Annotated in this window: 109 protein-coding genes, 5 tRNA genes and 2 pseudogenes (2 of these 116 cut by a window edge); 51 read left to right on the top strand and 65 right to left on the bottom strand. The window is 60.1% G+C overall.

Annotated elements, in window-relative coordinates; genetic code table 11:
- Both ACOAP0_RS07365 and ACOAP0_RS07360 read right to left on the bottom strand, forming a co-directional pair.
- Positions 1–595 carry the 5' end (the start) of a sensor histidine kinase gene (locus tag ACOAP0_RS07365; protein ID WP_498374979.1) on the bottom strand. It extends 2,192 nt beyond the left edge of the window, so the window shows 595 of its 2,787 coding nt (coding positions 1–595); its start codon is at positions 593–595; the stop codon falls past the left edge of the window.
- Between the two features lie 39 nt (positions 596–634).
- Positions 635–2,263: an FMN-binding glutamate synthase family protein gene (locus tag ACOAP0_RS07360; protein WP_498374980.1), complete on the bottom strand. Its 1,629-nt coding sequence runs from the start codon at positions 2,261–2,263 to the stop codon at positions 635–637.
- Positions 2,264–2,317: 54 nt separating this feature from the next.
- Here ACOAP0_RS07360 and ACOAP0_RS07355 point away from each other — a divergent pair, with 54 nt between their 5' ends.
- Positions 2,318–3,139: a UPF0149 family protein gene (locus ACOAP0_RS07355; protein WP_498374981.1), complete on the top strand. Its 822-nt coding sequence runs from the start codon at positions 2,318–2,320 to the stop codon at positions 3,137–3,139.
- Positions 3,140–3,199: 60 nt separating this feature from the next.
- Here the strand turns inward: ACOAP0_RS07355 and ACOAP0_RS07350 are convergent, their stop codons facing one another.
- From ACOAP0_RS07350 to ACOAP0_RS07340, 3 genes are all read right to left on the bottom strand, one after another.
- Complete coding sequence (locus ACOAP0_RS07350; RefSeq protein WP_498374982.1) at positions 3,200–3,751, bottom strand: outer membrane protein; 552 nt, start codon at positions 3,749–3,751, stop codon at positions 3,200–3,202.
- A 95-nt stretch (positions 3,752–3,846) separates the two neighbouring features.
- A complete protein-coding gene (locus ACOAP0_RS07345) occupies positions 3,847–4,569 on the bottom strand; it encodes an SDR family NAD(P)-dependent oxidoreductase (protein WP_498374983.1) in 723 nt (240 codons plus the stop codon).
- Positions 4,562–5,473, bottom strand: coding sequence for an alpha/beta fold hydrolase (locus tag ACOAP0_RS07340; RefSeq protein ID WP_498374984.1), 912 nt, complete (start codon positions 5,471–5,473; stop codon positions 4,562–4,564). Before ACOAP0_RS07340 ends, ACOAP0_RS07345 begins: the two co-directional genes overlap by 8 nt.
- A 126-nt stretch (positions 5,474–5,599) precedes the next feature.
- On the opposite strand from ACOAP0_RS07340, the gene ACOAP0_RS07335 reads away from it, so the two are divergent.
- On the top strand, positions 5,600–6,445 hold the full coding sequence (locus tag ACOAP0_RS07335; RefSeq protein ID WP_498374985.1) for a substrate-binding periplasmic protein: 846 nt from the start codon (positions 5,600–5,602) through the stop codon (positions 6,443–6,445).
- Positions 6,446–6,453: 8 nt separating this feature from the next.
- Here ACOAP0_RS07335 and ACOAP0_RS07330 read toward each other — a convergent pair whose 3' ends face one another.
- The 8 genes from ACOAP0_RS07330 to ACOAP0_RS07295 all read right to left on the bottom strand — a co-directional run bounded on the left by ACOAP0_RS07330 (position 6,454) and on the right by ACOAP0_RS07295 (position 12,270).
- Positions 6,454–6,978, bottom strand: a complete 525-nt coding sequence (locus ACOAP0_RS07330) for a CinA family protein (protein WP_498374986.1) — start codon at positions 6,976–6,978, stop codon at positions 6,454–6,456.
- The gene (locus ACOAP0_RS07325) at positions 6,975–7,568 is read right to left on the bottom strand and encodes a phosphatidylglycerophosphatase A family protein (RefSeq protein ID WP_498374987.1); all 594 of its coding nucleotides are present in this window, start codon (positions 7,566–7,568) and stop codon (positions 6,975–6,977) included. Before ACOAP0_RS07325 ends, ACOAP0_RS07330 begins: the two co-directional genes overlap by 4 nt.
- A 34-nt stretch (positions 7,569–7,602) precedes the next feature.
- Entirely contained in the window at positions 7,603–8,337 is a 735-nt protein-coding gene (locus ACOAP0_RS07320; protein ID WP_498374988.1) for an amino acid ABC transporter ATP-binding protein, read from the bottom strand.
- Positions 8,324–8,974, bottom strand: a complete 651-nt coding sequence (locus ACOAP0_RS07315; protein WP_087495326.1) for an amino acid ABC transporter permease — start codon at positions 8,972–8,974, stop codon at positions 8,324–8,326. The genes ACOAP0_RS07320 and ACOAP0_RS07315 overlap by 14 nt, the downstream gene beginning before the upstream one ends.
- A gap of 3 nt (positions 8,975–8,977) precedes the next feature.
- The gene (locus ACOAP0_RS07310) at positions 8,978–9,661 is read right to left on the bottom strand and encodes an amino acid ABC transporter permease (protein WP_481875149.1); all 684 of its coding nucleotides are present in this window, start codon (positions 9,659–9,661) and stop codon (positions 8,978–8,980) included.
- Positions 9,662–9,689: 28 nt separating this feature from the next.
- On the bottom strand, positions 9,690–10,487 hold the full coding sequence (locus ACOAP0_RS07305; protein ID WP_481875150.1) for a transporter substrate-binding domain-containing protein: 798 nt from the start codon (positions 10,485–10,487) through the stop codon (positions 9,690–9,692).
- Positions 10,484–11,257 (bottom strand): GntR family transcriptional regulator, encoded by a 774-nt coding sequence (locus tag ACOAP0_RS07300; RefSeq protein WP_498374989.1) that lies wholly within the window; start codon positions 11,255–11,257, stop codon positions 10,484–10,486. Before ACOAP0_RS07300 ends, ACOAP0_RS07305 begins: the two co-directional genes overlap by 4 nt.
- 116 nt (positions 11,258–11,373) lie before the next feature.
- Entirely contained in the window at positions 11,374–12,270 is an 897-nt protein-coding gene (locus tag ACOAP0_RS07295) for a LysR family transcriptional regulator (RefSeq protein WP_498374990.1), read from the bottom strand.
- Positions 12,271–12,407: 137 nt separating this feature from the next.
- Between ACOAP0_RS07295 and ACOAP0_RS07290 the strand changes: the two genes are divergently transcribed.
- Positions 12,408–12,593 (top strand): hypothetical protein, encoded by a 186-nt coding sequence (locus tag ACOAP0_RS07290; protein WP_498374991.1) that lies wholly within the window; start codon positions 12,408–12,410, stop codon positions 12,591–12,593.
- Positions 12,594–12,595: 2 nt separating this feature from the next.
- Complete coding sequence (locus tag ACOAP0_RS07285; RefSeq protein ID WP_498374992.1) at positions 12,596–13,021, top strand: tautomerase family protein; 426 nt, start codon at positions 12,596–12,598, stop codon at positions 13,019–13,021.
- Here the strand turns inward: ACOAP0_RS07285 and ACOAP0_RS07280 are convergent.
- Complete coding sequence (locus ACOAP0_RS07280; RefSeq protein ID WP_313867804.1) at positions 13,003–13,419, bottom strand: PilZ domain-containing protein; 417 nt, start codon at positions 13,417–13,419, stop codon at positions 13,003–13,005. The two genes, ACOAP0_RS07285 and ACOAP0_RS07280, sit on opposite strands and share 19 nt — an antisense overlap.
- A 164-nt stretch (positions 13,420–13,583) precedes the next feature.
- Between ACOAP0_RS07280 and ACOAP0_RS07275 the strand changes: the two genes are divergently transcribed.
- Complete coding sequence (locus ACOAP0_RS07275; protein ID WP_498374993.1) at positions 13,584–13,958, top strand: VOC family protein; 375 nt, start codon at positions 13,584–13,586, stop codon at positions 13,956–13,958.
- A 3-nt stretch (positions 13,959–13,961) separates the two neighbouring features.
- Positions 13,962–14,414 (top strand): EVE domain-containing protein, encoded by a 453-nt coding sequence (locus tag ACOAP0_RS07270; protein ID WP_498374994.1) that lies wholly within the window; start codon positions 13,962–13,964, stop codon positions 14,412–14,414.
- 40 nt (positions 14,415–14,454) lie between these two features.
- Here the strand turns inward: ACOAP0_RS07270 and ACOAP0_RS07265 are convergent, their stop codons facing one another.
- A complete protein-coding gene (locus ACOAP0_RS07265) occupies positions 14,455–14,856 on the bottom strand; it encodes a DUF2177 family protein (RefSeq protein WP_498374995.1) in 402 nt (133 codons plus the stop codon).
- Positions 14,857–14,972: 116 nt separating this feature from the next.
- On the opposite strand from ACOAP0_RS07265, the gene ACOAP0_RS07260 reads away from it, so the two are divergent.
- Positions 14,973–15,692, top strand: a complete 720-nt coding sequence (locus ACOAP0_RS07260) for a helix-turn-helix transcriptional regulator (protein ID WP_498374996.1) — start codon at positions 14,973–14,975, stop codon at positions 15,690–15,692.
- A 35-nt stretch (positions 15,693–15,727) separates the two neighbouring features.
- Here ACOAP0_RS07260 and ACOAP0_RS07255 read toward each other — a convergent pair whose 3' ends face one another.
- The gene (locus ACOAP0_RS07255) at positions 15,728–15,952 is read right to left on the bottom strand and encodes an HNH endonuclease (protein ID WP_481875159.1); all 225 of its coding nucleotides are present in this window, start codon (positions 15,950–15,952) and stop codon (positions 15,728–15,730) included.
- 105 nt (positions 15,953–16,057) lie between these two features.
- Here ACOAP0_RS07255 and ACOAP0_RS07250 point away from each other — a divergent pair, with 105 nt between their 5' ends.
- The gene (locus ACOAP0_RS07250) at positions 16,058–16,795 is read left to right on the top strand and encodes a hypothetical protein (RefSeq protein WP_498374997.1); all 738 of its coding nucleotides are present in this window, start codon (positions 16,058–16,060) and stop codon (positions 16,793–16,795) included.
- Positions 16,796–16,821: 26 nt separating this feature from the next.
- The gene (locus ACOAP0_RS07245) at positions 16,822–17,721 is read left to right on the top strand and encodes an EAL domain-containing protein (protein ID WP_498374998.1); all 900 of its coding nucleotides are present in this window, start codon (positions 16,822–16,824) and stop codon (positions 17,719–17,721) included.
- 39 nt (positions 17,722–17,760) lie between these two features.
- Here the strand turns inward: ACOAP0_RS07245 and ACOAP0_RS07240 are convergent, their stop codons facing one another.
- From ACOAP0_RS07240 to apaG, 4 genes are all read right to left on the bottom strand, one after another.
- Positions 17,761–18,555 (bottom strand): Crp/Fnr family transcriptional regulator, encoded by a 795-nt coding sequence (locus ACOAP0_RS07240; protein WP_498374999.1) that lies wholly within the window; start codon positions 18,553–18,555, stop codon positions 17,761–17,763.
- 132 nt (positions 18,556–18,687) lie between these two features.
- Entirely contained in the window at positions 18,688–19,701 is a 1,014-nt protein-coding gene (thiL, locus tag ACOAP0_RS07235) for a thiamine-phosphate kinase (protein ID WP_498375000.1), read from the bottom strand.
- Positions 19,698–21,677 (bottom strand): transporter-like protein TlpB, encoded by a 1,980-nt coding sequence (gene tlpB / locus ACOAP0_RS07230; protein WP_498375001.1) that lies wholly within the window; start codon positions 21,675–21,677, stop codon positions 19,698–19,700. Before tlpB ends, thiL begins: the two co-directional genes overlap by 4 nt.
- An 8-nt stretch (positions 21,678–21,685) precedes the next feature.
- Positions 21,686–22,078, bottom strand: a complete 393-nt coding sequence (apaG, locus tag ACOAP0_RS07225) for a Co2+/Mg2+ efflux facilitator ApaG/CorD (protein ID WP_087495306.1) — start codon at positions 22,076–22,078, stop codon at positions 21,686–21,688.
- A 77-nt stretch (positions 22,079–22,155) separates the two neighbouring features.
- On the opposite strand from apaG, the gene rpe reads away from it, so the two are divergent.
- The 3 genes from rpe to ACOAP0_RS07210 are packed head-to-tail and all read left to right on the top strand — an operon-like array spanning position 22,156 to position 26,368.
- Positions 22,156–22,833: a ribulose-phosphate 3-epimerase gene (rpe, locus tag ACOAP0_RS07220; RefSeq protein WP_498375002.1), complete on the top strand. Its 678-nt coding sequence runs from the start codon at positions 22,156–22,158 to the stop codon at positions 22,831–22,833.
- A 23-nt stretch (positions 22,834–22,856) separates the two neighbouring features.
- Entirely contained in the window at positions 22,857–25,667 is a 2,811-nt protein-coding gene (locus ACOAP0_RS07215) for a putative bifunctional diguanylate cyclase/phosphodiesterase (RefSeq protein WP_498375003.1), read from the top strand.
- A 5-nt stretch (positions 25,668–25,672) separates the two neighbouring features.
- Positions 25,673–26,368 carry a phosphoglycolate phosphatase gene (locus ACOAP0_RS07210; protein ID WP_498375004.1) on the top strand — a complete coding sequence of 232 codons (696 nt, stop codon included), beginning with the start codon at positions 25,673–25,675 and terminating at the stop codon, positions 26,366–26,368.
- Here the strand turns inward: ACOAP0_RS07210 and ACOAP0_RS07205 are convergent.
- The 3 genes from ACOAP0_RS07205 to ACOAP0_RS07195 form a co-directional block, all read right to left on the bottom strand.
- Complete coding sequence (locus ACOAP0_RS07205; protein ID WP_498375005.1) at positions 26,365–28,194, bottom strand: methyl-accepting chemotaxis protein; 1,830 nt, start codon at positions 28,192–28,194, stop codon at positions 26,365–26,367. The genes ACOAP0_RS07210 and ACOAP0_RS07205 overlap by 4 nt on opposite strands.
- A 23-nt stretch (positions 28,195–28,217) precedes the next feature.
- The gene (locus tag ACOAP0_RS07200; RefSeq protein ID WP_498375006.1) at positions 28,218–29,777 is read right to left on the bottom strand and encodes a methyl-accepting chemotaxis protein; all 1,560 of its coding nucleotides are present in this window, start codon (positions 29,775–29,777) and stop codon (positions 28,218–28,220) included.
- Between the two features lie 159 nt (positions 29,778–29,936).
- The gene (locus ACOAP0_RS07195) at positions 29,937–30,518 is read right to left on the bottom strand and encodes a chalcone isomerase family protein (protein WP_498375007.1); all 582 of its coding nucleotides are present in this window, start codon (positions 30,516–30,518) and stop codon (positions 29,937–29,939) included.
- Between the two features lie 389 nt (positions 30,519–30,907).
- Here ACOAP0_RS07195 and ACOAP0_RS07190 point away from each other — a divergent pair, with 389 nt between their 5' ends.
- The 28 genes from ACOAP0_RS07190 to ACOAP0_RS07055 all read left to right on the top strand — a co-directional run bounded on the left by ACOAP0_RS07190 (position 30,908) and on the right by ACOAP0_RS07055 (position 58,154).
- Positions 30,908–32,425, top strand: coding sequence for an anthranilate synthase component I family protein (locus tag ACOAP0_RS07190; RefSeq protein ID WP_498375008.1), 1,518 nt, complete (start codon positions 30,908–30,910; stop codon positions 32,423–32,425).
- A complete protein-coding gene (locus tag ACOAP0_RS07185; protein WP_498375009.1) occupies positions 32,422–32,742 on the top strand; it encodes a chorismate mutase in 321 nt (106 codons plus the stop codon). The genes ACOAP0_RS07190 and ACOAP0_RS07185 overlap by 4 nt, the downstream gene beginning before the upstream one ends.
- The gene (locus ACOAP0_RS07180; protein ID WP_498375010.1) at positions 32,739–33,314 is read left to right on the top strand and encodes an anthranilate synthase component II; all 576 of its coding nucleotides are present in this window, start codon (positions 32,739–32,741) and stop codon (positions 33,312–33,314) included. The genes ACOAP0_RS07185 and ACOAP0_RS07180 overlap by 4 nt, the downstream gene beginning before the upstream one ends.
- 67 nt (positions 33,315–33,381) lie before the next feature.
- Positions 33,382–34,464, top strand: coding sequence for a low-specificity L-threonine aldolase (gene ltaE / locus ACOAP0_RS07175; protein ID WP_498375011.1), 1,083 nt, complete (start codon positions 33,382–33,384; stop codon positions 34,462–34,464).
- A 13-nt stretch (positions 34,465–34,477) separates the two neighbouring features.
- Positions 34,478–35,140, top strand: coding sequence for a LysE family translocator (locus ACOAP0_RS07170; protein WP_498375012.1), 663 nt, complete (start codon positions 34,478–34,480; stop codon positions 35,138–35,140).
- Between the two features lie 9 nt (positions 35,141–35,149).
- Positions 35,150–36,193, top strand: a complete 1,044-nt coding sequence (gene trpD, locus ACOAP0_RS07165; protein WP_313867783.1) for an anthranilate phosphoribosyltransferase — start codon at positions 35,150–35,152, stop codon at positions 36,191–36,193.
- A 15-nt stretch (positions 36,194–36,208) separates the two neighbouring features.
- A complete protein-coding gene (gene trpC, locus ACOAP0_RS07160) occupies positions 36,209–36,997 on the top strand; it encodes an indole-3-glycerol phosphate synthase TrpC (RefSeq protein ID WP_498375013.1) in 789 nt (262 codons plus the stop codon).
- 2 nt (positions 36,998–36,999) lie between these two features.
- Positions 37,000–37,749, top strand: a complete 750-nt coding sequence (locus ACOAP0_RS07155) for a uracil-DNA glycosylase (protein WP_498375014.1) — start codon at positions 37,000–37,002, stop codon at positions 37,747–37,749.
- Between the two features lie 101 nt (positions 37,750–37,850).
- A tRNA-Tyr gene (locus ACOAP0_RS07150) sits at positions 37,851–37,936 on the top strand.
- A gap of 34 nt (positions 37,937–37,970) precedes the next feature.
- Positions 37,971–38,044 (top strand) — tRNA-Gly (locus ACOAP0_RS07145).
- A 58-nt stretch (positions 38,045–38,102) separates the two neighbouring features.
- Positions 38,103–38,177: transfer RNA gene (locus tag ACOAP0_RS07140), tRNA-Thr, on the top strand.
- A gap of 89 nt (positions 38,178–38,266) precedes the next feature.
- Positions 38,267–39,457 (top strand): elongation factor Tu, encoded by a 1,191-nt coding sequence (gene tuf, locus ACOAP0_RS07135; RefSeq protein WP_313867780.1) that lies wholly within the window; start codon positions 38,267–38,269, stop codon positions 39,455–39,457.
- Between the two features lie 11 nt (positions 39,458–39,468).
- Positions 39,469–39,544, top strand: a tRNA-Trp gene (locus ACOAP0_RS07130).
- Between the two features lie 104 nt (positions 39,545–39,648).
- Positions 39,649–40,032, top strand: coding sequence for a preprotein translocase subunit SecE (secE, locus tag ACOAP0_RS07125; RefSeq protein WP_087495291.1), 384 nt, complete (start codon positions 39,649–39,651; stop codon positions 40,030–40,032).
- Positions 40,032–40,625, top strand: a complete 594-nt coding sequence (gene nusG, locus ACOAP0_RS07120) for a transcription termination/antitermination protein NusG (protein ID WP_087495290.1) — start codon at positions 40,032–40,034, stop codon at positions 40,623–40,625. The genes secE and nusG overlap by 1 nt, the downstream gene beginning before the upstream one ends.
- A 136-nt stretch (positions 40,626–40,761) precedes the next feature.
- Complete coding sequence (rplK, locus tag ACOAP0_RS07115; RefSeq protein WP_087495289.1) at positions 40,762–41,193, top strand: 50S ribosomal protein L11; 432 nt, start codon at positions 40,762–40,764, stop codon at positions 41,191–41,193.
- Positions 41,194–41,889: a 50S ribosomal protein L1 gene (rplA, locus tag ACOAP0_RS07110; protein ID WP_087495288.1), complete on the top strand. Its 696-nt coding sequence runs from the start codon at positions 41,194–41,196 to the stop codon at positions 41,887–41,889. It begins immediately after the preceding gene.
- A gap of 231 nt (positions 41,890–42,120) precedes the next feature.
- Positions 42,121–42,648 carry a 50S ribosomal protein L10 gene (gene rplJ / locus ACOAP0_RS07105; protein ID WP_087495287.1) on the top strand — a complete coding sequence of 176 codons (528 nt, stop codon included), beginning with the start codon at positions 42,121–42,123 and terminating at the stop codon, positions 42,646–42,648.
- Positions 42,649–42,690: 42 nt separating this feature from the next.
- Positions 42,691–43,068 (top strand): 50S ribosomal protein L7/L12, encoded by a 378-nt coding sequence (rplL, locus tag ACOAP0_RS07100; protein ID WP_087495286.1) that lies wholly within the window; start codon positions 42,691–42,693, stop codon positions 43,066–43,068.
- 274 nt (positions 43,069–43,342) lie between these two features.
- Positions 43,343–47,455, top strand: a complete 4,113-nt coding sequence (rpoB, locus tag ACOAP0_RS07095; RefSeq protein ID WP_087495285.1) for a DNA-directed RNA polymerase subunit beta — start codon at positions 43,343–43,345, stop codon at positions 47,453–47,455.
- Positions 47,456–47,474: 19 nt separating this feature from the next.
- Positions 47,475–51,701 (top strand): DNA-directed RNA polymerase subunit beta', encoded by a 4,227-nt coding sequence (rpoC, locus tag ACOAP0_RS07090; protein WP_498375016.1) that lies wholly within the window; start codon positions 47,475–47,477, stop codon positions 51,699–51,701.
- Positions 51,702–51,790: 89 nt separating this feature from the next.
- On the top strand, positions 51,791–52,345 hold the full coding sequence (locus ACOAP0_RS07085) for a LemA family protein (protein WP_498375017.1): 555 nt from the start codon (positions 51,791–51,793) through the stop codon (positions 52,343–52,345).
- 7 nt (positions 52,346–52,352) lie between these two features.
- Complete coding sequence (rsmB, locus tag ACOAP0_RS07080) at positions 52,353–53,678, top strand: 16S rRNA (cytosine(967)-C(5))-methyltransferase RsmB (RefSeq protein ID WP_498391352.1); 1,326 nt, start codon at positions 52,353–52,355, stop codon at positions 53,676–53,678.
- Entirely contained in the window at positions 53,626–54,267 is a 642-nt protein-coding gene (locus ACOAP0_RS07075; RefSeq protein WP_498391351.1) for a DUF4390 domain-containing protein, read from the top strand. Before rsmB ends, ACOAP0_RS07075 begins: the two co-directional genes overlap by 53 nt.
- Positions 54,264–56,555, top strand: a complete 2,292-nt coding sequence (locus tag ACOAP0_RS07070) for a sensor histidine kinase (RefSeq protein ID WP_498375019.1) — start codon at positions 54,264–54,266, stop codon at positions 56,553–56,555. Before ACOAP0_RS07075 ends, ACOAP0_RS07070 begins: the two co-directional genes overlap by 4 nt.
- 37 nt (positions 56,556–56,592) lie before the next feature.
- The gene (locus tag ACOAP0_RS07065; RefSeq protein WP_498375020.1) at positions 56,593–57,264 is read left to right on the top strand and encodes a response regulator; all 672 of its coding nucleotides are present in this window, start codon (positions 56,593–56,595) and stop codon (positions 57,262–57,264) included.
- A 25-nt stretch (positions 57,265–57,289) separates the two neighbouring features.
- Positions 57,290–57,365, top strand: a tRNA-Phe gene (locus tag ACOAP0_RS07060).
- A gap of 201 nt (positions 57,366–57,566) precedes the next feature.
- The gene (locus tag ACOAP0_RS07055) at positions 57,567–58,154 is read left to right on the top strand and encodes a hypothetical protein (RefSeq protein ID WP_498375021.1); all 588 of its coding nucleotides are present in this window, start codon (positions 57,567–57,569) and stop codon (positions 58,152–58,154) included.
- A gap of 6 nt (positions 58,155–58,160) precedes the next feature.
- Here the strand turns inward: ACOAP0_RS07055 and ACOAP0_RS07050 are convergent, their stop codons facing one another.
- Positions 58,161–59,180, bottom strand: a complete 1,020-nt coding sequence (locus ACOAP0_RS07050; RefSeq protein WP_498375022.1) for a phospholipase A — start codon at positions 59,178–59,180, stop codon at positions 58,161–58,163.
- A complete protein-coding gene (locus ACOAP0_RS07045) occupies positions 59,177–61,306 on the bottom strand; it encodes an ATP-dependent helicase (RefSeq protein WP_498375023.1) in 2,130 nt (709 codons plus the stop codon). The genes ACOAP0_RS07050 and ACOAP0_RS07045 overlap by 4 nt, the downstream gene beginning before the upstream one ends.
- 246 nt (positions 61,307–61,552) lie before the next feature.
- Here ACOAP0_RS07045 and ACOAP0_RS07040 point away from each other — a divergent pair, with 246 nt between their 5' ends.
- Positions 61,553–62,533, top strand: coding sequence for an AEC family transporter (locus ACOAP0_RS07040; RefSeq protein ID WP_481874701.1), 981 nt, complete (start codon positions 61,553–61,555; stop codon positions 62,531–62,533).
- A 132-nt stretch (positions 62,534–62,665) separates the two neighbouring features.
- Positions 62,666–63,007 (top strand): hypothetical protein, encoded by a 342-nt coding sequence (locus tag ACOAP0_RS07035; protein WP_498375025.1) that lies wholly within the window; start codon positions 62,666–62,668, stop codon positions 63,005–63,007.
- Positions 63,008–63,069: 62 nt separating this feature from the next.
- Here the strand turns inward: ACOAP0_RS07035 and priA are convergent, their stop codons facing one another.
- The 4 genes from priA to ACOAP0_RS07015 all read right to left on the bottom strand — a co-directional run bounded on the left by priA (position 63,070) and on the right by ACOAP0_RS07015 (position 69,618).
- A complete protein-coding gene (priA, locus tag ACOAP0_RS07030) occupies positions 63,070–65,208 on the bottom strand; it encodes a replication restart helicase PriA (protein WP_498375026.1) in 2,139 nt (712 codons plus the stop codon).
- 373 nt (positions 65,209–65,581) lie between these two features.
- Positions 65,582–66,739, bottom strand: a complete 1,158-nt coding sequence (hemE, locus tag ACOAP0_RS07025; protein ID WP_498376081.1) for a uroporphyrinogen decarboxylase — start codon at positions 66,737–66,739, stop codon at positions 65,582–65,584.
- Positions 66,740–66,842: 103 nt separating this feature from the next.
- Complete coding sequence (locus ACOAP0_RS07020) at positions 66,843–67,259, bottom strand: CoA-binding protein (protein WP_498375027.1); 417 nt, start codon at positions 67,257–67,259, stop codon at positions 66,843–66,845.
- A 91-nt stretch (positions 67,260–67,350) separates the two neighbouring features.
- A complete protein-coding gene (locus tag ACOAP0_RS07015; protein ID WP_498375028.1) occupies positions 67,351–69,618 on the bottom strand; it encodes a protein-disulfide reductase DsbD family protein in 2,268 nt (755 codons plus the stop codon).
- Between the two features lie 164 nt (positions 69,619–69,782).
- Here ACOAP0_RS07015 and ACOAP0_RS07010 point away from each other — a divergent pair, with 164 nt between their 5' ends.
- The 3 genes from ACOAP0_RS07010 (at position 69,783) to ACOAP0_RS07000 (ending at position 73,390) form a co-directional block, all read left to right on the top strand.
- Positions 69,783–70,421, top strand: coding sequence for a hypothetical protein (locus ACOAP0_RS07010; RefSeq protein WP_498375029.1), 639 nt, complete (start codon positions 69,783–69,785; stop codon positions 70,419–70,421).
- 119 nt (positions 70,422–70,540) lie between these two features.
- Entirely contained in the window at positions 70,541–72,511 is a 1,971-nt protein-coding gene (locus tag ACOAP0_RS07005; RefSeq protein WP_498375030.1) for an ATP-binding protein, read from the top strand.
- 42 nt (positions 72,512–72,553) lie between these two features.
- Positions 72,554–73,390, top strand: coding sequence for a creatininase family protein (locus ACOAP0_RS07000; protein WP_498375031.1), 837 nt, complete (start codon positions 72,554–72,556; stop codon positions 73,388–73,390).
- On the opposite strand, the gene ACOAP0_RS06995 is transcribed toward ACOAP0_RS07000, so the two are convergent.
- The 18 genes from ACOAP0_RS06995 to ACOAP0_RS06910 form a co-directional block, all read right to left on the bottom strand.
- A complete protein-coding gene (locus tag ACOAP0_RS06995; RefSeq protein WP_498375032.1) occupies positions 73,391–74,386 on the bottom strand; it encodes a CapA family protein in 996 nt (331 codons plus the stop codon).
- On the bottom strand, positions 74,383–74,790 hold the full coding sequence (locus ACOAP0_RS06990; RefSeq protein WP_498375033.1) for a hypothetical protein: 408 nt from the start codon (positions 74,788–74,790) through the stop codon (positions 74,383–74,385). Before ACOAP0_RS06990 ends, ACOAP0_RS06995 begins: the two co-directional genes overlap by 4 nt.
- A gap of 47 nt (positions 74,791–74,837) precedes the next feature.
- Positions 74,838–75,191 carry a hypothetical protein gene (locus ACOAP0_RS06985; RefSeq protein ID WP_087495264.1) on the bottom strand — a complete coding sequence of 118 codons (354 nt, stop codon included), beginning with the start codon at positions 75,189–75,191 and terminating at the stop codon, positions 74,838–74,840.
- Between the two features lie 33 nt (positions 75,192–75,224).
- Positions 75,225–76,685, bottom strand: coding sequence for an ammonium transporter (locus ACOAP0_RS06980; RefSeq protein WP_498375034.1), 1,461 nt, complete (start codon positions 76,683–76,685; stop codon positions 75,225–75,227).
- 93 nt (positions 76,686–76,778) lie between these two features.
- Positions 76,779–77,447: a histidine phosphatase family protein gene (locus tag ACOAP0_RS06975; RefSeq protein WP_498375035.1), complete on the bottom strand. Its 669-nt coding sequence runs from the start codon at positions 77,445–77,447 to the stop codon at positions 76,779–76,781.
- A 94-nt stretch (positions 77,448–77,541) separates the two neighbouring features.
- Positions 77,542–77,751 carry a hypothetical protein gene (locus tag ACOAP0_RS06970; RefSeq protein WP_498375036.1) on the bottom strand — a complete coding sequence of 70 codons (210 nt, stop codon included), beginning with the start codon at positions 77,749–77,751 and terminating at the stop codon, positions 77,542–77,544.
- Positions 77,752–77,900: 149 nt separating this feature from the next.
- Complete coding sequence (groL, locus tag ACOAP0_RS06965) at positions 77,901–79,523, bottom strand: chaperonin GroEL (protein ID WP_498375037.1); 1,623 nt, start codon at positions 79,521–79,523, stop codon at positions 77,901–77,903.
- Positions 79,524–79,556: 33 nt separating this feature from the next.
- Positions 79,557–79,877, bottom strand: coding sequence for a co-chaperone GroES (locus ACOAP0_RS06960; RefSeq protein WP_498375038.1), 321 nt, complete (start codon positions 79,875–79,877; stop codon positions 79,557–79,559).
- Between the two features lie 147 nt (positions 79,878–80,024).
- The gene (locus ACOAP0_RS06955) at positions 80,025–80,666 is read right to left on the bottom strand and encodes a diguanylate cyclase (RefSeq protein ID WP_498375039.1); all 642 of its coding nucleotides are present in this window, start codon (positions 80,664–80,666) and stop codon (positions 80,025–80,027) included.
- Positions 80,667–80,763: 97 nt separating this feature from the next.
- A complete protein-coding gene (locus ACOAP0_RS06950) occupies positions 80,764–81,738 on the bottom strand; it encodes a threonine dehydratase (protein ID WP_498375040.1) in 975 nt (324 codons plus the stop codon).
- A gap of 25 nt (positions 81,739–81,763) precedes the next feature.
- Complete coding sequence (locus ACOAP0_RS06945) at positions 81,764–82,429, bottom strand: LysE family translocator (RefSeq protein WP_498375042.1); 666 nt, start codon at positions 82,427–82,429, stop codon at positions 81,764–81,766.
- Entirely contained in the window at positions 82,426–83,364 is a 939-nt protein-coding gene (locus tag ACOAP0_RS06940; protein ID WP_498375043.1) for a PhzF family phenazine biosynthesis protein, read from the bottom strand. Before ACOAP0_RS06940 ends, ACOAP0_RS06945 begins: the two co-directional genes overlap by 4 nt.
- Positions 83,365–83,380: 16 nt before the next feature.
- Entirely contained in the window at positions 83,381–84,253 is an 873-nt protein-coding gene (locus tag ACOAP0_RS06935) for a PhzF family phenazine biosynthesis protein (RefSeq protein ID WP_498375044.1), read from the bottom strand.
- A 31-nt stretch (positions 84,254–84,284) separates the two neighbouring features.
- A complete protein-coding gene (locus ACOAP0_RS06930; protein WP_498375045.1) occupies positions 84,285–84,908 on the bottom strand; it encodes a glutathione S-transferase family protein in 624 nt (207 codons plus the stop codon).
- A gap of 2 nt (positions 84,909–84,910) precedes the next feature.
- Positions 84,911–86,137, bottom strand: coding sequence for an aminotransferase-like domain-containing protein (locus ACOAP0_RS06925; RefSeq protein ID WP_498375046.1), 1,227 nt, complete (start codon positions 86,135–86,137; stop codon positions 84,911–84,913).
- A 50-nt stretch (positions 86,138–86,187) separates the two neighbouring features.
- Positions 86,188–86,517 (bottom strand): DHCW motif cupin fold protein, encoded by a 330-nt coding sequence (locus ACOAP0_RS06920; RefSeq protein WP_498375048.1) that lies wholly within the window; start codon positions 86,515–86,517, stop codon positions 86,188–86,190.
- A 10-nt stretch (positions 86,518–86,527) separates the two neighbouring features.
- Positions 86,528–87,145, bottom strand: coding sequence for a LysE family translocator (locus tag ACOAP0_RS06915; protein WP_498375049.1), 618 nt, complete (start codon positions 87,143–87,145; stop codon positions 86,528–86,530).
- On the bottom strand, positions 87,142–88,068 hold the full coding sequence (locus tag ACOAP0_RS06910; RefSeq protein ID WP_498375050.1) for a DMT family transporter: 927 nt from the start codon (positions 88,066–88,068) through the stop codon (positions 87,142–87,144). The genes ACOAP0_RS06915 and ACOAP0_RS06910 overlap by 4 nt, the downstream gene beginning before the upstream one ends.
- 110 nt (positions 88,069–88,178) lie before the next feature.
- On the opposite strand from ACOAP0_RS06910, the gene ACOAP0_RS06905 reads away from it, so the two are divergent.
- The 3 genes from ACOAP0_RS06905 to ACOAP0_RS06895 all read left to right on the top strand — a co-directional run bounded on the left by ACOAP0_RS06905 (position 88,179) and on the right by ACOAP0_RS06895 (position 92,857).
- Positions 88,179–89,636 carry an aminotransferase-like domain-containing protein gene (locus ACOAP0_RS06905; RefSeq protein WP_498375051.1) on the top strand — a complete coding sequence of 486 codons (1,458 nt, stop codon included), beginning with the start codon at positions 88,179–88,181 and terminating at the stop codon, positions 89,634–89,636.
- Positions 89,637–89,710: 74 nt separating this feature from the next.
- Entirely contained in the window at positions 89,711–91,336 is a 1,626-nt protein-coding gene (locus ACOAP0_RS06900; RefSeq protein WP_498391513.1) for a methyl-accepting chemotaxis protein, read from the top strand.
- Positions 91,337–91,564: 228 nt separating this feature from the next.
- The gene (locus ACOAP0_RS06895) at positions 91,565–92,857 is read left to right on the top strand and encodes a cyclic di-GMP phosphodiesterase (RefSeq protein ID WP_498375052.1); all 1,293 of its coding nucleotides are present in this window, start codon (positions 91,565–91,567) and stop codon (positions 92,855–92,857) included.
- A 15-nt stretch (positions 92,858–92,872) separates the two neighbouring features.
- Here ACOAP0_RS06895 and ACOAP0_RS06890 read toward each other — a convergent pair whose 3' ends face one another.
- The 12 genes and pseudogenes from ACOAP0_RS06890 to flgB all read right to left on the bottom strand — a co-directional run bounded on the left by ACOAP0_RS06890 (position 92,873) and on the right by flgB (position 104,794).
- Entirely contained in the window at positions 92,873–94,093 is a 1,221-nt protein-coding gene (locus tag ACOAP0_RS06890; protein ID WP_498375053.1) for an HDOD domain-containing protein, read from the bottom strand.
- 4 nt (positions 94,094–94,097) lie between these two features.
- Positions 94,098–95,408 carry a flagellar hook-associated protein FlgL gene (gene flgL, locus ACOAP0_RS06885; protein WP_498375054.1) on the bottom strand — a complete coding sequence of 437 codons (1,311 nt, stop codon included), beginning with the start codon at positions 95,406–95,408 and terminating at the stop codon, positions 94,098–94,100.
- Positions 95,409–95,427: 19 nt separating this feature from the next.
- The gene (gene flgK / locus ACOAP0_RS06880; RefSeq protein ID WP_087495246.1) at positions 95,428–97,398 is read right to left on the bottom strand and encodes a flagellar hook-associated protein FlgK; all 1,971 of its coding nucleotides are present in this window, start codon (positions 97,396–97,398) and stop codon (positions 95,428–95,430) included.
- 18 nt (positions 97,399–97,416) lie between these two features.
- Positions 97,417–98,370, bottom strand: a complete 954-nt coding sequence (gene flgJ / locus ACOAP0_RS06875; protein WP_498375055.1) for a flagellar assembly peptidoglycan hydrolase FlgJ — start codon at positions 98,368–98,370, stop codon at positions 97,417–97,419.
- A 1-nt stretch (position 98,371) separates the two neighbouring features.
- Positions 98,372–99,517, bottom strand: coding sequence for a flagellar basal body P-ring protein FlgI (locus ACOAP0_RS06870; protein WP_087495244.1), 1,146 nt, complete (start codon positions 99,515–99,517; stop codon positions 98,372–98,374).
- Positions 99,518–99,583: 66 nt separating this feature from the next.
- On the bottom strand, positions 99,584–100,273 hold the full coding sequence (locus ACOAP0_RS06865; protein ID WP_087495243.1) for a flagellar basal body L-ring protein FlgH: 690 nt from the start codon (positions 100,271–100,273) through the stop codon (positions 99,584–99,586).
- A gap of 9 nt (positions 100,274–100,282) precedes the next feature.
- Positions 100,283–101,065: a flagellar basal-body rod protein FlgG gene (gene flgG / locus ACOAP0_RS06860; protein WP_087495242.1), complete on the bottom strand. Its 783-nt coding sequence runs from the start codon at positions 101,063–101,065 to the stop codon at positions 100,283–100,285.
- Between the two features lie 5 nt (positions 101,066–101,070).
- Positions 101,071–101,811 carry a flagellar basal body rod protein FlgF gene (locus tag ACOAP0_RS06855; RefSeq protein WP_087495241.1) on the bottom strand — a complete coding sequence of 247 codons (741 nt, stop codon included), beginning with the start codon at positions 101,809–101,811 and terminating at the stop codon, positions 101,071–101,073.
- A 25-nt stretch (positions 101,812–101,836) separates the two neighbouring features.
- Positions 101,837–103,236: pseudogene (locus ACOAP0_RS06850) on the bottom strand (flagellar hook protein FlgE).
- Positions 103,237–103,263: 27 nt separating this feature from the next.
- Entirely contained in the window at positions 103,264–103,905 is a 642-nt protein-coding gene (locus ACOAP0_RS06845) for a flagellar hook assembly protein FlgD (protein ID WP_498375057.1), read from the bottom strand.
- A gap of 17 nt (positions 103,906–103,922) precedes the next feature.
- Positions 103,923–104,327, bottom strand: a complete 405-nt coding sequence (flgC, locus tag ACOAP0_RS06840) for a flagellar basal body rod protein FlgC (protein ID WP_087495238.1) — start codon at positions 104,325–104,327, stop codon at positions 103,923–103,925.
- Positions 104,328–104,353: 26 nt separating this feature from the next.
- Positions 104,354–104,794: a flagellar basal body rod protein FlgB gene (gene flgB / locus ACOAP0_RS06835; RefSeq protein ID WP_087495237.1), complete on the bottom strand. Its 441-nt coding sequence runs from the start codon at positions 104,792–104,794 to the stop codon at positions 104,354–104,356.
- 174 nt (positions 104,795–104,968) lie between these two features.
- On the opposite strand from flgB, the gene flgA reads away from it, so the two are divergent.
- The 3 genes from flgA to ACOAP0_RS06820 all read left to right on the top strand — a co-directional run bounded on the left by flgA (position 104,969) and on the right by ACOAP0_RS06820 (position 106,551).
- Positions 104,969–105,706: a flagellar basal body P-ring formation chaperone FlgA gene (gene flgA / locus ACOAP0_RS06830; protein ID WP_313867731.1), complete on the top strand. Its 738-nt coding sequence runs from the start codon at positions 104,969–104,971 to the stop codon at positions 105,704–105,706.
- A 94-nt stretch (positions 105,707–105,800) separates the two neighbouring features.
- A complete protein-coding gene (flgM, locus tag ACOAP0_RS06825) occupies positions 105,801–106,130 on the top strand; it encodes a flagellar biosynthesis anti-sigma factor FlgM (protein WP_087495235.1) in 330 nt (109 codons plus the stop codon).
- A 43-nt stretch (positions 106,131–106,173) separates the two neighbouring features.
- Positions 106,174–106,551: a hypothetical protein gene (locus tag ACOAP0_RS06820; protein WP_087495234.1), complete on the top strand. Its 378-nt coding sequence runs from the start codon at positions 106,174–106,176 to the stop codon at positions 106,549–106,551.
- 64 nt (positions 106,552–106,615) lie between these two features.
- Here the strand turns inward: ACOAP0_RS06820 and ACOAP0_RS06815 are convergent, their stop codons facing one another.
- From ACOAP0_RS06815 to ACOAP0_RS06790, 6 genes and pseudogenes are all read right to left on the bottom strand, one after another.
- A complete protein-coding gene (locus ACOAP0_RS06815) occupies positions 106,616–107,332 on the bottom strand; it encodes an RNA polymerase sigma factor FliA (protein WP_087495233.1) in 717 nt (238 codons plus the stop codon).
- Positions 107,332–108,087, bottom strand: a complete 756-nt coding sequence (locus ACOAP0_RS06810) for a hypothetical protein (RefSeq protein WP_498375058.1) — start codon at positions 108,085–108,087, stop codon at positions 107,332–107,334. Before ACOAP0_RS06810 ends, ACOAP0_RS06815 begins: the two co-directional genes overlap by 1 nt.
- A gap of 28 nt (positions 108,088–108,115) precedes the next feature.
- Positions 108,116–109,581 (bottom strand): annotated as a pseudogene (gene flhF, locus ACOAP0_RS06805) (flagellar biosynthesis GTPase FlhF).
- Entirely contained in the window at positions 109,578–111,659 is a 2,082-nt protein-coding gene (gene flhA / locus ACOAP0_RS06800; protein ID WP_087495230.1) for a flagellar biosynthesis protein FlhA, read from the bottom strand. Before flhA ends, flhF begins: the two are co-directional and overlap by 4 nt.
- Positions 111,656–112,810: an EscU/YscU/HrcU family type III secretion system export apparatus switch protein gene (locus tag ACOAP0_RS06795; RefSeq protein ID WP_087495229.1), complete on the bottom strand. Its 1,155-nt coding sequence runs from the start codon at positions 112,808–112,810 to the stop codon at positions 111,656–111,658. The genes flhA and ACOAP0_RS06795 overlap by 4 nt, the downstream gene beginning before the upstream one ends.
- A gap of 94 nt (positions 112,811–112,904) precedes the next feature.
- Positions 112,905–113,003, bottom strand: partial view of a protein phosphatase CheZ gene (locus ACOAP0_RS06790; protein ID WP_087495228.1) — the final stretch only. The gene runs 540 nt beyond the window's last position; only the last 99 of its 639 coding nucleotides appear in the window; its start codon lies off the right edge, out of view; the stop codon is at positions 112,905–112,907.

The raw sequence follows: 113,003 nt of genomic DNA, 5'->3' as shown, positions 1-113,003 counted from the left end.
TCACTTCGCGCAAGGTCTCCACCTGGGCCAGGCTGGTGCGGCTCTGGTCGTGTATCACGACAAGGCGGCGGGTTTGGGGGCGGAGCTTGAGCACCAATGCCAAGCTGTCTGCAACATCGAGGTCATCAAACACGCCACCGACATTGTTCATCTGCGCCAACGCAGCGCGCCGGCTGATGGCCACCCCCGAAAACAGCACTGCGACACGGGGGAAGTGCTTGTCTCTGAGGCGCAAGGCCATGTCCAGACCATCGTCGTCGGCAGCCAGGATAAGTGCAGGCGGCAGCGCTCCCATCTTGGCGAGCAGCAGGCTTTCGAACTGCTGGTAATAACGCTCACTGGGGGCTGTGCGTTTGGTATCGAGATATTCCACCTGCAGGTCTATGGTGGGCTGCAGCGGTGCCAGCTCCTGCCGTACCCCTTCGATCTGCGCATCACTCCACGCCATCCCCTGGTGGTAGGAGGCAATCAGCAGAACCCGCGTGCCTTCAGCATGGAGCGAAGGCGTCCAGAGCAGCGCCAACGCCCATAACCAGCACCACGCGACAGCTCCTGAATACTTGGGAAGTCGGCGTGGGCGAAATGGCGTGTTCATGCAGGTGGGGGACGTTTCTTCGGTTTGGCGCAGCGCGCCTCAATTCGCTTTCAGCGCAAAACTGTCGGCGCTTGCACGGGGCCAAGTCTGGCGATAGATGAGAGGCAATCCGGCCGTCTGGTCGTCGAGCAAGGCCCCGTTGGGCAACTGGGTCAGGATCAATTGCGCAAGTGAGCGTACTTTATTGCCACCGGAGCGACGCACGATGTGGTGGGCAGTAATCTCATTCGGGTGGTGTACCCCCACGGCCTGCACCATTTCTTTGAGAGCAAACAGGGTTTGTTGATGAAAGTTGTAGACCCGGTCCGCCTTGTCGGGTACCACCAGACTTTGCTGACGCAGCGGGTCCTGGGTCGTGACGCCGGTCGGGCAATGGCCGGTGTGGCAATGCTGGGCCTGGATGCACCCCAGCGCAAACATGAATCCCCGGGCGCTGTTGCACCAATCTGCACCCAGGGCCATCAGGCGTGCCACATCAAACGCGCTCACCACTTTGCCGGCAACGCCGATCTTGATGCGTTCGCGAAGGCCCGCGCCCCGCAGGGTGTTGTGCACCAGCAGCAGGCCTTCCTGCACCGGCGCGCCTACGTGGTCGGTGAACTCCAGGGGGGCAGCACCGGTGCCACCCTCGGCCCCATCCACGACGATGAAGTCGGGTGTGATGCCGGTTTCCAACATGGCCTTGACCATGGCAAACCACTCCCACGGATGGCCTATGCACAGCTTCATGCCAGTGGGCTTGCCACCCGAGAGCTCACGCAGGCGGGCAATGAATCGCATCATTTCTATGGGCGTGGAAAACGCGCTGTGCGAGGCTGGTGAAATGCAGTCCACCCCTACCGGCACGCCGCGCGCTTCGGCAATTTCAGGCGTTACCTTGGGGCCTGGCAGCATGCCGCCGTGCCCGGGCTTGGCGCCCTGGCTGAGCTTGAGCTCAATCATCTTGACCTGGGGATCGCGAGCGTTGGCGGCGAACTTGTCGGCATTGAAGGTGCCATCCTCATTGCGGCAGCCGAAGTAGCCGGAGGCCACCTCCCAGATGAGGTCACCGCCGTGCACGCGGTGGTGGGCTGAGATGGAGCCCTCGCCCGTGTCGTGCGCAAAGTTGCCGCGTTTGGCGCCCTTGTTTAACGCCAGGATCGCGTTGGCGCTCAAGGCGCCGAAGCTCATGGCGGAAATGTTGAACACGCTGGCCGAGTAAGGCTGCGCAGTGCCTTCACCGATAGTGATACGGAAATCGTGAGAGGCAATTTTGGTCGGAGCTACTGAATGGTTGACCCACTCATAGCCTTCGGCATGCACGTCCAGTTGAGTGCCGAAGGGGCGTTTGTCAGGCTCGCCCTTGGCTCGCTGGTAGACGAGTGAACGCTGGGAGCGGGAAAAGGGCGTTGCTTCGTTGTCACTCTCGATGAAGTACTGCCGGATTTCTGGGCGGACAAACTCCAGCATGAAACGCAGGTGCCCGATGATGGGGTAGTTGCGCAGGATGGAGCGCTTGGTCTGGCGAAGGTCATACACCCCGACCCCGACCAGGATAGCCGCCAGCAGGAAGGTGGCTAAGCCCGCACCGAAAACCAGCAGGCTGAACACACTGAGCAGCAGGGCAAAAACGCTCAAACCCATCACGGTGTAGCGGATGGGAAAGACAGCATTCAAAGTGTTAAGCATCGCGGAGTCTCCTTCGGAGAGACAATACCAGCCTGCACTCTCTTTGCACAGCTTATGACTACCAATATCACCACCGATGCGTCCGCAGACGCTCCCGCGCACGCCGATGCGACTTTGACCCCCCAGGAATTTGATGAAATTGACAGCATCCTGGATGACCTGCGCACCCGCCACGAAGAAATTCCTCAATGGGAGTTCTGCGAAGGTTTCATGGCCGCGCTGGTGGTGTGCCGCCGACCGATTGCTGCCGAAGAATACTTTCCTGTTCTGCTGGATATGGAAGTCCCAGCCGCCGGCGATGCTGGAGGCTTTGCCGATGCAGCTCAGGCCGCGCGCTTCCTGGAGCTCTGGACCCGCCGCTGGAGCGACATCGTGCGCGGACTGGCCGTCGAAATTCAAGGACTGGATGATGAGAACGCCTACCACCCTGAGGTGATGGATGTGCGAGGTGCAGTCGCTGGCTTGTCGGAAGAAGACCGCGCGGCCATGGCCGGCGAAGACCTGCCCTCATTCGGTCAGGTCTGGGCACTGGGATTCATGTTTGCCGTCGAATCCTGGCCCGAAGAATGGGCCGCGCCCCGCGACAAGGAGGCTGAGAAATGGCTGGATGCCTCGCTGCAGTCCATCGTTGCGCTCACCGAAGATGACACCGATGAGCCCACCATTGCCGTGTTTGATGACAACGGCCCGGCCAGTGTGAGCCAGCGCCGTATCAACGATTTCTCGGATGCCGTTTGGGCGGTGTATGACTTGCGCGAGCTGTGGCGCAATTTCGGCCCGCGCGTTGAGACCGTTCGCAAAGAAGCAGAGCCCGGTCGCAATGACCCTTGTCACTGCGGCAGCGGCAAGAAGTACAAAAAGTGCCACGGCGCCTGAAGGCGTTTCCCAAAAGAGAAAGCCCGCATCGAGCGGGCTTTTTTCGTTTGCGCAGCGTGCTTAGAACTTGTAGCCCACGCCCATGGTGAAAATGGATGTCTGGTTCTTGAATGCGATGGAACCGATGGTCTGGTCGTTGTACTTGTGGAGCAGGTACTCGCCCTGAACGAACAGGTTCTTGTTAACGAGGTAACGCAGGCCCAAACCGGTTCCGGTGCCGGAGATGGGGGCGCCCACACCGTCGATGTCTACCTGGGCCGAGACGACGGCCACTTTGCCGTAGACCATTGCTTGTTTATTGATAGCGATACCCGGCGCGACAAAGACGCTGGCAGTGCTTTTTAACTTCGCATTACTTGCAATATCAAAGCTGTTCAGTCCCAGACTGGCACCCAATCCCATGACCAGGGCACTCCCCAGCGGGACGTCGTACTGTGCGGTTACGCCCAAGTTGCCGCGTGTCGCATCCACTTTGTTGCCGGCTTCACCGCTGTTGCTATTCACGTTCAATGCCCCTGTGAGGCTGAAACCACCGAAGTTCAGGGCCTGTGCAAAGGTTGGTGGTGTCAACGCCGAGAGGCCGATAGCTGCTGCAATCGCAATTTTTTTCATAACTTCCCTTGATGGATATGCCGCCCACGTGTTCTTGTGTGCATGCCCAAAAATTCTATGCGCTTCGAGGTGCGGATTTGTCAGCACACCGTCTATCACCAAGGCAGAGGTGTGCCGTCATGGTTAAAAAATCCGCCGCTGTCGCCTGCCGCCAATCCCTCCAGAACATCCAGTATGCGCATGGCGGCCTCATCAGGCGCGCGCACCTCCAGCCCCGATTTGGCGAATGGCGATGAGAGCCCGGTGTCTACGGTCCCGGGGTGCAGTGCAATGCAAATCGCCTGCGGGTTGCGCCGCTTGAGTTCGATGGCGGCGGTATGCACCAGCTGATTGAGTGCGGCCTTGCTGGCACGGTAGCTGTACCACCCGCCCAACCGGTTGTCGCCAATGCTTCCTACCTTGGCGGACAGGGTGGCGAATACGCTTTTGCCGTCCCGCGCCAGCAGTGGCAAAAAGTGTTTCATGAGCAACGCAGGGCCTATCGCATTGATGGCAAAACTGTGTGCCATGTGGACGGGGTCCAGTTGCTGCCAACTCTTCTCCGGTGTCCATACTTCATTGTGCAGAAAACCAGTGGCATCCAGCACCAGCCGCACGGGTATGCCGGAATCTTGAATCGCCTGTGCCGAGGCCCGGATGCTGCCCTCATCCAGCAGGTCCAACGCAGGCCTTGAGTTCCGCCCCATGCCCTGTACCGCGTCGAAGCGGCCGGAAGCCTCCAAGCTCCGAACCAGCGCGGCACCGATGCCGCCACTGGCGCCCATCACGATAGCGACCCCGCCGCTTGGCAAGCTGGTGAGTCCAGCGCCCTCAGCCATGAAAGAACTCCTTCAGATAGCGTGCGGTCTCATCCGGCAGCTCCTCGGGGATGAAGTGGCCTGCGGGCAATGCTGCTCCACTGACCTTGGCCGCGCACTGGGCCTGCCACAGCGCCATCGGGTCAAACAGGCGGTTCACCACACCGCGCTCGCCCCAAAGCACCAGGGTGTTGCAGGCAATGCGTCCCGCCCCGTCGGGAAGCTCCCTGCTGGTGCGGTCGTGTTCGAGGTCCATGCTGGCGCTGGCCCGGTAGTCCTCGCACATGCTGTGCACCGTGCCCGGCAACAGAAAGCACCGCTCGTATTCCGCCATGGCCTGCGGCTCAATGAAGGTGGTACCCGTGCCTCCCCAGCCGCCCAGCTTGGTGTGCAGGTAGGGCAGGGGTGCGCCCAGAATCATGGTCTCGGGCAAAGGAGTGGGCTGAATCAGGTGGAACCAGTGGTAGTAAGCACTTGCATAAGCAAAATCGGTGGCCGCATACATGTCCAATGTGGGAGCGATGTCGATCACACACAGGCCTTGCACCCGTTCAGGGTGGTCTACCGCCAGCCGGTGGGCGACGCGCCCGCCACGGTCATGCCCGCAGACCCCGAATCGTTCAATGCCCAATGCATCCATCACGGCCACCATGTCGGCGGCCAGCGTGCGTTTGCTGTAGTTGCTGTGGTCCGGCAGACCGGCAGGTTTGCCCGAATCGCCGTATCCACGCAAATCCGGCATCACCAGATAGAAATCTTGCGCCAGCTGCTGGGCCACCCGTTGCCACAGCACATGGGTTTGTGGGAAGCCGTGCAAAAGCAGCAGCGCGGGCCTGTCTCCCGGCAGTTTCACAGGCACCCGGGCGTGGATGCGCACTCCGTTGACCTCGAAATCGCGTTGCTCAAAACCGTCAAACCATGGCATGGGAATCTCCGAAAGCGGGCAAAACCGTGACCAAGGCTACGTGATTTGTAAAGCAGGGCTTGTCCCGCGTGCAATAGCCACAGGCCGCACTATGATGATCTGAAAATACACACAGGCATGACGTCGATGGGCCGCTCCGGATTTCAACTGCAAGCTTTCCGCACCAAGATGGGTACCGCGCTGCTTGCGTTGGCTTGCGCATGTGCGCCTGCTGCCGCCCAGGTGCTGCGACTGGCAACGGGTGAGCTGCCTCCCTATGCCACCCAGGAGCGGCCAGACCAAGGTATTGCCCTGGACATCGTCCGGCGTGCCTTCGCCTTGGAAGGCTTGGAGGTGGAATACACCTTCAAACCCTGGACCCGCACGCTGGAGGAGTCTCGCGCCGGTTTGTGGGACGCCACGGCCTATTGGGGCCGCAACCCCGAGCGGGACAAAGGTTTTCTGATCAGTGACAACGTGCTGACCGAACAGTGGGTGCTGGTGTATCGCCAGGCAGCCTTCAAGGACGCCCCGTTCGACTGGAAGGTCCTCTCCGACTTGAAGGATTTGCGCATGGGTGTCGTGCAGTCGTACACCTACACCCCGGAGTTCTGGGCCATGCACAAAGCGGGCACCCTGAAAACCGTGGTCGCGCCTGATGACATCGCCAACTTGCGCCTGTTGATTGGCGGGCGACTGGATGTGGTGCCGATGGAGCGCAACGTGGCCTGCTACCTGATGCAGCACCATTTCATGGACAGCGAAGTGCAGGACCTGCGTGCCCACCCCCGGCTCTTTGCACCGAACTTCACGACCCATGTGATGTTCAGCGACAAACTGCCCGACAGCGCGGCGCGCTTGCAAGCCTTCAACCGCGGCCTGCGCGCTTTGAAGCGCACCGCGGTATACGCCGAAAAACTCAACTGGCCCGGTTGCCGCTTGAATGCCATGGCGCAAGGGCCTGAACGCACCGCACCTAAACCCAGGCGCTAAAGCGGCACTCAAGTTGGAGGGTTGAGCAGCTCCATCAGCCGCGTAATGCTGTGGCGCACGGTTGCAGCGCGGACAGCGGCGCGGTCGCCATCAAAGTGCTGCATGTCGCTCCACACACCATCGGGCGTGGCCCAGCCGAACCAGACCGTGCCCACCGGCTTGTCCGGGCTTCCTCCGCTGGGGCCGGCTATGCCGGTCACCGACAGGGCCACCTGGGCTCGCGAGTGTTGCAAGGCTCCGCTGGCCATGGCCCGTGCCACCGGCTCGCTGACCGCGCCATGGGTGGCAATCAGTTCAGCCGGCACGCCCAGCATGTCGGACTTGGCCTCGTTGGAATAGGTCACAAAGCCGCGTTCAAACCAAGCGCTGGAGCCGGCGAGGTCGGTGCAGGCAGCGGCAATCATGCCGCCGGTGCAGCTCTCGGCGGTGGTCAGCATCCACTGGCGTTTGAGCATCAAATCGGCCAGTAGCGCAGATGGAATATGCGCGAGCAGCTCCTGATTTGATAGCGGGTGATTGGGTGTTGCGCTCACGCAAACCTCCAGATGGCAATCACCATCAGCGTGCAGCCGGCTGCCACCAGGTCGTCGAGCATGATGCCCCAGCCGGCCTTGGTCCAGGCAAAACGGTCGGTGTCGGCCTGCAGCCCGTGGAAGAGTCGGTCTGCCCAGCCTACCGGGCCCGGTTTGGCCGCGTCAAAGTAGCGGAACAGGCCGAAGGCCAGCGCTTGCCCCACCAGCGAGGTCGGTGTGACCAGCCAAAGCACCAGCCAGAAGGCCACGATCTCGTCGATGACGATGTTGCCCGGGTCGAGCACGCCCATGTTGCGTGCGGTGACGGTGCTGGCCCACCAGCCCACCGGAATGCTCAGGGCAATCACCATGCCCCAGCCGAATTCGCCCAGCCACTGCGACAGCGCAATAAATGCCACCCAAGCCCACAAAGTGCCCGAGGTGCCAGGTGCAATGCGCGACAGGCCGGAGCCCAAGCCCAGCGCAATCACATGCGCGGGGTGGGAGAACATGAATTGGGCGGTGGGCCCCGCCGGTTTGCGCGGGCGTGGCGGGTACAGGGGTTCGCCGGTCTGGGTATCCAGGGGAATCAGGGTGACAGGTTCGCTCATGCCCCGATTATTCAACGGCGCAGGCGGTGTGCACTCAATCGTGCAGCGACTTCAGAAATTGCTGCAGCTCCGGCGTTTGCGGATTGCCGAACAGCTCTGCCGGTGGCCCCATCTCGTGCACACGCCCCTGGTGCATGAAGATCACGCGGTTCGAGACGCGGCGCGCGAAGTTCATCTCATGCGTCACCATCAGCAGGGTCATGCCTTCCTGCGCCAGGGTTTCCACCACACGCAGCACCTCGCCCACCAGTTCGGGGTCCAGGGCGCTGGTGATTTCGTCGCACAGCAGTACGGCTGGCTCCATAGCCAGCGCGCGGGCAATCGCCACGCGCTGCTGCTGCCCGCCGGAGAGCTGGTCGGCAAAGGCATCGAACTTCTCAGTCAAGCCCACACGCTCCAGCAAGACGCGGGCATGGGCCTCGCCGCTAGCCGTGTCTTTGGCTTTCACCAGGCTGGGCGCGAGCATGATGTTCTTGCCCACCGTCAGGTGCGGGAAGAGGTTAAAGCTCTGAAAGATCATGCCCACCCGCTGGCGCAGGGCGCGCATGGCGGCTGCGTTTTTGTGGAGCAGCGGTTTGCCGTCTACCGTGAGCTCACCGCTCTGGAATTCTTCCAGGCCGTTGATGCAACGCAGCAGGGTGCTTTTGCCCGAGCCGCTTTTGCCGATGATCGCGATGACCTCGCCGGGCTCCACTTGCAAGTCGATGCCTTTGAGCACCTCGTTGCTGCCATAGGATTTGCGCAGGGCGCGGATATCAACGATGGGCATGTAACTTTCTCTCCAAAGATTTGGCGTACAGGCTCACCGGGTAGCACAGCACGAAATACATCAGCGCAACGCAGCTGAACACCAGAAACGGGCTGAAGGTGGCGTTGGCAATGGTCTTGCCCACCTTGGTCAGCTCCATGAAGCCGATCACCGAGGCCAGGGCCGTGCCCTTGATGACCTGCACTAGAAACCCGACGGTGGGAGCCACCGAAATCTTGAAGGCTTGGGGCAGGATGATGTAGCGCAGCTGCTCGGCAAAGTTCAGCGCCAGGCTCTGCGAAGCCTCCCACTGGCCGCGCGGAATGGACTCCACACTCCCGCGCCAGATCTCGGTCAGGAAGGCGCTGGCATACAGCGTGAGCCCCATGCCTGCCGCTACCCAAGGCGAGGTGTTGATGCCGAACAGGCCCAAGCCGTAGTACGCCAGAAACAGCTGCACCAGCAGCGGCACGCCCTGGAAGAGCTGCACATAGCAGCTCACGAATACGGTGGCACCCGGCAACTTGCTCAAGCGCAGCATCAGCAAGAGCAGCCCGACCACGCCGCCACCGATGAAGGCGATCAGCGAGAGCCCTACCGTCCAGCGCAGGGCCAGCAGCAGGTTGCGAAAAATGTCCCAGAGGGAAAAGTCCACCATGGCTCAGCGCCTCCCGAACACAAAGGTGGCGCCCAGCCAGTTGAGCACATGGCGCACCACAAAGGACAGCAGCAGGTACACCGCGCCCACCACCATGAAGGCCTCGAACGAGCGGAAGTTGTTGCTCTGGATCAGGTCGGCCGCGTAGCTCAATTCCTTGGTGGAAATCTGCCCGCACACCGAGGAGCCCAGCATCACGATCACCACCTGGCTGATCAGGCTGGGCCAGATCTTTTTCAGGGCCGGTGGCAGCACCACGTAGGTGAAGGTTTGCAGGCGGTTGAGCGCCAGGCTCACGGCAGCTTCAATCTGCCCCTTGGGCGTGGCTTCCAGCCCGGCACGGATGATCTCGGTGGCATAAGCCCCGAGGTTGATCACCATGGCAATGAAAGACGCCGTTTCGGCAGACAGTTTGAAACCCGCCGCAGGCAACCCGAAGAAGATAAAAAACAGTTGCACGATGAAGGGCGTGTTGCGGATCAGCTCCACATACCCGCCTACCACCGCTTGCAGCCAGCGCGGTGCATGGTCCGCGCCGAAGCCGCGAGCACGCACCCATGCGCAGCCTACGCCCAGGGCCGTGCCCGCCACCACGGCCACCGCCGTGAGAGCCAGAGTCCAGCCCACACCGGTGAGCAGCAGCGGCCACTCGGCCAGTACCGCCCCGAAGTCGAGTTGAATGCGCATGGAATGCTCTCGTCAGTTGCGTCAGGCCTTACAGGGGCAACTCACCCAGACCGCGACCCAGCCACTTCTTGGCCATGGCTTCGAGTTCTCCGCTCTTCTTGGCGTCGGCAATGATTTCGTTCACTTTGGCCTTGAGCTTGTCTTCACCCTTGGCGATACCGATGAAGTTGGGGCTGTCTTTCAGCAGCAGCTTGTACTCGGCAGACAGCTGCGGGTTCTTGGTCATCATGTTGCCGGCCACCGACGCGCCCAGGGCCACGAACTGCACCTGGCCGGCAGTGAAAGCGGCGATGGTGGCGTTGTTGTCTTCAAAGCGTTTGGTGTCCACTCCTGTCGGGGCCACCTTGCCAAGTTCTTGGTCTTCCATGGCGCCGCGAGTCACGCCCACTGACTTGCCAGCCAGATCCGCAAAGCTCTTGACGGGGATGTTTTTGGGGCCGAACACCGCCTGGAAGAAGGGGGAGTAGGCCGACGAGAAGTCGATCACTTTTTCGCGGTCCGGATTCTTGCCCAGGGTGGCAATCACCAGGTCGGCTTTTTTGGTTTGCAGGGCCGGAATGCGGCTGGCACTCACCACCACCACCAGCTCGACCGGTACGCCCAGTTTTTTGCCGATGAGGTTGGCCATGTCAATGTCCAGGCCGATGGGCTTTAGGTCGGTGCCCACAAAGCCGTAAGGCGCAGAGTCGGTCTGCACTGCAACCTTGAGCACCTTGGCTTTCAGGATGTCGTCCAGCGCGGTTTGCGCTTGCACGCCGGAGGCGGCCAGCAAGGCGCCGGTGGCCAGCGCCAAGGCGAAAGTGCGTTTGTTCAAGGGGAAGGTCATAGCAGGGCTCCAAGGTAGGTTGAGGGGGATGAAGAGGATTTGTCTGCAAGGCTTGTATGCAAGCCCTGTGCCAAACGCACCGGTTTGGCCTTGCTGCTTTCGCTCACGGGGCTGAGGGCATTGCGCAGCTCGGCCAGCGGGTCCTCGGCAGCGGGCTGCAGGCGCAATGCGTCCTGCACATGGCCGATGTGTTGTTGCATGAGTTGTTCGGCCAGCACCCAGTCGGACTTCTCCAGTGCTTCCACAATGCGCCCGTGCTCTGCGCATGAATGGGCTGCATCGTGGGATGACTGGTAGAGCATGGCGATCAAGGTGGTGCGCGCAGTGAAGTCGCGCAATGTGTCGGCCAGTAGGCTGTTGCCCAGGCATTCGGCCAGGCACACATGGAAGTCGCCCAGCAGGTAGCTGCGCAGCCCCACATCGGTGCCCTTGACGGCCGCCTGCTCGGTTTTGATGTGCGCTTTGAGGGTTTTGATGGCCGCCTTGCTCACCTCGGTGGTGCAGCGGATCAGGCCCATCTCGATCACGCGGCGGGCCTCAAAAGCCTCACGCGCTTCGCTCAGCGAGGGCTCGATCACATACCAGCCACGACGGCTGCTGACGGTCACAATGCCGCGCGCCGCCAGGCGGGTCAGCGCCTCGCGCACGATGGTGCGGCTGCAGTCAAACACCATGGCCAGTTGCTGCTCGCCCAGGCGTGCGCCCGGGGCCAGTTTCTGGGCCATGATGGCTTCAATGATGCGGGAACTGATGTCGGATGCGTTGGCCATAGTGCATCCGGTACAGCAGATTCCGTGCCACTGGTATACAAGCGATGTGCACCATGGCTGGGACGGCTGCGCACGCGAGCGGGGATTAACCTCCCTATCCCGGTGCGAGGGAAGCGTCAGGACATGCCGGCAATCCACTCCGCCCAGTAATCGATACAGGCGCGGATTTTCGGCAAGCGGTGCCGCTCCTGCAGCATCACAGCAAAGATGGGGACGCGGCCACCGTCGAAATGCGTTTGCAGCAAGGGCACCAGTTCGCCAGAGCGCACCAAGGGTGCTGCCATCAGGTCATTCAGGCGGGCGATACCTACCCCATGGCGCACCAGGCTGAGCAGTATTGCGGTGTTGTCGGTGCGGGTGTGTCCGGGCACGGTCAGCGCTGCGGTGGTGCTGCCTCCAGCGCGAGTCCATCGGTTCAGGCTGGGGCTGGCGCTATTGGCGATCAGGTGATGGAGGGCAAGGTCGTCCGGGTGCTGCGGTGTGCCACAGCGCGCCAGATAAGCGGGGGCAGCATAGAGGCTGCGGCCGTGTTCTCCGATTTTTCGCGCCACCAAGGTGTCGCTATTCGGGCTGCCGGTGCGGATGGCAATGTCAATGCCGTCGCGGGCCATGTCGGCAACTCGGTCGTCGGCATTGATGTCGAGGTGCAAGGCCGGGTGACGGTCATACAAGCCCTGCAGGCTCGGTGCAATGACACATTCGGCCAGCAAAGGGCTCACGCTGACACGTACCCAGCCACTGGGCCCGCTGAGCTTGCCGCTGAGCTCGCTGTCCAGCTCGGCTGTGGTCTCCAGCAGGCGCTGACCATAAGAGAGCAGGGTGTCGCCTTCGTCGGTCAGGCTCAGGCCGTGGGTAGTGCGGTGGAGCAGGCGCACACCGCAGGCCGCCTCCAACCGGGTCAGCGCACGGGTGACCTGGCTCACCGGCACATTGCGCTCGCGGGCTGCGGCCGACAGGGTGCCCAGCTTGGCAATACGGGTGAACAGGGCGACGTCATCGAGTTGGAGTTGCATGGAGCGATTGTGCCGGTGTGAGCTTTAGTTTTGCAAATAGTGAAAAACCAATAACGCTTTAGCGCGGTTTCCGACGGTCGGTGTTCTCCATAAAGTTCAAACCATCGCAACAAGACCTGAACTTACCGGAGTCCACCATGTACCCAGCCGCCCCTGACAGCACTGCAATTGCTCAACTCCATGACCAAGCCCGTCGAGAGGCCAGCCGTTTGCGGCGCGAAACCGTAACTGACTTTTGGCGCGGCGCCGCCTGTTTGATGGCACGCCGGCTTCGCAGCCTCCGCCTTACCCATTCCACCCCAACCACCACCCAGAAAGCCTGACCATGCCAACTTTGCAACTCAAAGTCTCGCCACTTCAAAACCCATCTCGCTATCGCGCACTGGCCGAAGCGATGACGCGCATCACCGCCGAAGAATTAGGCAAACGTGCGGAGGTTACGGCGGTGGTCATCGACGACGTGCCCGCCGCGCGGTGGCACGTGGGGGGCACCGATGTGCAGCGCCCTACTGCGATGTTGGAGATCAGCATCACCCAAGGCACCAATACGGCGGCGCAGAAGGCGGCATTTATTGAACGCGCATTCGCCGAGCTGGAGGCCCAACTCGGCCACGGCCACGGCCAGGGGCTGGAGCCAGCCAGCTATGTGATCGTGCGGGAAGTGCCGGCCAGCGACTGGGGATACGGCGGGCAGACCCAAGCCGCCCGCGCACTTGCCAAAACCTCTGCCGCTCAGGCCATCGCCATGTGACCCACGGGGTAGAGCGCGCAGCGGATCACCTGCTCGTTCTCCACGGGCAGGCCTTGCAGCAGGGTGGCCAGGCTGTGGCCCTCGGCGCGGGATACAAAGCCGCTGCGGGTGTAAATGCCGTCGGGCTGCGACCATACCCACTGGACTTCGCCGCCATCCACCACTTCGAACCCATCCGCACTGGCCACATGCAAATCCAGACGGAATGATTTGCCGGTCAGGTAGGAGCCTGCTTGCGACAGGATTTGCACCCCGCCTTCGCTGATGTCCAGTATCAGCGCTGCAATCGCATCGGGCTTGTCCGCGTCGCGGAACACAAAGTAAGACGCTGTCTGGGTCCCGGTACCGAGGCGGAAATAGGTGGCGCGGGTGTGGACGCGTTGTTCAGACACTGCCATGGCAAAACCTCTTCAAAAAAATGCGATGACGCCCATCCTGCGGGAGGCGCGTTGCAGGAATATGACGACATTCAGGTGACGCAGCTTTTGCAGCCTGCTGACACCACGGTGTCAGCAGCACCCCCGCACCATAGTCACCTTCATTCACTTTGCAGGAGCATGTAATGCGCAACGCCATCAGCTGGTTCGAAATTCCCACCACCCGTCTGGACTCCGCCCAGGCTTTTTATGAGTCTGTGCTGGGTCACACCATGCGCCGCGAATCCATGGGCCCTAGCGAGGGTGCGGTCTTTGCCTACGACCCGCAGGCAGGCACCGGCGGCGCCTTAATGCAAGGCCCCACGGCACCCGCGCTGTCCAATGGCGGAACGCTGGTGTATCTGGACGCATCGCCCTCGCTGGATGCGGCACTGGCCCGCGTGCTGGCACAAGGCGGCGCGATTGCACTGCCCCGCACCGCCTTGCCGCCGGGCATGGGCTATTTCGCCCACATCACCGATCTGGACGGCAACCGCGTCGGCCTGCACTCAGAGGCCTGAGCCATGGCCGCGCGCAAGAACTGGATTGCCGTGGCCTGCGCGGCGCACGCCCGCAGGGGCAACGCCCAAGCCGGGCAGGGCTATATGCAGGTCTGCCACGGCAAGAGCGCACCCCTGCGGCGTGTGGCGCCGGGCGACCGGGTGGTGTACTACAGCCCCACCGTCACCATGGGCGGCAAAGACAAGCTGCAGGCTTTTGTGTCCATTGGCCTGGTGGAGCAGGGGGTGGTGTATCCCTTCGACATGGGCGGCGGCTTCGTGCCTTTCCGGCGCGATGTGGCGTATGTGCCGGCTCTGGAGGCGCCTATCGCACCGTTGCTGGACGCCCTGGAGTTTGTGGAGGACCGCAGCCGCTGGGGCTATAAGTTCCGGTTCGGGCTGTTCGCGGTGAGCGACGCAGATATGGTGCGGATTGCAAACGCCATGCAAGCCGACGTTGATTTGCTATGTTTTTAGGAGCTGCTTGCGCTTATTCGGCGGGTGCCAGCCTATGTTTTTATGCCAAACGCTGAAACGCCAGCTTGCCTGCAGCAGAGGCTGCGCAGCTCGCCACACATCCCCATGCCATGTCCAATATCGCCAGACCCACCGGCCAGCCTTTGAGCGTGGCCAGGTTGGTGAGGTCGTAGGTGGCATAGGCCACGAGTCCGAAAAGTGCCGCGTGCACCAAGGTAACGGACCAGCCGTCTGTCACCCCCCGGGGTGCCACCACAAACACCAGCAAGCCCACCGGGTACAGCGCATAAAAGAGGGCCGCTACGCCCAAGCGCGGTTGCTCCGCCATCAGGTGGCCGATGCCTTCCTGGTACATGGACTTGGCCAGCCCGCCGATCCACAGCACGTCCAGCATCAGGAGCACAAGGGCCGTGGCTGCATAGGTGGCGAGGTATTTGTTCATGTCGCAAGCTTACCCAAAGCCGGATTGATGCGTCGGTGCGGTAGTCGGTGCTATGGTTTTGGTAGCTGCTTGCGCAGGTATCATGGGCGCCAACACCCCGCAACACTCTCAAGTTCATGCGTCGCGCCGACCGTCTGTTCCAAATCGTCCAGCTCATCCGGGGGCGGCGGCTGACTACTGCCGCGTTTCTGGCGCGGCGGCTGGAAGTGTCGGAGCGCACGGTGTACCGCGATGTGGCCGACCTGCAGCACCAGGGCGTACCCATCGAAGGCGAGGCGGGCGTGGGCTACCGCTTGGGGCAAGGCTTTGAGTTGCCGCCGCTGATGTTCACCGCCGACGAAGCCCGCGCCCTGGTGGCCTCCGTGCGCATGGCGCAGGTCTGGCAGGACCCGGTGTTGGCCCGCAGCAGCCAGGTGGCGCTGGGCAAGATTTTGTCGGTGTTGCCACCCGATGCGCGCACTGCAGCGCAGAGCATGGCAGTGTACGCGCCGCCCGTGGGGCTGGCGCCCGAGGTGCAGGCCACCTTGCAAATCTTGCGCGAGGCGGCGCAGGCCCAGCGCAGGGTGCGGGCCGACTACCGGGATGCAAGCGGCAGCCCAAGCCAAAGAACCCTGCGGCCTCTGGGCTGTTTCTACTGGGGCGCCGTCTGGACCCTGGCCGCATGGTGTGAAACCCGGCAGGCATTCCGCAGCTTCCGGCTCGACCGCATGCAGCAGGTGCATGTGCTGGAAGGCGCCGCGGGCCGGTTCGAGGATGAACCGGGCCGCACCTTGGCCGACTACCTGCGTTCCGCTGCGCCACCCGGGGTGCCTGCCCGGTTGACGCAGGACAGCTAGCTTTACAAAGCTTCACCCCCAGCGCACAGACGGTTTCAGGCGGCTGGTTTGGGAATGTGCCGCCCCCGGTTGCAGGTGCCGTGGCTGATCGCCAAATTCTCCAGGTGGCTGCTGCCCCCCTCGCTTTGCGGGCGGATGTGCTCCAGCGTGGCGTCTTCGGGCGTGACGTGTTTTCCGCACACCCAGCAAGGCACCTGCCCGTGCAGTTGGCGGGCTACGGTGTTGTAAATCTTGGTGCGGGTCAGGGCGAGACGGCTCATGGGCGAAAGCTTTACAGGGCAAATGTTCAGCGGTGGACGGTTGGGTTTGTTGCCTTGCGCAGGTCCCCGTTTAATCGGGTTCAAACAGCATTTTGCGTTGGAGCTATGAGTAACAACCCCGTTTTGGCCACCGTGTTGGAGATTCTGGCAGATGCCCAGAGTCTGATGGGCAACGCCTTGTCCATCACCTGGGATGTCACCAAGTCGCAGGAAAACTATGTCAGCCGTGGACCTTCCTGGCAGGGCTTCAATGCACCTGTCCATGAGTTGTTCACCAAGGGCAGCCGCCTGAAGCTGATGGAGCTGTCCCCGGCCTTGTCCCGCGAATTCCAGTTGGCGCTGCAAAAGCGCTTGCAGGTTTCGCTGGGCATGTTGCGCAGTGACCCGCCGCCCTCGCGCCGCAACATCAACCCCGGCGACTGGCGCCTGGAGGGTGAAATGCAACTCTCCGGCGACCTGGAGATGGTCCGCAAGGTCCGTACCGGTCGCATCGTGACAGTGCTGGAGAGCACCTGTGGCCCGGAGCTGGAAGTAATGGTCGGTTTGCAGATCGAATGCCTGCGCTTTTACAAGGCGCCCAGCAATCCCTTCAGTGCCGAGAACTTTGCTGTGGCCTTGTTGCAGGCGCTGGAAATCGCCATTCCGGATGACCAGCAGCAACAAGTGCTGTTACAGGTCATGGTGCCCTCGTTTGCACAAGCATTGAAGTCGGCCTTGCGGCATTACGCCAAGTCCATGTCACGCAAATTGCAAAGCCTGGCACCCGTGGTGGAGCGGGATGGCAGGTGGCACCAGGAGCGCAGGGATGAACAGTTTGAACCCACAGTGCCTGCAGGCCTGTGAATAGGGATTGATAAAGAGAGTGATGTATGTCTGATTGGTTGTCTAAAGTACAAGGCTGGTTCGGTGCAGGAAAAGCGTCTTCGACATTGCGGGTGATGAATCTGCTCGCAGAGCGAGCCCTGGAGCCGGTGTATCAGCCCATGATCGATTTGCGCAGCGGTGTGATCCTCGGCCAGGAGGCCTTGGTTCGTGCTCCCCGCAAAATGGCGGAAACCAGCTTCGAAGCGCTGCTGGAAGCCGCGCATCGTGAGCGCTGCCTGAAGAACTTCGAGCTGGCTTGCCTGGAGCTTTCAATGGAGCGCTGGATGGCCCAGAGCGGCAAAGGTCAGCTATTCGTGAATTTCAGTGCACAGACGCTGGTGCAACTGCAGGAGTCTGACGCAGCGGGCATGTTGCTCCACCTGATGCGCAAGCACCAAATATCACCACGCCGCATGGGGCTGGACCTTGCCGGTTACACCCGCATTCCGCAACTGGATGTGCTGGTCGAGGCATTGCGCCCTTTGCGCGACGCCGGTGTCACGATTGCCCTGGACAACTTCAAGGCGTCCGAGAGCAGCATGAAGGCCTGGGCCAAAGTGCTGCCTAACGTGGTGAAAATGGCGCCCCGTTGGACCCACAACATTGCTGTCGATGGTGAGCAAAGCCGCGTGGTGCGCAGCATGGTCCGCCTGACCCGCAACCACAACGCCCTGTTGGTCGCCAAGTCGGTGGAGAGCGAGGTGGAATTGCGCACCATGAAGAACCTCGGTGTGGACATGGCCCAAGGGTTCTTCCTGGGCAGCCCTGCCGCAGAGCCGGTGCGCACACTCAACCTGCGTGCGCGGGACGTGTTGCAGGCGGCTGAAGAGACTCGCCCGCCGGAGCCGGTCAAAGCACCGGTGCGCCCGCCGGTATTGGAAACGCGCTACTCCCTCTTGTCCTGAACACGCCGCTGCCCACGCGGCAGCTATAGCGGCTTGGGATCAGGCCGCGTCCAGCGTGCGCAGAAGCTCCAGCAATTCCTGGATGCTGGCGTTCAGGTTGTTCACACTGTCTTCCCGCTGGCTGCGCGCAAAGGCGTGCCAGGTGTGAATCGACAGGATCTCCAGCTTGCCGTACGACAGCTTGAGCCAACCGTGCTGCGCGAGTTGCTGCACGTACTCGGAGAACAGGGTGCGCGACACCCCGCACAAAGAGGCTAAAGTGTTTTGTGCGATCGGGATTTCCACCCCTTCACCAAAGCCGATGGTGGGTGGCCGGTCTGAGCGGTAGGCCAGGGCTTCTGCGAACTGCGCCAAGCCCATGACGACGCGCATGCATGGGTTGCCCAGCTTCATCAGGGTGAGTGTTTCCGACGTTTTCTGCACCCGCCAAGCCATGAGCTTGGCGACAAAGCGCGCGAAGTTGGGTTCGGTCACAAACAGCTGGTCGAACTGGGCGGCAGGCAGCGTCAGCACCTCCGTGGCCGTGAGGCACACATAGTCCGCAAAACTGGGCTTGCGGTTGATGATGGACTGCTCCCCGAACCAGGCGCCGCGCCCGTAAACCGAAATCGGCGTGGACTCGGAGTTGGTGGTCGGTACAGACGCAGAGACCAGTCCTTGAATGATGAACATCCAATGCTTGATCTCGTTGCCCTTGGTCCACAGCCGCTTGCCGGCGTCGAAGGCTTGCACCTTGACCATCGGGGCGGTTTGTAAAGCCAACGCGTCCGACAAGCCCAGCCGCTTGAGCTGCTTGAATACATAGCCGTTGGCTGCCGGGGTATCGGTGGGCACTTGCGCTCCAGGGTAGTTCTACAGACAAAGCCACGGCAGCTTTCGCACGCGGCCTGATATTGTCAAACAAAGACTTGCGTAGACCAAGGCATAAAGTCTCGTTTACTTAGTTTTACATGGGTGTGCAGTGCATTACGTCGCGAAATGGTCAAAGCTGGCCCACGGTCCGCGCAGTGCAGACCCGTCCGGCGCTTTGACGGTCACACCGGGGTCCCGAACGATGCGGCCGATGCGGGTGACCGGGGTACCGCTGTGTGTACCCGCGGCCTGGACCTGCAGGCGGTGTTCCGGCGCTGCGGTGAACACCAGCTCATAGTCGTCCCCGCCGCTGAGTACATAGCGCAGTGCGGTGCTGTCGGTCTGTGAATTTGGGTCAAAAGTGCCGCTGGCGCCCGTGAGATATGCGCGAGCAGCTAGCAAATTGATAGCGTACAGTGCCTCCAGCTCTGCGCCGACATGGCTGCGCTCCAGGATGTGGCCCAGGTCGCCCAACAGGCCGTCACTGACATCGGCTGCTGCGGTGGCGATGCCGCGCAAGGCCTGCCCGAGTGCCGCGCGGGGGGTGGGCTGTTCCAGCCGTTGGCGCGCTAGGGCAAATGCTTCGGCGGGCAACTGGTCGCGGCCCCAGAGGCAATGAAGCGCGAGGGCCGCATCGCCCAGAGTGCCGCTGACCCAGATGTCATCCCCCGCGCGGGCACCACTGCGCAACAGCGCTTGGCCGGGCGGGGTTTCGCCGAACACCGTGATGCAGATATTGAGTGGGCCCCGCGTGGTGTCTCCGCCCACTAGCGGGCAGTTGTGCGCATCGGCCAACGCAAACAGGCCCTGCGAGAAACCTTGTAGCCACGCCGGATCGGCATCGGGCAGGCTGAGTGCGAGGGTAAAGCCTACAGGCCTTGCGCCACAGGCCGCAAGGTCGCTCAGGTTGACCGCCAGCGCCTTGTGGCCCAGGGTGAGCGGGTTCACATCTGCGAAGAAGTGCCGGCCGCTGACCAGCATGTCGCTGCTGATGGCCCACTGCATGCCGGGGGTGGGCTGCAGCAGGGCGCAGTCATCTCCGATACCGAGCACGACCTGGGTGGGCAAGGGGTGCTGGCTGCGCTCGAAGTAGCGCGCGATCAGCGCAAATTCGCCGAGGTCGCTCATTCTTTGGCCGGCCACAGAAAGCTCATCGGGGCCTGGCGCACGCGTTGCCAGATGCTGCTGCGAATGCGCGAGCGGTCAATGCCCGACACGTTGTGCGCCTGCAGTGCCACCCGGAACGCCAGATAAAAACTCACGCCCACATTCAGCAAGCCGATCAGTGGAATGCTGGCCACGGCCCACCAAAGTGCATGGTTGCGCACGACGTCCCATCCCAATGCAGCACAGGCAGCACCCAGCTGCCCGGCAGACAGGGTGACGTGGCGTACGTCCAGTGCCGGGCCGACAAAAGCCAGAATGGCGGGCACCAGCCCGAGCATCATGCCCAGCGAGATGTTGGCGGCCAATCCTGAAATGTGGTGCCGCATGAAGTGTGCCCAGCGGTCCGCACGCGCGGCGCCCAGCCATGCGGTGATGCGCGGGTTGTAGCGGATGGCCGAATCCAGCCGGTGCAGCACAAACCAGTTTTCCACCCAGCCCGCGACGATGCTGCTGGAAAACAAGAGCACGCCGGTGAAGGCGGCAAACAACAGGGAGGGCCCGAGCAGCGTGAGGGAGTGCAGCACGTAGTCCGCCTTCTCCGGGGTGAGCATGGGCGCGCCGGTCACCAGCAGGAGCACAGCAGACAGCAGGACCGCAGCCGGAAACACAATCGCCACGTTGCCTATGACAGCTGCCACCTGGGAGCGCACCAGGTGCGTCACCTCATCCACAAAGGCTTGCAGTGCTTGGGAGTCTGAAATGTCTTTCAGCTTGGCGGCCATGGCCGGCGCTGTCATGGCGGGCTGCTTGGTGGCCAGCGTGAAATGCAGCATCTGGATCAGCACAAAGCTGGCGGCGTACATCACCCCGGACCAGAAGCCGTACCAGAAGGCCGACAGGCCCAGTGCCATGATGCCGAACTTCATGGCGGTGGTCAGGGCAGTCAGCGCCCCCCCGCCTGCAGCATTGCCCAGCATGGCGCGGTACTCGGCGCGGGTGCGGGTGATGTAGTGCTCTCCGGTCTCCGAGCTGCGCTCGGCCACTTTGGCCGCAAGCAGTGAGGAGTTGGACGAAATGAGGGCCCCAACACTGCGCTGCTCTTGACCCACGCTGGCCAGGTGCGAGAGCAGGCGGGCCGTGGCGACGTGCTGGGTGTCCTCCAGCAGACAGTCCAGCAGGGCGCGGACCCGGAGCACGCGCTCACGCAATTGCCGCAGGCGGAAGACCAGATCCACCGAAATGCCATGGGCATCCAGATGGCTGTACACCGTGGCGGCTGCATGTCGGCAGGCGTCGAGCTGGCTGCGGAAATGCAGCACGGCGTCAGAAGTGTCCGCGCCTTGCAACCAGGTGTCCAGCACCTGGTCCAGGTCGCTGGCCAGGGTGTGAAAGGGGGTGCCATCCCGCAGAGGGCTGCTCATGCGCAGGCGCATTTCCTGCGAGAAGCCGGTAGCGCGTATCTGGCTGATACAAAAAGTCAGGGCATGCAGCAAGGTGTGTTGCCACACCGTGACCGGGCGGGAGGCCTTCAGTGCGCTGGCTGAGGCCTCCGGCAAACTGAGCAGCGCTGCCAAGCGGCTCAGGGTCTCTGCGGGGAGCGCGGCAATCCAGCGGGCGTCCCGCGGGTCATTGAGCACCAGCGCAAAAAGTTCGGATGCGTCCTGGGTTTCCGGGGTGGCGGGTAGCAATTTGCGGTTGAGGCGCTCCACCAGTTCGCTCATGAAGGCGTTGCGCGAGCCGAATCCGTAGTCTGAGAGCAGGGTGCTACCGTCCACAGTGCCCAGCAGCTCTGCCCACCACGTGCGCAACTGTTGCGTGGTTTCAGGCCGGGCCTCCAACACATCCAGCAACAAGGCTACGCGCGCGACAGGGGGCTCAGGCGTTTGTTCCGGGCCGCGCACCCAAGCCAGCAGGCGGATCAGCCAGATGTGCCGCTCTACGGCCGGTGCGGGGCTGGCCAGTTGCTCCAGCAGGGCCGACAAGTCAACACGTGCCATGCGGGGCTTCAGTGCAGGGTGCGGGGACCACCCGCATCACTCAGGGCGTCCAGCACGAACATGGGGATGTCGGTATCGAATTTTTCGCCGTCCTCAGCCACGCAGAAAAAGCTGCCGTGCATGGTGCCTGTGGGGGTGCGCAGGCGGGTTCCGCTGGTGTATTCAAAAGACTGGCCGGGCTTGAGCAGGGGTTGCTGGCCCACCACGCCCAAGCCTTTGACGCGTTCGGTGTGGCCGGTGGCGTCATTCACATTCCAGGTGCGGGAGATCAATTGCGCCGTCACTTCGCCGATATTGGTGATGGTGATGGTGTACGCGAAGACGTACAGGTCCTCATGCGGCGCGGATTGATCCGCCAGATATTGGGGTTTGACTTCCACCAGGAATGCGTATTTGGCCATCCGGCAATGCTACCTGCGAAAATGTGCAATTCGAAATACCCCCACAAACCCGAAACCCCTCCCTGGACGTCGTTGTCATGACCTACCGTATAGCCCCCTCCATCCTCTCTGCCGACTTTGCCCGCCTGGGTGAAGAAGTCAAAAATGTGATCGCCGCCGGCGCGGATTGGATTCACTTTGATGTGATGGACAACCACTATGTGCCCAACCTGACTTTCGGTCCCATGATTTGCAGCGCCTTGAAGCCCCATGCCAAGACCGCCGAAGGAGTCGCCGTGCCGATTGATGTGCACTTGATGATTTCTCCGGTAGACGCGCTGGCGGCCAGCTTTGCCGAAGCAGGTGCGGACTACATCAGCTTTCACCCCGATGCCTCTGGCCACGTGCACCGCAGCGTGCAGGCCATCAAGTCCAAGGGCGTGAAGGCCGGTCTGGTGTTCAACCCCGCCGAGCCCCTGGATGTGCTGGACTGGGTGATCGACGATATTGACCTTATCCTCATCATGAGCGTCAACCCCGGCTTCGGCGGCCAGAGCTTTATTGACTCGGCCCTGCGCAAGATCGAGGCAGCCCGCAAGCGCATTGATGCCAGCGGCAAAGACATCCGCCTTGAAGTGGACGGCGGCATCAAAACCGACAATATTCGCCGCGTGGCCGATGCGGGCGCAGACACCTTTGTGGCGGGTAGCGCCATTTTCGGCAAACCGGACTACCAGTCGGTGGTTGACGCCATGCGCGTTGCGCTGGCTGCCTGAGTGGGCAGTCCCTTCCTGACTCGGTGAGCGATTTGGACAACGCATTGGCCAAAACCGTCCTGGTCAGGGATAACTTCGGCCGGTCGTGGCTCGAAGGCCGGAATTCCCATATCCGCGTGCGGGTGGCGATGTATGGCGTTTTGCTGTTGCTGGTGGTGTTGGGCGCATTGCGTGGGGTTTTGTCGCAGCAGTGGCAGGACGAGCGACAGCTCGACATTGAAATTCTGCAGTCCGTAGCGGAACAGCGCGTAACGGCGCAGCGCCTGGACTTGTCAGTTGAGGCAGTGCAGAACGGACGTGCGGGCGAGGACGCCTTGTTATCCTCCATGCAGCGTTTGCGCAAGGAGGCTGCTGCCCTGGATGGGTTGCTGCGTATGCAAGCCCGCCATACACCGTCAGCTTCGGCCGCCGTGGCAACTGCGCTCGCAGACTGGAAGCAGAGTACGGATGCCCTGTGGCCCCTTCTGGACGAATGGCAAACGGACACCAAGGCTCCGGCGGCGGGTGCCAAATCCCGTCTGGAAGCTGCGCGGCTTGCCACGCAGCGGGTGGAGTCAGCGGTTTATGCCCTCAATCAAGCGGTACAGACCGATGTTGCCCAGCGAAGCCGGCGCGTGGTCACCACCATCTGGAGCGTTGTGGGCGGCATCGCGGTGCTGGGCTTGGTGCTGTCATTTGCCTTGGTGGAGCCTACGGCCCGGGCCGTGCGTCGCCAGTACGAGGCGCTGTCCCGTCAGGCCGACCGGCTCAAACGCATGGCCAAGGTGGCAGAACTGAGCTCCAACGCCATTGCCATCACTGACGGCATGCACCGCGTGGTGTGGATCAATGAAGCCTTCAGCGATCTCACCAGCTACACACCTGACCAGTGCCGGGGGCGTCGCATCGGCACTTTGCTCAAGGCGCGCAGCGCAGACCCGACCCATTTCACGGAGTTCACCGAGGCACTGGCGCGAGGACAGGGCATCAAACGCGAAGTGCGTGTGATCGCCAAAAATGCCGAGCTGGGATGGGTGCTGGTCGACATGCAGCCCATACGGGATGAGGACGGCACCATGTCCGGCTGGGTTCTGGTGGCGACCGACCTCACGGCCGTGCGCACCCAACAGGAGATTCTGTCCCTCGCAGTTTCCGGCGCCGGGCTCGGTATCTGGCATTGGGACCTGGTGGAAGACAGCGTGGGGTGGAACGCGCGCATGCAGCAGATTCTGGGTTACCCGGATGGCGCATTGACGCCTCGTTCAGCGACCTGGCTGAACCTGATCCACCCTGACGACGTGCAGACCTGGGAAGACTCCTTGCGCCAGCATCTGCGGGATGAGTCCAATGAACACCGCCTCTCGGTGCGTTTGCGTCACCATTCCGGGCGTTGGGTGTGGATCCTTTTTGCAGGTCGCGCTGCAGACCGGTCTGTGCAGGGGCGCGTTTTGCGCTTGGCCGGAGTGGCGATGGACGTGAACGCCCAGAAAGCGCTGGAGCAACAGCTGCGCACCGCAGCGCGTACCGATGACCTCACTGCGCTACCCAACCGCACGGTCATGGTGGAGTTGATCCGCGCTGCATTGGCGCGACGCCGGGTAGAGCCCGGTTACCACTTTGCGGTGTTGTTCATGGACTTTGACCGCTTCAAGCAAGTCAACGACACATTGGGCCACACCGTAGGGGATGCTTTGTTGCGCCAGATTGCCCGCCGGCTCGAGGACAGCCTGCGGCCTGGGGACAGCTTTGCCCACAGCGGAGACTTTGACAAAGTGGCCGCCCGTATCGGGGGCGATGAGTTTGTGGTCCTGCTTGACGATATCCGCGGTGACCTGGACGCCATCCACGTCGCAGGCCGTCTGCTCGATGTGCTAGCGGCCCCGTATGTGCTGGATGGACACCGGGTGACATCCACCGTGAGTATCGGCATCGTGACCAGCACCCATACCGAAGACGATGCGGATAGCGTGCTGCGCGACGCTGATATTGCGATGTACGAAGCCAAGCGAACGGGCCGTGCGCGCTATGTGTTGTTCGATCCGCTGATGCGCTCGCAGGTGAGTGACTCTGTTTCTCTGGAGAACGACTTGCGCCAGGCGCTGGACAACCGGGAAATGCGGGTGGTGTATCAGCCACTGCTCCACCTGCCGGGGCACCAGTTGGCAGGTGTGGAGGCCTTGGTGCGCTGGCAGCACCCGGTGCGTGGCGCGGTTTCGCCGGTGGACTTCATTCCCTTGGCGGAGGCGTGCGGTGTGATTGCCGCACTCGGGCAGTTTGTGTTGGAGACAGCCTGCCAGACGTTTGCGCAACTGCAGCGCGACCTGGGTTCTACCGCGCCGCCCAGCATGTCTGTGAACCTGTCCCGCGCACAGTTGCGGGAGCCCGGTCTGGTAGGCATGGTGCGTGACGCTCTTCGCAGCGCAGATATGGAGCCCCGGCAGCTGGTATTGGAAGTGACCGAGAGCTTGGCCGCCCAGGATGCGCTGGTGCAGACCACCTTGCAGGAACTGCGAGCCATGGGAGTAGCACTGTCACTGGATGACTTTGGAACCGGCTACTCGTCGCTCGCCTGCCTGCATGAGTTGCCAGTGAGTTCGATCAAAATCGACCGCTCATTTGTGAATCTGCTTGACAAGAGCGAGTACCACCGTGTATTGATTGAAGCCACCCTGCGGGTGGCCGCGACGCTGAAGTTGGGTACGGTGGCAGAAGGTATTGAGACCGCGGAACAGGCTACCGAGATGGCTGCGATGGGTTGCCAAAAGGGCCAGGGTTACTGGTTCGGGCGCCCCATGGAAGTCGAAGCGCTGGTGGCTTGGATACAAGCCCGACAACCCTTGGAGAAAATTACGTGAGCGAAATGGCACGCTGGTCCCGCACTGCGCTGGACGCCGTCATCGTCGATCTGGACGGCACCATGGTCGACACCTTGGGCGATTTTGCGCAAGCATTGCAGCGCATGTTGGCCGATTTGCCGGAGCCCTTCAATACATTCACCGTTCATCAAGACCTGGTGGAGAAAATGGTCGGCAAGGGCTCTGAGCACTTGATAAAAAGCATGCTGGCGCACATCGATAGTGCGCAAGCTGCTATGGAAAATGTAGCGCTATACGAATCGGCATGGGCAGCCTATCAGCGCCACTATGTGGAGGTAAATGGCCTTTACTCCAAGGTGTACCCCGGAGTGATGCAAGGCTTGGATGACTGGAAACAGCAGGGCTTGAAGATGGTGTGTGTCACGAACAAGCCCACTGCCTTTGCCAAAACCTTGCTGGCCGACAAGGGCCTTGCAGGCTATTTCAGCCTGGTGGTCGGTGGCGATGCCGTAGAGCGCAAAAAGCCCGACCCCATGCCTTTGCTATTCGCCTGCGAACAGATGGGTGTGGCACCTGCGCGCACCTTGATGGTGGGTGACTCCAGCAATGACGCCCAAGCCGCCCGAGCTGCCGGCTGCCCGGTGCTGCTGGTGAGCTACGGTTACAACCACGGCCAGCCTGTCCATGCTGTGGACGCTGACGCTGTGGTCGACAGCCTCGCGGACTTCCGCTGGGCTTAAAAAGTCTCCCAATCATCATCCCCGCCCGCAGGCGTGACGCGGCTGCTGGTCTTGGGGGGCGAGATGGCCTGAGCAGTCAGCACCGGCGGTGCTTTGGCCGGTGAGGCTGCTGGTTTGGCGGCTGGCTTGGGGGGAGTTTTGGAAGAACTTGCGGCGGCCGCGGCCCTGCGCTCGGGCCCAGCAAAGTTCAGCTTTTGGGGCGGGTTGGACCGCACTGCTGCTTTGGGCATAGGGCTTGCCAATGCGTGACTACCACCGCTGGACGGGCTGCTGCTGGAATAACCGCCGTGGCTTTCGTTGCCCAGTTTGAATACCGCCACCACCTGCACCAGATCATTGGCCTGACTCTTCAAGCTGCTGGCAGCCGCTGCCATCTCTTCCACCAAGGCGGCGTTCTGTTGCGTAGCCTGGTCCATCTGGGTGACTGCTTCTCCAACTTGAGAGACACCTGCACTCTGTTCTGAGCTGGCTGCGCTGATTTCTCCCATGATGTCTGTCACCCGGCGGATGCTGCTCACCACTTCGGTCATGGTTTCACCGGCTTTGTCTACCAGGCTGCTTCCTTGCTCTACCCGCTCTACGCTGGCGTTGATCAGGGTCTTGATTTCTTTGGCAGCTTCGGCAGACCGTCCTGCCAATGAGCGGACTTCAGAGGCTACGACTGCAAAGCCCCGGCCTTGTTCCCCGGCACGTGCTGCTTCTACCGCTGCATTCAAAGCAAGGATGTTGGTCTGGAAGGCAATGCCGTCAATGACGCTGATGATGTCTGCAATCTTGCGGCTGGATTCGTTGATGCCTTTCATGGTCTCCACGACCTGGCCCACGACTTCTCCGCCTTGAATAGCCACGGTAGAGGCATTCATGGCCAGTTGATTGGCTTGACGGGCGGAGTCAGCGTTTTGTTTGACGGTGGAGCCGAGTTCTTCCATGGACGCTGCGGTTTCTTCCAAAGCACTGGCTTGTTGTTCGGTGCGGGCAGAGAGGTCGTTGTTGCCTTGGGCGATTTCGGCGCTGGCTGTGGCGACCGCGTCGGCGCTGCTTTTCACGGCGCGCACTGTGTTGCTGAAGCTGCGCTGCATGACTTCCATTGACTTGAGCAGCTGAATGGTTTCATCGCTACCGGCGGGATGGACGTCGGCGTGTAGATTGCCTTCAGATAGTGCGTTCGCAATCGATGCGGCATGGGCAATAGGTTGCGAAAGTTCCCGTGCCAGGAAAAAGGCCCCAGCGACAAGCAAAAAAGTAGAAATCAGCCATGCGACCATGACCTGGATCTTGGAACTCGATACCTTGTCGTGCGACTCGGCCCGGGCCTCCTCCACGCTTTTCTCAATTCCGTCGGCTTGTTTCGCCATCTGGTCCTCAAGCTTGCTGAAGGCCACCTGAAAGCTATCGATGGCGGCACCTGCAGCGGCTAAATCTTTGGCCGCTAGCTCTTGTGCTTTCTTGGCCGCAGCAATGTATTCCTGAACCATGGGCTTGGTAGCTTGCAACATGGCTTTGACGTCCGGCGGCAGAGGCTTTTCCTCCAATTGAACGAGTGCGTCGTTGAAAGTCTTGGCGTGCTCTTCGAGTCCCTTGCTGGCCTCGGCAATTTGATTGGCATTCTGGGTAGTTGCGCCTTGCACCAGAAGAAGCACATCGCCCCGTATGGCGTCGTGCATCATGTCGGCCTCCTGGCTGTTCTGGAGCGCGCTGGACATGGCTTCAGAGTCATCGATGGCGGCAGACAGGCGGGCTGTTTGCAACAGGCCGATGCCTCCTACCAGCCCGGACGCAAGAATTCCGACCAAGCCCAATGCGATGATTTGATGTTTGAGTTTCATGTATTTCCCCCTGAGGCAACTTCTTAAGCGGATAGTGCTGCCGGCTGCATGGTGTTGGAGCCGGTTTTGAAGACTGAGACCAGACCGACTAGGTCGTGCGCCTGTTGTTGCAGTCCGGACGCCGCAGCGGCCATTTCTTCGACTAGCGCAGCGTTTTGCTGGGTTGCCTGGTCAATCAGCGTCACGGCGCTACCCGCTTGGTTGACGCCAATCCGCTGTTCTTCACTAGCTGTGGTGATTTCACCGACCATGGCAGTGACTTCCCGGATCGCATCCACTACTTCGTTCATGGTTTGCCCGGCCCGGGCCACTTGGCTACTGCCCAACTCCACTTGCTCGACGCTGGCACCGATGAGGCTCTTGATTTCTTTGGCGGCCTCTGCCGATCTGCCGGCCAAGGAGCGCACTTCGGAGGCCACGACCGCGAAGCCCCGGCCCTGCTCGCCGGCACGCGCGGCTTCCACCGCTGCGTTCAGAGCGAGGATGTTGGTTTGGAAGGCGATTCCGTCAATCACACTGATGATTTCGGCAATCCGGCTGGAAGATGTATGGATACCTCGCATGGTTTCCACCACTTGATGCACTACTTCGCCACCGCGGGCTGCGACATCAGACGCTTGCAAGGCTTTGTGGTTGGCTTGCGTAGCGCCATCGGCACTGCGGCTGACGGTCGCCCCCAACTCATCCATGGAAGCGGCGGCCTCCTGCAAAGCCGTTGCCTGCTGCTCGGTACGGTTGGAAAGGTCGTGGTTGCCTTGGGCGATTTCTGTGCTGGCGTGGGAGACGCTTTCTGCGCCTTCCCGGACTTTGATGACCAGGTGGGAGAGACTCTGTTGCATGGTCTGCAAAGAGCGCAGCAAGTCGGATATTTCGTCTTTGCCGCTGGTATCCAGCCGGGTGGTCAGGTCACCACGCGATACCTTGTCTGCGGCGCTCACTGCTTCATTGAGCGGGTGAACAATTTGCCGGCTCATCCAGATGCTGCCTGCAAAGCCGATCAGCGTGACCAGCGTCATGACGCCATAGGCCAATGAGCTGCCACGCGCTGCCAAAGCGCTAGCCGTCTCGGAGGACTTGGCTTCTTCTTCAGAGAGGTGTTTGCGAAGCTCCAGAAGCAGCGAAGCGGCTTCACGGTCTTTCCCTCTTGCTGCTTTATCGCCGGCTGCGAAGTCAAAGTCGCTGGCCTTGTAGGCTTCAAAAGCGGCTTCATAGCCTTTGGCAGCACCCCGCATAGACACACCCAGTTTGGCGGCTATGCCCTTGCTGGTTTCGTCATCCATCTCCAGGGAGAGTGCGTCGATTCCCTGAATGACTTTGGCCATTTCTTTTTGGTGTGCGCTCCAGTAAGTGTCCAGGTCTTTGGGGGTTTTTCCGCGTAGCAGGACGTTTTTCCATTCCTGGATGGCCACTGAAAACTGGCCTGCAATGTCCGCGGCCTTTTTGTTGGCGTCTACATGGTTCAGTACATCGAGCCGGTAGGTGCTCACGGCATGGTTCAGGGTACTGATCCCGAACACCCCACCTAAAAACAAAAGCACCAGTGCAAAGGCAAAGGCGAGTGGAAGTTTCAAGCTCAATTTCATTCATGCCCCCGGGTCTATTCAGGAATCCTGCAATTGCTGCATTGCAATCTACAGGGAAGGGCGATGTTTGTCATCACTTGTGTGCATGAAGCCACCAGAAGACCAAAAAAAAGGCCGGCATGTCGCCATGCCGGCCTGTGAGGCTTGGAGTACAGCGAACTATTTTTGGCCCAGCAGGGCTTCCTTCAGTTTGAAGTCTGCAGGTGACGGGCCGAACCAGATGGACATGATGGCTTTGAAAAACTCGGGTTCCTTGAAGGGCTCGCCCTGAACTTTGCCTTTGGCCGTCACCACCATGCCGGTGCCGGGAATCCAGTCGAGGTGGATGACGTCGCCGGGCATGAGCGCCTTGTTGACGGTAAAGATGTCGCCCATGCGGATCAGGCCGGGTACGAGCTTGGACATTTCGTTCTTGGGCACGTTATCTTCCACGCCACGTGTGAGCAATTTACCGAAGGGGCCTGCCTCGATTTCGCGCAAAAAAGTCATGCTCAGGCGCTTCGGGCCGGGTGCAGCCATCAATTCATCGAGAGAGCTGACTTTTTGCGTGGTGTGCAGCTCCCCCACATACACCTTGAAAATCGCCTTGTAGCGGATGCCGGCACCGTTGAGTTGCAACTTGCTGCCTGCCAGCGTGATGTTGTCCTCGACTTTGACGCCATTGATATCCGTCGCCGCCATGACTGTGAGGCTGGTGCAAAGGGTGAGCAAACCGGCGAGGAGAGAGTGTTTCAATGTCATGGGGCACCTGAAATAGAACGACCGTTCTTTTTTGTGAGAGACGCATTGTGCAGGTGTGCGGGCAAAAGCACATCAGGGTTTTTGCGGGTAACGTGGTTTTCGGGCCATTTCTGCGTCTGGCGTGTTTGCTACACTGTGCCCATGTTTATCCACCACATCAGCAGAACAGGTTTGAGCGACCGGGGAGCCTGGCCCTGGCGTACCTTGTCTGTTGTGCCTGGGCTCTGATACCTGCCGGCCGCTCCTAGCGGCCAACGCGCACGGTTTGTGAGCTTTGCGCGGTCAAGTGGCACGGATTCCTCTCCGATCTATTGCGCGCATCCTTATCCGGCTTGAGGCCTTGCCTGCAAGCCCCCGTGAATAGATTGTTTGAGAGGCGCTGCCCCCCGATGACTGAATCTGAATTTCTGGCCCTGCAAGCGCAAGGCTACAACCGCATCCCGCTGAGCACCCAGGCCTTTGCGGATCTGGAAACTCCACTCTCTGTGTACCTCAAGCTGGCCCGCAATGCCGGCGAAGCCGAACCCGCTGCCAACAGCTTTTTGCTGGAATCGGTGGTGGGCGGCGAGCGTTTCGGCCGCTACAGCTTTATCGGCCTGCCAGCGCGTACCATGGTCCGCGCAAGTGGATTCGGTGCGGCGGCCTGCACCGAGGTAGTGACTGATGGTGTGGTGGTGGAAACCTCGGCACTCAACCCGCTGGACTTCATTGCCGAATACCAGCAGCGTTTCAAGGTGGCCTTGCAGCCCGGCATGCCGCGCTTTTGCGGTGGCCTGGCGGGCTACTTCGGGTACGACGCTGTCCGATACATCGAGAAAAAGCTGCAGGACAGCTGCCCGCCCGATGAGTTGGGTACACCCGACATTCTGCTTTTGCAGTGCGAAGAGTTGGCGGTGATCGACAACCTGTCCGGCAAGCTGCACTTAATGGTGTACGTAGACCCGGCTTTGCCCGGCGCCTATGCCGCGGGCCAGGCGCGCTTGGCCGAGCTGCGTGCCAAGCTGGCGCAAGCCGTGAGCGCGCCGGATATCAAGCCTTCGCAAAGCTTTGAAGCTCAGCGCGACTTCGCCAAGGCAGACTACATCGCCGCCGTGGAACGTGCCAAAGAGCTGATTGCCGGTGGCGATTTCATGCAGGTGCAGGTGGGCCAGCGCATCAAAAAGCGTTACACCGCTTCACCCTTGAGCCTTTATCGCGCCCTGCGTACCCTGAACCCCAGCCCGTACATGTATTTCTACAACTTCGGGGATTTCCAGGTGGTGGGTGCTTCGCCGGAGATTTTGGTCCGGCAAGAACAGATCACCGCCGGCGACAAGCCTGGCACGAAAGTGACCATTCGTCCCCTGGCCGGCACGCGCCCTCGCGGCGCCACGCCCGAGCTGGACAAGGCCGCCGAAGTCGAGCTGATCAATGACCCCAAAGAGCGTGCCGAGCACGTGATGCTGATCGACCTGGCCCGCAACGACATTGGCCGCATTGCCGAAATCGGCTCGGTCAAGGTGACGGACGCTTTCATCGTGGAGCGGTACAGCCACGTGATGCATATCGTGAGCAACGTAGAGGGCACCTTGAACGCCGGTATGACCAGCATGGATGTGCTCAAAGCCACGTTTCCTGCGGGCACGCTGACCGGTGCGCCCAAGGTACATGCGATGGAGCTGATCGATCAGCTGGAACCCATCAAGCGCGGCATTTATGGCGGCGCTTGCGGTTACCTGAGCTACGCGGGCGATATGGACGTGGCCATTGCCATCCGTACCGGCATCATCAAGAACGAAACCTTGTATGTGCAAGCCGCCGCCGGTGTGGTGGCTGACAGCGTGCCTGAACTGGAGTGGAAAGAAACTGAAGCCAAGGCCCGTGCGCTGCTGCGTGCCGCCGAGCTGGTGGAGGAGGGGCTGCAATGATCACCACCAATAAAGCACAACATTGCGAGACCATGGCCGAAGTGCGCAGCCACATCGACGCGCTGGACGAGCGCATTACCGCCTTGCTGGTGGAACGCACCGGCTACATGACTCAAGCTGCCCGCATCAAGCAGGATGCGAGCAAGGTTCACGACCAGGAGCGCATTGAATTCATTGCCGCCCGCGTGCGCCGCATGGCGGCAGAGCAGGGCGGCCAGCCCGATGTGCTGGAAGCCGCTTACCGCGCCCTGATGGACGCATCGATTGCATTTGAGCACCGGGAGTTTGCCCGGCTGCGTGAAGGAGTAGCAGCATGAAACTCGTGATGATCGACAACTACGATTCGTTCACCTTCAACATCGTCCAGTACTTCGGCGAGCTGGGCGCAGAGGTGGAGGTATTCCGCAATGACGAAATCACGCTAGCAGGCATTGCCGCCCGCGGCGCCGACCGGCTGGTCATTTCGCCCGGCCCGTGCTCGCCCAATGAAGCGGGCATTTCGGTGCCCGCCATTCGCCACTTCATGGGCAAGCTGCCGATTCTGGGCGTTTGCCTGGGTCACCAGAGCATTGGTGCGGCCTTGGGTGGCAAGATCATCCGTGCGCAGGAGCTGATGCACGGCAAGACCAGCGTCATCACCACCACGCAAGAGGGGGTGTTTGCCGGCCTGCCCGAAAAATTCACCGTGAACCGCTACCACTCACTGGCTATTGAGCGGGCCACTTGTCCGCAAGAGCTGGCAGTCACTGCGTGGACGGATGATGGCGAAATCATGGGCGTGCGTCACAAAGATCTGCCGCACGCGGTGCGCATGGAGGGGGTGCAGTTCCATCCGGAAAGCATCCTCACGGAGCATGGCCACGCCATGCTGAAGAACTTTTTGCAATAAACCGGTAGGCGGGTAGCTATTCTTTTGATAGCTGTCTGCGCATATCCAACGGGCGCCAGAGGCCGAAATGACCACTATTGTTGATTTGCGCAGTGACACCGTCACCCGCCCTACGGCTGCCATGCGGGAGGCCATGTTTGCGGCTCCGCTGGGCGACGATGTGTTCGGGGACGACCCCAGCGTCAACGCGCTGCAAGACAAAGTCGCGGCCCTATTGGGTTTCGAAGCGGCCTTGTTCATGCCTACCGGTACCCAAAGCAACTTGTGCGCGTTGATGGCGCATTGTGGCCGGGGGGACGAATACATCGTGGGCCAGCTGGCGCACGCCTACCGTTACGAGGGCGGCGGCGCGGCAGTGCTGGGCAGCATCCAGCCGCAGCCCCTGGCGCAGGACGCCTGTGGCCAGATGGCATTGGCAGACATTGCGGCCGCCATCAAGCCCGATGACTGCCACTTTGCCCGCACCCGCCTGCTGTGCCTGGAAAACACCTGGAATGGCAATCCCATGCCCGCCAGCTATCTGGAACAGGCTACCGGTTTGGCGCGGGAGCGGGGGCTGGCGGTGCACCTGGACGGCGCGCGGCTGTTCAATGCGGCAGTGGCCACGGCTGCGGCCGGGGATTCTGTCATTCAATCAGCCAAGCGCATTGCTAGCTACTTTGACAGCGTCTCGGTGTGCTTCAGCAAAGGGTTAGGCGCACCAGCCGGCTCGGCCCTGTGCGGCAGCCGTGAGCTGATCGCCCGTGCCCACCGCATCCGCAAAATGGCGGGGGGCGGCATGCGCCAGGCCGGCTTTCTGGCTGCGGCTGCGAGCTACGCGCTGGATCACCACCTGGACCGCTTGGCCGATGACCATGCATTGGCGCAGCGCTTGGCTAGCGGCTTGCAGGGTGTTGCCGGGCTGCAAGTGCGTTCGGCTCATACCAACATCGTGTTTGTAGATGTTGCGGACGGGCGTGGTCCGGATTTGCTGGCTTTCCTCAAGGCACGCGGCGTGCTGGCCACCGGCCTGATCGGCCTGCGCTTTGTGACGCATCTGGACGTGGATGCTGCTGGCATTGACCGTGCGATTGCCGGCATTCGTGAGTTTTTCGCTCAAACCGCACATGCGACAGGTGCTGCGGTCAGCCGCGGCGCCGCGGTGTACTGAGGAGCGGCGGGCGATGTGGGCAGAACTGGGCATTGAACATCTGGGGCTTTTTGTGCTGTCCGGGTGGCTGCTCAACCTCACTCCCGGGCCGGATGTGCTGTACATCGTGAGCCACGCCTTGCGCAGTGGCGTCCGTGCGGGCATCGTGGCAGCCTTCGGCATCACGGCAGGTTGCTTTGTGCACATCGTGGCGGCCGGCTTGGGCGTGAGTGCACTGCTGGCCACCTCGGCGATGGCCTTCACCGTGCTCAAGTGGGTGGGGGCTGCGTATCTGGTGTTCATGGGCCTACGCATGCTCAGGTCCAAAGCGCAGCCTGCTATCGATTTGGAAGCTGCTCGCGCAGATTCCACGGGTGCTGGAGGCCTGAAAGCCATATTTTTCCGCGGTTTTCTGACCAATGCACTCAACCCCAAGGTCGCACTGTTCTTTCTGGCCTTTGTGCCCCAGTTCATCGCACCCGGTGCCAGTCATCCCACCGCGGCCTTTCTGGCGCTGGGTGTGTTGTTCAATCTCAATGCCATTCCCATCAACATTGGCTACGCCGTATTGGCAGGCTGGGCGGCGCAGCGAACCGCGCTTGTTCAGCGAGGCATGCACTGGCTGGACCGCGTGGCCGGTGCCTTGTTTGTAGGATTCGGAATCAAACTGGCGCGCACCGCTGCGCCTGAGCTTTAAGGAGACGCCATGCCCCACACCGTCAAAATTACCCCCCAAGAGGCGCTGCAACGCACCATCGAACACCGTGAAATCTTTCACGATGAAATGCTGCACCTGATGCGCCAGATCATGTCCGGCGAGATGTCGCCCGTCATGATGGCGGCCCTCATCACCGGCTTGCGGGTCAAGAAAGAAACCATAGGCGAAATCACGGCCGCCGCGCAGGTGATGCGCGAGTTCTCCACGAAAGTGGAGGTGGCGGACAAAACCAATTTGGTAGATATTGTGGGTACGGGCGGCGACGGCAGCCACACCTTCAACATCTCCACCTGCAGCATGTTTGTCGCTGCGGCGGCGGGCGCCAAGGTCAGCAAGCATGGCGGCCGTAGCGTCAGCAGCAAGAGCGGCAGCGCCGATGTGCTCGAAGCGCTGGGCCTGAACATCAACTTGAAACCCGACCAGATCGCCCACTGCATTGCCGAGCAGGGCATCGGCTTCATGTTCGCGCCCAACCACCATCCTGCCATGAAAAACGTGGCCCCGGTGCGCAAGGAAATGGGCGTGCGCACCATCTTCAACATCCTGGGCCCGCTGACCAACCCGGCCGGCGCTCCCAACATCCTCATGGGCGTGTTCCACGCCGATCTGGTGGGTATCCAGGTGCGCGCCTTGCAGCGCTTGGGCGCGGAACACGCCATCGTGGTCTATGGCCGCGACGGCATGGACGAAGTGAGCCTGGGCGCCGGTACGCTGGTCGGAGAGCTCAAGAACGGCGAAATCCGCGAATACGAGATCCACCCCGAAGATTTCGGCATGGTCATGGCCAGCAACCGCGCCCTCAAGGTGGAAACCGCTGAAGACTCCAAAGCCATGTTGATGGGCGTGCTCAATAATCAGCCCGGCCCGGCCAAAGACATTGTGACGCTGAATGCCGGTGTCGCCCTGTATGCCGCCAATGTGGCGGAAAGCATGGAAGCCGGCATAGCACTTGCGCGGGCAGCTATTGAATCAGGAGCAGCCAAGGCCAAGCTCGACGCACTGGTGGCCCTCTCCAGCCGCTTGGCGAACTAACTATCAGGACCCCCCATGAGCGATATTCTCGACAAAATCGTAGCCGTCAAGCACCAGGAAGTGGCGGCTGCCAAGAACCGCAAATCGCTGGAATTCGTGCGTGCGGACGCCGAGTCCCGCGTGCTGACGCGTGACTTTGTGGGCGCTTTGCGCGCCAAGATCGCCGCCGGCAAGCCGGCTGTGATTGCCGAGGTCAAGAAGGCCAGCCCGTCCAAAGGCGTGATCCGCGCCGACTTTATTCCTGCAGACATTGCGCAGAGCTATGCAGAGCATGGTGCAGCTTGCCTCTCGGTGCTGACGGATGCGCAGTTTTTCCAGGGTGAGGTGGATTACCTCAAACAGGCCCGCGCCAGCTGCCAGTTGCCGGTGCTGCGCAAGGACTTCATGGTGGATCCGTATCAGATTTACGAGTCCCGCTCCATGGGAGCCGACGCCATTCTGCTTATTGCAGCGTGCCTGGACGATGCGCAAATGAAAGATCTCGAAGCGATTGCCTTTGGGTTGGACATGGCGGTGCTGGTGGAAGTGCACGACCAGGCAGAGCTGGAGCGAGCCTTGAAGCTCAAGACCCCTTTGCTGGGCATCAATAACCGCAACCTCAAGACGTTTGATGTGACGCTGGACACCACGCTGACGCTGCGCTCCATGGTGCCCGCCGACAAACTGCTGGTGACGGAAAGCGGCATCCATACCCGGGAAGACGTGCTCCGCATGGGGGCGGCAGGGGTGAATGCATTTCTGGTGGGCGAGGCCTTCATGCGTGCGCCGGAGCCCGGTGAAGCGCTTGCCGCCCTGTTTGGCTGAGTATGCAGCTGTCCCTGTTGGCGGGTGAGTCGGAGCCTGCTGCAAACGGGCAGCGGGCTAGCCAGTTGCGGTCTGCCGATCCCGATCAGTGGCCGGTTGACCCGAGCTGGGAGAGTGTCAAGAACGCATTTTTTCGGAGCGCGCAGGGCCAGGCGTTGTGTGCACGTTTGCAGCGCAGGCTGGAGGAGGGGGCTGTGATTTTCCCGCCTGTGCCCTTGCTGGCGCTGTCCCTCACAGCCTTGGGTGATGTGCGGGTAGTCATCCTCGGGCAGGACCCCTACCACGGACGTGGCCAAGCGGAGGGTTTAGCCTTTTCGGTGGCGCAGGGCGTTGCAGTTCCGCCGTCCCTTCGCAATATCTTCAAAGAGCTTGCGCGAGAGGGTGAAGCAGCGGCCCCCCTCTTTCCTGCGACGGCAGGTAGTTTGCAGCCTTGGGCGCAACGGGGCGTGTTGCTCTTGAATACCTGCTTGACGGTCGAAGAGGCGCAACCGGCCAGTCATTCCAAGTGGGGCTGGGAGGTGTTTACCGATTTGGTCATCCGCGAGGTCTCCAGCCAAGCGCGGGGTGTGGTTTTTATGCTGTGGGGCGCATATGCGCAGGCAAAGCAGGCCTTGATAGACCCTGAAAAACACTTGGTCTTGTGTGCGAATCATCCATCCCCGCTTTCCGCATCCCGTCCGCCTGTGCCCTTCATCGGGTGCGGTCATTTCAGTCAGGCAAGCCGCTGGTTGCAGGATAGGACTCGGGATTGAAGTTGACGGCATAACCACTTCTGAATTGCCAGCGATTGCAAAAAACTTTGGGGGCAGGTGACAAGTGCCCCATAAAGCTGGCATAATCCGAGGCTCACCTAGGAGAGGTGGCCGAGTGGTTAATGGCAGCAGACTGTAAATCTGCCCTCTTACGAGTACGCTGGTTCGAATCCAGCCCTCTCCACCAGTGACATAAAAGACTGTTAGATTGGCGGGCCTGCGCGGGGTTCGTATAGTGGTAATACCTTAGCCTTCCAAGCTAAAGCGAGGAGTTCGATTCTCCTACCCCGCTCCATAGTCTTGATGTCGCTGTGATTTGGTAAAGTTTTCAAGGTTTGCGAAAGCAGGCCTCTGCCCTTTTGGCTCAGTGGTAGAGCACTCCCTTGGTAAGGGAGAGGTCGCGGGTCCGATTCCCGCAAAGGGCACCAATTTGGCGTTGCCGCTGGCATGCTTGTGATGGCGGTAGTACGGCGATAGATAGTTATTTGTTTGAACCTATTACTTTTCGGAGCTAAGCATGGCAAAAGAAAAATTCACCCGTACCAAGCCCCACGTGAACGTGGGCACGATTGGTCACGTGGACCACGGCAAGACAACCCTGACAGCTGCTATCACCACCGTGTTGGCTGCAAAGTTCGGCGGATCTGCCAAGGCCTACGACCAGATCGACGCTGCTCCTGAAGAAAAAGCACGCGGTATTACCATCAACACCGCTCACGTCGAATACGAAACCGCTAACCGCCACTACGCTCACGTGGACTGCCCCGGCCACGCTGACTATGTGAAGAACATGATCACTGGTGCTGCCCAAATGGACGGCGCTATTCTGGTTTGTTCCGCTGCTGACGGCCCCATGCCCCAGACCCGCGAGCACATCCTGTTGGCTCGCCAAGTGGGCGTTCCTTACATCATCGTGTTCCTGAACAAGTGCGACATGGTTGATGACGAAGAATTGCTCGAACTGGTGGAAATGGAAGTTCGCGAACTCCTGTCCAAGTACGAATTCCCTGGCGACGACACCCCCATCGTGCGTGGTTCCGCCAAGTTGGCCATGGAAGGCGACAAGGGCGCTCTGGGCGAAGAAGCCATCATGAAGCTGGCTGACGCACTGGACACCTACATCCCCACCCCTGAGCGTGCAGTGGATGGCGCATTCCTGATGCCCGTGGAAGACGTGTTCTCCATCTCCGGTCGTGGTACCGTGGTGACAGGTCGCGTTGAGCGCGGCATCATCAAGGTCGGCGAAGAAATCGAAATCGTCGGTATCAAAGACACCCAGAAGACCACCTGCACAGGCGTGGAAATGTTCCGCAAGCTGTTGGATCAAGGTCAAGCTGGCGACAACGTCGGTATCCTGTTGCGCGGCACCAAGCGTGAAGACGTCGAGCGCGGCCAAGTGCTGTGCAAGCCCGGCTCCATCAAGCCCCACACCCACTTCACCGGCGAAATCTACGTTCTGTCCAAGGACGAAGGCGGCCGTCACACTCCTTTCTTCAACAACTACCGTCCCCAGTTCTACTTCCGTACCACGGACGTGACCGGTGCGATCGAGTTGCCTGAAGGCAAAGAAATGGTGATGCCTGGCGACAACGTGTCCATCACTGTGAAATTGATCAATCCCATCGCCATGGAAGAAGGCCTGCGTTTCGCTATTCGCGAAGGCGGCCGTACCGTGGGCGCCGGCGTGGTTGCCAAAATCATCGCGTAAAGGAAGTCTGTAGGGGTATAGCTCAATTGGCAGAGCGTCGGTCTCCAAAACCGAAGGTTGTAGGTTCGATTCCTACTGCCCCTGCCACCGAAAGCAAGGTCGGTGGATGAAAAAAGAGCCCGCTACGGTGTAGCGGGCTTCAGCGTCTTAAGGTCGCTGAAACTGAATGCAAGCAAACGCGAAAAAGAAACATGGCTTCGACACAAATTGAAACGGTCAACACCGGCGCAGACAAGTTAAAGCTTGGTGCGGCGGTTGCATTGCTTTTGGCGGCGCTGGCGGCCTTTTATCTGCTTGGCAAACAAGGCCAAGTGGTGCAATGGGGTGCATTGATTGTGGGTCTTGCCTTGGCGGCTGGTGCATTCTTTTCTTCAGAGTCTGGTCGTCAACTGATTGCCTTCGGTCGCGACGCATGGCGCGAAGTGAAAAAAGTAGTCTGGCCTGCCCGGAAAGAGGCGATTCAGATTACCGCGTATGTCTTTGGATTTGTGCTGATCATGGCGGTGTTCTTGTGGTTGACTGACAAGACGCTCGAATGGCTCTTTTACGACTTGATCCTGGGATGGAAGAAATAATGACTGACGATGTGCTTGTTCCCACAGTGGAAGCTACTGCGTCTGCTGCACCTGCCAACCCGGATCTGCGCTGGTACGTAGTGCATGCGTACTCCGGCATGGAGAAGGCTGTTGAGCGCAACATCTTGGAGCGTATTCAGCGTGCTGGTATGCAGTCCAAATTCGGTCGCATTCTCGTGCCGATGGAAGAGGTTGTTGAAGTCAAAAACGGCCAAAAGAAAACCACTGAGCGCAAGTTTTTCCCGGGCTACGTGCTGGTCGAGATGGTCATGGATGATGACACTTGGCACTTGGTGAAGCACACCAACAAGGTGACTGGTTTTGTGGGCGGTGCGAAGAATCGCCCGGCCCCGATCTCCGAAGCTGAAGTGATGAAGATCGTCAATCAGATGCAGGAAGGCACAGACAAACCTCGCCACAAGATCGAGTTCGTTGTTGGCGAGTTTGTTCGGGTTAAGGAAGGGCCTTTCACCGACTTCAATGGTTCTGTGGAAGATGTGAATTACGAGAAGAGCAAAGTACGGGTGTCCGTCACGATCTTCGGCCGGTCGACTCCCGTGGAGTTGGAGTTCTCTCAGATCGAGAAGACTTAAGGCAAATTTCGCGGCTGTAAGGCTGCGGCGCATCGTGTTTTTATCGACTCGACACGGTGCAAGATAGAGAGTCGTTAACCCCGGGAAGCCGTAGGCGAATGGTTCGCTGAAAGCGCTATACCCGCAAGGAGAAATCATGGCGAAAAAAATCGTCGGCTTCATCAAGCTGCAAGTGCCAGCTGGCAAGGCCAACCCATCCCCACCAATCGGTCCCGCATTGGGTCAACGTGGTTTGAACATCATGGAGTTCTGCAAGGCTTTTAATGCCCAGACCCAAGGTGTTGAACCTGGTCTGCCACTGCCTGTAGTGATCACAGCTTTTGCTGACAAGAGTTTCACCTTTGTTATCAAGACTCCACCTGCGACCGTCTTGATCAAAAAGGCCATCAAGCTGGACAAGGGTTCTTCCCGTCCTCACGTTGACAAGGTTGGCAAGATCACTCGTGCCCAGCTCGAAGAGATTGCTAAAACCAAAATGAAAGACATGACTGCCGCTGATCTGGATGCTGCAGTTCGTACGATCGCTGGTTCTGCCCGTTCCATGGGCGTGAATGTGGAGGGCGTGTAAATGTCCAAGTTAACCAAAAAGCAAAAAGCCCAAGTTGGCAAAATCGACAGCAACAAGCTGTATGCACTGTCGGATGCATTGGGTTTGGTAAAGGAATTTGCCAACGCCAAGTTCGATGAATCCATCGACGTAGCAGTGCAACTCGGTATCGACGCCAAGAAGTCTGACCAAGTGGTTCGTGGTGCTGTCGTGCTGCCCAACGGCACAGGTAAAACAAAGCGTGTCGCTGTGTTTGCTCAAGGTGCCAAGGCTGAGGAAGCCAAGGCAGCAGGTGCTGACGTTGTTGGTATGGACGATTTGGCTGCCATGGTCAAGGCTGGCGACATGCCGTTTGACGTTGTGATCGCTGCGCCTGATGCTATGCGTATCGTTGGTACTTTGGGTCAAATCTTGGGCCCACGTGGTCTGATGCCTAACCCCAAGGTAGGTACTGTGACTCCTGACGTCGCTACCGCCGTCAAGAATGCAAAAGCTGGTCAAGTCCAGTTCCGCGTTGACAAAGCCGGTATCGTGCACAGCACCATTGGCCGTCGTTCCTTTGAGGCTGCCCAGCTTCAAGGTAACTTGGCTGCATTGGTGGATGCCTTGAATAAGGCAAAGCCAGCTTCAAGCAAGGGTCTGTACCTGCGCAAAGTGGCAGTGTCGTCTACCATGGGTGTGGGCGTGCGCGTGGACATTCAGTCCATCGCGGCGTAATCGTGAATTTGAGGTGCCTGTAATGGGTGCCTCGATGTGGTGGGCTGACGTGACTTTCGGGAAACGGCAGGCCATCCAAGACCGTTGGTGTGCAGCTCGCTGCACTTAATAACTCAACCAACGCAGATGGCGATCCCGCTGCAGATGGAATGAATATTCTGTTAACAGTTGGTCGCTGCAATGTGGAGCACAAGCGGCGCAAGTCGCAAAGTGCATTTAAAGGAGTAGACCTTGAGTCTGAATCGCAGTGAGAAAGAAGCGGTCATCAGTGATGTGACCGGCCTCGCCGCTAAAGCTCAAACGCTCGTGATCGCGGAATACCGCGGCATCACGGTCGCTGACATGACCAAACTGCGCAACACCGCGCGCAGCGCTGGCGTGAGCCTGAGCGTGTTGAAAAACACCCTGGCCCGCCGTGCTGTTGCCGGTAGCAGCTTTGAAGTTGTGTCTGACCAGATGACCGGTCCCCTGATCTATGGCTTTTCCGAAGACGCAGTAGCCGCCGCTAAGGTGGTTGCCGAGTTCGCGAAGACCAACGACAAGTTGGTGATTCGTGGCGGTGCGTACGGCGGCAAGGCTCTGGACGTGAACGGCGTGAAGCAATTGGCAAGCATCCCTTCGAAGGAAGTGTTGTTGGCCCAATTGTTGGGCTTGATGCAGTCCCCCATTTCCCGCACAGCACGCGTGCTGGCGGCTTTGGCGGAACAGCGTGGCGCAGGCGCAGCAGAAGCTGCTCCCGCAGAGGCAGCCGCAGCGTAATCGTTGCCTGTCTGTAGTAACCAATATTGTTAGGAAATCAAAATGGCATTCGATAAAGACGCATTTTTGTCCGCTTTGGACAGCATGACAGTCATGGAACTCAACGACTTGGTGAAAGCCATCGAAGAGAAGTTTGGTGTGAGCGCGGCAGCAATGGCCGCTCCTGCTGCCGGTGGCGCTGCTGGTGGCGCTGCCGCTGCTGAAGAAAAGACCGAATTCAACGTGGTCCTGACTGAAGCTGGCGCAAACAAAGTGTCCGTGATTAAGGCTGTGCGCGAAATCACCGGCCTGGGCTTGAAAGAAGCCAAGGACCTGGTTGACGGCGCTCCCAAGGCTGTCAAGGAAGGCATCTCCAAGGCTGACGCTGAAGCAGCTAAGAAGAAGCTGGAAGAAGCTGGCGCTAAGGTCGAACTCAAGTAATCGACCGATTCGCATGGGCTGGAGGTTCCAAAAGGGCCTCCAGCCTTTGCCGCTTGTAGATGGCGAAATTAGTGTGCACTGGAAAACAGTTGGATTACTGTTTTCCAGTGTCTTCTGATCCGACTGCAGAAGATGCCTTGGTTCGGGTTGCGTGCAATGCGCGACCGTCCGCCAATGATTGGTAGTGGCCAATCACCAAGCCTGTTGAGAGTGGTGCTCAACGCGACAGTCGCCTAGGACCCCCAGGATTCCTCAGCCTTTGCCCGGAGATCTAATGGCTTACACATACACAGAACGCAAGCGAATTCGCAAAAACTTCGGTAGTCGCGATAGCGTGCTCGAGATTCCCTACCTGCTCCAGATGCAAAAAGATGCGTACACCGCATTTTTGCAAGCCGACGTAGGCCCCAAGAAACGCACCAACGAAGGCTTGCAGGCCGCCTTTGAAGCCGCTTTCCCCATCGTGTCCCACAACGGCTTTGTGGAGATGAAGTACCTCGAGTACAACCTCGCCAAGCCCGCATTTGACGTTCGTGAATGCCAGACCCGTGGCCTGACTTATGCCTCCGCAGTTCGCGCCAAGGTGCAATTGATCATTTATGACCGCGAGTCTTCGACCGGTCAAAACAAGGTGGTCAAGGAAGTCAAAGAGCAAGAGGTCTACATGGGCGAAGTGCCCCTGATGACTGGCAAGGGCTCTTTCATCATCAACGGTACTGAGCGCGTGATCGTGTCCCAGTTGCATCGTTCGCCTGGCGTGTTCTTCGAACACGACAAGGGTAAGACCCACAGTTCCGGAAAGTTGCTCTTCTCTGCGCGCATCATTCCTTACCGCGGATCCTGGCTCGACTTTGAGTTTGACCCCAAAGACCTGCTGTACTTCCGTGTAGACCGTCGCCGAAAGATGCCGGTCACGATTCTGCTCAAGGCTATCGGCCTGAACAATGAGTCCATCCTCGCCAACTTCTTTGTCAACGACAACTTCCGCTTGATGGATAGTGGCGCACAAATGGAATTTGTGGCAGAGCGTCTGCGTGGTGAAGTGGCACGTTTTGACATCACCGACAAGTCCGGCAAAGTGGTGGTGGCCAAAGACAAGCGCGTGACTGCGCGCCATACCCGTGAACTGGAGCAATCTGGTACCTCGCATATCAGCGTGCCTGAAGACTTTCTGATTGGCCGTGTGGTTGCACGCAATGTGGTGGACGGTGATACCGGTGAAATCGTGGCCAAGGCCAATGAAGAGTTGACCGAAGCCCTGTTGAAGAAGCTGCGCACCGCAGGCATCCAGGACCTGGCTTGCATCTACACCAATGAGCTGGACCAAGGCGCCTATATCTCGCAAACCCTGCGCACCGACGAAACGGTGGACGAATTCGCAGCGCGCGTCGCCATCTATCGCATGATGCGCCCAGGCGAGCCGCCTACGGAAGATGCAGTTCAGGCGCTGTTCCAGCGGTTGTTCTACAACCCTGACACCTACGACCTGTCGCGCGTGGGTCGCATGAAGTTCAATGCCAAGATGGGACGTTCGGAATCCACCGGCCCCATGGTGCTGACCAACGAAGACATCTTGGCTGTCGTCAAGATTCTGGTGGATCTGCGCAACGGCCGTGGCGACGTCGATGACATCGACCACTTGGGTAACCGCCGCGTGCGTTGCGTAGGCGAGTTGGCCGAGAACCAATACCGTACAGGTCTGGCACGTATCGAAAAAGCAGTGAAAGAGCGCTTGGGCCAGGCAGAGCAAGAGCCCCTGATGCCGCATGACCTGATCAACAGCAAGCCTATCTCGGCGGCCCTGAAGGAATTCTTCGGCGCTTCGCAGCTGTCCCAGTTCATGGACCAGACTAACCCATTGGCCGAAATCACCCACAAGCGCCGTGTGTCGGCACTTGGCCCTGGTGGTTTGACCCGCGAACGCGCTGGCTTCGAGGTGCGAGACGTGCACGTGACCCACTACGGTCGTGTGTGCCCAATCGAAACCCCCGAAGGTCCAAACATCGGTCTGATCAACTCTTTGGCGCTGTACGCACGCCTGAACGAGTACGGTTTCATCGAAACACCGTATCGACGTGTGGTGGACAGCAAAGTCACCAACGAGATCGACTATCTGTCTGCGATTGAAGAAGGCAAGTACGTCATTGCCCAGGCCAACGCAGCGCTGGACAAGGAAGGCACGCTGACTGGCGACCTGGTGTCTGCCCGTGAAAAAGGTGAATCCATTCTGGTGAGTGCTGACCGCGTTCAGTACATGGACGTGTCACCAGCCCAGATCGTGTCGGTGGCAGCTTCCCTCGTGCCGTTCCTGGAACACGATGACGCCAACCGCGCCTTGATGGGTGCTAACATGTCACGTCAAGCCGTGCCCGTGTTGCGTCCCGAAAAACCCATGGTGGGTACCGGTATCGAGCGCGTCGCCGCGGTCGACTCCGGCACGGTGGTGACTGCGACCCGTGGCGGTATCGTTGATTACGTGGATGCGACCCGTGTGGTGATCCGCGTGAACGATGCTGAAGCGCAAGCCGGTGAAGTCGGTGTGGATATCTACAACCTGATCAAGTACCAGCGTTCCAACCAGAACACCAACATTCACCAGCGTCCCATCGTGAAGAAAGGCGACAAGCTTTCCAAGGGTGACGTGATTGCCGACGGCGCATCCACGGACTTGGGCGAAATCGCCATTGGCCAGAACATGTTGGTCGCCTTCATGCCCTGGAACGGATACAACTTCGAAGATTCGATCTTGATCAGCGAGCGTGTGGTGGCCGAAGACCGCTACACCTCCATCCACATCGAAGAACTTGTGGTGATGGCACGTGACACCAAGTTGGGCGCGGAAGAAATAACCCGCGACATCCCCAACTTGAGCGAACAACAGCTCAACCGTCTGGACGAGTCCGGCATCATTTACGTGGGTGCAGAAGTCCTGCCGGGTGATACCTTGGTTGGCAAGGTCACGCCCAAGGGCGAGACCACCCTTACGCCAGAAGAAAAGCTCTTGCGTGCCATCTTCGGCGAGAAGGCCAGCGACGTGAAGGACACGTCCCTGCGCGTGGACCAGGGCAGCTCCGGTACAGTGATCGACGTGCAAGTGTTCACCCGTGAAGGCATTCAGCGTGACCGCCGTGCACAGCAGATCATCGACGACGAACTCAAGCGTTTCCGTCTGGACCTGAACGACCAGTTGCGTATCGTGGAAGCGGATGCTTTTGACCGTATCGAGAAGCTGTTGACCGGCAAAGTGGCCAATGGCGGTCCACAAAAGCTTGCCAAAGGCACCAAGCTCGACAAGGCTTACTTGACCTCCGTGGAGAAGTTCCATTGGTTTGACATCCGTCCTGCGGACGAAGAGGTGGCAAGCCAACTTGAAAGCATCAAGAACTCGCTGGAACAAACCCGCCACAGCTTCGACCTCGCTTTTGAAGAAAAGCGCAAGAAGCTGACACAAGGCGACGAGTTGCCCGCAGGTGTCTTGAAGATGGTCAAGGTCTACATCGCTGTCAAGCGCCGCTTGCAGCCTGGTGACAAGATGGCCGGCCGTCACGGTAACAAGGGTGTGGTCTCCAAGATCACGCCTGTTGAAGACATGCCCTACTTGGCAGACGGCACACCGGTGGACATCGTGTTGAACCCATTGGGCGTTCCTTCGCGGATGAACATCGGGCAGGTGTTGGAAGTGCATTTGGGCTGGGCTGGTAAGGGCTTGGGCCAACGCATTGGCGACATGCTTCAACGCGAAGCAGCATCCACTGAGATTCGTGGTTTCCTGGAGCAGGTGTACAACAGCACCGGTCGCAAGGAAGACCTGGCACAGTTGTCAGATGCCGAAGTCCAGGAAATGGCCAAGGAGCTGACCAGTGGCGTGCCGTTCGCGTCACCCGTGTTCGATGGTGCCACCGAAAAAGAAATCGGCGACATGTTGCAACTGGCCTATCCGGATGATGTGGCCAAGGCCAAGGGCCTGACCGCTACCCGCACCCAAGCGCAACTTTATGACGGACGCAGCGGTGATGCTTTTGAGCGCACCACCACCGTCGGCTACATGCACTACCTGAAGTTGCACCACTTGGTCGACGACAAGATGCACGCCCGTTCAACTGGACCGTACAGCTTGGTGACCCAACAGCCTCTGGGTGGTAAGGCCCAGTTTGGTGGTCAGCGCTTCGGTGAAATGGAAGTGTGGGCGCTGGAAGCCTATGGTGCTTCCTACGTGCTGCAGGAAATGCTGACGGTCAAGTCCGATGACGTGCAAGGTCGTACCAAGGTGTACGAAAACATCGTCAAGGGCGAACACTCTATTGAAGCCGGCATGCCGGAATCGTTCAATGTGCTGGTCAAGGAAATCCGTTCCTTGGGCATCGACATTGAGCTGGATCGTTCTTAAAGACAAGGGAAAGAGTCACATGAAATCTTTACTCGACCTGTTCAAGCAGTTCACGCCCGATGAGCATTTCGATGCCATCAAGATTGGCATGGCGTCGCCTGAAAAGATCCGTTCCTGGTCTTTCGGCGAAGTCAAAAAACCTGAAACCATCAACTACCGCACCTTCAAGCCTGAGCGTGACGGCCTGTTTTGCGCCAAGATTTTCGGACCCATCAAGGACTACGAATGCTTGTGCGGCAAATACAAGCGCCTGAAGCACCGCGGTGTTATTTGCGAAAAATGCGGCGTTGAAGTTACACAGACCAAAGTGCGTCGTGAACGCATGGGTCACATCGACTTGGCTGCTCCTTGCGCGCACATCTGGTTCCTGAAGTCCCTGCCTAGCCGTTTGGGCCTGGTGCTGGACATGACCCTGCGTGACATCGAACGCGTGTTGTACTTTGAAGCATACGTGGTGACCGACCCCGGCATGACCCCGCTGAAGAAGTACAGCATCATGTCCGAGGACGACTTTGATGCCAAATTCCAGGAATACGGTGACGAGTTCACCGCCAAGATGGGCGCCGAAGGTATCAAAGATTTGCTGGAAAGCATCGACATCGATGGCTCCATCGAGAAGCTGCGCAACGACTTGACCGGTTCCGAGCTGAAGATCAAGAAGAACGCCAAGCGCCTCAAGGTGCTGGAAGCCTTCAAGAAATCAGGTATCAAGCCCGAGTGGATGGTTTTGGACGTGTTGCCGGTGCTGCCACCGGACTTGCGTCCCCTGGTTCCCCTGGACGGCGGCCGCTTTGCGACCTCCGACCTGAACGACCTGTATCGCCGCGTGATCAACCGCAACAGCCGTCTGCGCCGTTTGCTGGAGTTGAAGGCTCCCGAGATCATCGCCCGCAACGAAAAGCGGATGCTGCAAGAAGCCGTGGACAGCTTGCTGGACAACGGCCGTCGCGGCAAGGCCATGACTGGCGCCAACAAGCGCGCCTTAAAGTCCTTGGCCGACATGATCAAGGGCAAAAGCGGCCGTTTCCGTCAGAACTTGCTGGGCAAGCGCGTGGATTACTCCGGTCGTTCAGTGATTACCGTGGGCCCAACGCTCAAACTGCACCAGTGCGGTCTGCCCAAGCTGATGGCCTTGGAGTTGTTTAAGCCATTCATTTTTGCGCGCTTGGAAGCCATGGGCATTGCGACCACCATCAAGGCTGCCAAGAAAGAAGTTGAGTCCGGCACCCCCGTGGTGTGGGACATTCTGGAAGAGGTCATCAAAGAGCACCTCGTGATGCTGAACCGTGCGCCAACGCTGCACCGTTTGGGTATCCAGGCTTTTGAGCCCATCCTGATTGAAGGCAAGGCCATCCAGTTGCATCCCCTCGTTTGTGCGGCATTCAACGCCGACTTCGACGGTGACCAAATGGCTGTCCACGTACCGCTGTCGGTGGAAGCACAAATGGAAGCCCGCACTTTGATGCTGGCCTCCAACAACGTGCTGTTCCCCGCGAACGGCGAGCCATCCATTGTTCCTTCCCAAGACGTGGTGCTGGGCTTGTACTACACCACCCGCGACCGCATCAACGGCAAGGGTGAGGGTCTGGTGTTTGCAGATACCGGTGAAGTGCAGCGCGCTTTTGACGCGGGCCAGGTGGAGTTGAATGCGCGCATTAACGTGCGTCTGACAGAGTGGACCAAGAACAAGGAAACCGGCGAGTTCGTGCCTGAAACCAAGCTGTGGGAAACCACCGCGGGCCGTGCTTTGTTGTCTGAGATTCTGCCCAAGGGCCTGCCTTTCGCGAACATCAACAAGGCCTTAAAGAAGAAGGAAATCTCCAAGCTCATCAACGTGTCCTTCCGCAAGTGCGGACTGAAGGAAACCGTGGTGTTTGCCGACAAGCTGCTGCAAAGCGGTTTCCGTTTGGCAACCAAGGCGGGTATTTCCATCTGTATCGATGACATGTTGGTGCCGCAGGAAAAGCACGACATCATCGGTCGCGCCCAGAAGGAAGTGAAAGAGATCGAACAGCAGTACGTGTCCGGTTTGGTAACTTCCGGCGAGCGCTACAACAAAGTGGTGGATATATGGGGCAAGTCGGGTGACGAAGTGTCCAAGGTGATGATGGCCAAGTTGTCCAAGGAATTGGTCACTGACCGCCATGGCAACCAAGTGCAACAGGAATCCTTCAACTCCATCTACATGATGGCCGACTCCGGAGCCCGCGGCTCAGCGGCTCAGATTCGTCAGGTGGCGGGTATGCGGGGTCTGATGGCCAAGCCAGACGGCTCCATCATTGAAACGCCCATTACCGCGAACTTCCGCGAAGGTCTGAACGTGTTGGAGTACTTCATCTCCACCCACGGTGCCCGTAAGGGTCTGGCTGACACCGCTTTGAAGACGGCTAACTCCGGTTACCTGACACGTCGTTTGGTCGATGTGACCCAGGACTTGGTGGTGACCGAGCAAGACTGCGGAACCCATGATGGCTCGCTGATGCGCGCCATTGTGGAAGGCGGTGAAGTGATCGAGTCCCTGCGTGACCGTATCCTCGGCCGCACTGCTGCTGACGATGTGTTGCACCCTGAAACACGTGCCGTGTTGTTGAACGCCGGTGACATGCTGGAAGAGGACGAAATCGAAATGCTGGAAACTGCCGGCGTCGACGAAGTCAAGGTCCGCACCGCACTGACCTGCGAAACGCGCTTCGGCATTTGCGCCAAGTGCTACGGACGCGACTTGGGTCGTGGCGGTTTGATCAACGGTGGCGAGGCTGTCGGTGTGATTGCGGCGCAGTCCATTGGTGAACCCGGTACCCAGCTGACCATGCGTACCTTCCACATCGGTGGTGCCGCGTCCCGTGCTGCTATCGCTTCCAGCGTGGAAGCCAAGTCCAACGGCAATATCGGCTTCAACGCCACGATGCGCTATGTGACGAACAGCAAGGGCGAGTTGGTGGTGATTGCCCGCTCTGGAGAAATCATCATTCATGATGAACACGGCCGTGAGCGTGAGCGTCACAAGGTTCCATACGGTGCGGTGCTGACCATCAAGGCAGACCAGACCGTCAAGGCCGGTGCAATCCTCGCAAACTGGGACCCATTGACCCGACCCATCATTACCGAGTTTGCGGGTAAAGCCCACTTCGAAAATGTCGAAGAAGGCTTGACCGTGGCCAAGCAAGTGGATGAAGTGACTGGTTTGTCCACACTGGTAGTTATCGATCCGAAGCGCCGCGGTGCTGCAAAGGTTGTGCGTCCGCAAGTGAAGCTGATCGATGCGTCCGGTCACGAAGTCAAGATCCCAGGTACAGACCACTCGGTGACGATCGGTTTCCCCGTAGGCGCCTTGGTGCAAGTACGTGACGGACAGGATGTGGGTCCCGGCGAAGTGCTGGCCCGTATCCCAATCGAAGGCCAGAAGACGCGAGACATCACCGGTGGTCTGCCACGGGTTGCCGAGTTGTTTGAAGCCCGCTCACCGAAAGACAAGGGCGTGTTGGCTGAAGTAACCGGTACCGTGTCCTTCGGTAAAGAAACCAAAGGGAAGGTCCGTCTGCAGATCACCGATCCAGAAGGCAAAGTCTGGGAAGAACTCGTGCCCAAGGAAAAGAACATCCTGGTGCACGAAGGCCAGGTGGTCAACAAGGGCGAGTCTGTGGTGGACGGTCCAGCCGATCCGCAAGACATTCTGCGCTTGCTGGGTTCGGAAGAACTGGCACGCTACATCGTGGACGAAGTTCAGGACGTATACCGCTTGCAAGGCGTGAAGATCAACGATAAGCACATTGAAGTGATTGTTCGCCAGATGTTGCGTCGTGTGGTCGTTGAAAATGCAGGTGATTCCGGCTACATCAATGGCGAACAGGTTGAGCGCTCCGAAATGCTCAACACGAACGACGCTTTGCGCGCCGAAGGCAAGATTCCAGCGACCTACACCAATTTGCTGTTGGGTATTACCAAGGCGTCCTTGTCCACCGACAGTTTCATCTCCGCTGCGTCGTTCCAGGAAACGACCCGCGTGTTGACCGAAGCTGCCATCATGGGCAAGCGCGACGAATTGCGTGGCCTGAAGGAAAACGTGATCGTCGGCCGTTTGATTCCAGCCGGTACCGGCTTGGCCTACCACGAAGCTCGCAAGGTCCGCGAAACCATGGACGACGCAGAGCGTCGCGCCATTGCAGAAGCGGAAGCGGCTGAGTTGGCAGGTACTGCCGATCTGACTGAAGATGCAGCTGCCGGGGATGACTCTGCGGCCGAATAAGCCAGGAGCCTGACTCAAAGCGCCCCAAGTTGCATGCAGCTTGGGGCGTTTTTTTTGGAATTCGAACAGCGAAAAAAAGAGGGAATGAGATGGACACATCCATCTGGCTTTGGCTTGCAGTAGCCGCGGTCATTTTCTGGCTCGTCGGGCTCTACAACCGGCTGATGAGACTCCGCTCCCGAGCGCTGGATGTACTCACCGCATTGGAAAGACAGGTAAGGTCTTCACTGATGCTTCTGGAGACTTTCGCCCAGTCAGCGCAAATGGCAGCATTGACAGCTACGAATAGTCCGCAGGATATGGAAGCCGAATGGATGGAAGTGGTACGCGCAGCACAAGTTGTCGAAGCGATTTGGTACGCGCCGCGCAAGAATAGCCTGAGTCAAACGGCGCAGCAAAAGCGATCAGACAGCCTTGTTGCGCTTCAAAGTGCGTGGTCCACGTGGGCCAACACTCCGCCTGACCTTGCGGGAGCCCCGGTGCCTGAAGAAATGCAAGCGGAATGGAGTGCCATCCAAAACAAGGTCAAAGCCATCCAAGAGGCGCTGAATGCCATTATTGAAAACTATAACGACGCAATAGCAGAATACCCAGCCCGATGGGTTGCCGGATGGATGGGTTTTGAATCAAGCACAAAGATCTAGGAAGAAGATGACTGACATCGAGAGAGCCCCGCCCCTTTGGCGACAATTGCAAGCGACGGTCGTGGTGCTTATGGACGTAGCGGACGGTGTATCCGGAAGCGTCGCAATGGAGCGAGTCCCGGCACATTTAAGAGGTGGCGTACAAGCTTTGTCTTTCCGGGCGTGGCGAAACATGGGGCGTGCCAAAGCTATACGTGCACAGCTTGCAAAACGACCTCCCCCCGTCGCAGTAGATACTTTGCTTTGCTTGGTATTGGCGCTGGTATGGGACACGTCCCACGCACTTTATGACGAGTTTACCCTCGTGAACCAGGCGGTGGAGTGTGCCAAGAAGACACCAAGCGCGGCCGCACAAGCTAACTTCATTAATGCATGTTTACGTCGGTTTCTGCGTGAGCGTGAGGCTCTGGTGACAGCCACTAACGATAGGCCGGAGGCCCGTTGGAATCATCCTGCCTGGTGGATCAAGCGTGTCAAAGAGGAGCATCCCCAGGATTGGCAAACCATTCTTCAGAACGCCAATCGCCATCCGCCCATGACCCTGCGCGTCAATGTGCGCAAGGTCCAAGCATCGGAGTATCACCAACAGTTAAAGAGCGCTGGCATCGACGTTGCCCTAGAAAGTGGTTCTTTGCTGGAGCTGACCAAGGCCGTACCTGTTTCCGCATTGCCGGGTTTCTCCGAAGGTCTAGTTTCTGTGCAGGATGGTGCTGCGCAAATGGCTGCTAAGCTCCTGTTGGCTGGAGTCCCAGCCCATGGGCATCCACGGATACTCGATGCCTGCGCAGCTCCGGGCGGAAAAACCGCACATCTGCTCGAACTGTGTGACGCAGAAGTGCTGGCGCTGGAGGTCGACGGCCAACGTGCCGAGCGGATTCATCAAACGCTGAGTCGACTTGGTCTGACCGCAAATGTTCAAACGGCTGATGCTGCCGACACCGGTACTTGGTGGAACGGCAACCCGTTTGACTATGTGCTTTTGGATGCGCCGTGTACAGCATCGGGCATTGTTCGACGCCATCCGGACATTCGGTGGTTGAGGCGGGAAAGCGATGTTCTTCAACTGGCGATGGAACAAAAGAAGCTTCTTGCTGCTCTATGGTCCACGCTGAAGCCGGGCGGCAAGCTGTTGTATTGCACTTGCTCCATATTCAGGGCGGAAGGTGCGGACCAAGTGAAATCGTTTCTTGAGAGCAACAAAGACGCCGTTCTATTGCCCTCTCCCGGCCATTTGCTGCCACAAAGTGGGCAGTCTGGGCAGGACGTAGCCGACAATCAGCATGGCGACCATGATGGCTTTTTCTATGCACTTTTCGAAAAGAAACACTTTTGAAAGTCTGCTGAGACGCCTATGTCTAATTCTTTTGGTTTTTGTCTGGGCTCCGCTACACGCGCAAGCGTCTGTAGAACTGAGCCAATTTGAGGTCGAGCGCTCAAGCGAGGAGCTCACTCTTACTGCCCAACTTCAGTTCGAACTGTCTGCCCCGGTGGAAGACGCCCTACTCAAGGGCGTGCCTGTCTATTTCAGAGTGGAAGCCGAGGTGCTGAGAGAGCGTTGGTATTGGTACGATAAATCGCTCGCCTCCGTCTCCCGTCATTACAAACTGGCTTTTCAGCCGCTCACCAGGCGTTGGCGATTGAGTGTTGGGACCGGAAGCGGAACCAGCGCCGGCCAAGGGTTGGCTTTGAGCCAAACTTTTGACAGTCTCCCGATGGCCATTGCTGCGATCAAGCGGATTGTTAAATGGCGCATTGCCGGGCCTGGGGAGCTGGATCCTGTCGGCCGCTACCGTTTGGATTTCCGCTTTATGCTGGATGTGAGCCAGTTACCCAGACCTTTCCAAATCGGTGTACTGGGGCAATCTGATTGGGATGTCAGTGTTGTCAGATCGGTAACCTTGGGTCCGGAGACTGTGAAATGAGCGCTGATTCGGTAGTTGAGCCTCGAGAAACTACCAATATTCAGCACACCTCCCGTTCTATGCGGAGGGCCATTGCCATTGGTTCGGTGACTATGGTGCTGATTGGTCTGATGCTCTTGTATTTGCTCACGCAGGCCACGAACAATCGCGAGTTGTATGAAAGCAATTACAACGTTTTGTTCGTTATCAACGTCGTAGTTGCCAGTCTATTGGCTGCGGCAATTGCATGGGTCAGCTACCGCCTGATCATTCGCTTGCGTCAAGGCCGATTCGGTAGTCGCTTGCTCCTGAAATTGGCAACTATCTTTGCGCTGGTGGGCGTGATGCCCGGCTTGTTGATCTACGTTGTCTCTTACCAGTTTGTATCCCGATCAATTGAAACATGGTTCGACGTGAAGGTCGAAGGCGCGCTCGAGGCCGGCTTGAATCTGGGGCGGGTCACATTGGATACCCTCACGGTGGACCTCGCAGTGAAATCAAAAGCAGCGGCCAACTTGATTTCGGAAAATCCTGAAAGTGCGGCAGGCGTCCTGGCAGAGCGCATGATGGACCAGTTGAGCGCCACTGACATCACCATTTGGAGTGGTGCTGGGAGTCTTGTTGCCAGCGTAGGGCAATCCAAGTTCCAGCTCAGTCCGGATAAGCCAACTACCAGTCAGTTCCGCACTGCGCGGCAACAGCGCTCATTGGCTTGGGTTGAGGGGTTTGATGATGCGGTGACGGGCTCACTGAGCAGTGCCCGCATCAAGGCGCTGGTTCCAATCACCGGTTCGGGGCTGGGACTGACTGCAGACACCCGATACATGCTGGTTTCCCGTGCGCTACCCCAGGGGCTGGTTAGTAACGCACTCGCAGTGGAAGCCGCAAACAGAGAGTACCAAGAGCGGGCCCTGGGACGTGAGGGCCTCAAGCGCATGTACATCGGCACGCTGACGCTCAGTTTGTTTCTGGCCGTGTTTGGCGCCGTATTGTTGGCAGTTGTTTTGGGGAACCAGATTGCGCGGCCCTTGCTGTTACTCACCGAAGGGGTCAGTCAGGTGGCTGCCGGTGACTTGACGCCCAAACTCGCACTGCAGGGGCGTGACGAGTTGGGTGGCCTTACGCGTGCGTTTGCCTCCATGACCCAGCAACTGGCAGATGCACGCCAGGCTGTGGAGGTCAGCATGTCGCAGGTCGATGCGGCGCGTGCGAATTTGCAGACGATCCTCGACAACTTGACTTCAGGCGTTATCGTTCTCGACCACGACGGATGCATAAAAAGCTCCAATCCAGGCGCCTCACGAATCCTGAAGCGCGAGTTGGCTCCGCACACAGGCGCGCTCTTGGCGCTACTTCCCGGCTTAGAGGCATTTGGCAATGGCGCACAGCGGCAGTTTGAAGAGTTGGCTGCGGGGCAGGGCGAACGCGGCGCCGATCACTGGCAGCAATCCTTTGAGCTAGGCGGTGGCACATCCACTAGTTTCGGCCCCTTTGACAGTGCAATTACGCTGGTAGCCCGGGGTGCAGAGCTTCCTTCCGATCTCCGGTTGTTGGTGTTTGACGACATTTCTGAAATCGTCTCGGCGCAGCGTGCCCAAGCGTGGGGCGAAGTGGCGCGCCGCTTGGCCCACGAAATCAAAAATCCACTCACGCCCATCCAGCTTTCAGCTGAACGTCTGGAGATGAAATTGTCCGGAAAGTTGGAGAACCCGGAGCAGGCCATCTTGGTCAAGTCGGTCAAGACGATCGTAGATCAGGTGGATGCCATGAAGCGTCTGGTTAATGAGTTTCGTGACTATGCCCGTCTTCCCGCTGCAGAGCTCAAGCCTTTGCAACTCAACGCATTGATCAAAGATGTGATGCATCTCTATGATCCTGAGGTTGCGAAAGTTCCGATTGAATTGGAGCTGGACGAAGCTTGCCCCATGGTGATGGGCGATGCACAACAGATGAGGCAAGTGATTCACAACCTTCTGCAAAACGCGCAAGACGCCTGTGCCAGTGCGTCAATGTCTCGTGAGGCTGCCCGCACAGTGACACTCCGGACGCAATGGCAGGCGACAAACAAGCGTGTGCGCATGTCGGTGCTCGATCAGGGCGATGGATTTCCAGAGAGTATTCTCAAACGGGCCTTCGAACCATACGTGACAACCAAAGCGCGGGGCACCGGACTCGGCCTAGCTGTTGTGAAAAAAATATCGGATGAACATGGTGCGCGAATCGACCTCGGGAACCGTCTGAAGGATGGTGTCGTAGTCGGCGCGCAAGTGTCGTTATCATTGACAGTTGCGCCTGGCGCCTTGGCATGAGACCGGGTCAGGTTATATAAGGGATAGCGCAAGCGATATGGCGAATATATTGGTAGTGGACGATGAGCACGGAATCCGTGAACTACTGTCGGAAATCCTCAATGATGAAGGACACACAGTAGAGCTGGCGGAAAACGCTGCGCAGGCGCGTGCTGCCAGACTGCGCGAGAGGCCGGACCTGGTGCTTCTCGACATTTGGATGCCGGATACCGACGGTGTCACTCTGCTCAAAGAGTGGTCCTCTACCGGCGCCTTGACGATGCCTGTGATCATGATGAGCGGGCATGCCACGATTGATACTGCTGTGGAAGCGACCAAGATCGGTGCGTTAGCATTTCTTGAAAAGCCTGTCACCCTTCAAAAACTCTTGAAAGCTGTGGAGCAAGGTTTGGCTCGTGGGGCCGTGCGCAAGCCTGCACCAACCATGCAAAATAGCGCCATGCAGGCCGAGTCGGTAACACTGGTAACGGCCACGTTGCCCGAGCCGGCAGAAACCGGACCACAGGCTCATCAGGATTTCGGTCTCGATAAGCCTCTGCGTGAAGCGCGGGATGAGTTTGAGAAAGCGTATTTCGAATACCACCTTGCCAAGGAAAACGGTTCGATGACGCGTGTTGCGGAGAAGACAGGTTTGGAGCGGACCCATCTTTATCGCAAACTCAAACAGCTTGGCGTTGATCTATCTCGCGGCAAACGAAATAACGTCTGAATTTGATGCTATAATTCAAGGCTCAGGCCCGGTAGCTCAGTCGGTAGAGCAGAGGATTGAAAATCCTTGTGTCGGTGGTTCGATTCCGCCCCAGGCCACCAAATGCAAAAGCGGCATTTCCTCACGGGAATGCCGCTTTTTTGTTGTCTGTGCACGCTTAAAGATTCTGATTAGTACTTCCGGCCTCTTGCTACGTGACGCGTGAAGGATTAACCTCTTGTTACAGTTTGAGTAAAGAGAGTCTCCCGCAGGGAAGCGGTTTCGGTGCAAGCAGTGAATCACAAGTCGTATGAAGGGTTTCCATGTTCGGTAGATTTCTGGGTAAAGGCAGTTCGGAAGCGTCCAAGCGATTGGATGCCACGGATTCGCGTGGCCTGGAAGTTGTGGAAGATGATCCGGAGACTTCCTGGAGCTTGTGGGACAGTGCGCTTGCAGAGCAGGATTCCCGGTACAGCGGTATGGCACCGATCACCAGCGCTGCGCCATTGAGCGTAAGCGCCAAACCTGTGCCGCGCAGTCGCACCGAATTGAAGTCGGCTGAAGCCTTCCCGGATTTTGATGAAATCGCTACCCAACCGATGGGTCTGGAAGAAAAGTCTCCGGCTCAACGGGCAGCTGATGCTTTGGAAATTGTGGAATTGTTTCACCACCGCATAGCCACGACCATCCGCACCTTGTGGGGCTACAAAGAGTGCAGCCTGTACATCAACAAGCTGATCATGAATGGTGGAGATGGCATGGGTCACGCGCGTGTGGGCTTCAATGCTGAAGCGGCGCAAGCCATGTTGATACTCACTGACTTGCACGACCAGATGTTCGGCCCCGCCGAGCCCCAAAAGCAGAACGGTTTTTCAGACTCGTTCCACTCGACTTTCGACGGTCACCGCTAACGCGTTCTACCAGTCCAGCAGGGTCAGTCCCACGCTGAACACTGTACGCTTGCGGTTGTAGTCCATCAAAGAGTCCCCATAACCGCTGAATAGCTCGGTATGCAGCCGCAGGCTGCTGCGGTTGGCGTTGTCCACTGCGCTACCAACCTTGCGGAACCAAGCCATGCGTACTGAGCCGCTATCACCGGTTTGCAACGAATGGCGTACCGTGAAAGCCAGCGAATTCAGCGGGTCCACATTCCAAACGGTGGACAGTTCCGCGCGACCGACCCGGTCCACGATATCGGGGTTGTCGTCGCTGGAGCTGTCTTCTGGAATCCGCTGCCACAAGGCACCGGTAATGGAAACTTTGTTCCCGAGCTCCAGCCCAGCGCGACCAATGATACGGTTCCAACTTCTGGAAAGTGGCAGGCTCTGTCCGTTGCTCTGGTGGTTGATTCCAATGCCGCCGTATCGAAAGCGCCAGCCCGACGGGAGTGCCGACTCCACCGGGAATATGTAGATGAGCTCGGGTTCGTGGTCGGTGGCCCGGAAAGGGCGGGACAAATCGGCGTTGAACAATTGCCAGTACGACTGTTGGCTATACGCAAACCACAACGAATCCAGCCGGTTCGGATCTCCGCCCGTCAGCAGGCCCTGTGCAACCTTGGTGCGCACCGACATGTTGATCCGCGTCTCACTGGTGGTGTATGGCTGGAAGCTTCCGGTGTGGTCCGCAGAGGGCGATGTCGGGGCGGTGTTGACGCTGTCAGAGGCGATCACGGCCAGGCTGATGGGCCGGTAACCGCGCAAGCCGAATGTGCCGCAATCACTGGCGGGCTCCAGTTCCCAAAAACGGGAGAGCGGTGTGGCCGCCGGATTTTTGCAGCTCACCACCTCTACCGGTACGGGGGTATTCACCGCAGGGCTGGTTTCGGCAATGGGATAGTTGCTGGCAATTGCTTCAGTACCATTTTGGGCCTTGGCGCCCGTCAATAATGCGCAAGCAGCTACCAAAAAGAGAGCAAATTGAGGGGCGTTTCTCATGGCTTGGCAGCGGCATTGGCCGCGGTAACGAGGGCTTTAGCGGCAAATTCTGCGCGAAGTGCCCGCAGTTTCTCGCGGGGATCTTCTTTGGCGGTGGATTGATCGAGGCCCATCTCCGCAATGAAGCGGCTCGGCAGGGCTGCCACCATCTCGCGCCCTTTTTTGCGGCGGCGGGTCCAGCTCACGGCCAGGCTGCGCTGGGCGCGGGTGATGCCCACGTACATCAGGCGGCGCTCCTCCTGCAGGCGCGCGGCAATGTCGTCGTTCGCTGACTCATGCTCCAGGGTGGAGCCACCCAGCGGGTCTGCACCGTCCCCGAGCTTGAAGGGCAGCATGCCCTCGGTCACGCCCACCAACATCACGTGGGGCCACTCCAGGCCCTTGGAGGCGTGGAGCGTGGAGAGGGTCACCACGTTCTGGTCCTTCTCCCGCTCGCTGATGGTGGAGAGCAGGGCGATGGTTTGTGACACTTCCAGCAGGTTTTTAACCTCGCGCGTGTTGGTCACGCCAGCGGCATCGTCAATCTGCCCGCCGCAGCGCTGCGCCATCCACTCGCAAAACTCCATCACGTTGCTCCATTTGGCAGAAGCCACGCCCTCGCTGTCTTCGCCGTCATAGAGGTGCTTTTCGTAGCCTATCTCTTTGAGCCAGTCCATGATGAATGCCATGGCCGCTTCAGCGCCCTCCGTGTGGCGCGCGCGAAACTCCAGGTCGTTGATGTAGCGGCCGAACTCATGCAGGCTGCCCAGTGCCTTGGCGCTCAGCACACTGGCCAGTGAAGACGAAAACAGCGACTCAAACAGGCTCAGCTTGTACTGGGTGGCAAATGTGCCCAAGGTCCCCAGTGTGGTGTGGCCTATGCCCCGTTTGGGTGTGGTCACCGCGCGCAGAAAGGCCGGGTCATCGTCGTTGTTGCTCCACAGCCGGAACCAGGCGCACAAGTCGCGGATCTCGGCCCGGTCAAAAAAGCTCTGCCCCCCGGACACCTTGTAGGGGATACCCGCCTTGCGCAGTGCTTTTTCGAACGGCTTGGCCTGATGGTTGGCACGGTACAGCACCGCAAAGTCGCGGAACTCCTTGTACTGCTTGCCTTGTGCGTCTGGCACACCGTTCCCGCGCAGGCTCTGAATGCGGGCCACTGCGCGCTCGGCCTCATGCTCTTCGTTGTCCGCATCCACAATGCGCACCGGCTCGCCTTCGCCCAGCTCACTGAACAGGGTTTTGGGAAATAGCTTGGGGTTGGGGCCGATCACATTGTTCGCGGCCCGCAGGATGGCGCTGGTGGAGCGGTAGTTCTGCTCCAGTTTGATGACCTTGAGGGTGGGAAAGTCGACCGGCAGTTTTTTGAGGTTGTCCAGCGTGGCGCCGCGCCAGCCGTAGATGGACTGGTCATCGTCCCCCACGGCGGTAAAGCGGGCCTTCTCACCGACCAGGTACTTCAGCACCTCGTATTGGGTGGCATTCGTGTCCTGGTATTCGTCCACCAGCACATGGCCCAGCAGGGCTTGCCAGCGCTCGCGCACTTGCGGGTAGTCGCGCAGCAGCTTAAGGGGCAGGCTGATCAGGTCGTCAAAGTCCACACTCTGGTAGGCCACCAAGCGCTCTTCGTAGCGGGCCATGGCGGTGGCGATGATGCGCTCGTTGTCACCGGCTGCAGCGGCCAGCGCTTGGTCGCTGTTGAGGCCGGCACCCTTCCAGGCGCTGATGGTCCATTGCCACTGCCGCGCCGTGGCTGCGTCAATCGTGCCGCCAGCGTCTTTGATGATGCTGGTCACATCGTCGCTATCCAGAATGCTGAACTGCGGCTTGAGCCCGAGCACCGCGCCGTCTTCGCGCAGCATGCGTACCCCCAGGGCGTGGAAGGTGCAGACCACCACGTCCTTGGCGGCTTTGCCGATCAGGTGTTTGGCCCGCTCGCGCATTTCCGCCGCTGCCTTGTTGGTAAACGTGATTGCCGCGATCCGGTTGGCGGGCATCCCCATCTGGATAAGGCGGGCGATTTTGTGCGTGATCACCCGTGTTTTGCCCGAGCCCGCACCGGCCAGCACCAGACAAGGCCCGTGCAGGTAGTTCACCGCCTCTTGTTGGGCGGGGTTCATGCCGTGGTTGGCTTGGGGGGCAGACATAGGGGGGTGGGGGACCTGACGTGCGGGGAGCGGGCAATCTTAACGGGTTGCTGGTTTGCGACTGCATTGCCGGTTCGTGCCCACTCCGCGGAGGGTGTGCACTGCGCCGTTCGTGTCCCCCGCCCGCTCCGGCGGGCTCCTCCTTGACCTCACTGTGCAATGCACCCCCTCCCCGGAGTTCGGGGTGTGAGGTGCGCACCAAGTCAACCAAGAATGCATCCCGCGCTTTCCCCGACAATTGCGACCATGCTGCAAATCCTGATCGTCACCTTCCCGTTCTTTGCTCTGGTGCTTTGCGGTTATCTGGCTGCCCGGCGCGGCATGTTGCCGTTGGCGGCCATTCCCGGTTTGAATGGGTTTGTGCTTTTTTTCGCGCTGCCTTGCATGCTCTACCGCTTCGGCGCGAGTACGCCCATCGGAGAGTTGCTGGATGTCAGCCTCGCACTGACCTACTTGCTGTGTGCGCTGGTCATGGTGGCCTTCGTGGTGGCGGTGACGCTGCATGGTCGCATCGGCTGGAATGACGCGGCCTTTGGCGCGCTGGTGGGCGCATTTCCGAACACCGGGTTCATGGGCGTGCCTTTGTTGGTGGCCTTGCTGGGCGCAAAAGCGGCGGGGCCGGCCATCGTCACGATTCTGGTTGACATGGTGATTACCTCTTCGCTTTGCATCGCGTTGTCGCGTTTGGGCGGGGACCCGGCTCAAGGTGGTATCTCGGCCACCCAGGCGGCGAAAAATGCGCTCAAAGGTGTCGCGGCCAACCCCATGCCATGGTCCATCCTTCTGGGCGCGGTGTTCTCTGCCCTGCAGCTCGAGCTGCCCAAGCCGGTGGCATCCACCGTGGGCTTGCTGGCAGATGCGGCTTCGCCCGTGGCGCTGTTCACCATAGGCGCGGTGCTGGCCCGCTCGCAAATGCTGGCCAAGGACGACAAAACGCACGAAGTGCATTGGCAGGAATATGTGCCGGTCGCGCTGATCAAGCTGTTTTTGCACCCCTTGCTGGTGCTGCTGGTCGGGGTGTCGGCGGTGAGCCTCGGCGTGCACATCGATAAATTTGCACTCACCGTGCTGGTGTTGCTGGCCGCCCTGCCGAGTGCCAGCAATGTGTCGCTGTTGGCCGAGCGCTTTGGTGCGGACAACGGGCGCATCGCCCGCATCATTCTGGTCTCCACCGCTGCCGCATTCTTCACCTTCTCGGGAGCCGTAGCCCTGATGGTTGGAATCTAGTTGCTATTATTTTAGGAGCTGCTGGCGCATATTCCGTGTGCGCTACCGGCAAATTTGGTTTGGAAATGCAGGCGCCCTTGGATTTGCTGGTGGCTTTGGACTGCGTCGCACAATACTGCTATGGACACTTTGATGAACCTTGTTTCCGCCATTTTCCGCTTCGCTCTCAAGCTAGTGCTCATCGCCGCCGCGGCGGTGTTTGCGCTGAGTCTGATCTTCGTGGCGTTGCTCAGCTTGGTTTGGGTGCTGCTCAAAGCCCTACTCACCGGCCGCAAGCCGGCGTTTGTGACCACCTTCCAGCGTTTCAATCAGGCTAGGCTGCAGTTCAAGCGCGGTGGTTTTGGTGCTGCCGGTCCCTCGGGAGTAGGCGGTTTTGGCCACAGAGCTTCTGCTGCCGATGTGGTGGATGTGCAGGCCCATGAGGTCCGTAACGACCAGGCTTTGCCTTACGGACCTAGCACCGACAGGCACTGACTCTGATATTCATTTTGTAGCGACTTGCGCATGTTTGATGTGCGCCAAGCCCGCTTTTTGACTCAAATCGCCAACGGGTCCACATCTATCGCCCAGCGGATCAGGCCCTTGCACTCGGGCTGGCTGCGGGTGGCGTGGAGCACGCTTTGCCAGGCGGTCAGGAACTGCTGCAGCGTCGTGCGTGAGGGGCACTCGATGAGCATCTGGGCCCGCTCGATATTGGCCACCCGCTGGATGGCCATGGGCACGGCGGGGTAGAGGAAGACTTGCTCCAGCGCCCCGGCCCAGCCGTCCCACGCGGCCATCTCGGTTTGGGCGAAAGTGCGGGCGGCGTTCAAAAAAGCTTGTGCAGCCTCTTGCGTTTTGGCCTCGGCGCGCACCAGCGCCTGGGCGCTGAAGGGCGGCATGTTGGCTTGCTCGCGTTCTTTGAGTTGCTGAGCAGCGAAGGCGGGGTAGTCGTGCTTTTTGAGGGCGGCGTACAGGCCGTGCTCGGGCTGGAAGGTTTGCAGCCACACCTCGCTTTGGGCGCCCAGTGACGCATCGCGCCCGGCGCGGCCTGCGGCCTGCATCAGCAGGCTGAACAGGCGCTCGGGCGCCCGGAAGTCGCTGCTGAACAAGGCCCCGTCCGGGTTTACTGCTGCGACAAGCGTGATGCGGCGGAAGTCGTGGCCCTTGGCAATCATCTGCGTGCCCACCAGCACATCTACGTCGCCCGCATGCACGGCAACCAGCTGCTCTTCGAGCTGGCCTTTGAGTTTGGTGCTGTCGGCGTCGATGCGTGCAATACGCACATGCTCGCCGTTGGGGTTCTCGGGTGTGACGGAGCCGTGGCGTCGCACATCCACCAGCAGCTCGGCCAGGTGTTCTTCCAGCTGCTCGGTGCCGCGCCCAAAGGGGGCGATGTCCACATTGCCGCAGTCCGGGCAGGCGCGCGGCACCCGCTCGGTAAAGCCGCAGTGGTGGCAGCGCAGGGTGCGGTCGATTTTGTGGAACACGCGGAATGCGCTGCAGTGTGGGCATTCACTCTTCCAGCCGCAGTCTTCGCAGGTCAGCACCGGGGCGTAGCCGCGCCGGTTCAAAAACACCATGACTTGCTCGCCACGTGCCACCCGTTCGGTGATGGCAGCAATCAGCGGGGTGGAGAAGATGGCACGTCGGGGCTGGTGGTTCATGTTTACGCGCCGCACCAGTGGTAATTTGGACGATTCACCCACCCGGCTGGGCATGTGCAGGCGCAGGTAGCGCCCGCCTTCCTCGGCCGGCCGGCTGTGGTGCCAGCTTTCCAGCGAAGGCGTGGCCGAACCGAGGATGACCTTGGCGCCCTCCAACTTGCCCCGGTACACCGCGAGGTCGCGCGCCGAGTAGCGTGCGCCTTCGCCGCTCTTGTAGCTGGGGTCGTGCTCTTCGTCCACGACGATAAGCCGCAGCTTGGGCAGGCTGGCAAACACCGCCATGCGCGTACCCAGCACGATGCGGGCAGCCCCGCCATGCGCACTGAGCCAGCTTTTAAGTCGCTGCGGGTTGGTCATGCCGCTGTGCAGGCTGACCACGGCCTGTTCGCCGTAGAGCGGTGCAAAGCGTGCTTTGAAGCGCTCTTCCAGCTGGGGGGTGAGGTTGATCTCCGGCACCATGACCAGGGCTTGGGCATCCGGGTCGGATGCCAGCAGCTTGTGCACGCAGTGCAGGTACACCTCGGTTTTGCCGCTACCGGTGGCGCCGAAGAGCAAGAAGGGGCCGCTATGGCTGTCGATCTGCGCAATCGCGGTGGCTTGCTCGGGGGTAAGGGCCGGTGCGGCCAATACCGCGCCGCCGGCGCCCGCGTCCACTTTTTTGCGTTTGAGGCGGCGCGCCATCTGCTCGGGGTTCAACTCGCGCAGCTGCGGGGGCAGGGCGGCCAGCGCCACTTCGCCGGCCGAGCGCTGGTAGTAGGCCGCCGTAAAGCCCAGCAACTGCTGCCAGGCGCGGCTCAAGGGCGGTATGCCCTCCAGAACACCCGCAATATCACGCACCTTGGCGGGGTCGAACTCGCCGGTGGCTTCTGCAGTGGCCGCATCCCACACCACCCCCAGGGTCTCGCGCTTGCCCAGGGGCACCCTTACCAGCGTGCCTGCGGGCAACAGCTGCTCGCTGCGGTAGGTGAGTACCGGGCCTAGCGCCGCATGCGCCGGCGTGTGCACCAGAACGGGCAGCCAATGGCTCATGGGCGGGGTCCGACGGACATCGGACGTCTCGTGATGCGGAATGTCACTTGGGGCGTCTTGTTGAGGTGAACTTGCGGAATGTGGGCTAAGTGCTTGATTTACAAGTGCTTTACACGCGATTCAGGTTTTCTGTGGATAACTTTGTTGATATGTGCGTTTTGCGGGCTCCAAAGCCTTGTAAATCAAGGGTTTCCTTGCGCTGCCCAGAAAAAAAGCAAAACACAGAATCCTTATAAATCAATTACTTACGACCGCTATTTCTTTTGTAGCGCTGCTCCCTCGAATGGGGGATAGGGTTAACCCCGCACCCCCATTTTTGTGCATAACTAAGTGTTGGAAACTTTGTTTTCGCGCAAAAAACGTGGTATGCCGATCAGGCACGCAGCTTTTTGGAGTGACTGTGCACCGCTGCCACCAGTGCCGCCACATGGTCCGGCGGGGTGTACTGGCTGATGCCGTGACCCAGATTGAAGATGTGGGTGGGGCCGGTGCCACTGCCCTGAAAGGGCTTGCCAAAGCTGTCAAGAACCTTGGCCACTTCCGTTTCGATAGCAGCCGGTGGCGCGAACAAAACGTTGGGGTCGATGTTGCCCTGCAATGCCTTGCCGGGGCCGTTCTCAATGCCTCCCACCAAAGCACGGGCTTTGGCGAGGTTCACCGTCCAGTCCAGACCCAGCACTTCGCAGTCCAGCGCCTGCATGTCTTGCAACCACAAGCCACCACCTTTGGTGAACACAATGCGTGGCACCACCTTGCCGTCGGTACCAAAGCGCTTGAGCTGCTTCAGCACGCGTGCGGTGTAGGCCAGGCTGAATTCCTGGAACGCGCCATCGGCCAGCACGCCGCCCCAGCTGTCAAACACCATGACCGCCTGGGCGCCGGCGTCGATCTGGGCATTCAGGTAGGCCGCAACCGAGTCGGCGTTGATGGCCAGCATGCGGTGCATCAGGTCCGGGCGGCTGTACATCATGGTCTTGACCAGGCGGTAGTCGTCGCTGCCTTTGCCTTCCACCATGTAACAGGCCAGCGTCCAGGGGCTGCCGGAGAAGCCGATCAGGGGCACACGGCCTTTGCCGTCCACCGTGAGGGCCTTGCGAATGCTGCTGACCGCATCAAACACATATTGCAGCTTGGCCATGTCGGGCACTTCGAGCTTCGCCACGTCAGCCTCAGTCTTGATGGGGCTGGCAAAACGCGGGCCTTCGCCCTGGGCAAACGACAGGCCCAGGCCCATGGCGTCCGGCACGGTCAGGATGTCGCTGAACAGAATGGCCGCATCCAGCGGGTAACGTTCCAACGGCTGCAGGGTGACTTCGGTGGCGTACTCAGTGTTGGTGGCCAGGCCCATGAAGCTGCCGGCCTTGGCACGCGTTGCCACATATTCCGGCAGGTAGCGGCCGGCCTGGCGCATCAGCCACAGCGGCGTGTGCGCGGTGGCCTGACGCATGCAGGCTTGCAAAAAAGTAGGGTTGTGCAGGCTGTCAAAGGTGGTGGCCTGGGCCGGGAAGGCTGGGGATGTGGCGGTGGACATGGCAGAGGTGTGGGTCATATCCGGATTGTCGCAGTTCAATCCACCTCAGCCTTTGTCTTGCCTCAAGTCAAGACGCGATGACCCGCAGCGGGACCGGGCGGTCTTATCGATGGGCGCGGGCGTGCTCCACCAGCAGACATTTGTCTTGCACACATTGCAGTCCGGCCGCCTTCGCCTTGGCGATTGCAGAGTCGTTGCGGATGCCCAGCTGCAGCCATATGGCGGGCGCACCGATGGCCAGAGCTTCCTCCACCACCGGCGGCACGTCCTCGCTGTTGCGGAACACGTTCACCAGATCGATCTTCTCTGCGGCAGCAGCTTCAGTGAGGCTGGCGTACACCCTCTCGCCCAGAATCTCAATGGCGTTGGGGTTGATGGGCACGATGCGCCAACCTTGGCGCTGCATGTACTGCGAGACTTTGAAGCTTTCGCGGTGGGCTTTGGGTGAAAGGCCGACCACCGCCACGGTACGCGGGTGGCTGACCAAGTCGGCAATGGTCTGGGCTTCAGATGCAGGCATGGCGGTGGGCAATGGGGATGAGGTGAAAAGGGCCGGCAATGGAGGGCTAAAGCGTGAAGAGGCTGCAGGGTTGGTACAGACTTCTGCTGGCCTAGAGCTGCGCCACGGCCGCCAGCACTTCACCGGGCGTGAGGATTTCCGTCAGCACTACCGGCGGTTTGCCCGGCGCGTAGAGCACGTACACCGGCACTCCGCTGCGCCCCAGGGCTTGTAAGGCTTGGGTGATGGCGGGGTCGCGCCGTGTCCAGTCAGCGCGCAGCAAGCGCACCTGCTTGGCCGCAAAAGCGGCCTCGACTTCAGCATTGGATAGGGTCGTTTTTTTGTTGACCTGGCAGGTGATGCACCAAGCGGCAGTGAAGTCCACAAACACGGGCTTGCGGTCTTGGAGGGCTGCTTGCACTGCCGGCTCCGACCAAGCTTGCCATGCGCCCGTTTGCGCCGCAGACCCGTTGGCTGGCACGGCCATAGTGGCATCAGGTTTCAAGCCAAATTGCCATGTAGCGCTCATGGATAGTGCGCAAGCAGCTATGGAAATAATAGTAAAAAAGGTTTTCGCTCGACCGCTTTGACGCAGTGCCCACGCCAGCAAGCCCAGGGACAGCAGCAAGAGCAGCAGGCTGGCTGCGCCATCCACCCCGCTCAAATGGCCCAGCACCCACACCAGCCAGACCACGGTCGCCGCCATGGGGAAGGCCAGAAAGTGCTTGAGCGTTTCCATCCACGCGCCGGGTCGCGGCAGCCAGCGGCCTATCGCAGGTAACCAGCTTGCCAGCAGGTAAGGCAGCGCTAGACCCAAGCCCAAGGCTGCAAACAGCACCAGGGACTGCAAGCCCGGCAGCGTAATCGCATAGCCCAGCGACGCGCCCATGAACGGCGCTGTGCAGGGTGAGGCAATGGCCACGGCCAACACCCCGGACAAAAATGCCTCCGCCACCGGGTGGCGCAGTTGCATGCCGGCCAATCCCGCGGGCAGCAGGTTACCGATGTGCAGCCAGCCCGCCAGGTTCAGCGCCAGCAAGGTAAACAACACCGCCAGGCCGGTGATGACGGCGGGCGACTGCAGCTGGAAGCCCCAGCCCAGCTGCTCGCCACCCGCCCGCAACGCCAGCAACAATCCGCCCAGCGCCATAAAGGAAAGCACTACACCGGCGGTGTACGCCAAGCCCTGCGCCCGCTGCTGGGCGCGCGACTGGGTGCCCTGAGCGGCAAAGCCCAGCACTTTGAGGGCCAGCACCGGGAAGACGCAGGGCATCAGGTTCAAGATCAGGCCGCCCAGCAAAGCCGCCAGCACCATCCAGACCATGCCACCTGCGGGGGCGGGCGGCACGCCGGCGGCGCGGGCGTTGGTGTCCAACGCAGCCTGCAGGGCGGGGGGCACTTTGGCGAACTCGGCAACGACGGGCCAGGTACCGGTGACAGGGGCCTCGCTGCGCAGGCTTTCCTTGCCTATGCTGAACACCCACGCGAGTTGGCCGGGGGAGGTGCTGCGCTGCGCTGAGTACGGCACCAGCGCCTGCCAGGTGGCTCCGTCCCAGCCTTGTTGGCCTGCTTGCAGGCTGCCGCTGGTCAGGGTGTCGGTGGTCGCGGGCAGGGCTGGGGTGTCCAGCAGCTCGGGTGTTTCCGGCAGGGCCTGAATCGCTTTGCCTACCCAACCGGCGGGCAGCTTGTTCACCCGCAACAGCAGCCCGCGGGCGTCCGCAAGCGCTTCGACTTTGCCTTGGAATGCGACCGGTGCAGCCGCCTGGGCCGCAGCAAACTGCGCGGCATGCAGCGCCATGGAGCCCCGCACCGGAACGCTGATACGGAAGCTGCCTTCCTGCGGGATGCACTCTTCGCGGCAGACCAGCCAACTCGCTTGGAGCTGAATCTCGGCGGTTTGCGTCAGACCTGCGGGGCGGAAGTTGCTGTCCACCTTGACCGGTACGGGCAGCAGAACTTCGCCCTCGTAGCCCAGGTTGGCCAGGGTGCCGATGGCAATTTTCCGGGGGGCCGGCCAGGCGATGTCACCCGCCGTCAGGCCGGCAGGCAGCGTCCACTGCAGCTGCGTGGGCAGGCCGGAGTCACCCGGGTTCTTCCAGTAGGTGTGCCAGTGGGGCTGGTGCTGCAATAACAAGCCCAGCCACAGCGTTTTGCCGGGCGTGACTCCGTCCGGTGCATGCACCACCAGCTCAGCCACGACCTGGTCCGTCTTGACTTGCGACGCTGCCACCGAGCCAGTGGCAGGCGCTACTAGCGAGCTTTTTGATGAAGTTAATTGGGCACTAGCGCCCGTCGGTAGTGCGCAGGCAGCTATTAAAAGCAGAGCGTTCAAGCTGCGCAGCAGTGCAGTCAAGCTTAGAGAGTGGGAGAAAGCATTCATCGGGTTGTCGGAGACCGCGCGCGGCCAGAAGTTCCTGCAAGTGGGGCACAAACGACAACACTTAGCACGTTGCCGCTTCGTCAGAAGCCCCTCAATATTGTGGGGTATAACCAGTGCAGGGTGCCTGCCGGTGCCCGCCCAACCCAACTTCAGGAGAGAACGTGATGCAACAACAAATCAAATCGATCTGCGTCTTGGCGCTGGCATGCGCCGCACCGCTGATGGCCCATGCCGGTGATACAGGAACGGTTTATACCCAGCTTGGTACAAATGGCATCGGTATTGGTTATGCCGCTTCGGTCAGCGATGACTGGGCGGTACGCGGCCAGATCAATGCCCTGCCCAAGCAAAGCTTTAGCGGTGATGTTGGGGATTTCGGCAGCACTTCCAAATTGACTATCGATATCAACTGGAGCTCTGTGCAATTGGTGGGTGACTGGTATCCCGGAGATGGCGGTTTCCGCCTGTCGGGTGGGCTTGTCTTCAACAACAACAAGATCAACATTTCGGGAACCGGTGACGTGAACGGCAAGACTGCCACAGTGGATGCAAAAATCAAGATGAGCGATTCCGTTGCGCCCTACGTGGGCATCGGTTACTCCACCCGCCCCAAGGCGGCTAAGGGGTTCGGCTTCAACTACGATCTTGGCGTAATGTTCCAGAATCCCAAGTCAACCCTGACCGCAACAGGCGCTGGCGTAACACAGGCTGATATCGACGCCCAAAACGTCAAGGTGCAGGACGCTATCAACAAGCTGAAGGTCATGCCGGTCTTCGGCATCGGCGTAAGTTACGCGTTTTAAAGGGCACTAGGGCAAGCAGGGAGGTCTCCGGCCTGCTTGACCCGCACCCACGAGCCCGCGATACTGCGCCGGTCCTGCTTGCATGCCCCTCACCCCTGCACCCGAAAGGCCCGTTCAGCGTGAAGATTCCCAGCCTGTCTCTCCGGCAAACCCTGATGGTGGGCGTGGCTGCGGGCATCTTGCTGCCGGCTTTGTTCTTCGCAGGCTTTCAGGTCACCAGTAAACTGCGTACCGAGCGTGCCCTGCGCGTGGAGGCGCCGCTCAACCAGTACGCCGACGTGCTCTCGCGCGGCATGGCTGTGGCGGTGTGGAATCTGGACCGCGGTGTGGCCATCGAGTTGGTCGAAGCGGTGATGCGCAACCCGGACGTGGTGAATGTCTCGGTCACCGATGAATTCGGTGAAACATTTGTGCAGCGGGGCGAGGCCACCGACGACTCCGCCCGCTTCCTGTCCGAGAAACGCGACATCACCTACAACGGCGCCCGGGTCGGTAGTTTGTCGGTGGTGATGTCGTCCCAGCGGATTGAGCGCGAAGCACGTTCGGAGCTGATGCGGTTTGCGGGCGCACTGGCGCTGCAGGTGGCGTTGGCATTCGCCTTCATTTGGCCGCTATTCAACAGCCGCATTGTGTTGCCTATTCTGCGCCTGCGCGAAGGCGCCTCGCGCCTCGCACGCGGCGAGCTGAACGAATCCATGGCCAGCGAGAAGAAGGACGAGATGGGCCAGTTGTCCAACGCCCTGGACACCATGCGCCTGGACCTTGGCGCTTTACTGACCGAGCGTGAGCAAAAAACAGAAGCCTTGCAGCGCGAGCTGGAAGAACGGGCCCGCACCGAAGAAGCTTTGCGCGTAAGTCAGACCAAGTTTGCGGCGATTTTTGATGCCTCACCGATCGCCATGTCGGTCTCTTTGGTGGAAGGGGACGTTCGCACCATCGATGTCAACTCCGCATGGTCGCGGGTATTCGGCATGGAGCGCGGGGTCGCCATGGGGACCAACGGTTTGCGCATGGGGATCTGGGTAGACCCTGCCGAGCGAAGCCGTTGCCTGGAGATTGTGGAGCGAACGGGCGAGATCTCGAACTTCAAGGCCTGGATGCGCAGAGGCGCCCACGGCGCGGAGATTTATTGCGACATTTCCGGCCGCATGGTGGCGCTGGGCGGCGAGCGAGTGCTCATCATGGCGTTTGATGACATCACCGAAAAACACCGCTACGAAGAAAACATTCTCCAGCTCAACGCCACGTTGGAACACCGTGTGCAGGAACGCACCCGCGAGCTGACCGATGCCATGGGCCAATTGCGTGCGGCTCAGTCAGAACTGGTGCGCACTGAAAAGATGTCGGCGCTCGGCTCCTTGGTGGCAGGCATCGCCCATGAGCTGAACACGCCCATCGGGAACAGCCTGACTGTCGCGAGCACCTTGCAGGACCACGCTGCCAGTTTTGCGGACGGCATGAGCAAGGGGCTGACCCGCAGCCGCTTGGACGAGTTTGTGACAAACACGCAGCAGGGCGCCGGCATTCTGATGCGGGGTCTGCAACACGCGGCAGAGCTGGTTTCCAGTTTCAAGCAGGTGGCCGTCGATCAGACCAGCCTGAACCGCCGTACCTTTGACTTGCAAAGCACTGTGACGGAAATTCTGCTCACGTTGGGGCCCAGCATTCGCAAGTCGGCGCATGCGGTGGTGAGCGACATTCCGGCGGACATCGTGATGGACAGCTTCCCGGGCCCTCTGGGGCAGGTTCTCACCAATCTCATCAATAACGCGCTGCTCCATGCCTTCGACGGGACGCCGCATGGAACGGTCAGCATCCGGGCGGTGGTGGAAGGTACAGACCGTATTCAACTGCTGGTCACTGATGACGGATGCGGCATTGCCCAAGCCCACCTGGCGCGGGTGTTCGATCCTTTCTTCACCACCAAGTTGGGCCAAGGCGGCAGTGGTTTGGGCCTGAATATCGTTTACAACCTGGTCACCAAAACGCTGGGCGGCACCATCCATGTGGCGAGCAGTCCGGGTGAGGGTGCGACCTTTAGCATGAGCCTGCCGCTCAAAGCCCCGGTGATCTCATCCGATACCGTCTGATGAGAATCGCCGGCTGCCTGCCGGCCTCGGTAAGATGCAGTCATGCAGACACCTTCCCGCTTCTGGGCTGACTGGACCAGCCCGCAATTCGACCAAGCCCGCTCCGCAGGCACGCTGGGCCGACTGATTGCCGTGCTGCCCGTGGCAGCGACCGAGCAACACGGCCCGCACTTGCCCTTGCAGGTGGACAGTGCACTGGTGGATGGTGTCATTGCGCATGCACTGCCCCACATCGGGCCTGACGTTCCCGCCTTGTTTTTGCCGACCCAGGCAGTGGGCTTCAGCCCGGAGCATGCGCAGTTTTCCGGCACGCTCACTTTGAAAGCTGAGACGGTCATTCGTCTGTGGACCGAGATCGGCGAATGCGTGGCCGCTAGTGGTGTGAAGCGCCTCGTGCTTTTCAACAGCCATGGCGGACAGGTGGGTTTGATGGATGTGGTGGCGCGCGACCTGCGTGCCCGTTTGGGCATGCTGGTGTACAGCGTGAACTGGTTCGGCCTGCCCTTGATGGCAGCCGACGGCAGCGACGTGAACGCCCTGTTCAGCGCACACGAACACCGCTTCGGCATCCACGCTGGCGATATTGAAACGTCCATGATGCTGGCCTTGCGACCTGATTTGGTGGACATGGACGAGGCGGACAACTTTGCCTCCACGTCAGAAGACCGCGCCAAAGCCTTCCCCATTTTGGGCAATGGCAAAAGCGCCAAGCTGGGTTGGCAGATGCAGGACTACAACCCGGCCGGTGCCGTTGGTAACGCGGCTGCCGCCACCCCCGACAAAGGTCATGCGGTGCTCGCCGCAGCAGGTCTGGCCTTGGCCCGCTTGCTGGGCGAGATCCGCGCCTTGCCCGGCGACACCCTGAAGCAGCGCAGCTAGTCAGTCGGCAGGTATGCACAGGCCCGGCGTGGTCTGGCCGCGATTCCAGCACGGTGTGGCGCGTGCCATGTCCGGTGTCGGAATGCCCTGCATGTCGATCTGCACGGCACGCGTGTCAAACGCCTGCACACCCTGCTTGTCCAGCCGCAGCCGCAGTATCCAAGCGCGGCGCTGGTTGTCGTTGTCGGTCTCCTTCATCACGAAGTTGCCCACGCTGTAAACGATGGGCTTGCCCTGGTGGTGCTCAATGTCCTGCGTCACATGCGGGTGGCCGCCGATCACCGCATCTGCTCCGGCTTCCACCATCAGGCGCGCCAGTTGTCGCTGGCGGCTGTTGGCCACCAGTTCGTTTTCCCATCCCCAGTGCATCACCGGTATCACGAGGTCGGCGCGGTGCACGCTGCGCGCGGCGCGGATGTCGGCCACCACCTGCTCGTCTTCGCTCCAGGCGCTGCCGGGCGCATCAAAGTCGGCTTCAAAGCTGCGCGGCATGAATTCGTTGTAGCCCAGCAGGGCAATGCGCAATCCGTTGCGTTCGATGATCAAAGGCGCGTGCGCCTCTTTCAGGTTGTGGCCACCCCCGAAGTACTGCAATCCGGCGGCGGGCAGCAGGGTAAGCATCTCTGCAAAGGCCTCACGCCCGTAGTCGCCCGAATGGTTGTTGGCCAGCGCCAACGCGTCGAAGTGGCGCTTGAGCACAGGCAGAGTGCGCGGGTGGGCACGGAAGGTGTAGTTTTTGTCGCCTGCTGAGCCGGTGGTGGCTACCACGCACTCCAGATTGCCGATGCGGATGTCAGCCTTTCGGAAGTAGTTGCCGAATGCGGCGAAAGGATCTTCGCCGCGCGTAATCATGTCGCCCGCCACATCGTCCAGCACGATGTCGCCGGCGAACACCAGTGTGACGGGTGCGGATTGTGCGAGAGCCGTAGAGGCACCGGTGGCCATCGCAAAAGCTATCAGCACACCGCTCAGCGCTTGTTGGATGTGGCGCTTCATTGCTTTACTCCGTGCAGCACACATTCGTATTGCAGCTCACGCTCCACAGGCCCGGCATATACAAACTGCTTACCGGTCAGGCGTTGGCCCTTGGGACTTGGGGTGAAGGGCGGGTAGTAGCTGGCTTGTTGAACCAGCACTGGCTGCGTCCGTGTTTCGAGATACGCGTAGGTCTTGATGTAGTCCGGCTGGGCACCGCGCCCCACCATCACTGCCTTGAAGCGGAAGCGCCCCCCGACATCGACTGAAGGCACCGGGTACGGGTCATCCACCGGCGTGACATTGTGCGTCTGGGTGGCGCCGGCATAAGTCATCTCGCAATGGAGTGTGGGGCCCGCATGGCTGAGAGAGGCGCTGCACCAGAGCGCAGCAAACAAGAAAACGGAAGAGCTAAGACGAACCATGCGCCGATTGTGACGGCCGTGCGGGCCGGCACAGGCGGGGGTTTTCCTCAACGGATGCCGCGTATGTAGCGGTGCGCTTCGCTTTCGCTGGCGCCCATCAGAGAGTCGGATGCACCGGGCAAGGGTGCTGGACGCGAATTTCCGCCCAATACGCCAAACAGCTTTTCGCGGCTGGTGGCACGGGGTGGTGTGTGGGGCTCCATGGCCAGCTCCAGTTTGGCAGCCCACTCACCCAAGTCTGCATGCCCGTCGTCTTTGGCGGCAGCGCGGGCGAAGCGGATGATTTCGGCTGCGTATTCGGTGTTGGCGGCCATCCACTCCGTGTCGGTGACCCGGCCGGTCTTACGGCGCAGCAACACGTGCAAATGGGCGGCAATCGCCAGTTTTTCGCTGTTCAACATGGATTCCTCCTGGGTCTCCCCCTAAGTCGATCTTTAGCCGGCAATGTGCTCCCGGTGCTGGGACACATCCAGACCCACCAGTTCCGAGTTGTCGTCCACGCGCAGGCCGACGATCAGCTTGGTCACCCACAGCAAGGCTGCGCTCATCACCCCGCTGTACACAATTACTACCAATGCGCCAAGCGCTTGCATGGCGACACTTCCGGTCACGCCCGAAATGCTCTTGCTTGCAAAGAAGCCGGTCATCAGTGAGCCGACGATGCCGCCTATGCCATGCACGCCGAACACGTCCAGCGAATCATCGGCATTGAGCATGCGTTTCAAGCCCGTAGCGCCCCAATAGCAGGCCAGACCTGCCACCAGACCAAAGACCAGGGCCGCCTGCGGTGTCACAAAACCGGCTGCAGGCGTAATGGCTACCAGGCCTGCCACGAGGCCGGAGCACAGGCCCAGCAAGGAAGGCCGCCCGCGCACCACCCACTCACCCAACATCCAGCTCATGGCACCGGCTGCGGCGGCAATGTGTGTAACCGCCATCGCCAGACCGGCGCGGCCATCTGCTGCCACGGCAGAACCTGCGTTGAAACCGAACCAGCCCACCCACAGCAAGCCTGCGCCCGCCATGGTGAGGCCGAGGTTGAAGGGTTCAAACGGCTCTTTGCCATAGCCCTTGCGCGCGCCCAGCATGTAGGCACACACCAGCCCCGATACGCCGGCATTGATGTGCACCACCGCGCCGCCTGCAAAGTCCAACACGCCCATTTGCACCAGCCAACCGCTGGGCTCCCACACCCAGTGGGCGATCGGGGCGTACACCACTACCGACCACATGCCGATGAACCACAGCATGGCCGAGAAGCGCATGCGCTCCACCAGCGCACCCACAATCAGCGCCCCGGTAATGATGAAAAAGGTAAGCTGAAACATGGCATATACCGACTCGGGCACATTCGGCGCCACGTGGCTTACGGCGACCAAACCGGCTTCTTTCAGGTAGTTGAGCCCGCTGAACCACATGCGGTCCGTGCCGCCCAGCCAAGCCGTGCCGGGCGTGAAGGCCAGCGAATAACCCACCGCAAACCACAGCAGGCTGAGCAAGCCGGCAATCGCCACCACGCTGGCCATGGTGTTGATCACGCTTTTCTTGCGCACCATCCCGGCATAAAACAAGGCGATGCCGGGCAAGGTCATCAGCAACACCAGCGCAGTGCTGGTCATCATCCAGGCGGTATCAGCCGCGTTGATGGTGTCCTGCTTGGCCATGAAAGGTTTGGTAGGAGCCGGTGCAGGCGCAGGAGCTTCAGCCGCCGCTACAGGGGCAGCTGGTGCGGGTGCAACGGCAGTTGGAGTGGGGTCAGAGGCGGCAAGGGTGGCCGCGGGCGCTGCTTCGGTCACGGTGCCGGAAGCCGCGGTTTGGGCTTGCGTGCTTAACGACCAGCTTAAAGCGACGATGCCCGCCAACAGTGCAAGGAAGGGCATACCTTTTTGGTGCATTGTGATCCTCTGTGTGTTCCAACACAGAGCACAAAGCACGAGCTATGCCAATCCGTCATCTCTTGTTACAAAGGCGACGCCGGGGCGACAAGGCTAGGAGTAAGTAACCCAGTCGGCGTAGGCCGCGTCGTCCAGGTGGGGCAGGGTGTTGTAGGTCACCAGCATGTGCCGCTTGGGGGTGTAGGCCAGCTCCGTGACTGAGCTGTTGCGGATGCGCAGGTTCAGCTCGATGGTAGTCTCTGGGGTGGTGCCCAAGATGTGCCCCACGGCGGTCGAGATGGGCCCGCCACTGCTCACGATCAGCACATTGCCAGCGTGCGACTTGCGCACATGGTCGAGCGCGCTGGTCACACCGTGCACAAAGTCGTTGTAGGCGGGCATGCCTTGGGGCGTAACCACCCCGTTCATCCACTGCGTGAGGCCATCGCGCAGCAGGCGGAAGTGGTGGCGGTACATCTCGGGCGTATCGGGCTTCTCCAGCGGGGCGGGGTGTATGGCTTTGATCACCGCCTCGCTGTCGTACTCGTTCAGGCCCGGCCATTCCAGTGCCTGGTGCGTGAGACCCGCGCCTTGGGCAATGCCGGCCCAGGTCTGGGCATGGCGCTTGAGCGTGCCGGTAATCACCGCCTCAAACTGCAGCCCCTTGCCCGCAAAGTACTCCCCAAGCCGCACGCTCTGCCGGTGGCCGAGCGCACTCAGGTTGTCGTAATCAGCCGCCCCGAAAGAAGCCTGCCCGTGCCGCACCAGATAGAGATTTCCCATGGCGAGGATTTAAGCCGAATCGGCACCTGGCGCTTGTTAAATATGCGACAGTAGCTATGAAATTAGGAGCGCATTGCCCCCATTCAAAAGAGGTTCAGTGCTCAGGGAGCAACTGGTAACCCATGTGTGGCCAGTTTCCAGGGCCGGTGGCCAAAGCCTTGATGGCGGCAACAAACTCCTGTCGGTGCCGGGCCAGCCGGCCGGACTCCACGGCGCGCTCCAACAGGGCGTGCGCTTCGGAGCGGCTCAAAGCGAGCTTGCCGTCGAACCAGTCAGACAGCCGTGCCATATCGGTATCGGCCATGAAGGCGTTAGAAGTGGGGCCCTGCGAGAGGCCTAATGAAGTTCGCGGGGTGGGGGAGCTTATTGGGGTACTACGCATATGCATGGACACGGTGCAAAACGCCTGAAAAGGCTCCGGGGACGAACCCCGAAGCCGGTAAGGACCGATGTTTAGTAGTCCATGTCAGCACTTGCAGGTGCCGTTGCTTTTTCCTCCTTGGGCGCTTCCGCCACGCTGGCGTCTGTGGTCAGGATCAAGCCGGCTACCGATGCCGCGTTTTGTAGCGCAGTGCGTGTGACCTTGGTGGGGTCGATGACGCCCATCTCGATCAGGTCACCGTACTGCGAGGTGCCCGCGTTGTAGCCCCAAGCGCCTTTGCCAGCGAGGACCTTGTCGATTACCACCGATGCCTCGTCGCCCGCATTGAAGGCGATGGCACGCAGGGGCTCCTCGATGGCGCGCAACACGATCTTGATGCCCGCGTCCTGGTCTTCATTCGCGCCTTTGAGGTCCTTGATGGCTGCCCGTGCACGCAGCAGGGCCACACCACCGCCGGGCACGATGCCTTCTTCCACGGCTGCGCGGGTGGCGTGCAGGGCATCGTCCACGCGGTCTTTCTTCTCCTTCATCTCGACTTCGGTGGCAGCACCGATCTTGATGACGGCCACACCACCCGCGAGCTTGGCGATGCGCTCCTGCAGCTTTTCCTTGTCGTAGTCGGAGGTGCTGTTTTCAATCTCGGCACGCAAGGTGGCAACGCGGGCCTTGATGGCGCTTTGGTCGCCGGCACCGTCGATGATGGTGGTGGTGTCCTTGTGGATCTCCACCCGCTTGGCGCGGCCCAAATCGGCCAGCGTGGTCTTGTCCAGTTGCTTGCCCACTTCTTCGGCAATGACGGTGCCGCCGGTGAGGATGGCGATGTCTTCCAGCATGGCCTTGCGGCGGTCGCCGAAGCCGGGAGCCTTGACGGCCGCGACCTTGAGGATGCCGCGCATGCTGTTGACCACCAGAGTCGCCAGCGCTTCGCCTTCCAGGTCTTCCGCAATGATCAGCAGGGGGCGGCCGGCCTTGGCCACCTCTTCCAGCACGGGCAGCAGATCGCGGATGTTGGAGATTTTTTTGTCATGCAAGAGGACCAGCGGTTCGTCCAGCACGCAGGTCTGCTTGTCGGCGTTGTTGACGAAATAGGGGCTGATGAAGCCGCGGTCGAACTGCATGCCCTCGACCACGTCGAGTTCGTTGTCCAGGCTCTTGCCATCTTCCACGGTGATCACGCCTTCCTTGCCCACCTTTTCCATGGCTTTGGCAATGATGTCGCCAATCGCACTGTCCGAGTTGGCTGACAGGGCTGCGACCTGGGCAACTTCCTTGTTGGTGCTGCAGGGCTTGGACAAGGCCTTCAGTTCGGCCACCACGGCTTCGGTGGCCTTGTCGATGCCGCGCTTCAGGTCCATGGGGTTCATGCCTGCAGTCACATACTTCATGCCTTCCTTCACGATGGCCTGGGCCAGCACCGTCGCCGTGGTGGTGCCGTCACCTGCTACATCGGCGGTCTTGGAGGCGACTTGCTTGACCATCTGGGCGCCCATGTTCTCGAACTTGTCCTTGAGCTCGATCTCTTTGGCCACGCTCACGCCGTCCTTGGTGATGACCGGGGACCCGAAACTCTTTTCGATCACCACATTGCGCCCCTTGGGCCCTAGCGTGACCTTGACCGCATCGGCCAGGACGTTGACACCTTTGAGAATGCGGGTGCGCGCACCGTCATGAAACTTGACTTCTTTTGCTGCCATTTTTCAATCTCCTTGAATGCTTGATACAGATGCTTAAGCGACTTTTTTGAGGGATGCAGAGGGGCTGGCTTCGATGATGCCCAGCACGTCTTCCTCTTTCAGGACCAGCAGCTCCTGGTCGTCGACTTTCACGGTTTGTCCGGCGTATTTGCCAAAAAGCACCCGGTCACCTTTGGCTACCTGCAGCGGGCGGATGTTGCCGTCGTGCAAAAGGCGGCCGGTGCCCACCGCAATTACGTCGCCCTGCTCGGGCTTCTCCGTGGCTGAGTCGGGAATGACGATACCGGAGGCGGTCTGTCGTTGTTGATCGATCCGCTTAACGATAATCCGGTCGTAAAGGGGACGAATTTCCATCATGAAATCTCCTATTCAAAATCAGATTAAGGGTAAGTTCGCCCCGCCGGGAAGGCGGGACTGACTGACTCAAAGAATCAGCGATTTTGGAAATAGGGATTCAGGAAAATTTTTCAAGCCCCTTTTTTGACAGGGCCTGCATCCGGCCTACAGCAACACGATGCGGCTGCTATGCCCCAGGTGGTAGCGGGTCAGGCCGTGGCGCACACCTACCGCCGGGCGGGCTGGCACAGGACAAGGGGGCTCCCGGCTTCCGTCGGCCTGCAGGGTGTCGTCTGTGGCGGTCTCCTGCCACAAGCCGTTTTTCACCGGCCGGAATAGCCAGCGTATGTAGCCCACCCGTGCGCCCAGGTGCATGAGCTCTTCCCGGTCCGGGGCCTCGGTCAGCATGTAATCGTCGGGGTCTTCCCCGAAAGGGTGGTCTGCGAACGCCTGCCGGCACTCCAGTGCTTCTTGCTCCGAGGCGCCTGCCGTGTTGCAGCCACGCCGCTCTTCCCGCACCAAATCCCAGGCCCCCAGTCGCCAGGCGGCACCGAGCATGGCCTCGTCGAGGTGCGACATGCGCGACCACGCTTCGCTGATTTGCATGGCCGATCCCGGAATGCTGGCCAGCGTGTCCTGCGGCGGGTCAGTGGGCTGGGAGCGGGGCGTGTCGCGCTTGGCAAAACCATGCCAGTGCACAGCAAGCAAAACCGGTGTGTTGGCGCGTGGCACTGCGGTGAGGGACACCGCGACAACGGGCAAGCCCACCGACTGAATTTGCGCTAAGACCTTGTCAAAGATTTGCATCCATTACAACCTCCTCGGGAGAAAAAATTCTGCATCAAGCGGTGGCGATGTGCAACTGCAGGGTGTCTTGTCCGAGGTCTTCCCGAGTGGCTGGGAGCTACCGACTGGCAAGCACCCCGGCAAACACCGCCGAGTCCACATTCCCGCCGCACAAGGTGATCCCCACCGTCTGCCCTGGCAGGCTAATCCGTTCTTGCATGGCCGCTGCAAAGCTGGCAGCTCCCGCGCCTTCGGCTACGTTGTGGGTGCAGGCGAAGATGTCGCGCATGGCTTGGGCGACTTCGGCGTCTGTCACTTGCACCAGGTGGTCGATGGCGCCCATCAATATCTCCAGCGCCTCGGGGTCGGCCACGCGGCAGGCCATGCCGTCGGCCAGTTGGGTGGTCACGGGCGCCTCCACCACTTTGCCGGCTGCGAATGAATCGGCATAGGTGGTGGCGTGTGCGCTCACCACGCCCACGATGCGGGCCCGGTGGCCCAGCGCGCGTTTGGCAGCCACGGCGCTGCAGGCGCCGGAGCCTTGGCCTATGGGCACATAAATCACGTCCAACTCCGGCGCGGCCTTGAGCAGTTCCCACCAGTAGGTGGCCACGCCGCGCAGCAGGTCGGGGTGGAAGCTGGGCACCATGTGGGCGCCACGGTCTTGGGCCAGTTGGATGGCGAATTCGCGGCTCTCTTGAAAGTCGGTGCCATGCTCGATGAGGGTGACGCCCAGTGCGCGCATGGCGGCGTTCTTTTCTACCGAGTTGCCGTGCGGGACCACGATGGTGCAGGGCACGCCGTGCGCCCGTGCGGCCCAGCCCACGCTTTGGCCGTGGTTGCCGCGCGTGGCGCCCACCACTTCGGCGGGCATGGCGCCGCGCTGGGCCAACTGGTCAAAGTAGGTCAGGCCGCCACGGATCTTGAAGGCGCCCACCGGCGTGTGGTTCTCGTGCTTGACCCAGCAGGTCGCGCCCAGCAGGCTGGAGAGCTGGCCCCAGCGGTACTGCGGTGTGGGGCCGAATTCGCGGTACACCACCTGGGCCGCAGCTTCGATGTCTTGCAGGGTGGGGAGTAGGGCGTTGGCAGTCATGGTGGGTCCTGAAGCAGTGGGGGTTTCAATGGGCGTGGGTGCTGGTGCGCAGCAGCTGCAGCCCGGCCATGCCGAAAACGGCGGCCAGCAGGCCTTCCAGACCGCGGCGGGCACGGGCATAGACGCGGCGTGCGGCCGGGGTAGAAAACGCCAGTGCATAGCCGCCGAAGATGCCCATTCCCATGACCATGCAGCCGCCTACCACCACCCAGGCCAGGTGCGGCGAGGCGCCGGCAGGAATGCCCACCGTGACCGTGGCCAGCCAGCTCAAAACGGCTTTGGGGTTGGTGAGGTGCATGGCCAAACCACGCAAATAGAGGCTGCGCGCATCCACCGCCTGCGGTGTGGCCGATGCCGCAGAGGCGTGGGGCTGCAAGGCCGAGCGGCCTGACTTGAAGGCCAGCCACAGCAAATACAAACCGCACAACACTTTCATGACGATCAGCCCGGCGCCGAAGCTGGCCAGTAGCTGCGAGATGCCCAGTGCTGCCAGCACGCCCCAGAACCAGGAGCCACTCAAAATGCCCAGGGTCAGCCACAGCGCGGGGCGGCGCCCGGCGTTCATGGCCATGCCCATGATGGCCATGTTGCTCGGGCCGGGGCTGGCGGTGCCTATCAGGTAGGTGGTCCACGCCAGCGCCAGTTGCGCGGCCAAGGGAGCATGCAGCCACGCATCTAGCGGCGCAGTCACAGTGTGACCTTTCCTTCAATGCAAGTAACCGAATCGCCACCCACCCACACCTGGCCCTGCGCGTCTTGCTCAATAAAGATACGGCCGGCACGGCCAATGCAGGTGCCCTGGGCGGCCACGTAGCGGGCGGGGGCGATGCCATCGGCAATCAGCCACTGGGCGAGGCTGGCGTTGAAGCTGCCGGTGACAGGGTCTTCCAGCACGCCGATGTCGGGCGCGAAAAAGCGCACCTCCACGGAGGGCGTATCGTCATCTGCGGTGCTGGCGCCAGCGTCGCGGCTACCGAAGGCCCGCGCCTCGCGGTTGCTGCGCACTATCAAATCAGGAGCTGCTGGCGCACTGTCCATGCCGGCTACACCCACACCAGGCACCAAACTTTGGAGTGCGGCGGCGACGGGCTGCAGGCTGAGCACGGTGTCCATGCTGTCGAGCAGCAGGCCCAGCCAGGTGGGGCCGTTGTTGAGCCACTGGGCAGCCAGAATCTGCTGCGCCTGCAGGCCCAGGGCCGCAGCCACCCGGGCGATCAGCGCCGCATCGGGCGTGCTGCGTTGCAGGCTGGGCGCGGCAAAGGCGAGGCGGGTGCCGTCGCGTTTGAGCTTGACCAAACCTTTGGCGCACTCTTGCACTATGGTGCCAGCCGCCTTGGGCGTGCCGCCCGCTTGCAGCCAGGTGTGGCAGCTGCCCAGCGTGGGGTGGCCTGCAAACGGCAACTCGCTGCCGGGGGTGAAGATGCGCACCCGGTAGTCCGCGCCTTGGGCCGCCGCTGCGGGGCTGGGGGGTAGCAGAAAGGTGGTCTCGCTCAGGTTGGTCCAGCGGGCGAAAGCCTGCATCTCTTCGTCGCTGAGGCCGCTGCCGTCCATCACTACGCCCAAGGCGTTGCCCAGGTAGGGGATGCGGGTGAAGACGTCGACTTGTTGGTAGGCTCGTGGGGTCATGGGCTATCTCGTCGGGTTACAGGGTGGCGCTGCCGCGTATGCAGGTAACCGAGTCACCGCCCACCCAGACCTGGCCGCTGGCGTCCTGGCGGATGTGGATGCGGCCTTCGCGCTGGATGCAGGTGCCCTGGTGCACCACGTAGCTGGCGGGCATGTATTCGTCCGCAATCAGCCACTGGGCCAAGCTGGCGTTGAGGCTGCCGGTGACCGGGTCTTCGTTGATGCCGTTGAGTGCGGCAAAGGCACGCACTTCCAGCTTGCTTGCTATCGAATCAGGAGCTGCTCGCGCACTGTCCACGGCGGCTACACCCACTTTTACCCCTAAATTCTTGAGCGCGGGGTGGTCGGGCTGCAGTTGCAGCACGGACTGCATGTCGTCCACCAGCACGCCCAGCCAGTCGGTGCCGTTGCTCAGGTGCTGGGCCGAGATGATTTGCTTGGCTTTCAGGCCCAGCGCATGGGCCACCTGCGCCAGCAATCCAGGGCTGGGGTTTTTGCGCTGGAACGAGGGGGCGGCAAACGCCAGGCGGCTGCCATCGCGGCAAATCTGCACCAGGCCTTTGGCGCACTCTTGCACGATGCGGTCTTTGGCTCTGGGCGTGCCACTGGCCTCCAGCCACGCGTGGCAGCTGCCCAGCGTAGGGTGGCCTGCAAAGGGCAGCTCGCCGCCGGGGGTGAAGATGCGCACCCGGTAATCCGCACCCTGCGCCGCTCCCTCGGGGGTGGGTGGCAGCAAAAAGGTGGTTTCGCTCAAGTTTGTCCATCGTGCAAAGCCCTGCATCTGCGCATCGTTCAGGCCACTGCCGTCGAGCACGACGGCCAGCGGGTTACCCAGATACGGCTGGGCAGTGAACACATCGACTTGGGCAAAGGGGCGGAACTGGGGCACGAGGAGCCTTTCTGTGTGAAACGAATAAAGCCTATGAAAGTGGAAGATCTAAAACACCGCGAGTGGCCGGGCGCGCCAGGATGGCTGCAAACCAGCGCTCCAGGTGGGGCCAAGCAGGCCGGGGCTGCGGCAGGGCGAACCAGCGATGCACATCGCAGGCCACCGGAATGTCGGCCATGCTGAAGTGCTCGCCGCACATCCAGGTGCGGGTGGCCAAGTGGTCGTTGAGCTGGGCCATGGCCGGCTCGGTGGCGGCAGTAGAGCGGGCAATCACCGCCGGGTCGCGCTTGTCAGCCGGCGTGCGGAACCACTGCAGAAACGCGCCACCGCTCTCGCGGTTCAAGGTGGTTTGCTGCCAGTCCATCCAGCGCTCGGCGTCAAAGCGTTGCGCCAGGTCCTGGGGGTAGAGCTGCTCGTTACCGTACTTGGCAAAGATGTAGCGCACGATGGCGTTGCTCTCCCAGAGCGTGAAGTCGCCGTCTTGCAGCGTGGGCACCAGCGCATTGGGGTTCATGGCCAGGTACTCGGGGGTCTTGACCACCCCGAAGGCCATGCCCGCATCGCTGCGGGTAAAGGTGACGCCGGTTTCTTGCGCGGCCCACACCACCTTGCGTACGTTGAGCGAACTCAGGCGCCCCCAGATATGGACCGTCATGTTCAGCTCCTTTGGGCGTGGATGGCTTCGGCCAGCGCGGCCACACCGCGGTGAATTTCTTCCACGCTGGGGGTGACAAAGCTCAGGCGCATGGCGCGGGCGTCGGCATTGCCGGCGTAGAACGGCGCGCCGGGCACAAAGGCCACGCCCTTGTCCACCGCATGGGGCAGCAGGTCCACGGCGTTCATGCCGGCAGGCAGGCGCGCCCACAAGAACATGCCACCGGCTGGAGTGTTCCAGGTGAAGGTGTTGTCGGCATTGGCAGAGTCCGGGCCTTGCGACTCGGGGAAATGTTTGGCCAGCGCTTCCAGCATGGCGTCGCGCTGGGCTTTGTAGAGGCTGCGGATGGTGGGCACATGGCGGTCCAGGAAACCGTTTTGCATCACCTCAAAAATCAGGCGCTGGTTGAAGCCGGGGCTGTGCAAGTCCGCCGCTTGCTTGGCTTGCAAGAGCTTGGGATACACCGCCTTGGGTGCCACGATAAAGCCCATGCGCAAGCCCGGTGCCAGCACCTTGGAGAACGAGCCCAGGTAAATGCCACCCTCGGGGTTGCGTGCGGTCAGGGGAGCGGGCGGGGCCTGGTCAAACCACAGGTCGCCATAGGGGTTGTCTTCCATGATGGGCAGACCGCTGCGGGCGGCTTCAGCGCTCAGGGCCGCGCGGCGCGCCTCGGTCATGCTGCGGCCGGTGGGGTTCTGGAAGTTGGGCAACACATACAAAAAGCGGGCGTCGGCAGACTTGGTGGCCAGGTCGGAAATGTCGATGCCTTCGGCGTCGCTGGCCACGCTCACCACGTTTGGCTCCATGGGGGTGAATGCCATCACCGCACCCAAGTAGGTGGGGGACTCGACCAGCACCTTGCTGTCTTTGTCGATCAAGATTTTGGCGACCAGGTCCAAGCCCTGTTGCGAGCCGGTGGTGATGAGCACCTGTGCCGGGTCCACATTCCAGGTCACGCCGGCGGCGGCGCTTTGCGCCTTGAGCTGGGCGGCCACCAGTTCGCGCAGCGGGCCGTAGCCCTCGGACGCTGCGTACTGCAGCGCGCCTGCGGGGTCGTCTTTAAGCACCTTGGCGCAGGCGGCTTCAAACTCGGCCACGGGGAAGGTTTTGCTGCTGGGCAGGCCGCCGGCAAAGCTGATGATGCCGGGCTTCTCGGTCACTTTGAGGATCTCGCGGATTACCGAGGGGTTCATCTTGGCGGCACGTTCGGCCAGGGTCCAGTGGGTCATACAGTCTCCAGAGAAATACAGTGTCTTTGTGTTGTGAATCGATAGGTCACTCAGTCCACCACAAACAGGGTGGCGCCCATGGGTGAGGTAGAGCGCTGTGGTTCGGCATTGTCGGCCACTTGGTAACTCATTCCGGGACGCAGCGTGAAGGTCCGGCCATCTTCGAGTTCCGTGTGCAGTTCGCCCTGCAGGCAGAGCAGGATGTGCCCTTTTACACACCAGTGGTCTGACACATAGCCCGGCGTGTACTCCACCATGCGCACCCGCACACTGCCAAAGTGTTGTGTGCGCCACAGAGCACGTCCGGCCATGGCGCTTTTTTCTTCGGCCGGTATGGCGGACCAGTCGGTGGTGCCAAAGGGGATGTTGTGCATTTCCATGATTCGGCTTTCAGCTTGTCAGCATGGGGTAGAGCGAGGCCACCAGGGCCAGCGCCATCGTGATGTTGAAGATGCGCAGGCGTAGCGGGTCTTGCAGCAGGCCGCGCATGGCTTGGCCAAAGCCCACCCAGAAAGCGGAGCAGGGTGCTCCCAGCACCATGAACAGGCCTGCCAGCAGTGCCACTTGCGCCATGCCGGCGTTGGGCGGCAGGTAGGTGCTCATGCAGGTCACCGCCATGACCCAGGCTTTGGGGTTCACCCACTGGAAAGCGGCCGCCGCCCAGAAGCCCATGGGTTGGATGGTGGGTGGTGTGTTGCCGCCATCAGTGTCTGCAGCAGGGGCCGGCCGGGCGCTGGCCAGCTTCCAGGCGATCCAGAGCATGTAGGCTGAGCCTGCGTAGCGCAGCAGTTCGTAGAACTGCGGAAACCGGTCCAGCACCGAGTGCAGGCCCAAGCCCACGCACAAGACCATGAACGTAAATCCAAGGTTCACGCCCCATAGGTGCGGCTGCGCACGGCGGAACCCGAAGTTCACGCCCGAGGCCATGAGCATGGTGTTGTTGGGCCCGGGTGTGACGGAGCTGACTACCGCGAACAAGCCGGCGGCGAACAGGGTGTCGGTGTTCATGGCGACTTTCCTTGCGGCACAGGTGGTGCGCCCGATGCAAAGCGTTTGCCGATGAACACCGTAGCCACCACCGCAAGCGCGAAGCCCACAGTCACCAGATCGAGCGACTCACCCAGGAGAGGGATAGCCGCCAGAATGCTCAAGAACGGTTGCAGCAGTTGTATCTGGCTGACCTTGAGCGTGCCGCCCAATGCGAGGCCGCGGTACCAGGCAAAGAAGCCCGCCCACATGGAGAACACGCCCACGTAGCCCAGCGCCCACCAAGAGCTGGCGCGGATGCTGTGCTCCGGCCAGGTCAGCAGTGCCCCCGGCAGGGTGACGGGGAGTGCCAGCACGCACACCCAGCAAATGACTTGTTCCGCGCCCAGCGTGGGCGTGACCTTGGCGCCATACACATAGCCCAGTGCCGCGGACGCCACGGCACCCAGCATCAGCACATCGCCCCACTCCAGGGCCATGCCAGCGCTGTGCTGCATGGCGCGGTAGAGCGAAAAACCCACCACCAGCGCAGCGCCTATGCAAGCACTCAGCCAGAAGCCCAGCCGCGCACGCTGGTGCATGACGATGGCGGCCACTACGGCGGTCGCTAGCGGCAGCAAGGCAATGATGACGGCGGCATGGCTGGCGCTGATGGTGCGCAGTGCGTAACCGATGAGCACTGGAAAACCGAGTGCGTTGCCCAGCGTGGCAATGCTCAATGGGCGCCACTCGCCCGGTGTGGGCCAGCGCGAACGGGTGGCGAGCAAAAACACGATCGACAAACCGCCGGCCAGCGCCGCGCGACCCAGCGTCACAAACCAGGGCGAGAGCTGGGGGGCGTCGGCGGTGCCGGTGGCCAGGCGGGTCATGGGCAGGGTGATGGCAAAGATCGCCACGCCCAGCAAGCCCAGCCAGAGGCCGCGTGTTTCGTTTTTGGAATTCATGCGATTCACTGTACTTTGAAAAACAGCACAGTTGCAGTACAGTTTTGCTAAACAGCCTGCAATCTGTATTGCTGGCACCACCGTTACAGCCTTGCCCGGAGAGTCCGCCCATGTTGATGAAAACTGCCGCACAGACCCTGGCTGAGCAGCTATGCGCTGTGTTCGCCCAACGCATCCGCGACCGCTTGCTGGCGCCCGGTGCTCGCCTGCCCTCGGTGCGCCTGTGTGCCCAGCAGCAGAAGGTGAGCCCGTCCACTGTGGTGACCGCCTATGACCAGCTGCTGGCGCAAGGCCTGATCGAGGCGCGCCGCAATCGGGGCTTTTATGTAAGAGATGTGCCCCTGGCGCCTATGGATAGTGCGCGGGAAGCTATGATTTCAGGAGCAAATGAGGCCGGCTCAGATGGTGGCAGCTTGATGCTGACCATGCCCCGCCAGCGTGCGCCGCTCAATGCGACGGCCTTGATTCGTGGCATGTTCCACGGCGTGAGCAACAAGCCCCAGCCCGGCATGGGCGTGCTGCCCAAGGAGTGGCTGGAGACCACCTTTTTGGCCACAGCGGTGCGCCGCAGTTGCAGCGTGGAAGCGCTGAACGCCTTTTCGTTGCAATACGGCGAGCCGGCCGGCGACATCGGGTTGCGCCGTGCGCTATCCACCAAGCTGGCGGGGCTGGCAGTGCATGCCCCGCCGGAGCAGATCATCACCACCATGGGCGCCACCCATGCGCTGGACGTGGTGAGCCGCACCCTGCTGCGCGCGGGTGACTATGTGATGGTCGAAGAACCCGGCTGGGCGGTGGAGTTTGCCCGGCTGGATGCTTTGGGCATGCGCATCCTGCCGGTACCGCGCCGGGCCGACGGGCCGGACCTCGAGGTGATGGCCAAGTACTGTGAGGTGCACAAGCCCAAGCTGTTTGTGAGCGTGAGTGTGTTTCACAACCCCACCGGCTTTTGCCTCTCGCCCAGCAGCGCGTACCGCATCCTGCAGTTGGCGAACCAGCACGACTTTCATATTGTCGAAGACGACACATATAGCCACTTCGCCCCGGACCATGCCACCCGCCTGTGCGCGCTGGACGGGCTACAGCGCACCATCTATGTGGCGGGCTTTGCCAAGATCCTCGCGCCCAACTGGCGCGTGGGCTACATGGCCGCTCCCAAAGACTTGGCCGAGCGCTTGTTGGATACCAAGCTGCTCTCCACCCTGACCACGCCTGCGCTATTGGAGAAGGCCATGGCCTGGTGCATAGACCAGGGCCAGCTGCGCCGGCATGCCGAGCGCATCCGCACCCAACTCGATGCTGCCCGCGCCCGCAGTGTGAAGCTCGCGCTGGCCCACGGCTGCACGTTTGCATCGGACCCGGTGGGCCTGTTCGGCTGGGTCGAGACGGGGGTGGACACCGATGCTCTCAGCCAGCGCATGCTGGACGAGGGCTACCTGCTCGCACCCGGGGCCCTGTTCCACGCCCGGCGCACGCCCAGCAGCCTCATGCGCATCAACTTTGCGTCAACCCAGGAAGCGCAGTTCTGGAAGACATTTGCGCGGCTGCGGGATGAGAAAAATCGATAAAATTAATTAAAACAAATAATTGTCAAAAACAGAAAAATTATTTAGTATTTGCGCATAAACGTACTGGAGCGCTTATCCAGCACCGCGGACTCACTATTCGAGCGCAATTGACGCTCGCCTTCGGCACTCTGGTGCTTTTGCTGGTTGCCGCCTCAGGGCTGGGGCTCTATGCCGCAGACAAAGCGCATGAGGAGATGGAGGACTTCATCCACGGCAGCAACGCCCGCGACACCCTGGCAGAGGAAGTGCAAGTCGCGGTGGAGCGGCGCGCCATAGCGGCCCGGAACCTGCTGTTGGTCGATACCGCGGCTGACCGCGATGAGGAATACGGCGTCGTGGTGAAAGCACACGAGGAGGTGCAAAAACGCATCGCCGACTTGCTGGCCCGCATGAGCGATGAAGGCGTGACAGCCGAAGCGAGGGCGCTTGCCGCCGACATCGCCAAAGTGGAAACCCAGTACGGTCCGGTAGCCTTGTCGATTGTGGACTTGGCGCGCAAAGGCCAGAAGGACGAAGCCAGCGCCAAGCTCTCCCGCGAATGCCGGCCATTGCTCAAGGCGCTGATCCAGAAAGTGGATGCGTTTGGCGAAGCCAGTCACAGGGCATCGCTGGAAACCATTGCTGCCTCCGAGGCCGATTTCGCGCGCTTGCGCAACCTGCTGATCGGCTTGTCCATCATGGGCACGGTGGTGGCGTGCATGGTGGCTTGGGTGGTGGTGCGGCACCTCACCCGCGCGCTGGGGGCTGAACCGGCCGAGCTGAATCTGGCCGCGCAGCGGGTGGCCGAGGGCGACCTCACGACCATGCCCATTTTGCAGACTGCGCCAGCCGGCAGTGTGCTGGCCTACATGGCGACCATGCAAGCCAGCCTCGTGGAGATCGTGAGCCGGGTGCGAGGTGCTTCTGATTCCATTGCCACCGGTGCTGAACAGATTGCGGTGGGCGGTATGGAGCTGAGCCAGCGCACGGAAGAACAAGCCAGCGCGCTGGAAGAAACTGCCGCCACCATGGAAGAGTTCACCGGTTCCGCCCGGCGCAGCACTGAAAGCGCAGGCCACGCCAATGAGTTGGCAAAGACGGCGTCCACCGTCGCCGGCCGGGGTGGGGACGAGGTGTCCGCAGTGGTGAACACCATGCGGGGGATCAATGAAAGTTCCCGCCGCATCAACGACATCATCAGCGTGATCGACGGCATTGCGTTCCAAACCAACATCCTCGCGCTGAATGCGGCGGTGGAGGCCGCCCGGGCCGGCGAGCAGGGCCGCGGTTTTGCGGTGGTGGCCAGCGAAGTGCGATCTCTGGCGGGCCGCAGCGCCGAAGCAGCCAAGGAAATCAAAACCCTCATCAGTGCCAGCGTGCACCAGGTGGAGGAGGGCTCCAGCCTGGTGGAGCGCGCAGGCATCACCATGCAGGAAGTGGTGGACGCGGTAAAGCGGGTGGGCGACATCGTGGGCGAAATCAGCCACACCAGCTTCGAGCAAGACCAGGCCATCTCTCAGATCGGCGAGGCACTGAACCAGCTCGACAAAACCACGCAGCAGAACGCAGCACTGGTGGAAGAGAGCGCTGCCGCATCCCAGAACCTGCAGCACCAGACGCAGGAATTGGTAGATACCGTCGCGATCTTCAAACTGGATGCGGAAATGGGCTTGAAGCATGCCCACCGCACGGTGTCCAACCTCCGGCTGGGCATGGCTTGAAGACGCTATGAATTCAGGAGCTGCTCGCGCAGAAACTACGGGCGCCAACGCGTGATTTGATGCATAACTGGGCGTAGAGGTCGCAAAACCGTGTGAATCGCCGTCCCAAAAAACCACATTCTTGATTCAAGGGGCCTTTGCTCGCCCTTTTGTAGCACCCGAGCGTGTGTGCATCTTGTGTTTAATAGTTAAACTCGCCTGAGTAAGTACTTTTAAACATGAGTGAGTATGTGGAAAAAGCTTGGTACGCCGGTTCCGATTGATGCTTCGCAGGTCGTGATCGGGCTCTATGTCTGGTTGGACCTGACATGGGACGAGCATCCGTTTTTCACCAGCCGTTTCATGGTCAAGACGGCAAAGGATGTTTCCATCATCCAGTCGCTGGATGTGGAAGGTAAGCTGTACTACTACAGCGAAGAGAGCACCGTTCAGCCCGGTCCTCTGATTCCCAAACCCCCGTCGGAGGACGAAGCCAAAGCCGCAGAAGAGCGGGCTGCCAAGGCCGCGTTGATCGCCGAGATGCAGGCGCTGGAAAAAGCCAAAATTGCCAAGCAAAAAGCCCTGCGTGATGCGGCTCTGCGGGCTGATCAGGCATGGGGGAATGCGGCACGAGCCGCCAAAGCAGCCCTCAATGAGCTGCCCCGTTCCCCGAAGGTGGCGGGCAAACAGCTGATGGATCTGTCGTCAGAAGCCGCGTCTCTGGTGTCCAAAAACCGGGAGGTGCTCTTGCATTTGCTGGGTGACAAGAAAGAACAAGGCCCCCAGTTCCATGCGCTGAACTGCATGACTTTGGCCATGTTGGTCGGCAAGAAGGCCGGCATGAATGAGCGTGCGCTTGCCGATCTGGCCTTGGCCGCCCTTGCGCACGACGCGGGTGAATCGCAGATTCCTCCCCAGATATTGAAGAACCCCCAGCGCAAGAAGCATGAAGAGGACTTCTTCCGCCAGCACGTGGATTTCAGTACCCGGTTTGCGGATGAATCCGGTGCGTTCAGTGCAGAAGCATTGGCAATGATTGCGGACCACCACGAAGCCATGGACGGTACAGGCTGGCCCCGCGGCAAAAAAGGCGAGGCCTTGAGCGTAGGCGCGCGCATTCTCGCCATCGTGGACCGCTACGACACCCTGTGCACTCCGGACATGCCCAAGGGCGTGCCGATGATGCCGGCTGAAGCACTTGCCACCATGTTCCGCAACGAGTCCACCCGCTTGGACAAAGCGTTGCTGAGTCTCATGATTAAGCTGCTGGGCGTGTATCCGCCGGGAACTGCGGTGCAACTGAGCGACGGCTCCTTGGCGCTGGTGATTGCCCCGGGAGCAAACTCGCTGAAGCCGACGGTGTTGCTGTATTCGCCAGAGGTGTCCAAAGACGATGCGCCCACCATTGATTTGGCGGGTGAATCGGAAATCAAGATCGTGGAAGCGATCCGTCCCTCAACGCTTCCGCTGGATGTGTTTGAGTGGCTCAACCCGCAACAGCGCTTGTCCTACTTCTTCTCGGTGGACGACACCAAGAACTAAATCTGCAGCGGGCATTCAACCTGCGTTCAAGCTGCGCAGCAGGGCCCGGTTGACCTCGTCGGCCGGAATCTGGTGGGCCTTGCAGACCTCGCGGATGACCTTGGTGTTCCGCCCCTCGAGCGCTGCCGCTACTTCCAGCCAGGGTGCGTAAGGGCCGGTGCGCCCCACCACCGCCGAGGCGACGCGGCCCGGCAAGGGAAGGCGATGCAGTGCAGCGCCCAGGTTTTCTCCCAGTAGCAGGTCCACCTGCGAAAACACCCCACACAGAAAAACCTCCCGCCGCAGGTCGTCTTCCACACCCGCATCGGCCAGCCGCTCCATGATGCGTGCACGTAGCACCATGGTGTGGCGAATGGGGTCCAGATTGGTATCCGCACTCGCATGCGGTAACTGTTCCATGAGCCAGGCCCGTAAGCGGCTGTAGCCCAAGGTCATCAAGCCTTGGCGCAGGCTGCCGATTTCGCTGCGCAAGCTCAAAGCTGCTGAGTTCGCAAAGCGCAAAAAGCGGTAGCACAGCAGGGGCTCATTGCCCATGGTGTGCTCCAGGGCTTCCAGCGACTCATCTGCATCGATGGCGTGCACCAGGTCCAGCAGCGCCTGACGTGCGGGCAGGATCTGGCGGTAGCGGTAGGCATACAGCATCTCTTCCGAGGGCCAGCCGGCTACGCCGCGCACATGTTGCTGGTCCAAGGCATGCTCCACCAGAGCTTGGCTGGCCAGGGACTCGTAGAACTGCCCCGCGTGCACCGGGCTTTGCGTATGTCGACTCCCGTGGTTGCCGCCGTCATGGCTTTGGCGCAGTGCTGCGCGCAAGGCACCGAGTGCGTCCTGCGCGGTGAGCGACAGCATGGCCGTATGGAACCAGGATGCAGACTCTTCGGTGGGGTGATCCCCAGGCTCGCCGCTCCACACCAGCTTGACGCCGCGCTGCTGTGCCTTGCGCACCCGACCTGCCAGGAGCGCATCGCCTAACCAGGCGTGCGGAACTTCCAACCAGATGTTGGACGCGGTGCTGTGCTCCAACAGGTCAGACAGCAACCCGGGTGCCCGGGGATGAAGAAGACAGATTTCGCGGGGCGCCGGCCAAAGCTCTTGCAGGGATTCGATGAGGTGGTTGGCATCCACTGCGCTGCTGCTCTCAGGGTCCAGCCATAAGCGCACGCCGATGCGCTTGCGCCACTGGTCCCACACCGGCTCATAGCCGATGGTGATGCTGCCGAGTACCGAGCTGCTCATGGCATCAACTGATGTAATTGAACAGCGACAACTTCTGCACTTGCGCGTAGGACTGCAGGGCGGCCTGGTAGCCGGTCTGCTGGTTCTGGAAGTCCGCCACACCCTTGATCATGTCCAGGTCTTCTGCGCGCGAACGGTCTGCCTCCAGCTGGATGCTGCGGCTTTCCTGGTTGGAGGTAATGCGGTCTGCACGGTTCAGCAAGTCGCCGGCCTGCCCCCGGATGGCCGAGACCCGGTTCATGCCGATATCAAGGTTATAGATGGCTTGCCCCACGGCTTGACTCGCCGCGTTGGCGTTGACCGCACCGCCAATATCCCGGATGGCATCGTCCATCACGCTGAAGATGCTGGGGTTGGGGTCCACGGTGATGACATCACCGGCCGCAGGTGTTCCCGTGATGGTGAGAGAGAGACCGGGCATGCCGGTGATGGCGGGGGGGCCGACCTGGTCTGCAATCAGTACCGACACAGGCTTGGCGGAGGGGTAGTCCGGCACGGTGAACGGTCCGACCTGGTAGGGCGGGCCGGGGAAGGTCGGCAGGTCACCAGTTGCAGGGATTTCTTCAATGATGTAACTGGTCGAGCTGGTGCCTGCAGTGGCGCCCGCGACCACCGGCCCGAACGTGATTTTGTAGGTTGCGCGGGTGACCAAGCTGGAGTCCGTCACCGACACGTTGCCGGTGCTGAGGGAGCGCCCGGCAGGGATGGTCGTCATGCTGACGTTGTACACACCGTCGCGGGCAGGCTGGTGCATGAAAGCACTTTCACCATCCAGGCTGCTCGCAATAGCGGTTTCGCTGGTGGCAGTCTGTCCGGGAAGGCCGTTGTAGGTGTAGTCGGGCGCCGTAGCGGTGGGCCCGGTGAACGGTACCGAGGCACTTGCCAGCGCTCCGAACAGCGGTTGGCCGTTGGTGTCGGTGCGGTTGGCGTAGCCGAGTATCTGCTCACGCAAACCTTGCAACTGGTTCGCAATGGTTTGGCGCTCTGCAGCGGTATGGCTTCCGTTGCCCGCACTCACCACCAGCTCGCGGAACTGCTGCAGGGCGTCGACGACATCGCCCAGAGTGCTTTCTGCATTGGCCATGGTGTTGCGTTGCACCTCGAGCGCCCGTTGATCGGTCGCAATGCGAGAGAGTCGCATGAGAGAGCGCTCGGCCTGGGCTGCGGCGGTTGGGTCGTCGCTGGGGCGGACGACGCGTTTGCCGGAGGTCAAGTTTTCCTGCAGGTTCGACAGTGCAGTTTGCCGCTTCGACAAGTTGCTCAAGGCATTGTCGTAAGCGTTGGCGGAGGCGAGACGGGATAGGTTGACGGGCATGGAATAACTCCTTCAGGCCTTAGCGGCCCAGACCCTGAATCAGGGTGTCGAAGATGTTTTGCGCAATCTGGATCATCTTGGCAGAAGCTTGGTAGGCCTGCTGAAACTGAATCAGTTTGGCGGCTTCCTCATCCAGGTTGACCCCCGAAACCGCAGTGCGATCTTTCTCGAGGTTGGCAGCAATGGAGCTGGATACCTCAGCGGCATAACCCGCACTTTGGGTGCGTATGCCGATTTGAGAGATGGCGCTGGCATAGCCATCGGTCAGCACTGCGCCGTCGAACATGGGTTTGTCGCGCAACTTCATGAGGGCCGTCGCGTTTCCGCTGTTGAGCTTGATGTCCAGTTTGTAAGCCGGATCTTTGACATCGACAACTGTGAACGTGTCGCCGGCCTGTGGAGTGCCGGTCAGCTTGAGACTCCAGTCAGCCAACGGGTCCACTGCGGTGATCGGCGTATTGGGGTCGAACGTATAGGTGGTGGTGTTTGCTGTGGGCAACTCATCACTGCGGGTATAGGTGGTCGCACTGGTGAATGTGAGCTTGACCGCTGCATGGGGCGTGGCAGATTGGTTATTGCTCAACGCGGTCAGGGATACCTGTTGCAAGCTGCCCTTGTTGGTAGTTCCCATCGCTCCCGCGACCGGACTGGCCACTGCCAGTTGGCGCGGTGTTGAAAATACACGGGAGATGTTGCTGACTGACGTGGCGTAGGGCTTGAAGAGGTAGCGGTCGCCCAAGTTTGCGGTGCCTGCATTTTGGTTAAACACCAGACCGTCGACGACGGCGAGTGCGGGGGCTGCCGGAGCGGGGGACTGGGGAAAGCTGGTGACCTGGCCGTCAGACTTGCGGACAATCGTGCCGGAGGTGCTGGAGGTGTAGGTCAATTCGTAATCGGAAGCGGCAAACTTGGTGACGTCGGAAATGCCCAGGGACAGCGATGCGGTTCCTGTATTCACTATGGCAGGAGCCTGCGGGACCCGTATGTTCGCAGTGGTGTTGATGTCGATTTGCGAGAACAAATTGCTGCCGGGGTTGCCATCCAAGTCCAGCCCCAAGGCATGTTGCTCGTTCATGGCTGTGGTGATCGCCAATGTGAGGCGTCCTAACAGGTTGCGCCCTTCGACCAGATCACTGTTCTGAAAGCGGATCAACCCTGCCACCTCACCACCTCCCAGCGCCTGGTCATCCAAGGGCACCAGTTTGCCATCACGCTCGATAGCCAACTTGCTCAACTGGGGGTCGCCAAAGTCATCATTGATGATGGATACCGGAGACACATTGGTTCCCAGAACCAGCGGTTGGCTTCCGGCGATGAATATGCCGACAGTGCCGTCTGTAGCGGGAATGGAGGTCGTCTGCACATACTGGTTCAGCTCGCGAATCAGCTGGTCCCGCCGATCTAACATATCGTTGGGTGGTTGGCCATTGCCTCGTGCCTTGGCGATGGAGTCGTTGACGCTGGCAATGCCGGTGGCCAGGTTGTTGATCTTGTCAGCGATCTGGTTGAGCTCTTGCGTCACGCTGGGGCGGAGGTCGTCCAAGGCTTGAGCCGCAGCACGGAAGCGCCCCGCTGTTTCATCGACGCGGGTGAGCGCCACGGTACGGGCAGTCAGGTCGGAGGGGGAACTCGCCACATCGGAGAATGCATTCATCATGTCGCTGATGGATGCGCCCAGGCCGTCGCTGCCGCCGGAAAAAATATCTTGCAGTTGCTTCAGGTTGTTGGAGCGCACCACATCTGCGCTTTGCGTGGAACTGGCCAGCGTGGCTTGGCGTGTCAAAAACGCGCTAAAGCTGCGTTGAATCGTCTGGACCTCGACGCCTTTGCCGACATAACCACCACCGGAAAACTGGCCTTCCACCGCCTTGAGGACGACGTTCTGGCGGGAGTAGCCGGGTGTGTTGACGTTGGCAATGTTGTTGCCAGCGGTTTGCAGGGCAATCTGGTTGGCCTGCAGGGCGCGGGTGCCGATGTTGAGAATGCTCATGGTCCGTCGCTTCTGTAGTTACACCTGCACCTGCGCACGGCGCAGCTGCAAGGTGGTGTTGATGGCGCGGCTCAGCTTGGCTGCGTACTCGGGGTCTGTGGCATAGCCGGCTTTTTGGAGGCCGCTGGCATATGCGGTGACGGACTTGGTTTGCTCTTTGGCCTTGGAGTAGCGCGGGCTGTCAGAGATCAGGCGTGCGTAATCCTTGAAGGAATCTTCGAAGGAGGCGTAGGCACGGAACTTGGCGACTTTCTTTTGCGCCACACCGTTCACGTATTCGGTGGTGGTGATTTCGGCGACTTTGCCGGTCCAGCTGGCGCCAGCTTTGATACCGAACAAGTTGAACGAATTACTGCCGTCTTTGTTCCTGATCTGGTGTCGTCCCCAACCGGTTTCATGCCCGGCCTGGCCCAGCATAAAACTGGCTGGAATGCCGGTGGCCTTTTCAATCTTGTTGGCAGTTTCGGAATGTTTGGCCACGAACTCCGCCTGAGTAGCAGTCGGAGCTTTCTTGGTTTTGACGGGCGTGAGTGCTGCATCCGAGGCGGTCAGCTTGTCTGCGCCGGTCTTGCTGGTCAGACTGTCCGGCGCTTTGACGGCCACTGGGGTATTGTCGCTATTGGCGCCGTTGCCAGGCATTTCCACACCCATCTGGCGCGCCAGTTGCTGGGAAATCAGGTCAGAGAGGCCGCCGGGCTGGCCCGACATGGCGACGGAAAACTGTTGATCCAACAAGTCGGTCCCCAGGTCGCTACCGGGGTTGTCCAGCATGCCGGACTTCATGGTGGCTTCGCGCATGCTCTTGATGAGTTCGCGCATGAACAATGATTCAAATTGCTTGGCTGTTTCGCGGATGGTTTCCGGCGTCGCCTTGTCCGCTCCCGCTTTCAGCGCGCCCAGGGAGCGAGCATCTGCCGCCAGGTCTTGCATGCTGGGCGCCATCGAGACGCCGTTGAGTGAACCGTAGCCCATGTCAGATCACCTCCAACTCCGCATTCAGTGCGCCTGCAGATTTGATGGCTTGCAAGATTGCCAACAAGTCCTGAGGCGTGGCACCGAGAGAGTTCAGTGCCCTCACTACATCGGTAAGTTGTGCGGCCTGGGGAAGCTGAATGAGCTTGCCGGCTTCCTGTTTGATCTCGATGTTGGCTTTTTCACCTACGACTGTCTGTCCACCCGAGAGCGGGTTAGGTTGGCTGATGACGGGGCTGGAGGACACGCTGACCGACAGATTGCCGTGCGCAATGGCGCAAGCACCCAGGGTCACAGCCTGGTTCATCACAATGGAGCCGGTGCGTGAGTTGATGATGATTTTGGCGGCTGCAACGGAGCTGTCGACTGGCAGCTCTTCCATGTCGGCAATGAAGCTCACACGTTCATTCGGGTTGGTGGGGGCTTTGACCTGGACGGTGCGGCCATCCAACGCCTGGGCAACACCGGAGCCGAAGCGGTTGTTCACGGCTTGGGCTACTTTACGCGCGGTTTGAAAGTCCGAGGCGTTCAGGCTCAGGTTAATGGTGGGACCATCCTGCAGGCTGGTGGGGACGGATCGTTCAACTTGGGCACCGTCGGGGATGCGCCCGGCGCTGAGGTGATTAACCTGCACTTTGCTGCCGCCGGCGGAGGCTCCAGCTCCCGCCACGATCAAATTGCCTTGGGCCATGGCGTAGACCTCGCCATCGGCGCCCTTGAGGGGCGTGGCAATCAGGGTTCCGCCCTTGAGGGACTTGGCATTGCCTAGTGACGATACGTTGATGTCCAGCATTTGGCCGGGCCGTGCAAATGCGGGGAGCTGCGCCGTCACCAGAACCGCTGCCACGTTTTTCATCTGCAGCTGCGTCAAGGAAGCGGGGGTGAGCGTGAGGCCCAGCTGCTCCATATAGTTTTTGAGGCCCTGGGTGGTGTAGGGCATCTGGGTGGTCTGGTCGCCTGTGCCGTCCAGCCCGATCACCAGACCAAAGCCTGTCAGTTGGTTGCTGCGAACGCCTTCAATGGCAGCTACTTCTTTGATGCGGGTTGCGCTGTGGGCTACTGGCGCAAAGGCCATGCTGAGCGCCACGCACAAGCTGCCCCAACGCTGCAGGCGGAGGGTGTTTGTAAGCAGTTTCCAGTGTGTCATGTGCCGAGTCGGTTAAAGGGGCGATCCGACTGGATCTGTTACCCCTCGGCACTATTCTGGATTTCTTTAGAAGGGCTGAAAACTCAAAAAGAACCGTGATAACCAGCCAACTGTTTGGGCTTCGCCCTGGGCGCCACGTCCTCGTGACTCGACGCGAACATTGGCCACCTGCGTGGAACTGATGATGCTGCCGGGCTGCAGCATGCGCGGGTCAATGGTGCCTGAGAAGCGCAGCACATCCACGTTCTGGTTCACACCGATCTGTTTTTCCCCGGCGACTACCAGGTGGCCGTTGGGCAGGGTTTCCATGACGGTGGCGGTAATGGAGCCCGAGAACGTGTTGGCGCTCTCGGTGCCGCCTTTGCCCGAGAAGTTGTTGTTGGTGGCTGCACCGATATTGAGTTTGCCCAGACCCGCCAGAGTCTGATCGGGCAGGGCGGTGATGGCAGAGTCGATGGACGTATTGCGGTTGACGGTGGACGTGGACTTCTGGCTGGCAGTGACGTTTTCCACAATCTGGATGGTCACCGCATCACCCACCAGGCGGGCACGACGGTCTTCAAACGCTGGCCGGAACGCCGCTGTCTGGTAGATGCTGCCGTTGGCGGGTTTGGACACCACCGACGCGATGGGAGCTGCAGGTACACGAGGCTCCACAAAGTCGACCGTAACTTTTTGCGGCATTTGCTGGCAACCTGCTGCCAGCAGCACGAGGGCTGCAGCGGCGGCGATGCGGGTGAGGGTGGGGTGCGACATGGCAGCTCCTTACAGCTGGCCGAGCTTTTGCAGCATCTGGTCCGAAGTCTGAATGGCTTTGGAGTTCATCTCATAGGCGCGCTGCGTCTGAATCATCGTGACCAGCTCTTGCACCACGTTGACGTTGGAGGTTTCTACAAAGCCTTGGGCCAAGGTGCCCAGGCCGTTCGCACCGGCAGTACCCGCATTGGGTTGACCGGAAGCGGTACTTTCCGCATAAATGTTCTGGCCCTTGGGCTCCAAGCCAGCCGGGTTGATGAAGCTGGCCAGTGTGATGGTCCCAATAGGTTGGGGCGCGACGTTGCCGGGAACCATGGCCGTGACTGCACCGTCCTGGGCAATCGCCACACTGGTAGCGTTGGCAGGAATATTGATGCCGTTCAGGATGGGCAATCCGTTGGAGGTGACCAAGCGACCTGCGTTGTCGATCTGGAAGGCGCCGTCCCGGGTGTAACCGGTGGTCCCGTCAGGCATGGTGACCTGGAAGAAACCATTGCCCTGAATCGCTACATCCAGATTGTTGCTGGACTGTTGCAAGTTGCCCTGCGAGAACGACCGGCTCGTAGCCACGGTGCGCACACCCAAGCCCAATTGGAGGCCTGTAGGTAATGTGGACTGCTCGGAGGTGTTGGAGCCGACTTGCCGCAGGTTTTGGTACATCAAATCTTCAAACACTGCGTGCGATTTTTTGAAGCCGTTTGTCGACACGTTGGCCAGGTTGTTGGAGATCACATCCAACTGCATTTGCTGGGCTTCCATGCCCGTTTTGGAGATCCAGAGCGAGTTAATCATGGTGTTTATCCTTGCAGGTTGAGGAGCTGGCCTGCGGCGCGGTCATTGGATTCGGCGGTTTGCATTAGCCGGGTTTGGGCTTCAAACTGTCGTGCGGTTTGGATCATGCCGACCATGGCCTCAATGGCATTCACATTGGAGCCTTCGAGCATCCCGGCTTGGACCCGTGCTGTGTCTTCAGAATTGAGTGGATCGCCGGAGAGCGTTCGGAACAATCCATCGCCACCACGTTTGAGCGGGTCTTCTGCAGTAGGTACCACCAGCTTCAGCCTACCGATGACATTGGCAGGCTGGTTGCCTACCTTGGCACTGACGTTGCCGTCGGGCTGAACTGTCAACTCGGCTCCGGCCGGCGAGGTAATAGGTGAGCCGTCGCTGGACAGTACTTGCAAGCCGTTTCCGGTGGTCAGGGTTCCGTCGGTGGCGACTTCAATGTGGCCGTTGCGGGTGTAGGCTTCCGTGCCATCCAGCCCTTGCACGGTTAACCAAGCATCGCCCTTGGCCATGACGTCCAAACTTCGGTCTGTGCGCATGGCGGGACCCGGCGTGTTGAGGTGTCCAGCGGTAGCCTCGAGGGCAAAGACTCGTGTGGTGGCCCCTTCGCCACGTAGGGGTACTGCGCGATAGGTGGCCAGTTGGGCACGAAAGCCGTTCGTCGAGACATTGGCCAGGTTGTTGGCCAGGACCGACTGGCGGCTCGCAGCCGCGTTGGCGCCGGTCATCGCGGTGTATATCAGGCGGTCCATGGTGTGTCAGCTCCGGAGTTACGGCTTAACGAAGGTTGACCAACGTCGACATGATCTGGTCTTGGGTCTTGATGGTCTGGGCGTTGGCTTGGTAGTTCCGCTGGGCGGTCATCATGTTGACCAACTCGCCGGTGAGGTCGACGTTGGAGTCTTCCAAGGCGCCTGAACGAGTTTTGCCAAACTTTCCTTCCCCAGGACTACCCAGTACAGGTTGTCCAGAAGCAGATGTCTCGATCCAGTTTCCTCCGGCAATCTGGGTCAGGCCTTGCACATTGCGGAAGTCAGCTACCAGCAATTGGCCACGGGCCTGAGTCTGGCCATTTGAATAGCGGGTGGTGATCACACCACTGTCATCAATAGTGATCCCTGTGAGGTCGCCTGCCGTGTAACCATCTTGGGTCAGGTTGGACACAGCGAATGAGGTTCCGTACTGGGTGGTTTTTGATATGTCCAGCGCCGCGGTGAAAGTCCCGATCGCAGTGTTAGGAGAAGTGAGAGTCAGGTTTTGGGTTGCCAATGGCGCAGTTAGCTTTCCGTTGACGTCATAGTTCAGCTGAAACAGAGCGCCTGTTGCTCCCAGAGCCAACTGCGGATCTGCCGCAAAAGCACCCGTACCTGCAGCAGCGAAAGTCGCTTTCTGGTCAGGTCCCGGATTGGCCGTATTCCAGGCAGCATTTGATTTGTGTGTCGCATAGATGGCGGCATTGGCATTGAGCGCTGTAGTGCCTGCTGTCACATTGGTGGAATCGAACACGTCCCATGTATCCACTGTGATTGCAGGATTCGCTGTGGTGTCCGGACCTGTTTTTACAAAATACAAGCTGACTGGCACTTCATTGCCTTGGGAGTCAAATGCGGTCAGAGTCGTGCCATAGGTGGAAATCGGGGTTGGGGGGGGGTGCTCTGGGTGGCAGGCTTGGTGCGTGAATCCAGGTTGAACTCCGCTGCGATGCTCGTTGTCGCTTCGGCCGGAATGGGGGCATTGGTTGGTATCACCATCTTTTCCGGCGTGATGCTGGTGCGGTTGCCTAGCAAGTCGGTGGGGTATCCCATCACATTTGCGCCACCGTTGGTAATGAGATTTCCAACGTCATCTAGTTTGAATTGGCCATCCCGGGTGTATGCCCTGGATTGATCAGGCATGGTCACCTGAAAGAAGCCATTCCCGTTAATGGCTACGTCCAGGTTGTTGCCTGTGATGCTGATATTGCCTTGGGTGAATTGTTGCGCTACGGTGCCTACCGAGACACCGATTCCCGGTGTCAGGTTTCCTCCTGCTGGCCCCAGTTGTGTGGCGATGAGCGCAGCAAACTCGGTCCGCGAAGCCTTCATGCCGACGGTGTTTGCATTGGCGATGTTGTTGCCGATCACATCCAAATTTTTGCTGGAAGAGTTCAGGCCAGAGAGTCCTGTTTGAAAGCTCATGGTGGTTTCCTCGTAAGTGGTGTTCGATCAGAGAATGGATTTCACTGCGCTGTAGGCCACAGCAATGCGGCCCTTGAGCTGGAGGGACATAGCGCCGTTGTCGGTACCGACTGCAGTGACCGTGTCCTGCGCCAGACTGGTAGTCTTGACCGCCTGTCCGCCTTGGGTTGCCGTGACTTTGAAGTTGACGTTAGTCAGCCCGCTGTATTTGGACGCGTCCCACTTGAAGCTGCTTTGGCCGGCAGGAAGCGCGCCCAGGTCGACGGTGTCCAGCAACTGTCCGCCAGCGGTCTTGATATCAATCGTGACCTTGTCGGCTTTGCTGTTGAGATTGACGGCACCTTTGGCGACGCCGCCATCGATAGACAGCGTGCCCGACTCCACCAGAACACCATGACCGACCATGCTGGCGCCTTGCAGCACTTGCATGGAAGTGAATTGCTCCGCCATACTTTTCATGGTTGCGTTCAACTCCTGGATGCCGGAGACCGTGTTGATCTGGGCGATCTGACTGGTCATTTGGGCGTTGTCCATGGGGTTCATCGGATCCTGGTTGTTGAGCTGCGCAACCAGAAGTTTCATGAACCGGTCGGTCTGCTCTTGCGCGCTGACAGCTCCGGTACTGGACGTTGCGCTAGTGGCTGTGCTGCTGCTGATGGCGGTAGTCATGTCTTTTCTCCTTGCGCTTATTGACCCATCTGCAGCGTTTTGAGCAGCAGACTCTTGGCGGTGTTCATGACTTCCACGTTGTTCTGGTAAGACCGCGATGCAGAGATCATGTTGACCATCTCCTCGACCGGGTTGACGTTGGATTGGGTAACGTAGCCATCTGCATCCGCAGAGGGGTGCAAGGGGTTGTGCACCTTTCTCAGTGGCTCGTTGCTCTCCTTGATGGAGCTGACTTTGACGCCCGAGGAAGCCTCTGACCCCATGGGTACTGTCTCGAACACCACCTGGCGGCTCTTGTAGCCTTGGCCATCCGGTCCGGCTACCGCATCGGCGTTAGCCAAATTACTGGCGACGACGTTCAAGCGCTGTGACTGTGCGCTCACTGCGCTGCCGCTGACGTTAAAGATGGAAAACATGGACATGGTGTGTCTCCGGTGCTTTTTCGCGCTTACTGACCTTGAATAGCGCTCAAGATTGTTCGGGACGAGCCGTTAATAAAGCGAAGCGTTGCTTCATAGCGGACCGAGTTGTCCACGAAGTTGGCCCGCTCGCGATCCAGATCCACACTGTTGCCATCCATGGCGGGTTGGGTCTGAATGGTGTAGCCCAGCTTGTTGTTGTCGCCGATGGAGGAGCCTTCGATGGGAGTTAAAGGTATGTGGCGGTTATTCGTGGTTCCGTCTGCCGGAGTTCCACTGGAAGGAGGGGCCAAAGCAATCGTCGGGCCCGAGGTCGCTTCTGCCATGGCTTTTTTGAAGTCAAAGTCGCGCCCGGAATAACCGGGGGTATCGGCGTTGGCGATGTTGCTGGCAATGACCCGCTGCCGCTCAGCGCGCAGCACCAATCCCTTCGATTGGAAGTCCAAAGCGTTGGTTAGATTGGAAAACATGGGCACCTCGACAGTTGTCAATCGCTCCCGGCAGGGGCCAAGGCTGGCGACGTGAGGCAATTATGGGAAAAGTTTTAATTTTTGAGCCTTGGAATAAGGCGTCGAAAACTGCGCATTTGCGGGCTTCTTGGAGCCCGTGCGTTCCTATAGTGAAGGCCTCCCTAGGAGCCATTCATGCCTTCATTCTTTTGTACTTCCGTTCAACGCCCGCTGACTCGCGCGATGCTGATTGCCGGACTATTTCTGTCGACGACAGCCAATGCCCAAGAACAAACGGGAACGGTGCTACAGGCCATGGCCCAAAGCTGGGCCAAAGATGCGGTGTTGAAAGCTCAGCGTGCCGAAGGCTCCAACCTCCGGATGGAGGTGACCGTAGGCGCGTTGGACAGCCGGGTCAAACTGGCAGCATGCGGGAACATCGAAGCCTATGTGCCGCCAGGTTCCCGTTTATGGGGGCGCAGCCGCATCGGCATGCGCTGTGTAGACGGGATCAGCCGCTGGAATGTGACCTTGCCAGTAACGGTCAGGGCTATGGGCGAAGCGTGGGTTGTCAGGAATCAGGTCAATTCGGGAGCCAATATTTCCGAGTCGGATGTCACGCGTGGCGAAGTCGACTGGGCCGAGGAGCAGAGTCCTGTTCTCGCCGACAAGACGGCGTGGTTGGGGCAGACAGCCAGTCGCACGCTCACAACCGGTCAAGCCATGCGCCAAGGCATGGTTCGGCCGGCACAGGTCTTCCAGGCGGGAGCTTCGGTCAAGATCGTGGCACAGGGGCCCGGATTCCAGATATCGAGCGAGGCGCAAGCGCTATCTGCAGGTGTCATCGGACAGCAAGCGCGCGTGCGGATGGACAACGGCAGGGTCGCTTCGGGCACGGTACTGGATATGCGAACAGTAAAAATAGACCTTTAATGGCGGTTTTTTATGCAAAAAACCCTAAAGTTCGCCATGATTGGACCGATAACTCTCGTACGAGGCTACGCTTACCGTAGTTTTGGAGAACGCGATGAAAATTGGTCAACCTTCAGATATTCCCGCTTCCGTAACGTCTACGGTGTCCGGTGCCGCCCAAAAAGCGGCACAGAACAGCAATGCGGCGGCCAACGCGAACACCAATGCGGCACAGAGCACACGTTCAGCCGGAGTGGCTGTCACGGTGTCCACCGCAGCGCGAGCCCTCGAAAAGCCGGAGCGCAACGATGCCGACGTGGATACGGCGAAAGTCGCCTCCGTGAAAGCCGCAATTCAGGACGGAACTTACACCGTCAACGCCGAAGCGATTGCGGACAAATTACTTTCCAACGCGCAGGAAATGCTGGATCGCACAACGCGATAACCGGTCCGGGCCTGCGCATCCCATTTGATGCAAAGGCCCAGTCATGAACCACACAACGCCTGATTCGTATTTCGACGCACTGGAAGCGCATTTCAATCAATTGGCGGTTGCTGTGGCCGCAGGTGATATCGAAGTTTTGCCTTCATTGTCAGAACAGGTGCAACAACTTTCAGTGAATTTGTCTGAAGTTTGGCAACAATGGCAGCGCCAGGGGCTGGCCAATGGCGTCGTGACCCAACGTGTAAAGGCATTGGCGGAAGGGTTGCAGGTCGTAAGGGCCAATCTCTTGCGTCGAGCCATGTTGGTAGAGCAGGCATTGAACCTAGTGGTACCTGCAACTGTGGAGCCTACCTACGCAAGTAGCGGGACTTACGGTTCGGGCCCGAAGGCATCCGGGCGGCTACCTACATTCGCGGCGTGATCTTCTTCCTTTACCGACAATGAATAAGGGCCCTCACGGGCCCTTATTCATTGTCGGCTTGCATTCAGTGAGATCGCATTTTGGCGCGCAGCCGCGCAATCGATTGGCTGTGAAGTTGACAGACACGTGACTCGGTCACATCCAGGACGGCTGCTATTTCCTTGAGGTTCATGTCCTGTTCGTAGTACATGCTCATGATGTATTGCTCGCGCTCAGGCAAACACTTGATGGCATCCACGAGTGATTGACGCAAGCGCTGGTCGCGCAACATGTTGAGCGGGTCCGCATCCTGGTCGGCTACATGACGGTCCAAATACGTGTCATCGTCCTCGTTGCGGCGTGCCATGTCCTCCAGGTAAACCAGCTGAGTTCCCCGCACCTTCCCCAGCAGAGATTGGTAGTCAGACAGTGACATGCCCAGCTCGGTCGCGATTTCGGATTCTGCTGGGCTGCGCCCGAGTTTGTGCTCCAGCTTGCGCAGTGCAGTTTCGATTTCCTTCTGGCTTTTGCGAGAGCCGCGGGACATCCAGTCGTTCTCGCGGAGCTCGTCCAACATGGCCCCACGAATCCGCTGAGTAGCGAAGGTTTCAAATTGCACGCCCTGCGAGGCTTCATAGCGGGATAGAGCATCGGATAAACCGATCAACCCGACTTGGATCAGATCGTCTACTTCCACGCTCGGGGGCAGCTTTGCCATCATGTGATGCGCCAGCCGGCGCACCAAAGGTTGGTACTGTTTGATCAGTGCAGAGCGGTCAAGTTGCCCTTTGGCGGTGTACATCAGTGTCTCCCTGCGGGCATTGCGGTGCTGAAAGATTGTCTGTTGCGTTGAGGGGCATAGGCCCAGCCGGCTTCGAGCGGCATGGCATTTTCCAGCAAACCTAATGAGAGCCTCTCGATGCTGGCAGAGGGGCGCTCATCGCCAATGGGCGCTGGTATGTGCAGCGGGTTGACTTCGTAATTCAGAAAATACTTCGCACAATCGCTGAGGCTGGTCGGCGATGAAGTGTTTGATTTTTCCGGACGGGTTGTATCCACCATATTCACGATGGTAGGCTCAACCTTTGCTTTCAGCAACAGCCGCTTGAGAGCCAGATAAGTGGTCAGCAACGAGGTTTTGGCGCCGGACATGGCCAACAAGGGCCTGACCTGACTCCCCTTCAGAAGGGGCGTCAAGCTATGGGCGTTGGCGTACACGATCACAATGCTTTCGTGGACGAAGAAAGTGCCACAGTCCGCGATGCCGGGCCCGCCATGGCGATGGGCTGCGGACAGACTTTGCAGGCCGATCCCGGCAGGAAGAATGCTCCAGCTTGGCGCATCGTCATTGGTAGGGGCTGAAAAAGTGAAATTCAGCAATTGTTCAAGCCCTGGATTTTCCTGAGTTTCCAAAACCGAACCGTCCAGAACAGTGACGGTGTAACCGAACCCTACCAATGCAGCGCAAACGCGCAGCAGGAGGGGTAGTTCTGCTTGCTCATCGCCATGGCTCACCATCGCCATGAGTTTCGGGGTTTGGGGAACGGCAAAGTCCATCAGGCCTGCGGCCTGGTTCGGTGGTCTGTCATGCATCCATGCGCCCCTTGTGTGCTGTGGTGTTGGCTGGTTGGCTGAAGAAGAAGCCGAGGTCGCTGGTCTTCGGGTCATAGGCCGAGACACCTGTGCTGCGCATGGAGCTGCGCACCAACTTGGCGGCTACAGCGGGTTCCCAATCTTCAGGCACTCGCTGTCCCGTGGTGGTTCCGCGCAGCAGCAGCTGGTGGCGGATGCAAGCGTCAATGGCCGGACCCAGTTTCACAGCTTCATCCGTTTTGGACAGAATGACTTGTTGGGTACTTGCACCCTTGAAGCAACCGACGGCTTCATCCAGGGTGTCGCCATGTCCACCGGCATTCAACACCAGCAGGCGCTTGATTTCCGGCAGATCCAGCAACTCCAAGAGTTCGCGTTTGCGCGGGTCACGTGGAGCAATGCCGGTGGTGTCAATCAACACCATCTTTTTATTGGACAGCAGCCCCAGCAAATCTTGGAGTGCTGCTTTGTCGTGTGCCAGATGCGCCACCACACCCAGCATCTTTCCGTAAGCGCGCAACTGCTCGTGGGCCCCGATGCGGTAGGTATCCAGAGTGATCAGGCCTACGCTTCCGGGTCCGTAGGTGCGGGCGCAGAGACCGGCGAGTTTGGCGGCGGTGGTGGTCTTGCCTACCCCGGTTGCGCCGATGAGCGCAAACACGCCGCCCTCTTCATGAAGGGGGGCAAGTCTGCGTCCGTGCGCAGGTTCCGCTCCAGGACATCCATGACCCAACGTACAGATTCAGACGCATCCATTTCTTCCGGCAGACGTTCAAGAATGGCGCGAGACAGGGTGGGTGAGTAGCCGGCCCGGATCATCTTCAACATCATGTTGGACTGAATCGGGTTTTGCTTGGCCTGGCCCAACCAGGTGAGGGTGTTGAAGCGGTCTTCAATCAGCTCCTTCATCGCGTGCAATTCGTCCATCACGATCTTGTTGACCGCAGGTGCTTGCGGCGCAGCTTGTACTTTGCGCTGTGCTGGCTGGCGCTTGGGTTGCGCCTCGATATCCATGGCAATACGTTGCGTCAATGTAGGACGAGGGCGCTCGGCTTGAATCTGTTCTACGGCGACAGGCACGGGTGCCGGTAGAGCTGCAGGAGCAGGCGCTTGCACTTGAGCTGCTTCTGCACGACGGCGCAACATGCGTTCCCGGACATAGTCCTGGAAAGACAGCGTACTCATTGCGAGTTGCTCTGCGTCCTCTTCCACTTTGCTGGCGACTTCGCGGTAGCTGGGTTGAGGCTGGGGTTGGCGCTGTGGCGTGTTGCCGGAGCGGGAACCTGCTGCGCTGACAGCGGACTCCAGGGTTGCAAGGCTATCTTCGGCCGTTGCAACGACCTCCACACCGTTTGCGGTAGGGCGGTTGGAAAGAATCAGGGTTCCCTCTCCGAAGGCTTGTCGTGCTTTGGCAAGTGCTTCGCGGGAAGTGGCTGCGGTAAAGCGTTGGACGTTCATGATGTGGCGCCTCTCAAGATCGGACCGATACGGATCGTGTGTGTTTCAGGGATTTCACTGTGAGCAAGGACCTGCAACCGGGGTGCGACCCGGCGAACCAATCGGGAGATCGCGCCGCGGATCTGGTCCGGAACCAGCAAGCAAGCGGGTACGCCCACCTCTTCTTGTTTCATGGCTGTCTCAGCCGCATTGCGGCTGAGCATGTCGGCAACACCGGGGTCCAGTGCGGAGCCGGAGGCGCTGCCCAAGGCTTGCACCAGCAAGCGCTCCAGACCCGGGTCAATAGCAATGACATTGAGCTCCCGGGTTGGGCCGTAAATCTGCTGCACGATCGCTGGAGACAGTGCCACGCGGACCCGTTTGGCGAGCTCGACGGGGTCGCTGGTGGAGGGCGCGTGTTCTGCAATGGATTCGATGATGGTGCGGATGTCGCGGATATGCACCGACTCGTCCAGCAGCAGCTGCAGCACCTTCTGGAAGACTGCGATGGAGACCATTTTGGGCACGACCTCTTCTATCAATTTGGGAGCAAGTTTTGCCACGTGTTCCACGAGTTGTTGCGTTTCTGTCCGGCTCAAAAGCTTGGAGGCCTGGACTTGCATCAAGTGTGACAAATGGGTTGCCATGACAGTCTCGGAATCAACCACCGTAAATCCGGCCATTTGCGCGGCTTCCTTTTGCCGTTCGTCGATCCAGTGTGCGGGCAGTCCGAAGGCAGGGTCGGTGGTGGCGGTTCCAATGAGCGGCGTGGTGATGCCGCCAGGGTTGATTGCGAGGTACATACCCGGAAAAGCCTCGCCCTCGCCGACGATGACACCGCGCAAGGTAATGCGGTAAGCACTGGGCTTGAGCTCGAGGTTGTCACGTACATGGACCGAGGGGGGGAGGAATCCGACCTCTTGTGCAAATTTGCGGCGTACGCCCTTGATGCGGTTCAGCAAGTCACCCTGGCGGGTTTTGTCGACCAGTGCGATCAGGCGGTAGCCGAGTTCGAGTCCCAGCTGATCCACGGGTTGCAAGTCATCCCAGGTGGCATCGCCGTCACCGGTAGGCGCTGCAGGTGCAATGTCAGCCTCCGTGGGGATGGGACGATTGGCCAGAGCCCATGCCCCGTATGCCAAGACGGCACCGATACTCAGGAACACGAAGTGCGGCATGTTGGGGATCAAGCCGAGGATCAACATGATCACTGCGGTGATACCCAAGACTTTGGGTGACACAAACATCTGTCCGACGATTTGCTTGCCGATGTCCTTGTCTTTGCCGACGCGGGAGACCACCATGGCGGCAGCCACCGAGATCAGCAAACCCGGAATCTGCGCTACCAAAGCGTCACCGACGGCCAACAGGATGTAGGAGTTAGCGGCTTGGGATGCGCTCAGGTCGTGTTGCAAGATACCGATGGCGAATCCACCGAAGATGTTGATCAACAGGATCAGGATGCCTGCGATCGCATCGCCACGAACAAATTTGGAGGCACCGTCCATAGAGCCGAAGAACTCCGCCTCTTCGCCGATTTCAGCGCGGCGGCGTTTGGCTTCCTTTTCATCGATCAGGCCCGCATTCAGGTCTGCATCCACAGCCATCTGTTTGCCCGGCATCGCATCCAGGGTAAAGCGGGCAGATACTTCGGCAATGCGTTCGGAGCCCTTGGTGACGACGACAAAGTTGATCACCACCAGGATGGCAAACACAATCAGACCGACAGCGAAGTTGCCGCCGATCAGAAAGTGGCCGAACGCTTCAATTACTGCACCCGCTGCGCCAGGGCCGGTGTGGCCTTCCAGCAATACCACCCGCGTGGATGCCACGTTGAGCGAGAGGCGCATCAAGGTCGTCAACAACAGCACCGATGGGAAGGCGGCAAAGTCCAGTGGCCGGATCATGTAGGCGGCCACCATCATCACCATCAGCGCCACTGCGATGTTGATGGTAAAGAACATGTCCAGCAACAGCGGAGGCAGGGGCAAAACCATCATGGCCAGAATGGCCACAACCAGCATGGGCGCTGCCGCTCCTTGCATCACGCCGGCATTGCTGGCGTACCACTGTTGGAATGATTTCAGTTGGGCGTTCATACGGTGGCTGCCTTCAAGGTCTTGGACAAGGGATCCAGTTCAGGCGGAACAAAGGGTTGCGGAACTTCTGTGGGCATCACACCTTCGCCGCGCATGGCGGCGCGCAAGCGGTACACATAAGCCAGCACCTGGGCAACTGCGGTGTACAGCGTGGAAGGAATGTCCTGATCCAGTTCTGCGTTGGCATACAACGCGCGTGCCAGCATGGGGGACTGCAAGACCGGAATCGAGTGCTGCTTGGCGACATCACGGATCTTCATGGCCAGCAAATCGGCACCTTTGGAGACGACGCGCGGCGCACGCATGCTGGCTTCGTCGTAGCGGATGGCAACCGCAAAGTGGGTGGGGTTCATCACCACAAAGTCCGCTTTGGGAACTGCCCCCACACTGCTTTTTTGGGCCATCTCGCGTTGCTTTTGGCGGATCTTCCCCTTGAGCTGAGGGTTACCGTCGGACTCTTTGCCTTCTTCTTTTACTTCCTGATGAGACATCTTCATCTGATCCTTGTGCAGGAACAGTTGGAGCGGCACGTCGACCATGGCCGCCAGAAGAATCACGAGCAGCATCAGTCCCAGTCCGCCGGTCATCCACTGGGTGAGGTGGCTGATCGCAGCGGGTGACGGTTGCAGCAACATCGCTGCCATTTCCTGCATACCGGACTTAAGGAAGAGGCCTGCAATTACAAACAGAATGGCAGTCATCAGCGCCATCTTTGCCGTGTCCAGCAGTTTCTTTTTGGAAAAAAGATTTGCGAAGCCGGAGAGCGGGTTCAGCCTGGAAAAGTCCGGCATTAAAGGCTTGAGGCTGCTGACCCAACCACCTGATGCCACTGCAGCCAGAATGGCCGCCGTCATCACAATGGCAGCAAAGGCCACGCAGCCGGCAGTACCGATGGTGCTGGCATCACCCAGGCGTTGAACCATGGTTCCCGTGCGTCGCACGGTTTCCGCGTCAAAGCTGAGTTGCTGCACCATGCTGAGCTTGAGTTGCTCGAACAGGATAGGGGAGAGGGAGAGAACGGCGACAGCACCAGCACCCAAAACCGCGAGGTGCGACAGGTCCTGCGAACGACTGACTTGGCCATCGTCGCGTGCCTTCTTTAGCTTCCGTTCGGAGGCCGGTAAATTGCGATCTTGGCTGCCTTGTTCCATGGTGGTGAGACTCTTTCGTTCTCACCATTGTCGCGAGCACCCTCTGAAACTAAAGGGTGAAAAGAGGGGCTTTCCGCCCCTTCATTCAGGCTGTTTAGAAGCCGAGACTTGCCAGCAAATCGTCCACCTGGGACTGGTCTGTCACCACTTCCTGATTGGTCTGACCATCCACGACAGGTCCTGCCAGTGCAGG

The sequence above is a fragment of the Curvibacter sp. Hmag1.1 genome (genome assembly GCF_059769165.1).
This window is presented reverse-complemented; position numbering and strand designations above follow the sequence as displayed.

Coding starts and splice junctions, on each gene's coding strand:
- ACOAP0_RS07360 (WP_498374980.1), bottom strand. CDS start 2,263: ATGCTTAACACTTTGAATGCTGTCTTTCCCATCCGCTACACCGTGATG.
- ACOAP0_RS07355 (WP_498374981.1), top strand. CDS start 2,318: ATGACTACCAATATCACCACCGATGCGTCCGCAGACGCTCCCGCGCAC.
- ACOAP0_RS07350 (WP_498374982.1), bottom strand. CDS start 3,751: ATGAAAAAAATTGCGATTGCAGCAGCTATCGGCCTCTCGGCGTTGACA.
- ACOAP0_RS07345 (WP_498374983.1), bottom strand. CDS start 4,569: ATGGCTGAGGGCGCTGGACTCACCAGCTTGCCAAGCGGCGGGGTCGCT.
- ACOAP0_RS07340 (WP_498374984.1), bottom strand. CDS start 5,473: ATGCCATGGTTTGACGGTTTTGAGCAACGCGATTTCGAGGTCAACGGA.
- ACOAP0_RS07335 (WP_498374985.1), top strand. CDS start 5,600: ATGGGCCGCTCCGGATTTCAACTGCAAGCTTTCCGCACCAAGATGGGT.
- ACOAP0_RS07325 (WP_498374987.1), bottom strand. CDS start 7,568: ATGAGCGAACCTGTCACCCTGATTCCCCTGGATACCCAGACCGGCGAA.
- ACOAP0_RS07320 (WP_498374988.1), bottom strand. CDS start 8,337: ATGCCCATCGTTGATATCCGCGCCCTGCGCAAATCCTATGGCAGCAAC.
- ACOAP0_RS07315 (WP_087495326.1), bottom strand. CDS start 8,974: ATGGTGGACTTTTCCCTCTGGGACATTTTTCGCAACCTGCTGCTGGCC.
- ACOAP0_RS07310 (WP_481875149.1), bottom strand. CDS start 9,661: ATGCGCATTCAACTCGACTTCGGGGCGGTACTGGCCGAGTGGCCGCTG.
- ACOAP0_RS07305 (WP_481875150.1), bottom strand. CDS start 10,487: ATGACCTTCCCCTTGAACAAACGCACTTTCGCCTTGGCGCTGGCCACC.
- ACOAP0_RS07300 (WP_498374989.1), bottom strand. CDS start 11,257: ATGGCCAACGCATCCGACATCAGTTCCCGCATCATTGAAGCCATCATG.
- ACOAP0_RS07295 (WP_498374990.1), bottom strand. CDS start 12,270: ATGCAACTCCAACTCGATGACGTCGCCCTGTTCACCCGTATTGCCAAG.
- ACOAP0_RS07290 (WP_498374991.1), top strand. CDS start 12,408: ATGTACCCAGCCGCCCCTGACAGCACTGCAATTGCTCAACTCCATGAC.
- ACOAP0_RS07285 (WP_498374992.1), top strand. CDS start 12,596: ATGCCAACTTTGCAACTCAAAGTCTCGCCACTTCAAAACCCATCTCGC.
- ACOAP0_RS07280 (WP_313867804.1), bottom strand. CDS start 13,419: ATGGCAGTGTCTGAACAACGCGTCCACACCCGCGCCACCTATTTCCGC.
- ACOAP0_RS07275 (WP_498374993.1), top strand. CDS start 13,584: ATGCGCAACGCCATCAGCTGGTTCGAAATTCCCACCACCCGTCTGGAC.
- ACOAP0_RS07270 (WP_498374994.1), top strand. CDS start 13,962: ATGGCCGCGCGCAAGAACTGGATTGCCGTGGCCTGCGCGGCGCACGCC.
- ACOAP0_RS07265 (WP_498374995.1), bottom strand. CDS start 14,856: ATGAACAAATACCTCGCCACCTATGCAGCCACGGCCCTTGTGCTCCTG.
- ACOAP0_RS07260 (WP_498374996.1), top strand. CDS start 14,973: ATGCGTCGCGCCGACCGTCTGTTCCAAATCGTCCAGCTCATCCGGGGG.
- ACOAP0_RS07255 (WP_481875159.1), bottom strand. CDS start 15,952: ATGAGCCGTCTCGCCCTGACCCGCACCAAGATTTACAACACCGTAGCC.
- ACOAP0_RS07250 (WP_498374997.1), top strand. CDS start 16,058: ATGAGTAACAACCCCGTTTTGGCCACCGTGTTGGAGATTCTGGCAGAT.
- ACOAP0_RS07245 (WP_498374998.1), top strand. CDS start 16,822: ATGTCTGATTGGTTGTCTAAAGTACAAGGCTGGTTCGGTGCAGGAAAA.
- thiL (WP_498375000.1), bottom strand. CDS start 19,701: ATGAGCGACCTCGGCGAATTTGCGCTGATCGCGCGCTACTTCGAGCGC.
- tlpB (WP_498375001.1), bottom strand. CDS start 21,677: ATGGCACGTGTTGACTTGTCGGCCCTGCTGGAGCAACTGGCCAGCCCC.
- apaG (WP_087495306.1), bottom strand. CDS start 22,078: ATGGCCAAATACGCATTCCTGGTGGAAGTCAAACCCCAATATCTGGCG.
- rpe (WP_498375002.1), top strand. CDS start 22,156: ATGACCTACCGTATAGCCCCCTCCATCCTCTCTGCCGACTTTGCCCGC.
- ACOAP0_RS07210 (WP_498375004.1), top strand. CDS start 25,673: ATGGCACGCTGGTCCCGCACTGCGCTGGACGCCGTCATCGTCGATCTG.
- ACOAP0_RS07205 (WP_498375005.1), bottom strand. CDS start 28,194: ATGAAACTCAAACATCAAATCATCGCATTGGGCTTGGTCGGAATTCTT.
- ACOAP0_RS07200 (WP_498375006.1), bottom strand. CDS start 29,777: ATGAAATTGAGCTTGAAACTTCCACTCGCCTTTGCCTTTGCACTGGTG.
- ACOAP0_RS07195 (WP_498375007.1), bottom strand. CDS start 30,518: ATGACATTGAAACACTCTCTCCTCGCCGGTTTGCTCACCCTTTGCACC.
- ACOAP0_RS07190 (WP_498375008.1), top strand. CDS start 30,908: ATGACTGAATCTGAATTTCTGGCCCTGCAAGCGCAAGGCTACAACCGC.
- ACOAP0_RS07185 (WP_498375009.1), top strand. CDS start 32,422: ATGATCACCACCAATAAAGCACAACATTGCGAGACCATGGCCGAAGTG.
- ACOAP0_RS07180 (WP_498375010.1), top strand. CDS start 32,739: ATGAAACTCGTGATGATCGACAACTACGATTCGTTCACCTTCAACATC.
- ltaE (WP_498375011.1), top strand. CDS start 33,382: ATGACCACTATTGTTGATTTGCGCAGTGACACCGTCACCCGCCCTACG.
- ACOAP0_RS07170 (WP_498375012.1), top strand. CDS start 34,478: ATGTGGGCAGAACTGGGCATTGAACATCTGGGGCTTTTTGTGCTGTCC.
- trpD (WP_313867783.1), top strand. CDS start 35,150: ATGCCCCACACCGTCAAAATTACCCCCCAAGAGGCGCTGCAACGCACC.
- trpC (WP_498375013.1), top strand. CDS start 36,209: ATGAGCGATATTCTCGACAAAATCGTAGCCGTCAAGCACCAGGAAGTG.
- ACOAP0_RS07155 (WP_498375014.1), top strand. CDS start 37,000: ATGCAGCTGTCCCTGTTGGCGGGTGAGTCGGAGCCTGCTGCAAACGGG.
- tuf (WP_313867780.1), top strand. CDS start 38,267: ATGGCAAAAGAAAAATTCACCCGTACCAAGCCCCACGTGAACGTGGGC.
- secE (WP_087495291.1), top strand. CDS start 39,649: ATGGCTTCGACACAAATTGAAACGGTCAACACCGGCGCAGACAAGTTA.
- nusG (WP_087495290.1), top strand. CDS start 40,032: ATGACTGACGATGTGCTTGTTCCCACAGTGGAAGCTACTGCGTCTGCT.
- rplK (WP_087495289.1), top strand. CDS start 40,762: ATGGCGAAAAAAATCGTCGGCTTCATCAAGCTGCAAGTGCCAGCTGGC.
- rplA (WP_087495288.1), top strand. CDS start 41,194: ATGTCCAAGTTAACCAAAAAGCAAAAAGCCCAAGTTGGCAAAATCGAC.
- rplL (WP_087495286.1), top strand. CDS start 42,691: ATGGCATTCGATAAAGACGCATTTTTGTCCGCTTTGGACAGCATGACA.
- rpoB (WP_087495285.1), top strand. CDS start 43,343: ATGGCTTACACATACACAGAACGCAAGCGAATTCGCAAAAACTTCGGT.
- rpoC (WP_498375016.1), top strand. CDS start 47,475: ATGAAATCTTTACTCGACCTGTTCAAGCAGTTCACGCCCGATGAGCAT.
- ACOAP0_RS07085 (WP_498375017.1), top strand. CDS start 51,791: ATGGACACATCCATCTGGCTTTGGCTTGCAGTAGCCGCGGTCATTTTC.
- rsmB (WP_498391352.1), top strand. CDS start 52,353: ATGACTGACATCGAGAGAGCCCCGCCCCTTTGGCGACAATTGCAAGCG.
- ACOAP0_RS07075 (WP_498391351.1), top strand. CDS start 53,626: ATGGCGACCATGATGGCTTTTTCTATGCACTTTTCGAAAAGAAACACT.
- ACOAP0_RS07070 (WP_498375019.1), top strand. CDS start 54,264: ATGAGCGCTGATTCGGTAGTTGAGCCTCGAGAAACTACCAATATTCAG.
- ACOAP0_RS07065 (WP_498375020.1), top strand. CDS start 56,593: ATGGCGAATATATTGGTAGTGGACGATGAGCACGGAATCCGTGAACTA.
- ACOAP0_RS07055 (WP_498375021.1), top strand. CDS start 57,567: ATGTTCGGTAGATTTCTGGGTAAAGGCAGTTCGGAAGCGTCCAAGCGA.
- ACOAP0_RS07050 (WP_498375022.1), bottom strand. CDS start 59,180: ATGAGAAACGCCCCTCAATTTGCTCTCTTTTTGGTAGCTGCTTGCGCA.
- ACOAP0_RS07045 (WP_498375023.1), bottom strand. CDS start 61,306: ATGTCTGCCCCCCAAGCCAACCACGGCATGAACCCCGCCCAACAAGAG.
- ACOAP0_RS07040 (WP_481874701.1), top strand. CDS start 61,553: ATGCTGCAAATCCTGATCGTCACCTTCCCGTTCTTTGCTCTGGTGCTT.
- ACOAP0_RS07035 (WP_498375025.1), top strand. CDS start 62,666: ATGAACCTTGTTTCCGCCATTTTCCGCTTCGCTCTCAAGCTAGTGCTC.
- priA (WP_498375026.1), bottom strand. CDS start 65,208: ATGAGCCATTGGCTGCCCGTTCTGGTGCACACGCCGGCGCATGCGGCG.
- hemE (WP_498376081.1), bottom strand. CDS start 66,739: ATGTCCACCGCCACATCCCCAGCCTTCCCGGCCCAGGCCACCACCTTT.
- ACOAP0_RS07020 (WP_498375027.1), bottom strand. CDS start 67,259: ATGCCTGCATCTGAAGCCCAGACCATTGCCGACTTGGTCAGCCACCCG.
- ACOAP0_RS07015 (WP_498375028.1), bottom strand. CDS start 69,618: ATGAATGCTTTCTCCCACTCTCTAAGCTTGACTGCACTGCTGCGCAGC.
- ACOAP0_RS07010 (WP_498375029.1), top strand. CDS start 69,783: ATGCAACAACAAATCAAATCGATCTGCGTCTTGGCGCTGGCATGCGCC.
- ACOAP0_RS07000 (WP_498375031.1), top strand. CDS start 72,554: ATGCAGACACCTTCCCGCTTCTGGGCTGACTGGACCAGCCCGCAATTC.
- ACOAP0_RS06995 (WP_498375032.1), bottom strand. CDS start 74,386: ATGAAGCGCCACATCCAACAAGCGCTGAGCGGTGTGCTGATAGCTTTT.
- ACOAP0_RS06990 (WP_498375033.1), bottom strand. CDS start 74,790: ATGGTTCGTCTTAGCTCTTCCGTTTTCTTGTTTGCTGCGCTCTGGTGC.
- ACOAP0_RS06985 (WP_087495264.1), bottom strand. CDS start 75,191: ATGTTGAACAGCGAAAAACTGGCGATTGCCGCCCATTTGCACGTGTTG.
- ACOAP0_RS06980 (WP_498375034.1), bottom strand. CDS start 76,685: ATGCACCAAAAAGGTATGCCCTTCCTTGCACTGTTGGCGGGCATCGTC.
- ACOAP0_RS06975 (WP_498375035.1), bottom strand. CDS start 77,447: ATGGGAAATCTCTATCTGGTGCGGCACGGGCAGGCTTCTTTCGGGGCG.
- ACOAP0_RS06970 (WP_498375036.1), bottom strand. CDS start 77,751: ATGGCCGATACCGATATGGCACGGCTGTCTGACTGGTTCGACGGCAAG.
- groL (WP_498375037.1), bottom strand. CDS start 79,523: ATGGCAGCAAAAGAAGTCAAGTTTCATGACGGTGCGCGCACCCGCATT.
- ACOAP0_RS06960 (WP_498375038.1), bottom strand. CDS start 79,877: ATGGAAATTCGTCCCCTTTACGACCGGATTATCGTTAAGCGGATCGAT.
- ACOAP0_RS06955 (WP_498375039.1), bottom strand. CDS start 80,666: ATGCAAATCTTTGACAAGGTCTTAGCGCAAATTCAGTCGGTGGGCTTG.
- ACOAP0_RS06950 (WP_498375040.1), bottom strand. CDS start 81,738: ATGACTGCCAACGCCCTACTCCCCACCCTGCAAGACATCGAAGCTGCG.
- ACOAP0_RS06940 (WP_498375043.1), bottom strand. CDS start 83,364: ATGACCCCACGAGCCTACCAACAAGTCGACGTCTTCACCCGCATCCCC.
- ACOAP0_RS06930 (WP_498375045.1), bottom strand. CDS start 84,908: ATGACGGTCCATATCTGGGGGCGCCTGAGTTCGCTCAACGTACGCAAG.
- ACOAP0_RS06925 (WP_498375046.1), bottom strand. CDS start 86,137: ATGACCCACTGGACCCTGGCCGAACGTGCCGCCAAGATGAACCCCTCG.
- ACOAP0_RS06920 (WP_498375048.1), bottom strand. CDS start 86,517: ATGGAAATGCACAACATCCCCTTTGGCACCACCGACTGGTCCGCCATA.
- ACOAP0_RS06915 (WP_498375049.1), bottom strand. CDS start 87,145: ATGAACACCGACACCCTGTTCGCCGCCGGCTTGTTCGCGGTAGTCAGC.
- ACOAP0_RS06910 (WP_498375050.1), bottom strand. CDS start 88,068: ATGAATTCCAAAAACGAAACACGCGGCCTCTGGCTGGGCTTGCTGGGC.
- ACOAP0_RS06905 (WP_498375051.1), top strand. CDS start 88,179: ATGTTGATGAAAACTGCCGCACAGACCCTGGCTGAGCAGCTATGCGCT.
- ACOAP0_RS06895 (WP_498375052.1), top strand. CDS start 91,565: ATGTGGAAAAAGCTTGGTACGCCGGTTCCGATTGATGCTTCGCAGGTC.
- ACOAP0_RS06890 (WP_498375053.1), bottom strand. CDS start 94,093: ATGAGCAGCTCGGTACTCGGCAGCATCACCATCGGCTATGAGCCGGTG.
- flgL (WP_498375054.1), bottom strand. CDS start 95,408: ATGCCCGTCAACCTATCCCGTCTCGCCTCCGCCAACGCTTACGACAAT.
- flgK (WP_087495246.1), bottom strand. CDS start 97,398: ATGAGCATTCTCAACATCGGCACCCGCGCCCTGCAGGCCAACCAGATT.
- flgJ (WP_498375055.1), bottom strand. CDS start 98,370: ATGGGCTACGGTTCACTCAACGGCGTCTCGATGGCGCCCAGCATGCAA.
- ACOAP0_RS06870 (WP_087495244.1), bottom strand. CDS start 99,517: ATGACACACTGGAAACTGCTTACAAACACCCTCCGCCTGCAGCGTTGG.
- ACOAP0_RS06865 (WP_087495243.1), bottom strand. CDS start 100,273: ATGTCGCACCCCACCCTCACCCGCATCGCCGCCGCTGCAGCCCTCGTG.
- flgG (WP_087495242.1), bottom strand. CDS start 101,065: ATGATTAACTCGCTCTGGATCTCCAAAACGGGCATGGAAGCCCAGCAA.
- ACOAP0_RS06855 (WP_087495241.1), bottom strand. CDS start 101,811: ATGGACCGCCTGATATACACCGCGATGACCGGCGCCAACGCGGCTGCG.
- ACOAP0_RS06845 (WP_498375057.1), bottom strand. CDS start 103,905: ATGACTACCGCCATCAGCAGCAGCACAGCCACTAGCGCAACGTCCAGT.
- flgC (WP_087495238.1), bottom strand. CDS start 104,327: ATGTCCATGTTTTCCATCTTTAACGTCAGCGGCAGCGCAGTGAGCGCA.
- flgB (WP_087495237.1), bottom strand. CDS start 104,794: ATGTTTTCCAATCTAACCAACGCTTTGGACTTCCAATCGAAGGGATTG.
- flgA (WP_313867731.1), top strand. CDS start 104,969: ATGCCTTCATTCTTTTGTACTTCCGTTCAACGCCCGCTGACTCGCGCG.
- flgM (WP_087495235.1), top strand. CDS start 105,801: ATGAAAATTGGTCAACCTTCAGATATTCCCGCTTCCGTAACGTCTACG.
- ACOAP0_RS06820 (WP_087495234.1), top strand. CDS start 106,174: ATGAACCACACAACGCCTGATTCGTATTTCGACGCACTGGAAGCGCAT.
- ACOAP0_RS06815 (WP_087495233.1), bottom strand. CDS start 107,332: ATGTACACCGCCAAAGGGCAACTTGACCGCTCTGCACTGATCAAACAG.
- ACOAP0_RS06810 (WP_498375058.1), bottom strand. CDS start 108,087: ATGGACTTTGCCGTTCCCCAAACCCCGAAACTCATGGCGATGGTGAGC.
- flhA (WP_087495230.1), bottom strand. CDS start 111,659: ATGAACGCCCAACTGAAATCATTCCAACAGTGGTACGCCAGCAATGCC.
- ACOAP0_RS06795 (WP_087495229.1), bottom strand. CDS start 112,810: ATGGAACAAGGCAGCCAAGATCGCAATTTACCGGCCTCCGAACGGAAG.